The 115343-nt window shown below is 52.9% G+C and carries 105 protein-coding genes, 1 tRNA gene, 6 pseudogenes and 3 riboswitches (2 of these 115 cut by a window edge); of the genes and pseudogenes, 37 read left to right on the top strand and 75 right to left on the bottom strand.

What is annotated here, in order from left to right; genetic code table 11:
- The 3 genes in view from JI735_RS11930 to JI735_RS11920 are tightly spaced (at most 47 nt apart) and all read right to left on the bottom strand, a layout consistent with a single transcriptional unit that may run on beyond the window.
- Positions 1-109, bottom strand: the start of a protein-coding gene (locus JI735_RS11930) for a glycogen/starch/alpha-glucan phosphorylase (RefSeq protein WP_039833423.1). It extends 2324 nt beyond the left edge of the window; only the first 109 of its 2433 coding nucleotides appear in the window; its start codon is at positions 107-109; the stop codon falls past the left edge of the window.
- Positions 110-156: 47 nt separating this feature from the next.
- Positions 157-1260: a glucose-1-phosphate adenylyltransferase subunit GlgD gene (glgD, locus tag JI735_RS11925; protein WP_039833422.1), complete on the bottom strand. Its 1104-nt coding sequence runs from the start codon at positions 1258-1260 to the stop codon at positions 157-159.
- A 24-nt stretch (positions 1261-1284) separates the two neighbouring features.
- Positions 1285-2448, bottom strand: coding sequence for a glucose-1-phosphate adenylyltransferase (locus JI735_RS11920; RefSeq protein ID WP_020428248.1), 1164 nt, complete (start codon positions 2446-2448; stop codon positions 1285-1287).
- A gap of 470 nt (positions 2449-2918) precedes the next feature.
- On the opposite strand from JI735_RS11920, the gene JI735_RS11915 reads away from it, so the two are divergent.
- The 4 genes from JI735_RS11915 to JI735_RS11905 all read left to right on the top strand — a co-directional run bounded on the left by JI735_RS11915 (position 2919) and on the right by JI735_RS11905 (position 6058).
- Complete coding sequence (locus JI735_RS11915; RefSeq protein ID WP_039833421.1) at positions 2919-3605, top strand: response regulator transcription factor; 687 nt, start codon at positions 2919-2921, stop codon at positions 3603-3605.
- On the top strand, positions 3602-3856 hold the full coding sequence (locus JI735_RS37775; protein ID WP_411830101.1) for a hypothetical protein: 255 nt from the start codon (positions 3602-3604) through the stop codon (positions 3854-3856). Before JI735_RS11915 ends, JI735_RS37775 begins: the two co-directional genes overlap by 4 nt.
- Positions 3838-5160 (top strand): sensor histidine kinase, encoded by a 1323-nt coding sequence (locus tag JI735_RS11910; protein WP_411830100.1) that lies wholly within the window; start codon positions 3838-3840, stop codon positions 5158-5160. The genes JI735_RS37775 and JI735_RS11910 overlap by 19 nt, the downstream gene beginning before the upstream one ends.
- Before the next feature lie 331 nt (positions 5161-5491).
- Entirely contained in the window at positions 5492-6058 is a 567-nt protein-coding gene (locus tag JI735_RS11905) for an FAD-dependent oxidoreductase (RefSeq protein WP_039833416.1), read from the top strand.
- A 344-nt stretch (positions 6059-6402) separates the two neighbouring features.
- Here the strand turns inward: JI735_RS11905 and galU are convergent, their stop codons facing one another.
- The 3 genes from galU to JI735_RS11890 form a co-directional block, all read right to left on the bottom strand.
- A complete protein-coding gene (gene galU, locus JI735_RS11900) occupies positions 6403-7326 on the bottom strand; it encodes a UTP--glucose-1-phosphate uridylyltransferase GalU (RefSeq protein WP_039833415.1) in 924 nt (307 codons plus the stop codon).
- A 20-nt stretch (positions 7327-7346) separates the two neighbouring features.
- Entirely contained in the window at positions 7347-8333 is a 987-nt protein-coding gene (locus tag JI735_RS11895; RefSeq protein ID WP_039833414.1) for a glycosyltransferase family 2 protein, read from the bottom strand.
- A 90-nt stretch (positions 8334-8423) separates the two neighbouring features.
- Entirely contained in the window at positions 8424-10607 is a 2184-nt protein-coding gene (locus JI735_RS11890) for an ArnT family glycosyltransferase (RefSeq protein WP_202677412.1), read from the bottom strand.
- A 428-nt stretch (positions 10608-11035) separates the two neighbouring features.
- Here JI735_RS11890 and JI735_RS11885 point away from each other — a divergent pair, with 428 nt between their 5' ends.
- Complete coding sequence (locus JI735_RS11885) at positions 11036-11302, top strand: hypothetical protein (protein WP_202677411.1); 267 nt, start codon at positions 11036-11038, stop codon at positions 11300-11302.
- Positions 11303-11570: 268 nt separating this feature from the next.
- On the opposite strand, the gene JI735_RS11880 is transcribed toward JI735_RS11885, so the two are convergent.
- From JI735_RS11880 to JI735_RS11845, 8 genes are all read right to left on the bottom strand, one after another.
- Entirely contained in the window at positions 11571-12116 is a 546-nt protein-coding gene (locus tag JI735_RS11880; protein WP_039833409.1) for a DUF1697 domain-containing protein, read from the bottom strand.
- 56 nt (positions 12117-12172) lie between these two features.
- Positions 12173-12976, bottom strand: coding sequence for a phosphotransferase family protein (locus tag JI735_RS11875; protein ID WP_039833408.1), 804 nt, complete (start codon positions 12974-12976; stop codon positions 12173-12175).
- Positions 12977-12990: 14 nt separating this feature from the next.
- Entirely contained in the window at positions 12991-13287 is a 297-nt protein-coding gene (locus JI735_RS11870) for an antibiotic biosynthesis monooxygenase family protein (RefSeq protein ID WP_039833407.1), read from the bottom strand.
- A 39-nt stretch (positions 13288-13326) separates the two neighbouring features.
- Positions 13327-13953 (bottom strand): alpha/beta hydrolase, encoded by a 627-nt coding sequence (locus JI735_RS11865; RefSeq protein WP_039833406.1) that lies wholly within the window; start codon positions 13951-13953, stop codon positions 13327-13329.
- Between the two features lie 131 nt (positions 13954-14084).
- Positions 14085-15191, bottom strand: coding sequence for a GerAB/ArcD/ProY family transporter (locus JI735_RS11860; protein ID WP_039833405.1), 1107 nt, complete (start codon positions 15189-15191; stop codon positions 14085-14087).
- A gap of 27 nt (positions 15192-15218) precedes the next feature.
- A complete protein-coding gene (locus JI735_RS11855) occupies positions 15219-15422 on the bottom strand; it encodes a hypothetical protein (RefSeq protein WP_039833404.1) in 204 nt (67 codons plus the stop codon).
- A gap of 6 nt (positions 15423-15428) precedes the next feature.
- Complete coding sequence (locus JI735_RS11850; protein ID WP_051051538.1) at positions 15429-16583, bottom strand: Ger(x)C family spore germination protein; 1155 nt, start codon at positions 16581-16583, stop codon at positions 15429-15431.
- Positions 16580-18130 carry a spore germination protein gene (locus tag JI735_RS11845; protein ID WP_202677410.1) on the bottom strand — a complete coding sequence of 517 codons (1551 nt, stop codon included), beginning with the start codon at positions 18128-18130 and terminating at the stop codon, positions 16580-16582. Before JI735_RS11845 ends, JI735_RS11850 begins: the two co-directional genes overlap by 4 nt.
- A 317-nt stretch (positions 18131-18447) precedes the next feature.
- Between JI735_RS11845 and JI735_RS11840 the strand changes: the two genes are divergently transcribed.
- Positions 18448-18798, top strand: a complete 351-nt coding sequence (locus tag JI735_RS11840) for an MGMT family protein (RefSeq protein WP_039833402.1) — start codon at positions 18448-18450, stop codon at positions 18796-18798.
- Here the strand turns inward: JI735_RS11840 and JI735_RS11835 are convergent.
- From JI735_RS11835 to JI735_RS11795, 9 genes and pseudogenes are all read right to left on the bottom strand, one after another.
- Complete coding sequence (locus tag JI735_RS11835; RefSeq protein ID WP_039833401.1) at positions 18774-19472, bottom strand: DUF1361 domain-containing protein; 699 nt, start codon at positions 19470-19472, stop codon at positions 18774-18776. The two genes, JI735_RS11840 and JI735_RS11835, sit on opposite strands and share 25 nt — an antisense overlap.
- A 250-nt stretch (positions 19473-19722) precedes the next feature.
- Positions 19723-21498 carry a SulP family inorganic anion transporter gene (locus JI735_RS11830; protein ID WP_039833400.1) on the bottom strand — a complete coding sequence of 592 codons (1776 nt, stop codon included), beginning with the start codon at positions 21496-21498 and terminating at the stop codon, positions 19723-19725.
- 108 nt (positions 21499-21606) lie between these two features.
- Positions 21607-21931, bottom strand: a pseudogene (locus JI735_RS11825) (ArsR/SmtB family transcription factor).
- Between the two features lie 651 nt (positions 21932-22582).
- On the bottom strand, positions 22583-22960 hold the full coding sequence (locus JI735_RS11820) for a hypothetical protein (protein ID WP_039833399.1): 378 nt from the start codon (positions 22958-22960) through the stop codon (positions 22583-22585).
- 62 nt (positions 22961-23022) lie between these two features.
- A complete protein-coding gene (locus JI735_RS11815) occupies positions 23023-24639 on the bottom strand; it encodes a phospholipase D-like domain-containing protein (RefSeq protein WP_233476356.1) in 1617 nt (538 codons plus the stop codon).
- A 237-nt stretch (positions 24640-24876) separates the two neighbouring features.
- On the bottom strand, positions 24877-26064 hold the full coding sequence (locus JI735_RS11810) for a pyridoxal phosphate-dependent aminotransferase (RefSeq protein WP_267919213.1): 1188 nt from the start codon (positions 26062-26064) through the stop codon (positions 24877-24879).
- A gap of 28 nt (positions 26065-26092) precedes the next feature.
- Complete coding sequence (locus tag JI735_RS11805) at positions 26093-26389, bottom strand: putative quinol monooxygenase (protein ID WP_020427445.1); 297 nt, start codon at positions 26387-26389, stop codon at positions 26093-26095.
- Positions 26390-26436: 47 nt separating this feature from the next.
- Positions 26437-27072: a nitroreductase family protein gene (locus JI735_RS11800; protein ID WP_039833393.1), complete on the bottom strand. Its 636-nt coding sequence runs from the start codon at positions 27070-27072 to the stop codon at positions 26437-26439.
- Between the two features lie 33 nt (positions 27073-27105).
- The gene (locus JI735_RS11795) at positions 27106-27540 is read right to left on the bottom strand and encodes a MarR family winged helix-turn-helix transcriptional regulator (RefSeq protein ID WP_039833392.1); all 435 of its coding nucleotides are present in this window, start codon (positions 27538-27540) and stop codon (positions 27106-27108) included.
- Positions 27541-27704: 164 nt separating this feature from the next.
- Here JI735_RS11795 and JI735_RS11790 point away from each other — a divergent pair, with 164 nt between their 5' ends.
- Positions 27705-28490, top strand: coding sequence for a carbon-nitrogen family hydrolase (locus tag JI735_RS11790; RefSeq protein ID WP_039833390.1), 786 nt, complete (start codon positions 27705-27707; stop codon positions 28488-28490).
- A gap of 445 nt (positions 28491-28935) precedes the next feature.
- Here the strand turns inward: JI735_RS11790 and JI735_RS11785 are convergent, their stop codons facing one another.
- The gene (locus JI735_RS11785) at positions 28936-29961 is read right to left on the bottom strand and encodes a lipoate--protein ligase family protein (RefSeq protein WP_233476355.1); all 1026 of its coding nucleotides are present in this window, start codon (positions 29959-29961) and stop codon (positions 28936-28938) included.
- Between the two features lie 327 nt (positions 29962-30288).
- Complete coding sequence (locus JI735_RS11780) at positions 30289-30483, bottom strand: hypothetical protein (protein WP_039833385.1); 195 nt, start codon at positions 30481-30483, stop codon at positions 30289-30291.
- An 82-nt stretch (positions 30484-30565) separates the two neighbouring features.
- Between JI735_RS11780 and JI735_RS11775 the strand changes: the two genes are divergently transcribed.
- Complete coding sequence (locus tag JI735_RS11775; RefSeq protein ID WP_039833384.1) at positions 30566-31453, top strand: CHAD domain-containing protein; 888 nt, start codon at positions 30566-30568, stop codon at positions 31451-31453.
- A 217-nt stretch (positions 31454-31670) separates the two neighbouring features.
- On the opposite strand, the gene JI735_RS11770 is transcribed toward JI735_RS11775, so the two are convergent.
- From JI735_RS11770 to JI735_RS11755, 4 genes are all read right to left on the bottom strand, one after another.
- A complete protein-coding gene (locus tag JI735_RS11770) occupies positions 31671-32006 on the bottom strand; it encodes a thioredoxin family protein (protein WP_051051537.1) in 336 nt (111 codons plus the stop codon).
- A gap of 37 nt (positions 32007-32043) precedes the next feature.
- Positions 32044-32406: a MerR family transcriptional regulator gene (locus JI735_RS11765; RefSeq protein ID WP_039833383.1), complete on the bottom strand. Its 363-nt coding sequence runs from the start codon at positions 32404-32406 to the stop codon at positions 32044-32046.
- A 237-nt stretch (positions 32407-32643) separates the two neighbouring features.
- Positions 32644-33279, bottom strand: a complete 636-nt coding sequence (locus tag JI735_RS11760; RefSeq protein WP_039833386.1) for a ThuA domain-containing protein — start codon at positions 33277-33279, stop codon at positions 32644-32646.
- A 33-nt stretch (positions 33280-33312) separates the two neighbouring features.
- Positions 33313-34035 (bottom strand): SDR family NAD(P)-dependent oxidoreductase, encoded by a 723-nt coding sequence (locus JI735_RS11755; RefSeq protein ID WP_039833382.1) that lies wholly within the window; start codon positions 34033-34035, stop codon positions 33313-33315.
- A gap of 225 nt (positions 34036-34260) precedes the next feature.
- On the opposite strand from JI735_RS11755, the gene ytxJ reads away from it, so the two are divergent.
- From ytxJ to JI735_RS11735, 4 genes are all read left to right on the top strand, one after another.
- Positions 34261-34587, top strand: coding sequence for a bacillithiol system redox-active protein YtxJ (ytxJ, locus tag JI735_RS11750; protein ID WP_039833381.1), 327 nt, complete (start codon positions 34261-34263; stop codon positions 34585-34587).
- Positions 34584-34823: a glutaredoxin family protein gene (locus tag JI735_RS11745; RefSeq protein ID WP_020431250.1), complete on the top strand. Its 240-nt coding sequence runs from the start codon at positions 34584-34586 to the stop codon at positions 34821-34823. Before ytxJ ends, JI735_RS11745 begins: the two co-directional genes overlap by 4 nt.
- Positions 34824-35106: 283 nt before the next feature.
- Positions 35107-35276: riboswitch (cyclic di-AMP (ydaO/yuaA leader) on the top strand.
- A 114-nt stretch (positions 35277-35390) separates the two neighbouring features.
- Positions 35391-35903, top strand: a complete 513-nt coding sequence (locus JI735_RS11740; protein ID WP_202677408.1) for a hypothetical protein — start codon at positions 35391-35393, stop codon at positions 35901-35903.
- 28 nt (positions 35904-35931) lie between these two features.
- Positions 35932-36384 carry a hypothetical protein gene (locus JI735_RS11735; RefSeq protein WP_039833379.1) on the top strand — a complete coding sequence of 151 codons (453 nt, stop codon included), beginning with the start codon at positions 35932-35934 and terminating at the stop codon, positions 36382-36384.
- A gap of 26 nt (positions 36385-36410) precedes the next feature.
- Here the strand turns inward: JI735_RS11735 and JI735_RS11730 are convergent, their stop codons facing one another.
- Positions 36411-39218 (bottom strand): O-antigen ligase family protein, encoded by a 2808-nt coding sequence (locus JI735_RS11730; protein ID WP_202677407.1) that lies wholly within the window; start codon positions 39216-39218, stop codon positions 36411-36413.
- A 202-nt stretch (positions 39219-39420) separates the two neighbouring features.
- Positions 39421-39609, bottom strand: a complete 189-nt coding sequence (locus JI735_RS11725; RefSeq protein WP_020431254.1) for a hypothetical protein — start codon at positions 39607-39609, stop codon at positions 39421-39423.
- A gap of 255 nt (positions 39610-39864) precedes the next feature.
- On the opposite strand from JI735_RS11725, the gene JI735_RS11720 reads away from it, so the two are divergent.
- Positions 39865-40191 (top strand): sigma factor-like helix-turn-helix DNA-binding protein, encoded by a 327-nt coding sequence (locus JI735_RS11720; protein WP_039833375.1) that lies wholly within the window; start codon positions 39865-39867, stop codon positions 40189-40191.
- Entirely contained in the window at positions 40143-40379 is a 237-nt protein-coding gene (locus JI735_RS11715; protein WP_039833374.1) for a hypothetical protein, read from the top strand. Before JI735_RS11720 ends, JI735_RS11715 begins: the two co-directional genes overlap by 49 nt.
- A 90-nt stretch (positions 40380-40469) precedes the next feature.
- On the opposite strand, the gene JI735_RS11710 is transcribed toward JI735_RS11715, so the two are convergent.
- From JI735_RS11710 to JI735_RS11680, 7 genes are all read right to left on the bottom strand, one after another.
- The gene (locus JI735_RS11710; protein ID WP_202677406.1) at positions 40470-40763 is read right to left on the bottom strand and encodes a carbohydrate-binding protein; all 294 of its coding nucleotides are present in this window, start codon (positions 40761-40763) and stop codon (positions 40470-40472) included.
- Between the two features lie 26 nt (positions 40764-40789).
- A complete protein-coding gene (locus JI735_RS11705) occupies positions 40790-41227 on the bottom strand; it encodes a CBM21 domain-containing protein (RefSeq protein ID WP_233476465.1) in 438 nt (145 codons plus the stop codon).
- A 1041-nt stretch (positions 41228-42268) separates the two neighbouring features.
- Positions 42269-43567, bottom strand: a complete 1299-nt coding sequence (locus JI735_RS11700; protein WP_039833128.1) for an ABC transporter permease — start codon at positions 43565-43567, stop codon at positions 42269-42271.
- The gene (locus tag JI735_RS11695) at positions 43560-44462 is read right to left on the bottom strand and encodes an ABC transporter ATP-binding protein (RefSeq protein WP_039833127.1); all 903 of its coding nucleotides are present in this window, start codon (positions 44460-44462) and stop codon (positions 43560-43562) included. The genes JI735_RS11700 and JI735_RS11695 overlap by 8 nt, the downstream gene beginning before the upstream one ends.
- 4 nt (positions 44463-44466) lie before the next feature.
- Positions 44467-45399 carry an ABC transporter ATP-binding protein gene (locus JI735_RS11690; RefSeq protein ID WP_039833126.1) on the bottom strand — a complete coding sequence of 311 codons (933 nt, stop codon included), beginning with the start codon at positions 45397-45399 and terminating at the stop codon, positions 44467-44469.
- Positions 45400-45415: 16 nt separating this feature from the next.
- Positions 45416-45811 (bottom strand): GntR family transcriptional regulator, encoded by a 396-nt coding sequence (locus JI735_RS11685; RefSeq protein WP_039833125.1) that lies wholly within the window; start codon positions 45809-45811, stop codon positions 45416-45418.
- A gap of 60 nt (positions 45812-45871) precedes the next feature.
- On the bottom strand, positions 45872-46600 hold the full coding sequence (locus JI735_RS11680; RefSeq protein ID WP_039833124.1) for a hypothetical protein: 729 nt from the start codon (positions 46598-46600) through the stop codon (positions 45872-45874).
- 243 nt (positions 46601-46843) lie between these two features.
- Between JI735_RS11680 and JI735_RS11675 the strand changes: the two genes are divergently transcribed.
- Positions 46844-47626, top strand: coding sequence for an MBL fold metallo-hydrolase (locus JI735_RS11675; RefSeq protein ID WP_039833123.1), 783 nt, complete (start codon positions 46844-46846; stop codon positions 47624-47626).
- Positions 47627-47732: 106 nt separating this feature from the next.
- Here the strand turns inward: JI735_RS11675 and JI735_RS11670 are convergent, their stop codons facing one another.
- The 7 genes from JI735_RS11670 to JI735_RS11640 form a co-directional block, all read right to left on the bottom strand.
- Positions 47733-48197: a DUF420 domain-containing protein gene (locus JI735_RS11670; RefSeq protein ID WP_039833122.1), complete on the bottom strand. Its 465-nt coding sequence runs from the start codon at positions 48195-48197 to the stop codon at positions 47733-47735.
- Positions 48198-48223: 26 nt separating this feature from the next.
- Positions 48224-49150: a cytochrome c oxidase assembly factor CtaG gene (gene ctaG / locus JI735_RS11665; RefSeq protein WP_039833121.1), complete on the bottom strand. Its 927-nt coding sequence runs from the start codon at positions 49148-49150 to the stop codon at positions 48224-48226.
- 655 nt (positions 49151-49805) lie between these two features.
- The gene (locus JI735_RS11660) at positions 49806-50132 is read right to left on the bottom strand and encodes a cytochrome C oxidase subunit IV family protein (protein ID WP_020427301.1); all 327 of its coding nucleotides are present in this window, start codon (positions 50130-50132) and stop codon (positions 49806-49808) included.
- Positions 50133-50134: 2 nt separating this feature from the next.
- Positions 50135-50761 (bottom strand): cytochrome (ubi)quinol oxidase subunit III, encoded by a 627-nt coding sequence (locus JI735_RS11655; RefSeq protein WP_039835717.1) that lies wholly within the window; start codon positions 50759-50761, stop codon positions 50135-50137.
- Positions 50762-50767: 6 nt separating this feature from the next.
- Entirely contained in the window at positions 50768-52606 is a 1839-nt protein-coding gene (gene ctaD, locus JI735_RS11650) for a cytochrome c oxidase subunit I (RefSeq protein ID WP_051051826.1), read from the bottom strand.
- Positions 52607-52735: 129 nt separating this feature from the next.
- The gene (coxB, locus tag JI735_RS11645; RefSeq protein WP_039835716.1) at positions 52736-53785 is read right to left on the bottom strand and encodes a cytochrome c oxidase subunit II; all 1050 of its coding nucleotides are present in this window, start codon (positions 53783-53785) and stop codon (positions 52736-52738) included.
- 402 nt (positions 53786-54187) lie between these two features.
- A complete protein-coding gene (locus JI735_RS11640; protein WP_019913840.1) occupies positions 54188-54376 on the bottom strand; it encodes a hypothetical protein in 189 nt (62 codons plus the stop codon).
- Between the two features lie 664 nt (positions 54377-55040).
- Here JI735_RS11640 and JI735_RS11635 point away from each other — a divergent pair.
- Positions 55041-55379, top strand: coding sequence for a DUF4870 domain-containing protein (locus JI735_RS11635; RefSeq protein WP_202677404.1), 339 nt, complete (start codon positions 55041-55043; stop codon positions 55377-55379).
- Positions 55380-55582: 203 nt separating this feature from the next.
- The gene (locus tag JI735_RS11630; protein ID WP_202677403.1) at positions 55583-56524 is read left to right on the top strand and encodes a diacylglycerol/lipid kinase family protein; all 942 of its coding nucleotides are present in this window, start codon (positions 55583-55585) and stop codon (positions 56522-56524) included.
- Between the two features lie 372 nt (positions 56525-56896).
- Here the strand turns inward: JI735_RS11630 and JI735_RS11625 are convergent, their stop codons facing one another.
- The 4 genes and pseudogenes from JI735_RS11625 to JI735_RS11610 form a co-directional block, all read right to left on the bottom strand.
- Positions 56897-57490, bottom strand: coding sequence for a xanthine phosphoribosyltransferase (locus tag JI735_RS11625; RefSeq protein ID WP_039835617.1), 594 nt, complete (start codon positions 57488-57490; stop codon positions 56897-56899).
- 44 nt (positions 57491-57534) lie between these two features.
- On the bottom strand, positions 57535-57840 hold the full coding sequence (locus JI735_RS11620) for a hypothetical protein (RefSeq protein ID WP_039835616.1): 306 nt from the start codon (positions 57838-57840) through the stop codon (positions 57535-57537).
- 44 nt (positions 57841-57884) lie between these two features.
- Positions 57885-58744 (bottom strand): annotated as a pseudogene (locus JI735_RS11615) (TrmB family transcriptional regulator).
- Between the two features lie 35 nt (positions 58745-58779).
- On the bottom strand, positions 58780-59556 hold the full coding sequence (locus JI735_RS11610) for a zinc ribbon domain-containing protein (protein ID WP_039835615.1): 777 nt from the start codon (positions 59554-59556) through the stop codon (positions 58780-58782).
- A 300-nt stretch (positions 59557-59856) separates the two neighbouring features.
- Here JI735_RS11610 and JI735_RS11605 point away from each other — a divergent pair, with 300 nt between their 5' ends.
- Together JI735_RS11605 and JI735_RS11600 are read left to right on the top strand one after the other, a co-directional pair.
- Positions 59857-60231 (top strand): hypothetical protein, encoded by a 375-nt coding sequence (locus JI735_RS11605; RefSeq protein WP_233181487.1) that lies wholly within the window; start codon positions 59857-59859, stop codon positions 60229-60231.
- A 218-nt stretch (positions 60232-60449) separates the two neighbouring features.
- Positions 60450-61166, top strand: a complete 717-nt coding sequence (locus tag JI735_RS11600) for a GTP pyrophosphokinase (RefSeq protein WP_202677402.1) — start codon at positions 60450-60452, stop codon at positions 61164-61166.
- 121 nt (positions 61167-61287) lie between these two features.
- Here the strand turns inward: JI735_RS11600 and JI735_RS11595 are convergent, their stop codons facing one another.
- The 4 genes and pseudogenes from JI735_RS11595 to JI735_RS11580 form a co-directional block, all read right to left on the bottom strand.
- Entirely contained in the window at positions 61288-61932 is a 645-nt protein-coding gene (locus JI735_RS11595) for a hypothetical protein (RefSeq protein WP_202677401.1), read from the bottom strand.
- Positions 61933-62101: 169 nt separating this feature from the next.
- A pseudogene (locus JI735_RS11590) lies at positions 62102-65190 on the bottom strand (DEAD/DEAH box helicase).
- On the bottom strand, positions 65183-65323 hold the full coding sequence (locus tag JI735_RS11585; protein WP_202677400.1) for a hypothetical protein: 141 nt from the start codon (positions 65321-65323) through the stop codon (positions 65183-65185). The pseudogene JI735_RS11590 and the gene JI735_RS11585 overlap by 8 nt, the downstream one beginning before the upstream one ends.
- A gap of 172 nt (positions 65324-65495) precedes the next feature.
- Positions 65496-67973 carry a glycoside hydrolase family 31 protein gene (locus JI735_RS11580; protein WP_039835607.1) on the bottom strand — a complete coding sequence of 826 codons (2478 nt, stop codon included), beginning with the start codon at positions 67971-67973 and terminating at the stop codon, positions 65496-65498.
- Positions 67974-68160: 187 nt separating this feature from the next.
- On the opposite strand from JI735_RS11580, the gene JI735_RS11575 reads away from it, so the two are divergent.
- Positions 68161-68328 (top strand): hypothetical protein, encoded by a 168-nt coding sequence (locus JI735_RS11575; RefSeq protein ID WP_233476353.1) that lies wholly within the window; start codon positions 68161-68163, stop codon positions 68326-68328.
- 206 nt (positions 68329-68534) lie between these two features.
- Here the strand turns inward: JI735_RS11575 and JI735_RS11570 are convergent, their stop codons facing one another.
- From JI735_RS11570 to JI735_RS11545, 6 genes and pseudogenes are all read right to left on the bottom strand, one after another.
- Positions 68535-68915, bottom strand: coding sequence for a RidA family protein (locus JI735_RS11570; protein ID WP_020425798.1), 381 nt, complete (start codon positions 68913-68915; stop codon positions 68535-68537).
- A 101-nt stretch (positions 68916-69016) separates the two neighbouring features.
- On the bottom strand, positions 69017-69679 hold the full coding sequence (locus JI735_RS11565; RefSeq protein WP_039835606.1) for an oxidoreductase: 663 nt from the start codon (positions 69677-69679) through the stop codon (positions 69017-69019).
- A 50-nt stretch (positions 69680-69729) separates the two neighbouring features.
- Positions 69730-71000 (bottom strand): annotated as a pseudogene (locus JI735_RS11560) (MFS transporter).
- Between the two features lie 120 nt (positions 71001-71120).
- Complete coding sequence (locus JI735_RS11555; protein WP_039835605.1) at positions 71121-72518, bottom strand: sensor histidine kinase; 1398 nt, start codon at positions 72516-72518, stop codon at positions 71121-71123.
- 425 nt (positions 72519-72943) lie between these two features.
- On the bottom strand, positions 72944-73171 hold the full coding sequence (locus tag JI735_RS11550) for a hypothetical protein (RefSeq protein ID WP_157771381.1): 228 nt from the start codon (positions 73169-73171) through the stop codon (positions 72944-72946).
- 51 nt (positions 73172-73222) lie between these two features.
- Positions 73223-73426 (bottom strand): CsbD family protein, encoded by a 204-nt coding sequence (locus JI735_RS11545; RefSeq protein WP_020425803.1) that lies wholly within the window; start codon positions 73424-73426, stop codon positions 73223-73225.
- Between the two features lie 462 nt (positions 73427-73888).
- Between JI735_RS11545 and JI735_RS11540 the strand changes: the two genes are divergently transcribed.
- The 5 genes from JI735_RS11540 to JI735_RS11525 all read left to right on the top strand — a co-directional run bounded on the left by JI735_RS11540 (position 73889) and on the right by JI735_RS11525 (position 78414).
- Positions 73889-74803 (top strand): hypothetical protein, encoded by a 915-nt coding sequence (locus JI735_RS11540; protein WP_039835603.1) that lies wholly within the window; start codon positions 73889-73891, stop codon positions 74801-74803.
- Between the two features lie 48 nt (positions 74804-74851).
- Positions 74852-76732: an FAD-dependent oxidoreductase gene (locus JI735_RS11535; RefSeq protein WP_020425805.1), complete on the top strand. Its 1881-nt coding sequence runs from the start codon at positions 74852-74854 to the stop codon at positions 76730-76732.
- A gap of 234 nt (positions 76733-76966) precedes the next feature.
- The gene (locus JI735_RS11530) at positions 76967-77416 is read left to right on the top strand and encodes a hypothetical protein (RefSeq protein WP_020425806.1); all 450 of its coding nucleotides are present in this window, start codon (positions 76967-76969) and stop codon (positions 77414-77416) included.
- Positions 77417-77434: 18 nt separating this feature from the next.
- A complete protein-coding gene (locus tag JI735_RS37295) occupies positions 77435-77590 on the top strand; it encodes a hypothetical protein (protein WP_325175602.1) in 156 nt (51 codons plus the stop codon).
- On the top strand, positions 77590-78414 hold the full coding sequence (locus JI735_RS11525) for a polyprenyl synthetase family protein (RefSeq protein WP_325175601.1): 825 nt from the start codon (positions 77590-77592) through the stop codon (positions 78412-78414). The genes JI735_RS37295 and JI735_RS11525 overlap by 1 nt, the downstream gene beginning before the upstream one ends.
- Positions 78415-79873: 1459 nt before the next feature.
- On the opposite strand, the gene JI735_RS11520 is transcribed toward JI735_RS11525, so the two are convergent.
- The 10 genes from JI735_RS11520 to JI735_RS11480 form a co-directional block, all read right to left on the bottom strand.
- The gene (locus JI735_RS11520) at positions 79874-80755 is read right to left on the bottom strand and encodes a UbiA-like polyprenyltransferase (protein WP_039835601.1); all 882 of its coding nucleotides are present in this window, start codon (positions 80753-80755) and stop codon (positions 79874-79876) included.
- 1 nt (position 80756) lies between these two features.
- On the bottom strand, positions 80757-82058 hold the full coding sequence (locus tag JI735_RS11515) for an aspartate aminotransferase family protein (protein WP_039835600.1): 1302 nt from the start codon (positions 82056-82058) through the stop codon (positions 80757-80759).
- Positions 82059-82164: 106 nt separating this feature from the next.
- On the bottom strand, positions 82165-84090 hold the full coding sequence (locus JI735_RS11510; RefSeq protein ID WP_039835599.1) for a peptidase U32 family protein: 1926 nt from the start codon (positions 84088-84090) through the stop codon (positions 82165-82167).
- Between the two features lie 20 nt (positions 84091-84110).
- The gene (locus JI735_RS37290) at positions 84111-85793 is read right to left on the bottom strand and encodes a CbiQ family ECF transporter T component (RefSeq protein WP_202677399.1); all 1683 of its coding nucleotides are present in this window, start codon (positions 85791-85793) and stop codon (positions 84111-84113) included.
- A complete protein-coding gene (locus tag JI735_RS11500; RefSeq protein WP_039835596.1) occupies positions 85769-86638 on the bottom strand; it encodes an ATP-binding cassette domain-containing protein in 870 nt (289 codons plus the stop codon). The genes JI735_RS37290 and JI735_RS11500 overlap by 25 nt, the downstream gene beginning before the upstream one ends.
- 29 nt (positions 86639-86667) lie before the next feature.
- Positions 86668-87219, bottom strand: a complete 552-nt coding sequence (locus tag JI735_RS11495) for a Gx transporter family protein (protein ID WP_039835595.1) — start codon at positions 87217-87219, stop codon at positions 86668-86670.
- Complete coding sequence (locus JI735_RS11490) at positions 87203-87595, bottom strand: NusG domain II-containing protein (RefSeq protein WP_039835594.1); 393 nt, start codon at positions 87593-87595, stop codon at positions 87203-87205. The genes JI735_RS11495 and JI735_RS11490 overlap by 17 nt, the downstream gene beginning before the upstream one ends.
- A 219-nt stretch (positions 87596-87814) precedes the next feature.
- Positions 87815-88546 (bottom strand): HD-GYP domain-containing protein, encoded by a 732-nt coding sequence (locus tag JI735_RS35585; RefSeq protein WP_233476352.1) that lies wholly within the window; start codon positions 88544-88546, stop codon positions 87815-87817.
- Positions 88547-88625: 79 nt separating this feature from the next.
- Entirely contained in the window at positions 88626-89345 is a 720-nt protein-coding gene (locus tag JI735_RS35580; RefSeq protein ID WP_233476351.1) for a hypothetical protein, read from the bottom strand.
- 527 nt (positions 89346-89872) lie between these two features.
- The gene (locus tag JI735_RS11480) at positions 89873-90817 is read right to left on the bottom strand and encodes an alpha/beta hydrolase (RefSeq protein ID WP_039835591.1); all 945 of its coding nucleotides are present in this window, start codon (positions 90815-90817) and stop codon (positions 89873-89875) included.
- 709 nt (positions 90818-91526) lie between these two features.
- Here JI735_RS11480 and JI735_RS11475 point away from each other — a divergent pair.
- Positions 91527-92801, top strand: coding sequence for an IS4 family transposase (locus JI735_RS11475; protein WP_202676497.1), 1275 nt, complete (start codon positions 91527-91529; stop codon positions 92799-92801).
- Between the two features lie 352 nt (positions 92802-93153).
- Here the strand turns inward: JI735_RS11475 and JI735_RS11470 are convergent, their stop codons facing one another.
- The 3 genes from JI735_RS11470 to JI735_RS11460 all read right to left on the bottom strand — a co-directional run bounded on the left by JI735_RS11470 (position 93154) and on the right by JI735_RS11460 (position 97209).
- On the bottom strand, positions 93154-94953 hold the full coding sequence (locus JI735_RS11470; protein WP_202677398.1) for a choice-of-anchor A family protein: 1800 nt from the start codon (positions 94951-94953) through the stop codon (positions 93154-93156).
- A gap of 83 nt (positions 94954-95036) precedes the next feature.
- Positions 95037-95124, bottom strand: a riboswitch (cyclic di-GMP riboswitch).
- Between the two features lie 1183 nt (positions 95125-96307).
- Positions 96308-96730 (bottom strand): ASCH domain-containing protein, encoded by a 423-nt coding sequence (locus JI735_RS11465; RefSeq protein ID WP_039838943.1) that lies wholly within the window; start codon positions 96728-96730, stop codon positions 96308-96310.
- Positions 96731-96900: 170 nt separating this feature from the next.
- Positions 96901-97209 (bottom strand): hypothetical protein, encoded by a 309-nt coding sequence (locus JI735_RS11460; protein WP_157771505.1) that lies wholly within the window; start codon positions 97207-97209, stop codon positions 96901-96903.
- A gap of 194 nt (positions 97210-97403) precedes the next feature.
- Between JI735_RS11460 and JI735_RS11455 the strand changes: the two genes are divergently transcribed.
- The 7 genes and pseudogenes from JI735_RS11455 (at position 97404) to JI735_RS11425 (ending at position 106780) form a co-directional block, all read left to right on the top strand.
- On the top strand, positions 97404-99710 hold the full coding sequence (locus JI735_RS11455; protein ID WP_233476350.1) for an FAD-dependent oxidoreductase: 2307 nt from the start codon (positions 97404-97406) through the stop codon (positions 99708-99710).
- Positions 99711-99849: 139 nt separating this feature from the next.
- On the top strand, positions 99850-101649 hold the full coding sequence (locus JI735_RS11450; protein WP_051052271.1) for a sensor histidine kinase: 1800 nt from the start codon (positions 99850-99852) through the stop codon (positions 101647-101649).
- Complete coding sequence (locus JI735_RS11445; RefSeq protein WP_202677397.1) at positions 101621-102808, top strand: response regulator; 1188 nt, start codon at positions 101621-101623, stop codon at positions 102806-102808. The genes JI735_RS11450 and JI735_RS11445 overlap by 29 nt, the downstream gene beginning before the upstream one ends.
- On the top strand, positions 102736-103134 hold the full coding sequence (locus JI735_RS11440; protein ID WP_202677396.1) for a helix-turn-helix domain-containing protein: 399 nt from the start codon (positions 102736-102738) through the stop codon (positions 103132-103134). Before JI735_RS11445 ends, JI735_RS11440 begins: the two co-directional genes overlap by 73 nt.
- A gap of 227 nt (positions 103135-103361) precedes the next feature.
- Positions 103362-104333 (top strand): ABC transporter permease, encoded by a 972-nt coding sequence (locus JI735_RS11435; RefSeq protein ID WP_202677395.1) that lies wholly within the window; start codon positions 103362-103364, stop codon positions 104331-104333.
- Positions 104311-105170: pseudogene (locus JI735_RS11430) on the top strand (carbohydrate ABC transporter permease). Before JI735_RS11435 ends, JI735_RS11430 begins: the two are co-directional and overlap by 23 nt.
- A 77-nt stretch (positions 105171-105247) precedes the next feature.
- Positions 105248-106780, top strand: coding sequence for an extracellular solute-binding protein (locus tag JI735_RS11425; protein WP_039838923.1), 1533 nt, complete (start codon positions 105248-105250; stop codon positions 106778-106780).
- 817 nt (positions 106781-107597) lie between these two features.
- Here JI735_RS11425 and JI735_RS11420 read toward each other — a convergent pair.
- The 3 genes from JI735_RS11420 to JI735_RS11410 form a co-directional block, all read right to left on the bottom strand.
- Positions 107598-107669: transfer RNA gene (locus tag JI735_RS11420), tRNA-Thr, on the bottom strand.
- Between the two features lie 88 nt (positions 107670-107757).
- Entirely contained in the window at positions 107758-108531 is a 774-nt protein-coding gene (locus JI735_RS11415) for a sugar phosphate isomerase/epimerase family protein (RefSeq protein WP_039838922.1), read from the bottom strand.
- Between the two features lie 39 nt (positions 108532-108570).
- Positions 108571-108879, bottom strand: a complete 309-nt coding sequence (locus JI735_RS11410; RefSeq protein ID WP_020425678.1) for an MTH1187 family thiamine-binding protein — start codon at positions 108877-108879, stop codon at positions 108571-108573.
- Positions 108880-109228: 349 nt separating this feature from the next.
- A riboswitch (cobalamin riboswitch) is annotated at positions 109229-109458 on the top strand.
- Positions 109459-109744: 286 nt separating this feature from the next.
- On the opposite strand from JI735_RS11410, the gene JI735_RS11405 reads away from it, so the two are divergent.
- The 4 genes and pseudogenes from JI735_RS11405 to JI735_RS11390 form a co-directional block, all read left to right on the top strand.
- On the top strand, positions 109745-111730 hold the full coding sequence (locus JI735_RS11405; protein WP_202677394.1) for an anaerobic ribonucleoside triphosphate reductase: 1986 nt from the start codon (positions 109745-109747) through the stop codon (positions 111728-111730).
- Positions 111727-112121, top strand: a pseudogene (nrdG, locus tag JI735_RS11400) (anaerobic ribonucleoside-triphosphate reductase activating protein); the annotation flags it as partial. The gene JI735_RS11405 and the pseudogene nrdG, both read left to right, overlap by 4 nt.
- 237 nt (positions 112122-112358) lie before the next feature.
- Complete coding sequence (locus JI735_RS11395; RefSeq protein WP_020425682.1) at positions 112359-114692, top strand: ribonucleoside-diphosphate reductase subunit alpha; 2334 nt, start codon at positions 112359-112361, stop codon at positions 114690-114692.
- A 285-nt stretch (positions 114693-114977) separates the two neighbouring features.
- On the top strand, positions 114978-115343 hold the 5' portion of the coding sequence (locus tag JI735_RS11390) for a ribonucleotide-diphosphate reductase subunit beta (RefSeq protein WP_020425684.1). Its footprint extends 666 nt past the window's final position; 366 of the gene's 1032 nt are visible here — the first part of the coding sequence; the start codon lies at positions 114978-114980; its stop codon lies off the right edge, out of view.

Below are 115343 nucleotides of genomic sequence, written 5' to 3'. Positions count from 1 at the left end.
CGAGAATATTGTAGATGTCGGCGTTCGATGCTTCCTCCAGCGGCTTGCCCAGTTTTCCGATGAGTGTCTTGCGGAACACTTCTTTAAAAGTCTCTTTATCGTTGAACAACAGCGGTTTCCTCCTGACAAATGCTTTTTTAGTAGACAGGCTTGTGCTTAGATCTTACTGCTCTTGGCAATCACGAATGGACGTTTGCTGTCCCCGACAAGTATCCGTTCCTTGCTCAGATGCACATCTTTATCCATAATAACATTCTCGATCACGGCATTCTCTTCAATCACGCATTTCTGCATAATTACAGAATTGACGATGCGCGCCCCCTTACGGATCTGGACTCCCCGGAAAATCACGCTGTTCTCCACGGTACCGGCGATGATGCAGCCATTGGCCACCAGCGAGTTGCTGACCTCGGCGCTGTCCAGATAGCGGGTAGGGGCTTCATATTTTATCTTCGTCTGGACCGGGTTCTCTTTGAAGAGCCCGAAATAATTATCCTGCTGCAGCAGGTTCAGACTGTTCTTGTAATAGCTCTCCAGCGAATTGATCACGGCATGATAGCCTGTATATTCATAAGCGGCGATTTTGAACTTGTGGCGGTTCTTCTGGATGGCATCGCGGAAAAAGTAGCTTTCCCCATGGGCAATGCAGTATTCGACCTGCTCCAGGAACAGTTTTTTCTCCATAATAAAAATATCCAGATACACATTGGGATGATCCTTCTCCTGATGGATCTCCGTCACATGGCGGTCTTCATCGACCTCAAGCCGCAGGCACGGGTCATGCTCCGGCTGAAGCTGTTCAATCTTCTTGTACACCAGCGTGACGTCAGCACCCTTCTCCAAGTGATATTGATACACTTCCTGGAGGTCTACAGTATTGATGTGCTGGCTGCCTGAGAATACGATATATTTGGCTGAAGCCCGCTTGAAGAAATCGAGATTGTTGTGATAATGCTGCAAATCACCCAGGGAAGTATCCGTCGGATCATTCCAGTCGGGCGGTAAAATGAACAACCCGCCATGCTTGCGGTTCATGTCCCACGACTTGCCGTCGCCGAGATGGTCCATGAGCGAGCGGTATTTTCGGCGGACAAACAGCCCTACGCTTTCCAGCTCGGCACGCATCATGTTGGAGAGAACGAAGTCGATCAGCCGGTACCGGCTGGCAAAAGGCACAGCTGCACCGCAGCGGAAATAGGTCAGCTCGTTTAATTGGTCCAGTTCATGGTCAAGATTGATGACACCCATGAGTTCTTTCATCGGAATCCCCCTGTCTTCTGCTGGTTATATGGTTTTGGCTGCAACAGATTGGCGTTTTTTGCTTCGATTGTCGATCAGCAGAATTTCATCCTCATTCTCCCGTTCTATTCCGATCTCCATATAATCCTCGATGACCGTATTCTCGCTGATGATGGCTTTGTGAATCTTGACGTTCTTGCCGATCTTGACCTTCGGCATAATGACAGAGTCCGTAATCACACTGCCTTCACCCACTTCCACACCGTAAAAGAGCACCGAATGCTTCACTTCTCCGTGGACAATGCAGCCTTCATTAATAATGCAGCCCGATACCTTCGCTCCCGGAGCCACATATTGTGCCGGCTGATTTGGGTTGCGGGTGAAGATGCGCCAGTCCGGATCATTGAGATTGAGGGGCGGCGTATCGCTCAGCAGATCCATGTTCGCTTCCCACAGGCTGGCAACCGTACCTACATCCCTCCAATACCCTTCAAAAGGGTACGCATATAAGGACTGGCCGTCCGCCAGCATAAGCGGAATGATATCTTTGCCAAAATCATGGGACGAGCCGGAGTTTTCCCCATCCTCTAACAGATGCTTGCGGAGCACCTCCCATTTGAAGATGTAGACTCCCATGGAAGCCAGCGTGCTCTTCGGTTTGGCCGGCTTCTCATCGAACTCGTAGATCTTGAGATCCTCCTCCGTATTAAGGATGCCAAAACGGCTGGCCTCCTCCAGCGGAACGTCGATGACCGATATGGTGCAGTCGGCATTTCTGGCCTTGTGGTACTGCAGCATAGCGTGATAATCCATCTTGTAGATATGGTCGCCGGACAAAATCAGCACATGCTCCGGATCAAATTGATCCACAAATTTCAGGTTGCGGTAAATCGCATCCGCCGTCCCCCGGTACCAGCTGCTCCCGTTCTCCCGTTCATGCGGCGGCAATACGAATACCCCGCCATCCTTGCGGTTCAAATCCCAGTCGCTGCCTACCCCAATGTAAGAATGCAGCACAAGCGGCTCATACTGCGTCAGTACGCCTACGGTATCAATCCCCGAATTGGAGCAGTTGCTCAGAGGGAAATCAATAATCCGGTAGGTTCCCCCAAAATAGACAGCGGGCTTGGCAAGCGATTTGGTCAGCCCCTTCAACCTTTTCCCTTGGCCTCCCGCTAATAGCATGGCTACCATTTCTTTTTTCTTCATGGAAGAGCCTCCTTGACTTATGGGTATTGAAGCATGTGATCAATTAGGTTGGATGATGAATAATGCAGCGCAGATTTAACCCAGTGCAGAAATAGAAATTCCAGAAAGAAGTGTAGCGGAAGAAGCTTGCTTGATAGGAATAGATAAGGTCAAAAACGGGGGAAACTCATAGAATGGGACTTATTTCCGGTCCTGAAGAGGACTCCTCAGACCGGATAGTATCCTTATTGTAAAGTGTTCTATAGCCGCCGTCAAAACCCTTTATTGCCTCATCCGAAAACTTTTAAATTCCAACTAAATTTCTTACTTAATAGCATTAAAATCCCCGTATAAATTAGATTAACCATTATGAGTAACTGTGAAAGACTATTTCAAATCCTTTCATCAAATTAATGGTTCCATCTTCAGCAAACCTTCATTCTGATATGTCATAATGTAGCTAACTATTAGTGGTTTGGAGGAAACAATGCATGAAGGCTGCCCAAGGTGTAAAACTGCTGCTCGTGGATGACGAGCCCCACATTCTCCAGTTCCTGGAGCTGGGTCTGATCAATGAGGGTTTTGAAGTAAGGACGGCGCCGGACGGGACCAGCGCAATTGCCGTTGCTGCCGATTTCAAGCCCCATGTGGCCATTCTGGATGTGATGATGCCGGGAATCGACGGATTTGAGCTCTGCCGCTATCTCCGTTCGGAAGAATCGGAACTTTCCGTCATCATGCTTACAGCCAAGGATGAAGTGGATGACCGCGTTAAAGGTCTGTCCATCGGGGCTGACGACTATATGGTCAAGCCGTTCAGCTTCGATGAGCTGCTGGCCCGGATTCAGGCGCGCCTGCGCAACCAGTTCCCCGGACTGCTTGGCGAAGTGCGGTGCGGACCGTTCCGCATCGACGGCCGGCGCAAGGAGATCCGCCACAAAGACGAAGTGCTGGAGCTGTCCCCTACGGAATATGAACTGCTGCAATACCTGGTCATCAATCATGGCCTGGTGCTTAGCAAGCCGATGATTCTGGACAAGGTCTGGGGCTATGACTTTGGCGGCGAGGAAAATATCGTTGAGGTCTATATCCGCTCCCTCCGCGAAAAGCTGGGCGATAAAGACCACCGGATCATACGCACGCTGCGTGGTGCCGGATACCGGGTGGATCTGGTATGATTGCCCGCATCACAGGCTTGTTCGGCAGTCTGCCGGCCCCGCGTTCCCTGCGCAAGCAGCTGCTGGTCATTTCCCTGCTGATTCTCTCCGGCCTGCTGCTGCTAATTGGTGTGCTCCAGTATGTACTCATGCGCGACTTCATTTACTCCAACCGGGCGGAGTCCATGGAAGCCCAAATCCGTTCCGTCCCGCGCGAGATTTTTAGCAACCCGCCGGCTTGGGGGCCGGCGGCATGGATGCATCCGGGATGAACAGCGGGGAGGCCGGCAGCCCGGATACGGGAAGCCCCGGAAATCCGCCCCCCGGCAATTTGCGGAACACCGGAAGAAGGCCCCTTTTGCTGGATGCCCATACGACTATAGCTGTATACAGCGCGGACAGGGGGTTTAAGGATTTCCAGGAAGAGACGCTGTCTGATTCTCCTGCTCCAAGATTAACCGATGCCGAATACAATGATCTGCTGCAGCACACCACGGACAAGGCGAATGGCGGCTACCGGCTCATGGCGGCACCGGACGGCAGCGAGCATCTGGCCGTATTCATGAATCTCGGCAAGCCGCAGGAGGCCAGAATGCTGCTGCAGATGAGTGTAAGCACGGGACCGCTGAAGGATGTGATCATGCAGCAGCTGCTGATTTTTGCAGCGCTGTCGGTTGTGGCCTTGCTGGCCGGACTGCTGCTGTATCTGCCTGCGCTGCGCAAAACGCTGGTTCCCCTCTCCAACATGGGGGAAGCTGCGGAGATCATCGATGCAGGCAATCTCAGCGAGCGGTTCCCCGTACACCAGGGGCAGACGGAGATCGACAAGCTGTCCCGCTCCTTTAATGGAATGCTGGAGCGGCTGGAGATTTCTTTTCATAATGAACGTGAAGCCAAGGAGCAAATGCGCCGTTTTGCAGCGGATGCCTCCCATGAGCTCAGGACTCCGCTGACCTCGATTCACGGCTTCCTGGAAGTGCTGCTGCGCGGAGCCGCTGATAACAGGGAGCAGCTAATGGGCGCCTTGACCAGCATGCACGGGGAATCCAAACGGATCAACAAGCTGGTAGAGGATCTGCTCCTTCTGGCACGCATGGATGGAGCGCCGCAGCTGAATATCAAAGGCATGATGCTGGGAGAGATCATCGCCGAAATGCAGCCGCAGCTGCTCATGCTTGCCGGAGACCGCAGGGTAACCTTCGATATCCCGCCCGGCATCCGGGGGATGTATGATCCCGACAAGCTAAAGCAGGTGATTCTTAATCTATTCCATAATGCGGTACAACATACCGATGCTGACAAGGGAACTATTCATATCAGCCTGACTGCCCGGGGCACGGAAGCTGAACTGGCGGTGCGGGACAATGGCTCCGGGATCGCGGCTGAGCACATTCCCCATGTGTTTGAACGGTTCTACCGCAGCGATTCTTCGCGCACACGCAAATACGGCGGCTCGGGGCTCGGGCTGTCTATTACCAAATCCATTGTGGATGCCCATCACGGCGGTATCCGTGTCGAGAGCCGTCCCGGCGAAGGCACCACCTTCAGGGTTACCCTTCCCCGTTCAGTTGAGTAGCTGAACAAGAATTATTAACGTTATAATAGTAAGTACAAGCGCACACATCTTATGCGTATGCATCCGGAGCGGTTTGTGTACGTAGCGGTTCGGATGATGCTTAAGCTCACAAAACTTAAGCCTATGCTTCCGAAGCAAGTTTTGTACGTAGCGGTTCGGGTGATGCTTTAGCTCACAAAACTTAAGCCTATGCTTCCGAAGCAAGTTTTGTACGTAGCGGTTCGGGTGATGCTTAAGCTCACAAAACTTAAGCCTATGCTTCCGAAGCAAGTTTTGTACGAAGCGGTTCGGGTGATGCTTAAGCTCACAAAACTTTTAGGAGGTTAAATGTATGTATGAAATCGCCATCATTGGAGCCGGTCCTGCCGGTGCAAGCGCAGCCCTGTTCGCCGCCAAGGCGGGCAAAAAAACACTGCTGATCGACAACGACAAAGGCATGACGCGCAGAGGCTGGTACGAGAACTACTATGGGATTGCCGAAATCGGCGGACCGGAGCTTGTGGAAACCGGCCATAAACAGGCCGTTAAGTTCGGAGCGGAACTAGTGGCTGACCAAGCAGTGAATCTTACTGCAAAGGGCGAAGGCTTCGTGATCGAGAGCGAGAGCGGAGCTGCTTATGAAGCTAAGCATGTGATTCTGGCAACGGGTGTGCTGACCGATCTGGCCGCCAAAGCCGGTGTGGAAACGAAGGACGGCACAGAGCCAAGAATCAAGACGGTTGTAGCCGTAAATGCGGAAGGCAAAACCAACATCGCAGGCATCTGGGCAGCAGGAACGGTGGCTGGGGTAAGCGTACATGCGATTATCACTGCCGGAGACGGCGCAAAGGTTGCCATTAATATTATCAGTGAACTGAACGGTGCAAGATACGTGGATCATGACCTGTTGAAGGCTTAGGCTGCCGTACACAAAAAGATATGCTTCATTCATGCCAAGGCCAGCCGGAGGATTGATTCCGGCTGGCCTTCTTGGGCATCACTGTTCATCAGAGGATTGGACCATAAATCCATAAATCGCATAAAAAACTGCAGCTAAGTGGAAAAAGTAAACCTAATCAGCTAAAATTCTGGCTCCAGAAGGTTTTAGTGGGATTTTGTACACCTAATTCGCCCATATTCATCCCATCCAGCCGCTTTCGCCCGGATTAGTGGTACTTTTTCCAACATAGGATGCTTCTTGAGCCGAATAAGTTCGATTAGTGGTACTTTTTCCACTAACGGTGACTGTTCTTTTCACCGGTTTTACAAGCTCAATCCAGATTGAGTCTGCGGTACACACAAGGATTCTGTTCCGTCTTCCAAGCTGCCAAGCAGCCCCCTCAGATATGGCACGAGCTGCGGGCGCAGCTCTTCACGCTCCAGGCCCATCTCCAGCGTAGCCTGAATATAGCCGAATTTATCGCCGATATCATAGCGTTTGCCCTGCAGATCAAGGGCCAGCAGCCCCTCATTCCGGCATACCTCATGCAGCGCATCCGTCAGCTGATATTCTCCGCCGGCTCCGCGCTCCAGCTTGCTGAGCATAGAGAAGATAGAAGGCTTCAGGATATAGCGTCCCATGACGGCATTCGTCGAAGGCGCAGCCTGCGGCGAAGGCTTTTCCACCAGCCCGCTCACCACATGTACGCCCTTCACCGCGCCGCCGGAGGCAATGATTCCATACTTGCTCACCTCGGACCTTGGTACCGGCTGCACACCAACTATCGTCTGCTCGGACTGCTCGTACAGCTTCATCATCTGCAGGAGCGCTGGCGGCTCGGAGACCATGATGTCATCACCAAGCAGTACCGCGAACGGCTCGCTGCCGGTAAACTGCTCCGCGCAGGAAATTGCATGTCCCAGGCCAAGCGGCTCCTTTTGCCGGATATAATGGATGCTGGCCAGTCCGCTGATGGCCTGCACTTCACGGAGCAAGTCGTGTTTCTTTTTTTCCAGCAGGGTCTGCTCCAGCTCTACCGACTTGTCAAAATGATCCTCAATCGACTTCTTGTTGCGGCCGGTCACGATAATGATGCTCTCGATGCCGGAGCGCACCGCTTCCTCCACAATATATTGTATCGCCGGCTTGTCTACTATCGGCAGCATTTCCTTCGGCTGGGCTTTGGTGGCCGGCAGGAAACGCGTGCCGAGGCCTGCGGCGGGAATCACGGCTTTTCTGATTTTCACGATGGACCTACTCCTCTGCCTTATGATTTATTAAGCTGCGCGGCTCTCTGCTCGGCTGCACTTTGCTGCTTCCTGCCGCTGTACAATTCCTGGACAATGTAGAGCGGACGCCCTTTCGTCTCATCATAGATCCGGCCGACATACTCGCCCAGGATGCCCAGCATAACCAGCACAAATCCGTTGAACGTTAGAGTAATGCCGATCATCGAGGCCCAGCCCTTAACGGCTGCGTCCGTAAACAGCGCCAGATACAGCACGTACATAAGGTACAAAAATCCGGCTCCCGAGAGGAGCCCTCCCAGATAGCCCGCCAGCTTCAGCGGCTTATAGGAAAAGGAAGTGATTCCATCCAGCGACAGCTTGATCATGCGCTTCAAGGGATATTTCGTCTCCCCGGCGAGCCGTTCATCACGTTCATATTCGATAGCCTTCTGGCGGAAGCCGACCCAGCTGACCAGCCCGCGCACAAAACGGTTTTTCTCCGGGAGCCGTTTCAGTTCCTCACACACCTTGCGGTCAATGAGACGGAAATCACCGGTATCTACCGGAATCGAAATGTCCGTGGAATAACGCAGCACCCGGTAGAAGAGGCTTGCTGTCCACTTTTTGAAGAGGGATTCGCCGTTCCGCTTGATCCGTTTGGCGTACACCACCTCATAGCCGTTTTTCCACTCCCGGATCATATCCAGAATCAGTTCCGGCGGGTCCTGCAGATCGGCATCGATGATGACCACCGCATCCCCCAGCGAATAATCCATACCGGCGGTTATGGCAATCTGATGGCCGAAGTTGCGGGACAGATCAATCAGCTTCACACTCTCATCCCAGTAGGTGTACTCCTCAATCATCTGCGCACAGTTGTCCGTACTCCCGTCATTGACGAAGAGCAGCTCATAAGCCTCTCCCGTCGCCCCCATCACTTTTTTGATCCGCCGGTACGTCTCCTGAATCACAGCCTCTTCGTTATACATCGGTATAATTACGGAATAGCGCACGTGTGTACTCATGAGCAGCTCCTCCTTAGATTTAATAATGAAGCGCGCCTTACACTAAAATTCTGTTAAGTGCGCTTCCTGTAACAATTGTTGATCTCCAACTTACTGAACAGTCACCTCATACAAGGTTCCTTCGTTGCCGCCTGTCACTGTGCTCTGCCATTCTTCAGCCGGAACTGCTGTCCCATTCTCGGTAATCCAGTTGGTAATTTCAGAATTGCCTCCGCGTCCGCCGCCACCGCCCATGCCGCCGGTAGTCACGAGGAAGTATTTCACTTTGCCGCTCGCCACGAGGGCCTTCAGCGTTTCAGTGGTATAGGGCACGTCCGAGTTGTTGAATCCGTTCAGAATCACGACCGACTCATTGTTGTCAATAATATAAGGGCCTGCCGTTCCGTAATCCATGGCAGCGAACAAATATTTCTCGCCGGTATTATGCTCCTTCAGATAGGCCAGCAGCTTCTCGTTGACACCCGTGGTGCCGTTTCTGCCGCCCCCGCCCATGCCGCCAAAGCCGCTTCTGCTGTCCGGACCTGCCGCTGGTGTCATGCTGTTCGAGCCGTAGGTAATTGGCGTAAGCGCCCAGTACAGCGGTCCGGCCAGCAGTATCAATAGTCCAAGTACAGCGGAGGCATGTACGAACCGCTGCCGCTGCCTTTTGAATATCCGCAGCGCCAGCAGCAGCACAGTAACTGCAATCCCTCCAGCCAGGACACCTATGGACCAGCCGCTGCCAATGGTACTGTCATAAGGATGAATGATGTACCACTGGAAGACCGCTGTAGCAAGCGTGGCCACCGGAAGCAGCCAGGACAGCCAGACTGCACGTTCCTTATAATAAGTCCAGAGCCGGAGCCAGCCGGAGCCGGCCAGTGCCGCGATCGGCGGAGCCATCATAATCAGGTAGTACTGATGGAAGAACCCGGCGATGCTGAAGAATCCCATAACAGGTACCAGCCAGGCCAGCCAGAATATCGCTTCTTTATGCTCTTGGGTAAAATTCCGTCTGCGCAGGCTGGCAAAAATCCCGATGCAGCCAAACAGCAGGAAGGGCAGCAGCCAACTGGCCTGACCGGACAGCGCCGATTGGAACAAGCGCAGCGGACCGGCTGTGCCTGTATTGAACATTCCGCCGCCGTTCATCCCGCCCCGGCCGCCCTGGCCGAAGTTGAATTGGCGGTCTCCGCCCTGCCCGCCTTCACCGTCCGCTCTGCCGCCCGGCATCTGCCCCTGCATCCCGCCGCCACCTGAAGCCTGGCCGTGGCCATCCGGGCCTCCGTCTGCCTGTTCGTTTCCAGCGCCTCCCGACAGCTGCCCTTCGGCCTGACCGTCTATTCCGTTCATTGTTCCCGCGCCGCCTCGGCCGTCTTGACCGCCTGTTCCGTTCATGGCCGGCATTTCCCCGCCATTCCAGAACGGCATTTCGCCTCCGCCGATCATTCCGCCGCCTCCGCCGCCGCCAGGGAAGCCGCCTCCACCGCTGCCTCCCGTGCTGCGGTCGCCGGTCAAGCGCGCTACCCCGTTGTAGCCAAAAGCCAGATTGAGCACAGAGTTGGTGCCGCTGCTGCCCATGTAAGGCCGTTTGCTGGCCGGGATCGAATCCACGATAACCGCCCAGGACAGCGAAACTACCAGCAGTACTGCGGTGCAAGCAGCAAGCACACCGGTTTTTTTCTTCCAGTTCACTTTGGCTGCCAGTATATAAAAGAGATAAAATGCCGGAAGTACCATATATGCCTGCAGCATCTTCTCGTTGAAGCCAACGCCGATTAAAGCAAATGCAGCGAGAAGGCTGCCCGTTGTGTTTCGCTTCGTCCCCTTGAAGAGGAACCATGCCGCCAGCAATAGCGTGAACACCAGCATAGCATCGATATTGTTCGTTCTGCTCACAGCGGCAGCCACAGGTGTGACCGCCATTGCCAAGGCTGCGAGACGCGCTGCCGCGCGGCCAAAGGTCGGCTTCACCAGCAGGTATACGAGCAGCACCGAACCCATGCCGCCAATCACCTGGGGCAGGATCACGCTCCAGCCATGCAGTCCGAAGATCAGCGCGCTGAGCGTCTGAATCCAGAAGGTAATCGGCGGCTTATCGACCGTTACCGAACCCGCCGAGTCCAGTGAGGCGAAGAAGAAGTTATGGAAGCTCTGGAGCATACTTCCCACCGCAGTCGTATAGTAGGTATTTGCGTATTGATCATTCCAGATTCCATAGCCATACAGAAAGGCTGCAAGCAGCAGTACGCCCAGCAGTATGACATCGGAACCCAGCTTTTTTACCCATTTCATTACTCTCCACTCCCATCGATCCATCCGTGTATTGCTCCGGCGGTACTCAATCCCCGGTGCATCTTTGCTTAGGAGTATTATGGCATCCCTACCTTAACTGATAATGAAATCAAACTGAATGTTTGCTGAATACATTGTTCACAGAACAAAACGGCTGCACCGCCCGTTACCGGGCAGCGCAGCCGTTTTGGATTCCAAGCTATCGCTACCTGGACAACGGCTCCCCATGAATCCTGCTGCAACTCTTTAAGTGGAAAAAGGTTAACTAATTTGCTAGAGTATCCTGTTTTCTCTCAGAATTTTCGAATTTCAGGAGAAATAAACTCCTTTTTCCAATTAGCGCTTGCGAATTTAAGCCAGTGAGCAAGCGCTAATTGGAATGAGGAGATCTAGACCGACTGGTCCTTCCAAGATAAGGGCGATCGGCCTTGGCTGCTTCAACAACGGCATTTCTGCCGTTGTTTCCAGACAAAACGGCCCTCGGCTCTTTAACAACGGCATTTCTGCCGTTGTTTCCAGGCAAGCCGGCCCTCAGCTCTCTAACAACGGCATTTCTGCCGTTGTTTCCAGGCAAACCGGCCTTCGGCTCTCCAACAACGGCATTTCTGCCGTTGTTTCCAGGCAAGCCGGCCTTCGGCTCTCTAACAGCGGCATTTCTGCCGTTGTTCGTTACAAATCCGTCCAAAGGTGTTTAAAAGGTATTTATTCCAGAACTTTATGCATAATTTATCCATAGGCAGAAGTAATCATAGTTACCTATACATAAACAAACGGCTGCACCGCCCGTTACCGGGCAGCGCAGCCGTTTTCCACATATAGATAGCCTAGAGCCTGTAGTCTGCCCCTCCGGGTGGACTGATCCCCAGACCCTTATACGGTGAATTAGTATAAATTATGTGCACTTTTAAAAAAGCCCCACAACGCAGGCCGTGCTTATGCCTATAAAATGACACCCGTTATCCGCTACTGCTCCCGTCCCATTGCCGCCAGCTTATTCACCGTGTTCCAATTGCGTGCGGTAATGGAGGTTCCCAGGAGCTTGTCCAGCTGTACCTTGAATAATGGAGACTGGCTTGCGCTCACTTCATACAGCGTGTACATCTCTTTACCCGCAACATGTAGCTTGTCCGCCCCCTCCTCATAGGGGCGCAGCTTCTCCAGCACCTCTTTTGATGGAGCCTCAGCGAGGAACGAAATATACAGGCGTTTATAACCCTCTTCCGCAGGCGGCTCAAACGGATTGCCCGCAATCGCCGCCTCAAGTTCCTCCAGCGTGCGGATTAACACGGTGACATCAAATCCGAATGTCTCCTTGATTGCCGCGCTAATCACAGCCTCAAGCTCAGCGGCCTGGGCTCTATTACTCTCAAACACCACATTTCCGGACTGGATGTAGGTGCGCACCCGGCTATATCCCAGCGACTCGAACATGGCCTTCAGAGCCTGCATCTTAATGATTTTGTTACCGCCCACGTTGATGCCGCGCAGCAGCGCAATATATGTATTCATAACGCACCTTCTTCCCTTAATGTCCAGATCAGAGAGATTTTGACCTGTGTTGGAACTTATTTGGACCTTAGACGTCTGCGGATTTCGCGGACCAGCTGTTCTTTCTCCGCAAGCGGAATCCCTTCCGTAAGCCGGGCGGAGGCTACCGGCAGCACCCAGGCATTTACCTCAGCATATGAAAGACCCGACAGCCTGAGATATTCCCGAATGTACCCCTTCGTGAGCCGCTGCCTGATAAAACCCGTAACGAGCCTGGTCGCTAAAGAGGCTCCGGGCGGCAAAGCTCCCATGCTGAACATCATTACAGACCTTGCCGCATCCCCGGCCGGGTTGCCGCTCATCCCGGTCATCCAGTCGATGGTCCATGCCTGCCCGTCTATCAGCACATTGTCTGGGTGAAAATCCCCATGCAGGAGCCGGTCGCCCTCCGGCAGCTGCTTCAGCTTTTCCAGAACGGGTGTTTTTTCCTCCATCGTGAGCATAGGGGCGGCAATGATGCTGCTTCTCAGGCTCTCCTTCTGCTTGCCAAAGGCTTCCGGCCCCTGGAGCTTATGCAGATCGTGATGGAGCGAAGCAAGCTGCCGGGCATATCCGCCCAGTCTCCACGGCTTCTCGCCAATCAGCCGCAGCATGGAGCCGCCGTGAATTTGCTGAAATATTATCCCCTTGCGTTCCTCAAGCGTAACCAGTTCAATAGGCTGAGGCGTCTGAATGCCTTGCTTGTGGACATATTTACTGACCTCATATTCGTGTTCCACATACTCCGCAGGAATATCCGCGCGATAGAGCTTCAGAATCTTCCCTGTCCCATATTCCCGAACCTCCGCTGTCCTTCCTTCCCCAATCCGCTTCCCCGTCATGCCGTCCCCCCAAACTACGCCAGATTGATGGGCGTGAAATGCTCCACTACCGGGAAAGGGCTGTAGTAATGATGCAGCATCGCTTTCCACTCCTGATATTGGCTGGATTCCCTGAATCCAATGGTATGATCCTCAAGATTGCGCCACTTTACAAGCAGCAGGTATTTATGATCGTCCTCCAGACAATGCTGCAGCTCATGGCCCAAATATCCTTCTATGGAAGAAATCAGCACGGATGCTGCCTTGAAGCTCTGCTCAAATTGGCTGGTGAGTCCCGGCTTGATCTGCAGCATGGCTGCTTCCAATATCATCGCAATCCTCTCCTTGCCCGGATGTATAGTCCGGATGCCTCAGCCTGTAAGTGCATCCCGGAAAAACTCGTGATAAAAATTAATAATGACCAGCAGCACCGCCAGCGACTCATTGACACTGCCCACTTCGAGGGCGTTATTGGCGTCATCGATCCGGTACACCCGCAGATTCTTTTGTCCGTTAAGCCCGGCGGCATGCTGTTCGGTGAAGGTCGGGTCGCTGCCACCGTAGATGATGCTGCCCCGGCTCTGCCGCAGCAGCGGGAGTGAATCCGCAACCGGCGTCAGATACAAATGTGAGGTCTTCTGGCTGAGATTCAGCTCTGCCGCCACTCTGCCGGCAATGACAGCTCCCATGCTTTTGCTGATGAAGAGCAGCTGCTCATACTCCGGAAGCGAGCTGATGGCCGCTTTGCATTCCTCTGCTATAATTTCGATTTCGTCACGTTTGAGCTCAGCCCGCGCGCTCTGATAGCCGTATTCCAGCAGCAGGATATCGCAGCCGTATTCCCGGGCCAGCTTGGCCGCATAATCCAGCAGCGAACGTTCAGCCGAGTAGTTCTTACCCGGAAATACTACGGCGAGCGCCTTGGACTCCTGTGTAATATACTTATGTCTGACTTCCCTGCCCCAATGTGAGGACATGACGATGCTTGATACACTCACCCGCGCCTCCTCCTTCGCCAATGTTTACGAAGATTCCCCTAAGCTCTCTGCCTCTCATTATAGCTATCTTCAGCACAGGTGGGAAATAAAAAACGGTGCAGGCTCTTGGAATCCCAAGGCTTGCCCCGTCTCTATTGCTGCGCTGCCGTCTTTTTGCCGCTTCTCCTCCAGGCCAGAATTTCCGCTGTAACCCACAGGATCACAGGAATGGCCACCTGAAACGGAAGAGCGTAAATCTTGTAGATGTGGTAGGCAAAATACTGCATTTGCATAATGTCCTTATAGATAAAAACCGCCAAATAGACCATAATCAGACCCATCTGCAGTACAACGGAGCGGTAGCTGTCCAGCTTGAATACTTTTGCCACCCCATTGCTGGCCGCATACAGACATAGGCTTACTTTTATAAAAAGCGCCGTTACAAATATAATCGCCGATGAGCCTTCGATTCGTGTCAGGAAATCGCCAATGTTGATTCTGCTGACCGCCACATAGGAAGGGAAATATAAGCTTGACAGGATATCCGGTCCTAATACCAGCAGATTGCGCAAAGTGACTATAAGGATAATGACGCCGGCAATCATGGTGCTGCTTACCAGAATTTTTGCCGCCGATCCCTTTTTGGGCAGCACATTAAAGGCACCCAGAAAAACCACAATCTCTGCAAAAGGAAAGGTGAAGGAACCCATCGTATCTGACAACACAAGCTTCCACCCGCTGTCTAAAACCGGTAAAAGGTGATGGAATTGATATTTGGGGATAGAGAGAAGCTCTATTACTGCAATCACCATTACAGTAAACAGCAAAAGGAATTTGGCGCTTCTCCCCAGCACCTCCATTCCCCCCTTCACCACCCACACACACAGCAGGCCGATGACCAGCATCGGGGCCAGCATCGGTGTGGATGTCAGGGCAACCGTCTTACTGAACTCTCCGAAATTCCGCAGCACCAGCGAGCCCAAGTGCATAGCATACCAGATATACAGGCAGGAGAGCACCCGTCCAGCCACTGCCCCGAACACCAGAATCAGCATATCGTACAGATCCTTGCCCGGAAAAAGCCTATGCAGCCGGGCATAGATTAACATGAGCGGAACCGCCAGTGCTGTGGCAAATATCAAGGCAATCCAGCTGCTGTTGCCGGACTGCCCCGAAGACCCCATAAAAAGGGAAGTGCCGATAATAAAAAGGACCGATATGCTTATAGCCTGGCCTGCCGGTATAATTTCCTTGCTCATTGTTCCTCCCCCTTGAATGATCCGGATCTAGAATAGCTTTTTAACCCAATGCACAATCGGAGATGAAGGGCTGGGAATTTCCCAGCGCATGGATAGCGCAAATGCCAAGGAGAAGGACACCAGGCACAGCAGCGAGCATACATAGAAGTCCCGCTTCTTCCCTTGCTTCAGCAGACCGTAGGCGTCAATGATTACAACAATCGCGTAGATCAGCAGCAGGTAAATGACCATATAGGGTTAATCCCCCAGCTTAATGGAGCGTGAGGTTTTGGCACTGCTCTCAATAATTACCTTCGAGTCCACCGTGATATCCAGTTTTGCGAATTCATCATCCCAATGGTCACGGACCTTGACCCACATCTCCGGCTGATGCTCATGGATGATTTCCCCGTATCCAAAAATATCGGCATGGTACTCCCGCTGCATCTTCCGGATGACAGCCAGAATCTCCTGCTCCAGGGCTTCGCCCGCACGCTCTTCAATGGCACTGATGGTCTCGTTGCCCGAGAAGCTTTCCGAAGTCATCACCTCATCCAGACCGGTATGTGTAACTGTTCTGACCTGCAGCAGCAGCTTGCCGTTCACCACCCTGGGTTTCACCTTGGTTCTGCTTGATAGAATCTCCAGTGAGTATGTCGGAACCCCGTTCTTGTCGTTCACCCCCAGTACGCCTCCCTTAATGCCGTCTTTGGCAAAAAGCATATTTTTGGTTTCTTCGCCGTTCAGTTTGCCTACCATTTTGTCTTTTGAAAAAATCGCACAGCCGTTAACGCGTTCATTCTTCTGCCCGTTCTGCTCATGAATATAGATGAGTGGTGCCACAGCATGATTCCCCATAGTCTCCAGCTTATCGATGAAATCCCATATTTCCACGGTCGGCGCACTGCTGGTAAACTTCTCGTCCCGCATCATCTGCGCCAGTTCAAACGACATAATGGCTTTTGTGGTGCTGTTCAGGTTCAGAATCTCCCGTGCGGTCGGCTCACCCGACACAAAGATGAAAACATCAGACCTTGTTTCCGTATCTCTGCTGTACCAGTCAACTGTCCTGATCAATCCCTCGCGGGCGACTTTCTCGCTGAAAATGATGGCTTTGGCATGGCTCCAGAACAGCTTTCTCCCGGTTATGGATATCATATTGCGGACAATGTCAAAGATCGTGCTTCCCGTAAGACTGAGCATTTTGAAGCCCGCCTGATTTTGGTCAAGCCCCCCTTGGATATCTACCATCTCCGCAGTAAGCTGAATCTTCTCATTGGCGCCATCCTTGTCGATGGCCACCCCGGCCACGATGGATATATCATCGACTTCGGTATAGTTCCAGCAGCCGCTGAGGCACGGAAGCATGACTATGCAGAGCAGCAGCGGCAGCAGCCTCGGGGTTGCTCTCATGAGCCTCCCGCCCTTTTCCCGGGCAGCTTCCGCTTCATATTGCGCGCACCCATGACTGCCGGACGCAGGTACATATCCCACCATGGAGCGCGGATAGCCGTATCCTTAATGTCCTGCGGGCGGATCGACCCCACACCCAGCATGTAGGGAACCCCGAAGGAGCGGAGACTCATGAGATGAATCACCAGGCCGAGCAGTCCAAAAAAGTATCCGTAAATTCCAAGGAAAAACGCGGCAAACAACAGAACCAGACGCACTATAATCATTGGTCCCGTAAGCCTTGGATTCAGCAGGGTAGTAATTCCCGTCAGCCCTACCACAATGACCATTGGCGCGCTGACAATCCGGGCATCTACAGCGGCCTGTCCCAGTACCAGCGCTCCCACAATGCTGACTGCCTGGCCAATGGAGGTTGGAATCCGCGCCCCCGCCTCACGAAGAATCTCGAATATAGTCAGCATTATGAGTGCCTCAACAACCGTAGGAAAGGGGACAGACAGCCTCGCAGTGGCAATGCTGAGCAGAAGCAGGGTAGGGACCATCTCCTGGGAGTAGGTAACCAAAGCAACATATGCTGCCGGAATGCTGATGGACATGAACGCCCCCATAACCCTTAAGAACCTGTTAAAGGAGGCAAAATAATAGTTGATATAGTAATCCTCGGCGGCCTGGAAATTCTCGACAAAAACATACGGCAGTGTTAAAGCAAAGGGACTGCCTTCGATCAGCAAGGCAATCCGGCCTTCCATAATTTTGCCCACTACTGCATCCGGACGTTCAGTGCTGCCAAGCATCTCGAATGGCGAATAAGGCTCGTCGCGGATAAGCTCGGCCAGATAACCGGTATCCAGCACATGGTCTATCTCAACCCGGTCCAGCCTTCCCTGCAGCTCCGCCAGAATCTCCGGTGAAGCCAGGCCCTCCATATAGCAGATACAGGTCTGCGTCTTGGTCCGGCTCCCGATATCACGAAATACAAACTTCAGATCCGGATTCTGGACCTTGCGGCGGATTAAGGTCAGATTGACGAACAGCGACTCCGTGAAGCCTTCTCTCGGTCCCCGGACCGCTTTTTCTGTGGTAGGCTCTTCGATCGCCCGCGTTTCCAAGCCTTGGGTACTGATGCTCAGCGCCCCGGCATATCCGTCCAGCAGCAATAGCGTGTTGCCCCCGACAATGCCCCCTACCACTTCATCCAGCCCAGTAGTTACCGTAATGTCGCTGAGGGTTATAATTTCCGTGCGGAGTTTCTCGATTAGTTCAGCCGGATTGCCGTGGTCTTCTTCCTTGAACGGATAAGCCATTACCGGCTTCGTAATCCCGTTCTGCAAAAGTGTCCTGTCAATCATTCCTTCCACATAGATCAGACAGCAGCGCAACGGTGTCCCATGGTTATTCTCAATGAACCGCACCCGCAGAGTCCCATCGTTGCTGAAAATCCGCCGGATCAGAGCCAGATTATCCTCCAGCGAGGGGTTAAGCAGCTGAGAGGTGGATATTTCACTGTCTGCCTGTCCACTGCTCCGGGAAGCGTCGGCATTCTTCACTGCAGTCACTCCTGTCACAATTGTTTTGATCTGATTATCCCCCGACTCTATAACTCCTATTCGCCATAATTATGCTGTGAAGGGAATTTGCTGCAGACAGAGCAAAGCCCGCAGATGCTCATCTGGAGCATTGCGGGCTTTGGCCAGCGGATTCTATTCAGTTACAGCCAACCATACCTTGCCGGAAAAATATGCGTTTCAAGCAGCCTATTTGCATCCCGTCATCCGGTGCAAGCTGCTCATTCTAAGCATTAGCGCCCAATTCTGCTATAATTTCAGTACATATACTTTAACGTTTGGAAAAAGGAGTCCCGTTCATGACACCATTCACAGAAAAGGTCATCACCGTCATCCGCTCGATCCCCGAAGGTCATGTCATGACCTACGGAGGCATCGCCCGCGCGGCAGGAAGCCCGCGGGCAGCACGGCAGGTTGTGCGTATTTTGCATTCCATGAGCCGCAAATACAAGCTGCCCTGGCACAGAGTCGTCAATGTCAAAGGTGAAATAGCCTTGGCTGATGACGAGTCCAGCAATCTGCAGCGGCTTTATTTGCTTGGCGAGGGCATTGTTTTTGACGCAAAGGGCGTCATTGATCTTCAGCGGTACCAGTACCACCCCGGGCCGGAAAAAGAGGACGAAGACTACCTTCTGCCGCCTAGGGAGTAGTCGCGGTTTCCTCTACCCAGCACATTCAGCAGACAGTACATGGTCGCATAAATAGCCAGCAGCACGCAGGCAATGAACAGGCTGAAGAAAACAGATTGACGGTTCAGGCTGTCCGCAACAAGCTGGTACAACTGATGCCGGTCGGTAAGCACATCCCAGCTGTTCAGCCGGTAGACCCGGCCGAGCAGTACGCCATAACCCCCGAGCCCGCAGGCGAACAGTACGAAGATCCAGGAGAGCAGCAGATTGGTTTTACGGTAGATGACGGCCTGGAACTGGTACAGGGAGAAGAACCCGGTCAGCCAGCCGCTCCAGGTGAACAGCAGCAGCGTAATCAGATCATACCAGTAGCGGTTCTGGATCGTACCGCTGACAAAATACAGATTCTTGCGGATCGTCAAATGCACCAAATCCGTCATGATATAAGGCGCATTCGGAAAAAACAGCAGCCAGGCTATCCCAAGCGGAAGCACCAGCAGTCCGCCGATTTTCCTTTTGTCCAGCTCATGGGCCGCCATGGAGAATACGAACGGCAGCCAGGCCAAAAACAGATTCCAGATCAAAAATTTATAGAATGTGTCCGTCCGCTGCGATACTACACCGTAAACTGCCAGCGTCACCAGGGACAAGCCTGCCAAAAGCAGAAATACCTTGATGTAATTCAATTCCTTCATACAGATGCAATCTCCTTATCGGTAAGAATTCGTTGATCGTCTACTTCAAATTGAATATCTTACCTCTAATTGTACAAATTTTTCTATGTCTTGTACAAATCGGGCGAAATCAGCGGCAGCAAAAACGGCTGAGAATCATGCACAAAAAGGAGCGGTTCCCAACCTAACGGGAGATCGCTCCTATGCTAACTTTTTATATATGTCCAGTAAATCAACAGCGTGATAATCCGCCGGCTACACTTTTCTGCGCCTACAGTTCTCCGCTCAGCTTGCGGCCCACGGCAGGCACACGCCCCTTGAAGGTGCTGCGCCCTGACGCTTCATCCAGCCCGGAAAAAGCTGTGCATTCCCTGAAGGCCGCATGACGGCAGCCAAGACACTTGCTGTGATTGATGGCCTTCAGCGCATCATTGATGGCCTCGCCGGTATGTTCATAAAATTGCGTTGCTCCGATTTTGTCATACAATCCGGTCTTTTGGAGCAGCTCCAGCGGCTGGGACTGAATACCGGAGATCATCAGCCGGCCGCCATCCTCCTGCAATTCCTTCACCAGTCCCGCCAGATTGGCTTCGCCGGTGGTATCGATAAAAGGAACCTTCCCCATCCGGAGCAGAATGACCTTCTGCTTATCCGGCCCGGCTCCCGGCATCGTATTCTCGAACCGGTAGGCGGCGCCGAAGAATAGCGGCCCTTCCACATTATATATGCCGATCTGCGGGCAATCGTGGCTGTCTGTGACCATATGCGCCTCGACCTTTACCGAGCTCGGGTCAGGAAGCACCTTGGAGACCAGGTGCACCTCGCCCATCCGTTTGACGAACAAGACCACAGCCAGCACCAATCCAACCTCCACCGCCACTGTCAGGTCGGCAAAGACGGTTAACAGGAACGTAATGAACAGCACCAGCGAATCCCCTGTCTTCAGCTTGAGCAGATGAAGGAATTCCTTGCGCTCGCTCATATTCCATGCCACGACCATCAGAATAGGTGCCATTGCAGCCAGCGGAATACTCGACGCATAGGGAGCAAACAGCAGCAGAATGAGAAATACCACCACTCCGTGGATTACACCCGACAAGGGGGAAGCCGCTCCGCTTTTGATATTGGTTGCCGTTCTTGCAATCGCCCCGGTAGCGGGAATCCCGCCGAACAGAGGAGCAGCTATATTGGCAACCCCCTGGCCGATCAGTTCACGGTTGCTGTTGTGGCGGCTGCCCGACATGCCGTCCGCCACCACTGCGGACAACAGCGACTCAATCGCGCCAAGCATGGCAATTACGAAGGCCGGACGAAGCAGCAGCTTTAACCGTTCCCAGGTAATAACCGGGAAATGGAAGCTCGGCAGCGTATTCGGGATGTCCCCGTAGGCTGAGCCGATCGTTGTCACCTTGCCGCTGAAGAATAGCGCGGCTATGATGGTTGCGCAGAGCAGCCCAACCAGTGCCCCGGGCACTTTTGGCGCAAAACGCATACCCAGTACAAGCACAGCCAGGCAGATCACCGCTGTCAGAATGCTGTACAGATTGATCGTGGAGAGATGCAGGCCGATCTCCTTCATATTATCCACGAAGCTCTCATGCCGCTTCATATCCTTCAGGCCAAGGAAGTTGGCAATCTGCCCGGTGAAGATAATAACCGCAATCCCTGCCGTAAACCCAACCGTTACGGGCCTAGGGATAAACTTGATCAGCACACCGAGCCGGAGCAGGCCCATCAGGACGAGGATGACCCCGGCCATCATTCCGGCCAGCAGCAGATTCTCATAGCCATACTCCATGGCAATAGCGAACAAAATGGGGATAAACGCCCCCGTAGGCCCGCCAATTTGGAACTTTGAACCGCCGAACAAAGAAATGAGAATACCCGCGACTATAGTAGTATAAATCCCGTACTCCGGCTTCACGCCTGAAGCAATAGCAAATGCCATCCCCAGCGGAATGGCAATAACGCCGACAATGATCCCTGAAATGAGATCCTTACGCAGCGACGCAATATTGTAGCCTTTAAAACGGCCCCACCCTATCATCCTTTTTAACCTTCTTTTCTCTAAATATCTGATTATTTGAATATAAGAGCAACATTACTCCTGCAAACCGCTCTTGTCAACGGGAAATCCGCACCGGGGGAACCCGGGTTATTCGCTGCGGATTCCCTCCAGAAGAGAAATGGCGTTTACCAGATGGTTATCGAAGATCTGCTTGGTTACGGCCAGAAGATCTTTGATCAGGGGTCACGCAGCGAGTAAATCACCGTTGTGCCTTCTTTTACACTGGCTACTACATTTTTGGCGCGGAGCACGGCAAGCTGCTGGGATACGGCGGACCCTTCGGACCCAAGAATCGCCTGCAGCTCATTCACATTTTTTCGCCTTCGCTTAGCAGCTCCAGAATACGAATCCGCATCGGATGAGCCAGCGCCTTAAAAAACTCCGTCTTGAATTGCTGAATATCGCTGTTCATTGAACCTCTGCTCCTCATAGCTTACTTCTTGTTTAATGTTTATCTTAGCCTATTTAGCCTGGAGTGGCTATGCCGGCGGTGAATTTATAAGAACAAAATTACCCTGGCAGGTGAATAACAATACAGGACTTACAACCGCAGGGATTCCCCACCGCTCCAAAATCAATGGGAGCATGCTGAAGACGATCGTTGTACTATAAGCAGGCTTAGCGACTTTGGGCTTGCTTAGCGCTCATATTGTTATATCACATGCACAACGCTTGCCCGGAAGTCAGTGGACATGCATTGCGGGTCGTATGATTATGGTGTGGGTCATTCTGCGGACACGATCAGCTCCCTTCACGATCTATCCGCAGCCGTTGCGGACAGGAAAGCCGTTATTCGGGAGAATTCCTCCATTCCGCAGGGCTAACGGACTGAGATGCCCTTATTTGTCCCCTTCCCCTTTATTCCAAGCTCCATCGAACGATATAACGGCTCCTGAGTCCGTATCCGCTGAAAAAGCAAGGTTTTTGGCAAAATAAGGGCTCCTCAGTCCGCTTCAGTCCGCGGATGGAGCCCCATCCTCCTGCATCGCTTATATCCTCTGAGGCTGCCAAGCTCTCCGCATTTTTTGACATTGTATAATTTCCTTTATAACGAGAAAACCATTTACAGGTAGACCGGATACAGTCTGATTTCCCGGGTCCGGACCTCCACAAGGCTGCCCAGCGCCATTGGCTCCCCAAGGCATTCGAACATGATCAGTTCCCCATCCAGCTGCAGGCAGCCGGTTCCATCCTCCTCAATATTGTCCAGCACACCGGTGAGCACAACCTCATTCCCTTCCATGCGGATGCTATGCCCCTCTTGGTCCGTCGGAACGATATCCACCCAGCGCATCAGCAGTGCCGGAAGCTCAAATTCCGCCACAGCTTCATCCCCCGGCTTCACAGGAGGACCGCACCAGATGCCTCTTCCTGCGCCGGTTGCCGCTTCAAAAAACACTTCATCCTTTTTCAGGCCTGGCCCGAGTATTTTGATATTCATAGCATGGCTCCATTTGCAGAGATTTACTGCATATTATACATGACATCCGGCCTGCTGCGCGATCAGGTATAATTCTGTGTCGCTTTATTCACGTAGGTGCTGGGGTGCATCCAGGGATGCTTGAAGAATTCCTTTTTATCTGTAATTTTGCGGGACACGCTGAGGTCATAGTCAATCATGGCTTTGACTTTTGCAGCAAAGGCCTCCCCCTTCACCAGCAGACCCAGCTCGAAATCGTGGCAGGCGCTTCTTTCGTTGATGTTATATGAGCCGTGGAACACCGCGCGCGATCTGTGGTCATAAGTGATTTTCCAATGGGAAAAGCGTCCTGTAGCACTGTAGTCATAAAAAGATACCCCATTGCAAAAAGGGTTATACATATTGCTGCGCACCGCCGCACGGTTGGTAGGATGATCGTTGACCTCCAGCGGATTGCAGATCGTAAGATGGCGGGAGCGCTCCGGTCCAAGACCGCCCAGCCGGTCCCAGAATGCCTGATCAATCAGATACGGGTTCACGATTACCGTCTCTTCGGCAGCGTAAGTGATCAGATCGAGATAATACTGCTGAATCAGATTGACCGGATTCCCCGGAAAGCTCACAAACAACGTACATTCCTCGGAACCCAGATCCGTATTGCCCTCAGGACGGTAAAAGGCATCCTCAGGATCAAAAGGATCTCCCCCGAGCAGAAGCCATCTGGACCGGAACACGGCATTCAGCGGCAGGGCCGCCGCTCCCCGGATACGGAAGCAGCCGTCATGCCATTCCTCCTCCCGGGCCGGCACCCCCATTGGACGCCCGTCAACCTGCACAGAGGCAGAGGGTTCAATCGGTCCAGCAAACGTATACTGGTCCCCGAAATTCAGGCTGCCGATGATAGAGGTGATGCCGTCGATGATCATAAATTTGCGGTGGTCAATCACATTCAGACCGGTCAGCTCCACATCCTCCTGTACTTTATCTTGAAGGAAAAGGATGCTCTCAGGCACATCCTGAGCCTTCAATTCAGCCCGTTTCCTATGCCACTCCGCAGCAATATAGTAGGAATTGAACGTGTCCTGCAGCTTGGCTCCCGCTTTCTTCAGCCGGTCTGAGATTTCACTGAATTTCCCGACTTCGAGGTTATGCCCATATCCAAGCGCAGTGACGGTGTAATTCACCATAATGCGCACCTGAACCCCCCGCTCCAGCGCGCGCAGCAGCGCGTCCGCAATCCGGTTGCCCGAACCGTCATTAAAAAACAGCATGATAGACAGATGAATATAACGCCGGGCCTTGCCGATCTCCTCCAGGAGCATGTCCAGGCACTGCGGGCCGTTGACAAAAGCATCCACCCGGTTATTGCGGGTGGTCTGCGGAGCCAGTGCCCGAAGCTTGCCGGAATCCAGCCGCCGGACCTCAGCGGCAAGCTGTTCAAGCAGCCCCGTACTGAAGCCCGGCAGTTCAGCGAGCTGCCCGGCCTCCGTAATTACACCGCCGATCTCCTGGCGGTATGCGCGGGCAGCGCCTCCCTCCAGCGCCGTGTCCATCAATGATGTAAGCCGTTCCGCCGGACCGGCAACCGCCCCCAGTGAGCCGCCGGATATATAATAATTCACAACATCAACAACATCCCGCTGCAGTCCTTCATTCCATCCTTCAAGAAGCAGTCTGCTGTTCCTATGTATATTTCTCACGGACAGTTCCTCCATCCATTCTAAGATGTGCAGCCGGTTCATGACCCCTAACCATAGGTCAGACTAATTAGGCTATGCTTAGATACCCCGGATACGCCGCTTATAAACGTCCACCCGCTTGGAGTTCCATCCTTCCCCTTCACCGGTTCAGAAAAAAGCAGGGGGAGCTTCCAAAGCCCGTCCGGCTCCCGAAACTCCCCCTGCTGAAAGAATACTTATTCATGATACTCCGGCAGCTTATGACCGGTCTGGAGCAAAAAGCTTCAACCCTGCGATCCGTTTCACAGCTTCTGCCAGCCGGGCTTCATCGCTGACCAGACCTACCCGCACATAGCCTTCACCGTATTCGCCGAAGCCGATCCCCGGCGCCACTACCACATGGGCCTCATCCAACAGCAGATCGGCAAAGCTCTGGGAGGTGTAGCCTTCAGGAACCGGAAGCCAGGCAAAAAATGAGCCGCCTGGAGCCTCTACCTTCCAGCCAAGCTCGCTCAACCCGCCGATCAGAAGATTCCGCCTTGCTTCATAGCGGTCCAGATTCTCCCGGACACAGGCCTGGGGACCTGACAAAGCTGCGGCTGCCGCTTCCTGAACCGCACCGAACAGGCTGACGTACATATGATCCTGCAGCAGGTTCAGACTCTCAATAACACTGGCATTTCCGACAGCAAACGCTGCCCGCCACCCGGCCATGTTGTAAGTTTTGGATAAAGTATATATTTCAATGCCGTTGTCCTTCGCTCCCGGCGTCTGAAGATAGCTGGGCGGACGTACTCCATCATAGCCGAGTGCGGCATAGGCGAAATCATGGACCACACAAATGTTATGCTGTCCGGCAAACTTCACTGTATCGCGGAAAAAAGCCTCCGTAGCCACGGCTCCCGTCGGATTGTTCGGATAGTTCAGGAACATCAGCTTCGCCCTGTCTGCCGCCTCCGGGCTTATGGTGCCGTAATCAGGCAAAAAGCCGTTCTCCGCATTCAGCGGCATCCTCTCCATCACCGCACGGGCCAGTTCAATTCCCGACCAGTAATCGGGATATCCAGGGTCCGGTACAAGCGCGGTATCTCCCGGGTTCAGCAGGCACTGGACCACTTCGACCAGTCCGGTTTTGCCGCCGAACAGGACCGCCACCTCGCTGTCCGGCTCAAGTCTCACTCCATATTCACGCTCGTAGAATCCGGCTGCTGCTTCCTTCAGGTAGCGGTGGCCGCGAAACGGCGGATATTTATGGTTGAGGGGATTGGCCGCTGCCGCCTGCAAGGCCTCGACAATGTGCGCTGGCGTAGGCATATCGGGATTCCCCTGTCCCAGATTGATCACGTCATGCCCTGCCGCCGAGGCCATGCCCGCTCTGGCGACAAGGGCGGCAAAAAACTGCTTGGGCAAGGACTGCAACATCATTGAAGGCTCAAAATGCTTCACTGCAGGTATTCCCCTCTCCGGCTGTTGTTTATTTGCTTGCCGGCTCGGCGTTATACACTTTGACGTCCAGCGGTGCCGTCAGGAACTCCGGCGCTTTCGCCGCAAATCCGGTGAAGTGGGAGCTTGTATTATGACTGGCTACAGCCTCCATATCGCGCCAGGTTTCCACCATGATATAGGTATTGTCCTGTTCGAAATGATTGTAGAGCTCATAAGAAAGGTTGCCTTCTTCTTGGTGGGTTGCGGCCAGAAGTTGTTTTGCCTCAGCCAGAAATTTCTCCTTAAGTGCGGGATTGACTTGCATTACAGCATGAATAATGATCATTTTGGAGACCTCCTAAACGTTTTGTGTGCTTAAGCAGCTTAACAGTCTTATTTCCACTGTGCAATGGTGTCGATAGGCAGACGGACAGATGCATAGCCGGCTTCAGCGGCTTTGCCGATCGAAATCAGCATGACCGGGATATAGCGCTCTTTGTCCATTCCGAACACTTCGGCAATCTGGTCTTTCTCGAAGCCGCCGATAGGGTTGGTGTCATAGCCGTGGGCACGGGCTGCCAGCATCAGCTGCATGGAGACCAGTCCCCCGTCAATCATAATGGTTTCTCTGTTCACCGCTGCAGGCAGATTTGCAAAATGCGCACCCAGCGCAGCAAGCTGTCTTTCCTTTACTTCAGCAGGCATCAGTCCGCGTTCTACAGCCGTTCCGTAAATTTCTTCGGCATAATCGAAATTGTTCATATCCACAAACACTGCGATAACCGCCGCTGAAGTCTCTACCTGCTGCTGGTTGAATTTAGCCAGTGGCGCAAGCTTGGCTTTGCCCTCAGCACTTTCAATCACCAGAAAACGCCAAGGCTGCATGTTCACCGAGGAAGGTGCGAGCGTTGCTTCAGTAAGAATTTCGGCCATTTCCGCTTTGCTGATTTTGACGGATGGATCATATTTGCGGATCGAGCGGCGTCCTGTGATAATACTTGTAAAATCATTAGTTTGCGTGGTGTTCATAAATAACAAGCTCCTTTGAGGTTGGTTTATAGTTTATGGCTGCAGCAAATTGATATTATATTGCAGCCGGGCAAGCATATCCGCGAGCGCAGCGCGCTCCTGTTCATTAAACCCTGCGAGCAAATTGGCAATAAAACGGCTCTTCTCTTCCCTGTAAGAACGGATTTTATCTCTGCCCTGCGCAGTTAGTGAGACTAGAGTCACTCTGTTGTCATCGGGATTATTGCGCCGGGAGACCATACCGTTCTCTTCCAGTCCCTTCAGATGGCGGGTGACAGCCGCAGCGTCGATATCCACATGCTTTTGCAGGGAAATCTGGCTGATCTCAGCAACCTGGAACAGCTCATGAAGCAGACGGAGCCGGGTAGGACTAATCCCCGCACAGCGCTCGAAGGTTGGCGTAATTGCTTTGTTCAGCGCCTGCAGACGTTCAAAAATACGGTCTTTCTCAGACAGATATTCAGTCAAGATTAACCTCCTAACACAAATAGATTGTGCAAAATCTTTTTGACATCCATCACTTTACACCTTTATCCTTGACCCGTCAACTAATATTTGCAATCCATTTCATTCTTGCCGGGCCAGCCGCTTCCCCGTAGAATCAAATTAACCTAATTCATAGAAAAAGGAGCCTGTTCATGAAAATCTCCCTGCTTCAGCTCGATATAGCATTCGGCAATCCCCAGGTGAATTATGCTGCGGCAGAACGCAAAATCCGCGAGGCCGCCGCTCAAGGGACGGATTGTGTGATCCTCCCGGAGCTGTGGACGACCGGTTATGATTTAACCCGGCTGGCCGAAATCGCCGATCCTGAGGGGAATGCCACCAAGGCGTTGATGTCCGGCTTAGCCCGCGAGCTTGGCATCCATATTGTAGCCGGCTCCGTTGCCAGCAGGCATGACAGCGGCATTACCAACAGCATGTATGTATTCAGCCGTACCGGGGAACTCGCCGGGGAGTACAGCAAGCTGCATCTGTTCCGGCTGATGGATGAACATCTGTACCTGCAGCCCGGGGCAGCCAAAGGGTTGTTCACCCTGGACGGAGCAAGCTGCGCCGGGCTGATCTGCTATGATATCCGCTTTCCCGAATGGGTCCGTGCCCATACAGCGTCCGGTGCCGAGATACTGTTCATCAGCGCCGAATGGCCGCTGCCGCGTCTCGCCCATTGGCGTGCCCTGCTGATCAGCCGGGCCATTGAAAACCAATGTTATGTCATAGCGTGCAACCGTGCAGGCGAGGACCCGTCCAACACTTTTGCAGGCCATTCGATGATCATCGATCCATGGGGAGAGGTAATCTGCGAAGCCTCGGGAGGGGAGGAGATTCTGCGCGGTGAGATAGATTTGCAGAAGGTGCGGGAGGTCCGGGCGCAGATTCCGGTTTTTCCCGACCGGAGGCCGGAGCTGTACCAGTAATCTGCCGGCCCGGAATCCTGATTGCAGCTGACCCAAGTGGAAAAAAGTAGACCTAATCTGAGCCTTTTGTCTGCCAGTGGGTCCCCAGTGGGAAAAAGTACACTTAAATCGGCGGATTGGCTCTGCATGCAGCAGATTCGCCGGAAATAAGGATACAAATTCCCACTAAATAAGGCTGTGGAACAGGTTCTGGCCTATTTAGTTATCCTAATTCCACTTAGACCCCAGCAACACATAGGCCATCCTTCCCGGCTCCCGCACGAGACCTTTTTCGACAGAGAAAACGCATTTAGCACCTGAATTGCAAGCATCCCTTCTTAGATTGCCAAAAGTGCCGCACCCGCTGAATTCATCAGCAGAAGTGCGGCACTTTTGGGGTTGCCGGTGATGTTCCTTTTCACCGGCTATGGGAAGGGCCGGTTCCCTATGCAACCGGCCCAGGCTGCTAGCGGGCGTAGCGCTCCCGCAGCACCCTTGCGGCCTCCAGTACGCGCGGATCAGCGTACTGGAGGCTGTACCCTGCAGTATGCCGCAGCTGGCCGGCAGACTGCAGATGGACGCCGCGCCGGGCCAGGGCCAGGCGGAATCCTTCGGCGAACACTGCCGCCGAAGCCGGTCCGCCAAGCTCGCCGAGCGCGGCCAGGGTCTGCGGGCTGACGCGCGGATAAGCAAGCGCGTCAGCCCCGTCCGCGGCAGTATCGTAGAAGCCGCGGATCAACTGCCCGCGCTCCAGCCCGGAGCCGGAGACGATTACGAACGCGTGCACGAAGTACGCGCTGCTCTGCCTGCGCTGGGCAATGCCGCAGAATTTGCGGCCGCCGATGGCCAAATCGAAATCGCCCGGGCAATATGATCCGGCGACCTCGCCCGCCTGGATCTGTGCCGCCGCCTGCGGATGGCTGACCGCGACGGCTTCTGTGATCAGCGAAGCCAGCAGCCGGAAATCGTCGTGGAAGTCCAGCTTCCCCGGACTTTTGCGGAGCAGCAGCGACACGTTGACGACCCCGGCATCCAGCGGCACAGCCGCGCCGCCGGAATGCCGGACCGCCGTGCGGTAGCCCTTCCCCTCCAGTTCGGCCATCGCCTCAGCCGCCCGGGGCAGCTTGCTGTCCCGCAGGCCCAGGGCAACGCCACCGGGATGGCTCCACAGATGTACTGACGGCGGAATGAGGCCCGTCCCTACATCCCGGCAGAGCGTCTCTTCGAACGCAAACGGGAGCAGCATGTCTCCGCCTGGCTCCACCGCAGGATTTAATGCCCCTGCGGCTTCACTCCCGGGAATACCGGAACCCCCGCTTCCCGGTGATACATCCAGTTCCGCCAAGTGCTCAAAAAGCACCATCACCGGCGGGAGCATCCCCGTTAATACCTGTCCCTGCATTTGTCCTCGCACTAGTCCCGGCACCTGTCCTCGCACCCTCCCTTGCACTTGTCCTTGCTCCTGCACTTGTCCCTGCACTTGTCCTGGCACCTGTCCTCGCTCCTGCACTTGTTCTTGCATTTCTCCTTGTCCTTGCACTAGTCCCTGTCCTTGTCCCTCACCCTCCACTTGCCCTCGTCCCTCTTCCTGCCCCTGCACTTGTCCTTGTCCTTGTCCTTGTCCTTCAAAGTGACTTTGCTCATCAACTTGCCTTATAACTTGCCCTATTACTTGCTCTTTCCTGGTTCCTTCACTTGCTCCTGCCCGGTCTCCCCCACCAGCCTCTGCTTCTGTCCTTGCACTTGTCCCTGCGCCATTCCCGTCCCGGGCTCCTGCCCTTGCCTCACACTGGTCCTGCTCTTTATATTCCCCGTTCATCTATACACCCTCCCGCAGTCCATTGGCTTCCTTCTTTTCCGAAAAATGCGGCATATAGCCCATTGCACCTTGAAAGCTGCTGTCGAACGTTCCGTTTTCTTGTCTTATTATAAGAATACCGGCCATATTCCTATTGTAACCGATGAGCAGTCCGGCAGCGAAGCCTCCTGCGATCCGTATTTGAAATGAGGCCATGATAGCGTTATCCTTAAGGTATTAGCACAGTAGCTGCCACCAGAGTTCATGCAAGACACAACCCTCTAAGGAGTGATGCCGCATGACAGACCTGCAAGTAGTGAAGGAACGGCAAAACAGCAAAGCCAGGCAGTGGGAGCTGGCGCTGAACAAGCTATATATCAACTTTTGTGATTACAGCAAAGACGCGCTGGAAGCATTCGGGGATGAGGATATTCATCAGGCCAGAGTGAACTGCCGCAAGCTGCTGACGCTGCTGTCCATACTCGACCCGGAGCATCTGGTTACAGCAGATCTGTACAGCGCCTTCAAGCAGGCGCAAAAAAGGCTCGGCAAGGTCAGGGACGCCGATGTGCTGATCGAATCCTTTAAGGATAGACATCATCAGGCCAAGGAGGCCGGGGAAGCCAAAACCGCCAAGCTGCTGAAGGCTGTCATCCGTCATCAAAAGGTTAAGCGGAAAAAGTACCGCAAGAAGCTGGCGGCCGAGCTGCCCAAGCTGAGCGGCCAAGCGCTAAACGGGCAGTGGGAGGCCTTTCTTAGCCGCGATCTCGAAGGACTGGCCGCCAAAAAAGATGCGAATGTCGTCATGCGCGAGCTTGAGGTCGCATTCGAGCAGAAGAAAAAGGCCTGCAAAACCCTGTTCAAGGGTCCCGAGGCCGAATCCAAAGAGTCTTTCGACGCGCTGCATGAGCTGCGGATCGCCGCTAAGGAACTGCGGTATACCGCCAGTGCTGCGAGCTTTGCGTTGAGTCAGAAATTTCATGCCCATGAAGATATTTACAAAGAAATTCAGGAACAGCTCGGCATCATTAACGATAAACGGGTATGGCTGGAAATTCTCCAATCCATCGGACGTGAGGAGCTGGGGGCCGGCCGCAAGGTTTGGACTGAATTCACAGACAGCCTCAGTGCTGAAGTTCTTGAAGCGTTGCACCACAATGAGGTCGTTCAATTCCCCGGCACTTGAGATATTTCATCTCCTAATTCATTTTTTAGTTCAGCCCATATTTTTATGCAAAATAAGGGGGAAGCCAGCACATGCGGCTTCCTCCCTTTTTGTCATTTAAAAAGGATGATTTTATCCTCCAAAACAACGGCACTGTCTCGCACTTGGCCCCGCAGCCCAATTCTCCTGAAATCAACGGCACTTTTGCCGTTGTTGCACCTCCGCCGCGCGGTTGCTATTACCGGCTGTTCGCGGCGGCAAAGCGGTCCAGCACACCCTGATAGGCTGATTTCGGCCGCAGGCCTACCAGCTTTTCCATAGGCTGTCCCCCGTTATATACGATCACGGTAGGCAGGCCCATGACTCCTGCTTCTGCAGCCAGCTCCGGCAGAACATCACAATTCACTTTAAGAATCGTGACATTGCTGCCATACTCCTCATCCAGCTCCTCCAGGATCGGCAGAAGCGTCTGGCAAGGCGGGCACCAAGGGGCGCCGTAATCTACCAGTACAGTCCCTCCTTCGTGCAACCGCAGCCGCAGCGTATCGGCATGTTCCGTAATTATAACAGCCATCATTAATTCCTCCTCGTCCCATTCTGTATCGTTCAGGTCATTCTGTTTCCCTCTGCTCCTGCTGAATGGAGGCAATCCTCTCCTCCAGATTTGACTTGATCTGGTTCAGCTGCAGCAGCTGGCATTCAATGTCCTCCAGCTTGCTGCGGTACAGCGGCATCACATCCGCACAGAAGGCCTCTTTTTTCATCAGCACACAATTTAAAAAACCGGCGATTTCCTCCGTCGACAAACCCAGATTCAAATACAGCTTGATCGTCTCCACCGTCTCCACGGCCAGCGCTGAATACTCGCGGTATCCATTGGCCTTACGGAGCGGGGTAATCAGACCCTGACGCTCATAATATCGCAGTGACCGGATGCTGACACCCGTCCGTTCTGCAAGCTCACCTATTTTCATGGCATGTTCTCCCCGGGGTTCATGAGAAATGGTCTGATCACAGTATAAACCCTGACACCAGTGTCAGGGTCAAGAGTTTTTATTCAGCTTTAGTGCGATGCTCATCCGTTGTAGTCCCGCAAGCCCCTTGCTTCCCGGCAGCGGGAGCAAAACCCAAAACCCCAACCTCTCCCCAAGGCTTCAGCAGGACTCACCATCATACCGCTTATCTTATACACTTCGTCGCCATGGCAAAAGCTACAGCAATCCTGCTGCCCATAGACCGCCTCGCTTAATCATCTTCCGGAAGGGTTCGACCGAAAAGGAAGCAAGATGATGGCCTGGCATCAAATAGACAACGCGCCCTTGGCCGAATTCATGACACCAGGCTGCGGGCCGCATAGCACCCCCGTGCGGATACTCTGCCAGTATTGTCGTTTCAAAATGCGGCTGCATGTCAAAATAATACGGCTCGTCCTCCATCACAAAATCAGTGATTCCCTCCATAATCGGATGCCCGGTTGCGGGGACCGTCATTTGAAGAGAGGTGTACGCCGGATGGTGGGTGAAGTAGGCTCCCAGCATCACACCCAGCTCCTGATTGCGCTGCAGCGAGATTCCATTATGCACCACCAGCAGTCCGCCGCCGCTTGCCACGTAAGAGAGCAAACCGCCGCTTTGTTCAGGAGGTATTTTGTGATCCGAAAATTCTGTATACGCTATCACAAGCTTGTATTCCGATAAGCTGTCTTTACTCAGCAAAGAGTAATCTTCGGTGGATGTCACCTGCAATTCTCCGCCCAACAGTTCCTCAAAAACGCGGTCCACACCGGCAAACGGATGATACTTCACCTCCGTATAGCTTCCAAGCGCAAGTACTTTTAACTCTCCCATTTCCATTCACACCTTTCTACCGGAAAAGTTGTACTACCAGGGCCAAGGGTCCCCTTGAAAATCCAGAAAAACCGGCTCCTTCCCCATATGCGCCTTGTGATCCTCAACAATACTCATAATTTTGCCCGCAGATTCTTCAGGCGGTATAGGCGCTGCCTCATCTTTCTCGCCGCTCATATAGGACTGCAGCCAGCCTGGATGGAAGACCATGACCTGCCCGCCCATCACCCGCAGATGATTATGCATCAGGGAGGACTGCATATTAAGCGCTGCCTTGGACATACAATAACCGTACATGTTAATCCGCTGGTTACGGCTGATACTGCCGGCTTCAGAGGATATATTCACGATTAATTTCTGTTTTCCCTGCAGCAAAAGGCCGATCAAAGCATTGCTGACCCGCAGGGAACCGAGCGTATTGATATTATAAATGTGCGCCATCGCTGTGTCATCCATATCCACCAGTATGGTGGCATCATCCGCCTGGTCAATCACTCCGGCATTGTTGATAATCAGATCCAGATGACCCGTGCATCCGGCAATGCTGCGCGCTGCGCGCTTTACGCTTTCGCTGCTGCCGATATCCAGCGGAACCAGATCCAAATGGTCCTGATATTGCGCTTGAAGCGCTTCCAGTGCTTGAGATTCCTCAAAGTACTGCCCGGCGAACACCTTATATTTATTCTCCAGAAGCCAGCGCACAAGGAAAAATCCAAGTCCCCGGTCAGCGCCAGTAACACAAGCGACCCTTTTCATGAATTGGACACTCCTTCATCTTAAGAATCAGTAACCTGTTACCGCTGTTATCCCATTCACATTAGCATGGCACTTGTCTTTTTTCAACGTCCTGCACAGGACTGTTCGGATTGGCAGCACGGCATGATTCTCCCTTTTGACTTAATTTTTAACTATGTTACAATCAGAAATATCATTGTTAACAACCGAATTGTTAGCAAACTAAAAATATCAGGAGGGATTCCGATGTCCATAGCACAAATTCACAGTGTCGACGAATTGCATCAATACCTTGCACAGCCTGGTAAAAAACTGCTGTTCAAGCACAGCACCACCTGCCCGATCAGCGCCAAGGCCAATGAAGAATTCCGGGCCTATGTCCAAAGCTCCGGCACCCCTGCTGCCGTGGTCCATGTGATAGAAGACCGTCCAGTCTCCAACCAGATTGCCGAGGACTTCGGCATCAAACATGAGTCTCCGCAAATTTTCCTGCTCGAAGACGGCGAGGTCCGCTGGAACACCTCCCATTGGAAGATCACCCGGGATGCCATTAAGGAAGCTGTGAACTCATGAGCCAGCCTGTAATTATCTATTCAACCGCGAACTGCAGTGACTGCAACCAAGTGAAGCAGCTGATGAAGGAGCAGGGTGTTCCTTTTGAAGTAAGAGATGTTATGACCAGCACGGTCTACCAGGAAGAAGTGGAAAAGCTCGGTTTCATGGGTGTTCCAGTTACAGTAGCAGGGGCGCATGCCGTCAAAGGCTTCAATCTGCCTGAGCTTAAGGAGCTTATTGCAGCAGCCCGTTAATGCGCCGGATTTCTTTGGATCAGCAGAGCTGATGCAGTTTCCGGATTCATAGGTTAAAAAGGGGATTCAGGACTAAATCATTCTTGAATCCCCTTTTTTCAAAAAAAATAAAAACCGGCGTACGAATGAGATAATAGGCCGATAAACAGCAACATATATGGTTTTATCCGTTTATTTCCTGCGAATCCCGGGATTTCAACGTTAATTTACGCCGCATCTTCCTTTTTCCTTTTTACAAAGAACTGCATGAAAGAGTATGATTCGTTTTGAACTTATTCATGAAAACCAATCAACGCTGAATTCCCGCCATGCGGGAAACGGGGGAACCACCAGGCGATAAGCCTACTTGGGGTGAATCCGAAGGGGACCGCACCAATGCAGTCTCACTAGGCAGGGCGACTCTCACCGTCCGAATCCGACAGCTAACCCCGTAAGCGTATAGAGAGAGAACTTGATCCGCCACGCTTATGCGCCAGGTTTATTTGAACCTGTACCCAAAGCCGCAGCAGAGGTCCTCCTCTGCTGCGGCTTTTTGTGTGGAGATCAATGATTAGGAGGAAAACGGGAATGGAATCACGACGGCTGTTGCGTATAGAAATATGGGTATTCGATACACCTTGGCCCGCAAGCCCCGGGCCGGAGCAGGCCGGAAATTGCCGCTACGGCCTCCTGAAGCTGACCTGCCAGGGAGGGCATAGCTGGTCACAGGGACTGCTATGGGAAGATAAGCGGGTTGATCTGATCCAATGGAGCGGCTTCCTGCGCAGCATCCGCCGCTGCCGCCTTGAGGAGGCGATCCGAATTGTATACCGCTTAGGCCCCCAGTGGAGGCGGACTCAGCGGGATCTGGTACTGAGTGCACTACTGCATCTAAAAGCAAAGCTTCAACAAGGGAAATTCATTGATATGCAGGGTCAGACAGACTCTTATTTTCACTCCGTGTTGGCTGCCGGAGGTAGCTCAAGTGCGGGAAGAATGTACTATAGACCTTCACGGACACTGCAGCTCCAGCGGACCTGGCCAGAGCCGGACCCGGCGGAGCTGATTAACAAATCTATCGCTTATTATTCTATTCTATAGTTTTTTATTCAGAAAGGACCGTGAGAACATGCCCGACCCCTTATCGCGCACGTCGGCTTCAACAGCCGGATTTGCAGAGTATATCGAGAAGTACAGCGGGAATATCTATACGCTCAGCAGGCTGCTGCTGGGGCAGGGGGCCGAAGCAGAGGAAGCTGCTGTGAAGAGCTTCACGGAGCTTTATGAGCCGTATCTGCGTACAGGCTGTGACGCGCAGAGCTTCTCCCTTCAGTGCTACCGTGAATGCATCCGTCATTGCTCCCTGATTGCCCAAGGCTGCAAGCCCCGTATTTCGGCCTGCCTGTCCTGGGAGGACCAGCTTGTACATGCGCTCCGGTATGGCCTGCGCCTGTCTCTGGCGGACATCGGTCTGATCCTCGAGAAGAACCTGCCTGAGCTCAAGGCGCAGATCCGGCAGATGCGCGAGCAGCTGGCTGCACATGAAGCCGCAATGCCAACAGCCAGTTTATCCGCTGGATAAACTGGCCGGCTATGACGGACTGCACCTTATGATAATGGCTTCATTCCGGCAATTTGCTCGATCATACCCGCCTCTTGGGCATCGGCGGCAATTAGCTTATTATACACATCCTGATCCTCAGAGCTGTTCAGTTTTTTTAACCCGGCTAAATACCAGCGTGCCATCTCCCGGTTAACCGCATCCGAATAATCTTCGCTGAGTCCGCCTTTCAATGTGGTAACTGCACCCTGGACATTTCCAGTGAGGAACTGCATTTTACCAAGTGCTAAGATTGCGGCAGAAGAAAAGGCAGTGGCCTGATTGTTTGCTTCTCTCATAACCTGGTTATAAGCCTCAATTCCCGTATTAAAGTTCGCCTTTGCATTGGCTGCGACCTGATCGACGACTGTACTGTCAACGCCCGGAGTGTTTAACAGATTCAGCCATTCCGTATAAATGGGTTGTCCCAGTTCGAAAGACCGGACGATTAAGTCATTGTACCATCCAGTGCTCCACAGATCACCCCGGCCCGCCAGATCGGCGTAACCGCCCGTGAAGCCCGTCTGGATGAAGGTCAGAGCCGTCTCTGTATCCCCTGTTATCTGCTTAACCTTGCCTGCGCTCAGCGCAATCAGCGGCGTGACCGAGAAGGGCCGGCCCTGAAGCTGTCCGGGAGGCAATGTTTTCAAGAAGGCAACACCATCTGCAACATCCTGGTAAGTGGTAAGGGCGGTCTGGAAGTACTCCTGTTGCTTAGCCTTGTCCTGTTGGAGAAGAGCTTGGACACCCAAACCGGATGCCCGGGTGATCAGCGGCTCGTACCAGTCAATATCCCAGATATATTTGTTCAGATTATCGCGGTATACGGCATACGCGCTCTCGCTCTTGCCCTGGAGATCATACAGGGCGATTTGCTGCAGGAGCATCTGCTTGTTGTTCGGCTCATCTTTTAGACCGCGCTGCAGCACGGAAAGAGATTCTGCGGCAAATTGCTCATTTTTCGTCTGGCTGTATACCTGGTTATCAAGCACGGACAGCAGGATCACTGATTCGGGATGTGAAGGCCGGATCTTCAACGACTTCATCAGCGGAGCCTTAATCTCTTCATAAGAGGTGCTGTATTGGGCAACGGCCTTTGCTTCGGCGAACGCGTTGGTGGAACTGATGCTGCGCAGTGACACGATAAAGACTGCCAATGCGGCCGCGCAGGCCACAGCCAGATAACCGAACCGCAGTACAGACGAATTCCACCCGGCGGCGAGAGGTTTGGCCTCCATTGAAGCCGCCATTCCGCCCAGGGCGATGAATACAAGGATTCCCATGAAAGCATAACTCATATTAAAGTCCAGGATACTGTGTACCAGAATCGAAAGCGCAATAATCAGATAAAAGAAGCCGTTATCGTAATCATCCGTCCCCGCCCGTTTGATGTATCCTTTGGTATATTTGTAGAATACGAACAGGATAAAGCCCATGAACACGACAAAGCCCAATATTCCGACCTCGATCAAATACTGCAAAAAGAAGTTGTGCGCCTGACGGCTGACATACGGGTTGTTCTGGTATTTCTCATACAGGGCGGCCCATCCGCCCCCGCCTGCCCCAAGCACCGGATAATCCTTCGCCACCTTAAAAGCATCGCGGTAAAAAGTGATCCGCTCCAGCACACTGTGCTGCTCAAAGTTGATGTTCTCCAGGCGGGTCTCGATATTGGCCGGCAAAATACTGCGTGCGCTTGTGCCAATCAGAAGCCACGCTGCAATAACTACCACCGCTGTTGCTCCGATGGGCAGCCACAGATTAGCCAGCTTACGGGTGGACCAGCCCTCTAAGCGCTTCTCCAGCCGGGGAGCCGCAAAGTGCTGCACGGCCCAGCTTATAGCTGCGGTTACAGCACAAGCAATAAGCAGCCAGGACCAGCCCTCTGCTGCCGCAGAAGCATCCGGAACCGCCGCCAGGCGTTTGCCGATAGCTGTTACCTTACCAATTACAGCCAGCGACGCAAGGGCAGCCACAAGGAGATGGATGATCCACAGAATCTGCCGCGAAGGCTTTTGAAAAAGAAGCAGCAGGACAAATACAGCCGGCAGCAGGACCAGGCCGCCCCGCGATAGGGTCAGTAGGAGCGACACGATAACCGGCACCAGCATAAAACTGTGAATGACTGTACCGTACCATTTGGGGGACCGTATCAGAGCAAACACCGCAACGAACAGGAACGCCATCAGGAAGCCGGCATATGTATTCGCATATTGAAATACCGAGGTTAGACGCAGACCATTCGAGTCAGTCATTACCGCATCCAGGTACTTCCCTGATCCGGCAACAGTATTAGAGAACCAGCCAACCGCTTCTCCAGCCACATTCCAGGCGCCCAACCAGTTCAGCAGGCCAAACCAAACGATTAGGTAAGCTACGGTCATTATGGCGGTTTGTATGAGCGTATTCACTTGTTTTTGTCTCAAAAGATAGAGGCCTACAATAAACAAAGCCGCATACATGCTTTGAATTAGGAGCATATTGATGGCCATGTAGTGTGAAGCAGCTACAAAAAGCGACAGGAAGTAAGTCAGCGGAAGCAAGAGCACAGCCAGAGCAAGCAGATCCCGCTGATCCTCCAGCTTAAATTTTTTGTAGTAGATGCCTGCCCAGACAATGAGCATCAGACTGCAAATTATAACTGAGATATAAAGCGGCTTCTCATAATCCGCACGCAGACCGTTAAATAACCCCACTTGAAATGGGGTCCATATGAGAAATAGAATAATACCGATAATCAGCACCCAGAGCGGGCTTGATATCTTTTCAGCATTTTTTGACAGCGTAACCTTTTTACCGTACACAGGATGGCCCAATTTATATTCCCCTTTACAATATATTGCATATTCCTATTTATTATAATGTCATATCCTCTCATTGGCAAAATTACCCTACACTTTAGTTAATAGATAACAAAAAAGAGAGGGCCGTACAGCATCCGTACTTCTCCCCGCAATCTTGTTCCTATTGTTACGTCAAAAAAGCCGCGGCAGCCTGCCGCGGCTTTCTATTCCATTCTCAACCCTTCTTGCCTTTGCCGCCTTTGGCGAATCTCAGGAACGCCATGCAGCAGCCTAATATTCCAACGCCAAGCAATACCGTCTGCAGCGCCCCCAGCCACATTGAGCTCTCCGGTTTGATTAGGCTGCTGATAATAATCAGCAGAATCGAAGCCGCTGCCAGCAAGGGTGTTTGTCTTTTTTTCATGAACTGAACCACTCCTTATTACTAAGGTACACTATACGGCATTTTTTCGCCAGAACCAGCTTAGCGGCTGTCTCTTGAGAGTTTGCTAATCAGCGCTTTCCAGCTTTCCCCTCCACCCGATAGGTGAAGTTGTAGTTTGTCATACAATAGTAAACCAGATTATGGTATTGTAATAGGAACAAATGTTCCTATTTTGGTTGTTTTTTAACTTCTAAATTTTCCCTATACATAAACAATGGTAAAGGAGAATCAGTTGTGAGCGCCTACGAAGAATACAAAAGGGAGATTTACCGGATTGGCTGGAGAATCCAATACAAAGCAAGAAAGGTCCGTGCACGGGAGCTCCCTCTCTTTGATAATTGCACAATCGATCATAATTTCACGGTCACTTCCGATACAAAAATATGGATTCAAGACCTTCTAAGCCAGCTTCCATCCCAGGGAAGTACCATTATCAGCAAGCTTTATCTGCAGGACATGACCGAAAACGAGGTTGCAAAGGAACTTCATCTCAGTCAACAGGCGGTGAACAAATGGAAAAAGAAAATGATTCAAATATTATCTCAGACCGCGAATTTTTAACTCTGCTTCAAGCAGCGAAAAGGAAAGACCCGGCGGCCACATTGCAGCTGGTGAACTTATTCAAAGAGGATATCCTCAAAGTTAGTAGATTCATCCATCTGCCTGCAGAAGATGCTGTTTCTATGATCACTTTGGAATTCCTTGAATTAATACAAGAGAAAAACCATGAACCGATGTTACCGGAATGACTTCTATTGGAAACGGTCCCCCACAGAGAAAAGGATCACAAAGCGGAATAAGCCGCCTGTGATCCTCTATTAACTGCACTTTAAAATGAATTAGTTGACCTCGTAATTATGGCCATAGTTATTATCCCAATACGTTTGCCCGCCAGTTGTATACGAAATCGCATATTTAACATTTGTGGCACCCGGAACATTGATACTGTATTTCCAAAATTCAACACTATTGAAGTTATTCACGATGCCACCGTAAGCAGCGAATACCTCATGAGTCGTTGCCCAGTTGTCTGTTGTGTACACTACTTTTACTGTTTTCGTCGGATTCAGGTTTTTCACAAAGATGTATCCACTAAATTCACCATTGCTTAGAGTACTTTTGTCGTTAAGCACATTTGGTGCTCCCAAAATCACGGAGCTCAGTGGATATGAACTATTGACTTCATTGTAATAATTCGCCCCCCGTTGTTATCCCAATAGATCTGGTTATTCACTTCGTATTTAATTGCGAATTTTATGAATTTCGGATCCTTCAACTCTAAATGATCTTTTGAACTATCTGTTCTGGAAATGCCAAAATGCCATTTCTCACGGTTTACATCCGCCGGCCCTACATAAGACGCAGCCGTATCATACCAATTTGTGTCATCCGTGGTGTAATGAACAGTGACATTTTTCACAGGTCCCAGATTAGCAACGTCAATATTTCCGCTGAATCCGACATATCCATTTTTATACATAACACTGAGATCCGAGTCAATAAGCTTAACCTCATCACCGCTGGCAAATGCCGATCCCACAAAGGATACACCAAAAATCAGAGTAAACATCATCAATCCAGCAAATAGTTTTTTCATTACTTTCACAGTTCTCGCTCCTCTAATTTCAATTTTTTACAACAGAGTCTTGAGCCGACCAGGATGAGATACATACATATACATTGGTACACTTATTGTTCTTTCATCCCTCCTTAAGCATATCGAAACCAAGTTGTAATTTCTAAAATGTTAATTTTTTCCTATTAATAGGATAACTTTAACTAAATTTTATGTAAATAGTAAATAAGTAACATATTTCATATGATTGCATATAGTATATTTTGTCATAAAAGGTCAAAAGAACAGGAAAGCACCAGAATAAAACGGCTACGCTGCCTTATAAGGATGGCACCCTTTTCAGCGGGAAATAGAAGTAATTTAGAACCGAAGCATATAAATTATATTTGAACAAAATCACCCCAGCGGGTAAATAAGGGTCCTGAAGGTTACGAAATCCGCATTGTTGTATAACATGCAGGATTTTCGTCCATTTGGTAAAGACACGCTCACATTGTTGTACAATTCACAAGATTTTTGTCCGTTTAGCGTAATTAGGACACAGATTGTTGTAAATCGTACAAGATGTCCACCCATTCGGCCTGCTTAAGGCACACTTTGTTGTATTCCGTGCAGGATTTTCGAGGGTTAACCCCCCCGTTACGGACAGGAAAGCCTTTATTCAGAGAAGATTCGGCTATTCCGCAGGACTTCGGACTGAGATGCCTTTATTTGCCCCTTTTCCCTTTATTCCAGGCTCCATCGAACGATATAACGGCTCCTAAGTCCGTATCCGCTGAAAAAGCAAGATTTTTGGCAAAATAAGGGCTCCTTTGTCCGCCTCAGTCCGCGGATTGAGCCCCATCCTCCTGCATCGCTTATATCCTCGAAGGTTTCCAAGATCTCTGCATTTTTTGACATTGTATAATTTCCTATACAACAAAAAAATCCCTTTAAGGCTGTCGACATTCGCCTCTGGGGATTCTATTAACAAGCTATATCTTTAAGTTTATTTTCTCTTAACAATACAAACAGCCCCGATGCAGAAAAGTGATTCATCGGAGCTGTTTGTAATTGCTTCCCTTAAATCTTATAAGCCTTCATCGCTTTTCTGATCTCCTTAATGCTTGGGCGTTTGCCGTACATCAGGACCCCGGTCCGGTAGATCTTGGCTGCGAGCCAGCCCAGTCCAAATGTGGTTGCCAGCAGGATCACAAGCGAGACGGCAATTTCCCAGAAGGCAACCTCCCCTACCCCAATCCGCAGCACCATGCTGAGCGGTGAGGTAATAGGCACAAAGCTTGCCACCTTGATCAGCATAGTGTCCGGAGCTGAGATGCTGAACAACGGAATGTAGAAGGCTACAAAGGTACACATCATTACCGGCATCAATGCCTGGCCCAGGTCCTCAGTGCGGCTTACAATGGAGCCTACAGCTGCATACATTAAGGCATACAGGAAGTAGCCCAGCACATAAAGGATGAAACCATATACCAGGATGCCATAATTCAATTGTCCAAGATCCAGATCAAAATCAGTCAATATGCTGGCATTGTGCGGAAGCATCAGATTGACGGCGATACTTGCCGAGATAATGGCAATTTGCATCAGGCCGACCAGGAAGATCCCGATGACCTTGCCGAACATTTGCGTTAGCGGCGAAGCGCTGGTAATCAGAATCTCCATGATGCGGGAGCTTTTCTCCGAGGTTACTTCTGCCGAAATCATATTCCCGGTCATGGTAATCGACATAAAGAACAGGATCAGAAGCACATAGACGATAACATAATTGATGGCCGGCTTCGATTCATCCGTTGCTGCGCCGTCCTTTCCATCTGTACTGAGCTGCTGGGTGCCGATGGATACCGGCGCAAACATTGCCGCTACCTGCTCCTGAGTCAGCTTATCGCCGGCAATCAGCTGTGTATTGATCTGCTGCAGCGCACCCTGGAGGTAAGTCTTCAGGTCTTTATCCAGCTCTCCGTCCTTGCTGTGATAGGTGACCGGAGGGACGCCTTCACTGCCTTTGGCATCAAAGGTAAGGTAGCCTTCAATTTTATCGTCATCCAGTCCCTGCTTCAGGGCAGCGTCATCCGCCGAGGCAAAGGCCGTAAAAGCTACGGTGTCCGTATCTTCATCTGCATCTGCAGCCGCAGGCGGCGCATACGCCAGCAGGAGCTCAGCGGCACGGTTCCCCTGTTCAGCCACAACACCGATCTGCGTGTCTTTGGCTCCATCATCCCCCTGGAACACCTTGATGAAGTATGGAATATTCATGCCGATGCTGATCAGCAAAATCAGAATCAAGGTTGTAATCAGGAAGGATTTGGTTCTTACTTTGTTTTTGAAGGTAAAGCTGATAATTGTCCCCATTTTATTCATTAGATTCACCCACCGCTCTGATAAAGATTTGGTTCAAGGTTGGTTCCTTGATTTCAAAATGTTCAACCTCACCGGCTGCCATCGCGTGTTGCAGGATACGCTGCGCTGCACCGATCTCGCTGATGGAGAGCAGATACCCCCGCTCCTGCTTCTGCACCGCGCTCACCCCTGGAATTTTATCCAGGCCGCTCAATTCGCCGGCCGTCCTGAGCGCGACTTCTTCACGCGGATACCCCTTCTTAATCTCACGAATGTCGCCTTGTACGACCGTATTGGAACGGTCGAGAATCGTAATATTGCGGCATAGCTCTTCCACATGCTCCATCCGGTGGGTGGAAAACAGAATGCTCGTGCCCTGGTCACGCAGTTCTTTTACGGTATCCTTAAGCAGCTCCACGTTGACGGGGTCCAGACCACTGAACGCCTCGTCCAGGATCAGGATTTGCGGCTTATGGACAACCGCGGCGATAAAGCCCATCTTCTGCTGGTTGCCCTTGGAGAGCTCTTCGATCTTCTTGTTGTAATACTCCGGAACGTCAAAACGTTCCAGCCAGAAGCGGAGGCTCTTCTCCGCATCACCGGCTGACATGCCGCGCAGCCGGGCCAGATAGATAATCTGGTCGCTGACCTTAACCTTCGGGTACAGCCCCCGTTCCTCCGGGAGATATCCCATCATATGCTGCAGCTCATCGCTGAACGGCTTACCGTTATAAAGAATCTTCCCTCCATCGGGATAGATCAGTCCCAGCACCATACGCATGGTCGTTGTTTTGCCGGCGCCATTGGCACCGAGCAGTCCATAAATCTCTCCTGGCTCCACCTTCAGGCTGATTCCATTTACTGCGGTTTTGTCTCCATACTGCTTCATAACTTGTTCCAGCTTCAAAGCTTCCATTCTTCTAGTCTCCTCTCTCCTGGTCAATCAGTACCGGGCGGTGCCCTTGTGTCCATAAGCTCAGGATTTCATCCAGCTCCAAAATCCGGCTCTTGATAACCTTTACGCCCAAATCCTGGACACGTTTCTCATTCTGCTGTGTTTGCGGGGTAATAAATGAGGCAACTCCCGGTGTCTCTATGGCAAAATGCAAGGCTCCCGGCAGCTCTTGTGCAAGCTCCCCCAGTTCTTCCTCATTCTCCACCTGGACCCAAATCTCGCTCCACGAGCCAAACAAGCTGTCCTTCTCGGCCATTCCGAGCAGCTGCCCGTGATGCATCAGCACAATATAATCCGCGAGCCGCCGCACCTCCTCCACAATATGGGTCGAAATCACCACTGTAGCGCCGGACTCATCCATATATTTGCGCAGAGTCTCGATCATCGCCTTCCAGGCAAAAGGGTCCAGCCCTGAGGATGGCTCATCCAGCAGCAGCAGCTGTGGACGGGCCGCCAGCGCGGCGGCAATCTCGAACTTGCGGCGCTCGCCCTTGGACATTTTACCCAGCTTGGCATCCTCCGGCACTTCAAACTTTGCCAGCAGCGCTTCGAAGAAATCCTGATCCCAAGCCGGGTACCAGTGGCGCCGGAATTCGGCAGCCTCTGCGGCACTCCAGTATTTCTCCTCGGCCTGCGGGTTTTCCGGCACGTAGGCAATGCGCTGGCGAAGCGCAAGCGGCAGCCCGTCCGCATAGGAATGCTCGAACCAGCGGATTTCGCCCTCATCGGGGAAGGTCAGCTGCAGGAGCATATGCAGCATTGTGCTTTTGCCGGAGCCATTCTGGCCCACCAGTGCGGTAATATAGCCCTGCGGGAGATTTAGATTCAGGGGGCCTATGGTCTTGCCCTGCCGCCGCTTTTTGCTTACATTACGCAGTTCTATGGCCTGCTGTACCATGGATTGACGCCTCCTTTCAAGTCTGTGTTCCATATTTGTGCTTCACAATTGCCGTGAATAGCTCCGTCAGCTCCGCTTCCGAGCATTGTACCGACAGACCGACATCCACTGCATTTTCCAGCGCCTTGCGGATTGCCTCTTTCTTGTACCCCTCCATCGCCCCTTCGCCTACATGGGATACAAAGGTGCCTGTACCCTGCCTGGTCCGCAGCAGCCCCTCGTTCTCCAGATCCTGATAGACACGGCGCACAGTGATCACACTGCATTTCAGATCGCCGGCAAATTCCCGGATGGATGGAAGGAGTGTCCCCTCAGTGATCACTCCGCTGATTATCAGCGATTTAAGCTGGGTTTCGATCTGGTGGTACAGCGGCTCGGCGCTGTTTTCATTAATTTGTATCGGTATCCACATGATTCACACCCGCCTTCCACACTCCGGTAAGCCGGAGCGCTTCCTTGCTATTCAGCCCCTTCATACGAGATCACGGCTCTTCAGCCGGTAGATGGTCCATTTGGAGAACAACTGCACGGATACAGTGCCAAGCAGCAGAGTCGCCCACATCAGCGGGGAAGCGAGGCCCCATTCCTTCGCATACCGGATGCTGTAAAGGAACAGATTCCCTCCCGCCTTCCCTACCAGCAGCGCCACGCCAAGGCATAGGAGCGTAATAAGCAGGAGAAGCCAGCAATACGTTTTACCACTAACCATTAATTCAATAAAAATGTACAGCCCGGTCAGCACAAGTGCGAACCCAACCCAGGTTAGTGCAAAAGCAAGATAGGCAGGAATAGACAATTCGCTTCGGAGCTGTCCGCTCATTGCATAAATGAGGCCGAAGTAGAGTACACCGTTCAGGGTGAAGGAGAACACCGCGTGCAGCTTTCTTTTGCACAGCACCACAGCAGCCGGGACCGGGAGACTGCGCATATAAGCAAGCATCCGGGTATACGAGTCCTCACTTAAATACTTCATTGTACGCCGGGAGAAGGTGAAGCCAAGCATTGGCGTCATTGAGATCAGCAGGAAATCTGCCAGTACCTTACCGTCCCCAGACTCCAGAACATCGCCGATAATCATTTCGCTAAATATCGACATATAGACCGTAAATAGAACCGCAAAAATCAGCGCCCTCAGCAGCTTCAGCTTATCGGCCCGGAAATCGCTCCGGACAATAACCCAGGCATCTTTTATAGTTGTCATGAACTGTAACCTCACTTTATGGTCTAAAACATAGTGTGCTTTTCTGTGTGCTTTTCTGTGTGCTTACTGTGTATATCTATATACACAGTATATGACCTGTGATTTCCAGTGTCAACCAAAAAGTTAAGACCTTTAATCGGGAATCTAACCGGGACTTGGGGAACCCTTGCCCTTATGCTACGCTAATAAAAGCAACAGCTTCACTGCTATTGAAGCCATAACTTACAAGCACTGGAGGTTCATATGATCAATGATCCCTGGTTTACCGTACAACAAATCGATGAGACCACCTTCGCCATCAGTGAGTATGGACACTGGGAGAAGGTCCATTCCTTCCTCCTGCTGGGTCAGGAGCGGGCGGCGCTGATTGATACCGGGCTGGGAATCGGGAATATCCGGACTATCACAGATCAGTTAACGAATCTGCCGATCGATGTGCTGACCACACATGTACATACTGACCATATCGGCAGCCATGGGGAATACGAGCGGATTTTTGTGCATGAGGGAGATCTGGATTGGCTTGTCCATGGCATTAAGGGCTTATCACTTGAACAGGTCCGCCGGGATATCGGCAGAGATATCAGCCAGCCTGTGCCGGAGGGCTTTGATCCGCAGACCTACCGGCCCTTTCAGGGTGAGCCCGCAGGGTTATTGCGGGACGGAGACACCGTTGAACTGGGCGGCAGAGCGTTAGCTGTGTATCATACCCCCGGCCATTCTCCGGGGCATCTTGTCTTCTGGGATCAGTTGAACGGCTATTTGTTCACCGGTGATCTGCTGTATGACGGAACTCCGGTCTATGCTTTTTACCCGTCCACCAGCCCTGTGGATTTAGTCGCGTCTTTAGAGAGGATTGCGGAGATTGATGGGGTACAGCGGATTTACGGATCGCACAACACACTGGGTCTCCATCCACAAATTCTGAGCGAGGTGAAGCATGCGGTGCAACTGCTGCGCAGGAACGGTCTGGTCAAATTCGGCACAGGCCTTCATACGTTTAACGGCTTCAGCATACAGTTCTGACAGGGCACAGGAAGCCTTCAGCACAAAAAGACCCGTGGAACTGAGCGCTCCCAAGCGGAACACAGGTCTCACAGGTCTTTTTTATAACACAGCAATCAGGCTTGGATCAGGCACCCAAAATAACTTCCCACACCGGCTTCGTATGTCCTCCCGGATAAAATATGTACAGCAGCACATACACCGCAACTCCTGTAATAGCTGTTATGAACCAGATCACAGACGTCACTCTGCCCCATTTCCGGTGCTTGGCGTATTTGGCCTTGAAGCCGAGGGTCAGCGTGGTAATCCCGAATACGGCTGCCACCGTTGCCAGCACGATATGGAAAATCAGAAAAATGTGATACAGCAGCGACAGATCCTCAGGACCGCCCCACGAAGTATTGCCTACAAACACCGTTCTTGACATATATACGATGAAAAACAGCACGGCAGCGACAGCGGCAGCAATCATTGTCTTCTTGTGCGCCTCGCGTTTGCCCTTGATGATCAGTCTCCAGCCAATAGCCACCAGCACCGCACTGATCACGATGAAAGATGTGCTGATTGTTGGAAACACAGTGAAAATATCCATGATTATCCTCCTCGGTGTTCTACCGGCTATACCCGGGTCAAAACACGCTCCTCCAGCTCAGAAGAAGGCGCGGAAACTTCCGCATCGTCTTGCCCGTTCTCTTTTTTATACCAATGATAGAACACATAAGCAAGCATCGAGGCAAAAATAAATTCCTGGATGAACTTCATGGCGATCCCGCCCACCTGCTGATCCACCTTGGGTGAGAGCCAGCCGAAGAACGCCGGCCCGCCAAAAGCCTGCAGCAGCTCCGCAGGACTCCCGGACACACAGTACCCCATCGCCCGCGCCCAGGTCTGCGGATTACTGTAAGTGGCATAGAGCGGCTCCCCCGCAAAAATAATAAGCCCGCAGGCCGGCGTGAGCAGCACCATGTTCAGGAAAATAAACCCGATCTGGCCCAGTCCGTTTATGCTGCGCAGCTCCGGCAGCGGGTTAATCAGATTCCACCACATCAGCGCGGAGGTCAGGAACAGCACAGCGTAGTACAGCCGGTGCACCGCAAAATGCAGCATGACATAATCATGGATCACCGGGATATGATAGAGCGAAAATAATCCGTTGAACAGCAGCGCCGCCACTACCGGCTGAGCCAGAAAAGATACACGCCGCAGCGGGCGGAGCAATCCCTTCAACAGGGCTCGCCAGCACCAGTCAGGAATGCCCAGCATAATCAGCGGGACCGCAACCAGGTAGGAGAAGGCCATACTTGCCATATGAAAAGAGAATAAAATATGCCCCAGCAAACTCAGCGGCCCGCCTTGGGCCAGATACAGCGCCAGCATGCCGAAGATGAACGAAAACCTCCGCCACAGCGGAACCCGGGATGAGCCCTGGAAACGTCCGGAAAGCGGGCCGATCAGCACAAAATAACCAGCTGTGAGCAGCAGCATGACTGCCAGAAACAGCGGGCTCCACAGCTCTGCAAAGCTAAAGTAGGATAATCCCAGCATGATACCCAAGCCTCCTTGCACGGGATGATTGAAAGGGCGGGGCCCGATCGCGTAATAAAGTCGCCGGCTGGGCGGAGCCCGGGGTTGGCGGTGCCGCGCGGGGCGCGGACTGGCGCGGGCGCTGCGGCGCGGGGGGGCGCGACTGGTGCGGGCGCTGCTGCGCGGGGGGCGCGGGCGCTGCGGCGCGGGGGCGCGGGCTGGTGCGGGCCTCTGGCGAGGGCGCTGCGGCGCGGGCTGGCGCGGGCGCTGCAGCGCGAGGGGCGTGACCTGGCGCGGGTTGCTGCGGGGCGCAGCCTTTTCCTCAAGCTGCGACTGCTAAGTGGAATTTGTACCACTAATCTTATTGCAAACCCGCTGCTGAGACTGCTAAGTGGAATTTGTACCACTAATTCAGCCAAAACCGCGTCCATCCGCAGTTTTCAGCAAAAATAAGTTTACTTTTTCCCACTAATACTCGGTTTTCGACTGAAACGCGGAAATTAAGTGGACTTTTTCCACTTACTCTTCCCACTAACCCCTCGGTTCCCCAACAATTTAGTTTGTTAACCCCCTGTATAGAGCCCCCTGCCCGCATACTGCTCCCATTATACCATTTAGCAGCAAGCCGCTCTCCTCATGCAAAAAAGGCGGCATCGCCGCCGCCCCTATGCAACCGCTAATCCCACCATACCCAGTAGAGCGCCATCACAATGCAGGTTCCAGCGATAAAAAAGCCGCCCAGCATAAATATTATGGGCAGCAGGTGCCCTTTGTCCTTGAGATGCATCCAAAAGCCCATTTGCAGGAATACCTGAAGCACTGCCATCACCAGCAGCAGGATCACGGCAAATGTGGCATTGACACCCCCGGCGGCTACAGCCGCAAAGGCAATCAGCGTCAAAACGACAGAGAAGGCAAATACCACAATATGCCGCTGCGGCCCTTCCTGCCGGTGGCGGTGCTTCACCGCGCCGCTCGAAGCGGAATGCTGTTCAGTCGCCATGGTTACCCCACCTTTCCGAGCAGGTATACGACGGTAAAGATAAAGACCCATACCACATCAATAAAATGCCAGTACATGGCGGAAACATAAATTTTGGGCGCGGTTACGACCGTAAGCCCCTTGCGCGCAAGCTGCCCGATCAACACGGAAATCCAGAGGATGCCAAAAGCCACATGCGCGCCGTGAAAGCCAACCAGTGTGTAGAACGCCGAGCTGAAGGCGCTGGTGGTCATGCCGAACTCCTCATGTCTTACATATACGCTGAATTCATAGATTTCCAGCACCAGAAAGCATAGTCCCAGAAATACCGTAACCAGCAGCCAGTTGCGAAGTACCGTCACCTTTCCCCTGTGCATGGCCTGAATGGCGAACACACTGGTCAGACTGCTGACCAGCAGGAGGAAGGTTGCAGCCGCCACCAGCGGCAGATGGAACAGATCATTCGCCGACGGGCCTTCATTGGTCTGGTTCCGCAGTGCCAGGAAGGTGGCGAACAGGGTTCCGAACAGTACCGACTCCCCGCCCAGGAACAGCCAAAAGGCCAGCACCTTGTTGCGTCCCTCCAGGGTTGCTTTTTCAGGTTCGTGCGGAAGATTACCCGCCGCACCTTCGGCATGTGCCGTTGTCATGTCCGCTCACCGTCCTTCCAGCTCTTCAGGCTCGATATGCCAGCCGTGATCATCATAGAGCGACCGCAGCAGCATCGACCCGAAGGTAATCACCAGCCCGATGGCTGTAACAAGATAATTATTGAACATAAAGCCCATGAACGCATTCCCGAAGTCATCACGGCTGAACATGAAGCCCAGGCCGGCAATAAAGATGCCGACTGACATCAGGAACGGCAATATCGTTGCCGATGGCATATGAATCGGACCGACCGGCTCTGCAGGAGTCATAGTTTTATGGCCCGAGGTTTTTTCCTTCCAGAAGGCATCCAGCCCGCGCACCAGCGGAGTCTGTTTGAAATTGTATTCCGGCGGCGGCGAGGAAATCGTCCACTCCAGCGTGCGGCCGTCTTCCCAAGGATCATCTGGCGCGTCTGCCGGCTTTCGTGAAGTCAGGAAAATATTTGTGAGGAAAATAAGCATCCCCACACCCATCAATCCCGCCCCGATCGTACTAATGAGATTCAGCAGGTCAAACTGCTGGTTCGGCAGATAGGTGAATACGCGGCGCTGCATCCCCATCAGTCCCAGGAAATGCTGCACGAAGAAGGTGAGATGGAAGCCGATTATAAAGGTCCAGAAGGTCCATTTGCCCAAGGTTTCGTTCAGCATCCGCCCGAACATCTTCGGCCACCAGTAATGCAGCCCGGCAAACAGGCCGAGCACCAGACCGCCGACAATGACATAATGGAAATGCGCAACAACAAAATACGTATCATGAAACTGAAAATCGGCAGGCGCTGAGGCCAGCATGACCCCGGTGACGCCCCCCATCGTAAAAGTGGGAATAAAGCCGACCGCGAACAGGTTGGGGGTAGTAAACCGCACCTGACCGCCCCACATGGTGAACAGCCAGTTGAAAATTTTGATCCCGGTTGGTACGGCAATCAGCATGGTCGATACCGAGAACAGGGCGTTCGCTACCGGGCCCAGGCCGGTGGTGAACATATGATGCGCCCAGACCATGAAGCCCAGAAAAGCGATCAGGATCGTGGCAAATACCATGGAGCTGTAGCCGAACAGGCGCTTGCGCGCGAAGGTCGGGATGACCTCCGAGATGATGCCAAAGGCCGGGAGGATCAGAATGTATACTTCGGGATGACCGAAGATCCAGAAGATATGCTGCCAGAGCACCGAGTTTCCGCCTGCCGAGGTATCGAAGAAATTAGCTTCGAGAATCCGGTCGAATGTAAGCAGCACCAGCCCGACTGTAATAGCGGGAAAAGCAAACAAAATAATCGCAGAAGTAATGAAGCTGGCCCAGACGAACATCGGCATCCGCATAAAGGACATGCCCGGCGCACGCATCGTAATGATGGTAGCCAGAAAGTTAATGCCCCCGATCAGCGTCCCGAGACCGGCAATCTGCAGCCCGATGGTGTAGAAATCCACCCCATGTGTGCCGCTGTACTGGGTAGTGGACAACGGAGTATACGAGGTCCAGCCGGCATCTGGCGCACCGCCCATGATCCAGCTGAGGTTGAGCAGAACCCCGCCGAACAGGAAGGTCCAAAAGCCCAGCGCATTCAGAAACGGAAAGGCGACATCGCGCGCACCGATCTGCAGCGGAATTACCGCGTTCATCAGTGCGAAGATCACCGGCATGACGCCAAGAAAAATCATGGTTGTGCCGTGCATGGTGATCAGTTCGTTGAAGGTCTGGGCATCCAGAAAGGTATTCATCGGCTTGATCAGCTGGATACGGATCAGAATGGCCTCAAGTCCCCCGATGCCAAAAAACAAGCCTCCGGCCCACAGGTACAAAATCGCTATCTTTTTATGATCGACGGTGGTAATCCAGTCCATCAGTCCGGTATGGCGTTTCACGCTGTGGCCATGCCTCAAAGGCGGTGATGGATTCAGGGACTGCGCTGCTTGAGCCAAGGTTCGTACCCCCTTTTCGAATATAGCTGCTTCCAATGCAGAATGTAAGCTCTAGTCCAGCGTGTAGCCGGCCAAAAACTCGGCAATTCCATCTATTTCTTCATCACTTAAGCCCATATCTTTCTTAGGATCAGGCATCTTGTTACCGGGTTTCACGCCTGCGGTATCATGCAGCCAGGTCTTAAGATTCTCCAGTACCGGCGCTCCGTCCACCCCTGTATCGTCGTTCAGCAAGATCCCGGCCACGGACTCCCGCGAGCCGATTCCGGTCAGATTGGGCGCACTCGACAAATCCGGCATATCCCCTGCGGCATGGCAGGTGAGGCACTGGGATTTGAATTTCTCGGCCAGAGCCGGATCTTCCGGCAGCACAGCCGGAGCCTTCATAGAGTTGACCCATTTCTCAAACGCCGCTTCGCTGACGGATTTCACCTTGAACTCCATAAAGCCATGGGAGGGTCCGCAGAGCTCTGCGCATTTGCCCCGGTAAACGCCTTCATTGGGCGCACTGAAACTGAACCGGTTCGTTGTTCCATCAGGGTTGGTATCCATTTTTCCGGAAAGCGAAGGGACCCAGAAGGAATGCAGCACATCCTTCGTACTCAGCTCAAAAGCGATATCCTTCCCGGCAGGGATCACCAGATCCTGCGCAGTCGTTACTCCGTAGTCGGTATACTCGAATTCCCACCAGTACTGGTGTCCTGTCACTTTAACCTTAATTGCATTTTTGTCGTTCGAGTGATCATCCCCGGCAGCAAACACGGCCTTAACCGTGGGAACTGCCAGCACAACTACCAGTATCAGCGGAATGATCGTCCAGAGCACTTCCAGCTTGAAGCTGCCCTCCACCTGCTCGGGCATCTCTCTCTGATCCGGTTTGCGCCGGAAACGGACCAGGACATAGGCTGCAATGGAAAAGACGATCAGCAGTACAACAATCATGATAGTGATCGACAGCTTCATCAGATCGAACGAGCTTTCCGCCGCCGGTCCTTGAGGACGAAGCACCGACAGGTCCTCCCGCCCGCATCCGGCAAGTATGAGTCCAAGTGCTGCGGTCATGGGAAGAAGCCGCTTTCCAGCCTGCCACGTTTTCATCATTGATCTACCCCGCTTTTCCCGATTTCGTAGATTAGAGTATTATCCTGTCAATTATAACAATCACTATTAATATAAGTTTGAAGGGGTGTTTTGTCAATCGTTCACAACAAATTCACAATTGTTTTTTGGAAGTATAAAGTCTTGTCTTTACTGGATTTAAGAACGCTTTCAAAAATACCAGAAAGTCTGCTATAATGAATAAAACGCATACATATCTAATTGTGTATATTAATTCATTTGACTATTTTGAAGGGACTGGCTGTTCTGGGGCAAGCAGACAAACAAAAAAAACCGATTCCGGCAGCAAGCTGCCCGGGCACGGTTTATGAGAATCCTCATGGATGTAATTACTCAGATTGATGTTTTTCCAAAAATCAGCAAGCACCGGTTCCTGTCTGTTGTTTAGGAGACGGATGAGTTCATTCTCACCAGCTCATGCTCCACGACCATGGTCAGCTCCTCTTCGTAGCCTCCCGTAATCCGATACTTCCGGACGTACTCCTTTACAAATTTCTTGGGATCTTTGGGCCGGAAAATTCGTGTCATTTCCCGCAGACTTTCCTTGACTTCGTTATGACCTTTACTTGCCATGATCAGTTCCCTCCCAAAACATTGAAAATGAATGCTCCGTTGTAGAGAATGCATGATGAAAAGTTCGCCGTAACCTTGAAATGCAAGTGTCAGAAACCATACACATACGCAGCTTGCATTATCCGCCAATACAATATTCCGGTGTAAGGAATTCCGTCTCGCCGGTGAAGCAGGTTCGTCGTGATTTGGGCTGAGAATAAGGACGTCCTATCCATTGGGACCCCTTAGACACTTTTGTACCCGAAGAGCCACTTGCTGAATCACTCCTTTCGGGCCTTATCGTTATATTGTATCATATTCCCGTCCAAGTTCCACCTTTCCATGTAAAATGTGCGAAGTGAATTATTTTATACATTTTACCTTCCAAGGCAGGTTAGGGTGGCGAACACTCGCTGAAAGCAGAAATTCTCAGGACTGGCTGGACTGTTGCTTATAATGTTAGAATGCCCAGGACTGGCAAAAATATCAGCCGTTCACCAAAGTCTCTTGTGGTGCTTTCCGTCCCCTCCGGGGTGGGCCTATTAGTTACATCGGCGGTTCCCGGCAATCTGATTAGCTTTAGAGGCCTGGAACCACATACTTTGTACCTATCACTCATAGAATTGTAGGGAAGCAGAAAAATGGCAATCTGCCTTCTTCCACCATGTCCAAGGAGAGTGAGCCCTTGTCCCCTATCAGATCCTCCACCGGAATACCGGATCATATCGCCGCTGCCCTCTGTTACTTTTTCCCTTTCATTGGCGGGATTGTTTTTCTTGCCCTCGAAAAGCGCAGCCGTTTCGTCCTTTTCCATGCGCTGCAGTCGCTGATCGCCTTCGGTGCGCTGATGGTTGCCCATGTGCTGTGCGGATTCATTCCGCTGCTGGGCCCACTGGCCGCCTCCCTTATCTCCCTGTGCTCGTTCGCCGTATGGCTGCTTATGATCTACCACGCACTGGGCGGAAGGTGGTATAGGCTGCCTTGGGCGGGAGATATCGCTGAACGACAGCTCCGCCAGCCGTAGCCTGCCGCTAATAGGCCTTTTTGGAACCTTGCTGGTTGTTATTGCCCTGTTAAAAAGATTCCCTTTTGCCCCGTTCCTCCGTACAATGAAATCACAAGCAGAAACGGTACCCGTTTCAGTGAGAAATATAAGGATAATAAATAGCATGGAACATTTACATTCTTATATTTGGACATATCCATCTGCAGGCTGGAGGAACATACATGTATCTATTGATCATAAATCCCCGCTCCGGCGGAGGCGCCGGAGGGCGTACCTGGCACGCCGTGGAAGCGATGCTTCAGGCCCGAGGCACCGCTTACGAAGCGCTGTTCACGCAAAGCGCGGACAGCGCCGAGTCCCAGGTGCTGCACGCGCTGGCCCGGCGCGAGGACTGGCGCGCCGCCATCGTCGTCGGCGGCGACGGGACGATCCACAGCGTGCTGGGCGCACTGCGGCGCAGAGGCGTGGCGCTGGCGGTGATTCCCGCCGGCTCCGGCAACGACACCGCCCGCGGCTTCGGCATCCCGCTGGCAGCCGGGGCCGCGCTGGACGCCGCGCTGCAGGACCGCTGCCTGGAAGCGGACCTGCTGTCAGGCGCGGACGGCCTGACGCTGACCGCCGTGGCCAGCGGTTTTGACGCCCAGGTGGCCGTCAATGTGAACCGCAGCCGGTACAAGCGGCTGTGCAACGCTATCGGGGCCGGCCGGCTGGCCTACCTCATCGGCATTCTGCATACGCTGATGACCTTCAAGCCCTGCCGCGTGAGCATCACCTGCGACGGGAAAGAGCAGGCCTTCGAGAAGGCCTGGCTGGTCTCGATCTGCAACCTGCCCAGCTACGGCGGCGGGCTCCTGATCTGCCCGCAGGCGAAGGCCGGCGACGGCCTGCTCGACGTCTGCGTCGTGCACGGGCTCAGCCGCGGACAGCTGCTGCGGCTGCTCCCCACGGTCGTGAAGGGCAGGCATACGCAGCTGCCCTTCGTGACCATGCTGAGCGGACACAGCGCAGCCGTCCGCTTTGCGGAGCCGCGCCAGGCCATCGGCGACGGCGAGAGCCTCGGCACGGTGCCGCAGGCCGTGCGCTGCGAACCGGGCGCGCTGCGCGTGCTCTCGCCGCTCGCCAGTGAGCAGGGCGCAGCCGGGCCCTGCTCCGCGAGCGGCTAGGGTGCGCGGCGTACCCGGAGACGGTGCAGCGGTTAATCTAGCAAATAAGCGCATCGGTGTCCGTAACATCGCATATCGGGGCATATCGGGGCTGAATTGCCCAAATAAGCGCGCTGGTGTCCGGATCAACACATATCCGTGCCCGATTGCTCGAATAAACACTCTGGCTGGCATCCGTTTTGCAGCCGCGTCCGTCCGTATACCGCCAGCCATGCCGCACATCCCTTTAAGCAAACAAAACGAACCCTATCTCCACAATAGTGTGGCGGTCAGGTTCGTTTGTTTTTTAGTAATATGGTGTATTCGTTGATCCGGGGCTTCTGCACAGGGAAAAGTCGGGTCCGTATATGGCAGTGCACGCGCTGCATAACCTCAGTCCGCAGGCTCCGCTTCGTCCTCGACAAAGGATATAACCCCTTCGTCCAGCGAAGCAATCCGCACCAGCGACTCCACACGGTATCCGGCTTCCTTGAGCAGCCGGTTGCCGGGCTGGAACGCCTTTTCAATCACAATGCCGATCCCGGCTACAGTGCCGCCCGCCTGCTCGACGATCCGGGCCAGCCCGAAGGCTGCCTCGCCGTTGGCCAGGAAGTCATCCACGATCAGCACGCGTTCACCGGGTGCAATGAATTTTTTGGAAACGGTAATTTCATTGCTTTCTTTTTTCGTAAACGAATAGACCTTTTCTACGAAAATATCCTCTGTCAGAGTCAGGGACTTCTGCTTGCGGGCAAAAATCAGCGGCACTTCCAGCTCCAGCGCGGTCATGATGCCGGGGGCAATCCCTGAGGATTCGATGGTCAGCACTTTCGTGACCCCCTCCCCGGCAAAACGGCGGGTAAACTCGCGGCCAACCTCACGCATCAGAAACGGGTCCATCTGGTGATTCAGAAAAGAATCCACCTTGAGCACGCCCTGTCCGAGAACAATCCCTTCACTGATTACCTTGTGTCTCAACAACTCCATCTGTGCCCCTCCTTCTCCCATCCCGTGGACCCGGCATCCCTTGCTTACAGCCCAGCGGGCTTCTGCGGCAGCAGGTTGCCAACCAGCGATTTCAGCTCATGATCCTCTTTACTGTTCGGCTTACCGCTGTCAAAGCCCGTAATGCGGATCTGCGAATAGTTCTCTCCGGGATTTACCGGCTTAAAAACTAGCTTCTCCCGGTCATCCAGCCGCACCGCAAATTTCATGTCCTTAAACATGTCGATCAGCTCCTGCTCGCCGGGGGTCTGCCCCTCATCCAGAAACAACAGGCCGCGCAACGGTTTGACGCCTTCGGTATGATCCACTTCAAAATGCACGATACACTCCATGCTTTTCACCTCCCTAAGCTAATATCAGATCCGCTTTGGCGTCCCTAATCAGCCGCGTCCTCCGACCGCAGTTGTCCCGCAGCCTGCTCGTCCGGTTCCTCCGGTTCTTCCCCGGCCCGGTCATGCAGCACATATTTACTGTAAATACGGCTGTAGCGCTCGCCATAACGCTTGGTGAGTTCTGCCCCATATCTTCCTCCAGCTCAAACAGCACCATTTCCTGCGTAAAGTGGTTCAGCAAAAGCTCCACCAGCACCGGATGCTCCGTGACCACTGCCTGAGCGGTTCCATCTTCATAGCGCATACCCAGCATGCACCAGCATCGGTCAATGACAAAAGAGAACTTGCGCCCCCCGCTTCTCGGCAGCTTTCCGCCCAGAGGCGGCCAAGCCGGATAGGGAGCCGTCGCCGCATTGCCGCCGTCAAAAGCCCACAGCAGCCTCACTCCGCGTATTTCAGCCTGTTCCAGCTCATTGCGCAGCAGCGAGGCCTCCTCCCGCCATACATCGACCACGATTTCCTGCCGGGCCAGATTCAGCTGGCGAACCAGCGCCCCCAGCACATTGCGGTCGCCTTCCACATTATAGAAGGACGGGCTGACCGGTCCGCCGCGGGGCATTTCACTTTCCATATATGCCAGCGAAGCCTGGACCCTGCCGGAAATCATTGCCGCCAGCTCCTCCGGGTCCAGCACGCTGTAGCGCGCCGGTTCCCCTTCACCGCATCTAACATATCCTTGCTGGGTCAGGCGCTGAAGCGCCGCATATACGTTGGATCTTGATACTCCGAGCTGTTTGGCGACTTCGTAGCCCGAAGCCTGGCCTTTGGTGGCCAGCTCGACCATGATTTTGGATTCCATCTCTGTGAAACCCAAATTGCGCAGATGCAGCAGCAACTGTTCCATCTATGTTGTCCCCCTAAGCTGTCTGTGACTCCTGTCTATATTTGCTCCGAACCGCAGCGCGGACACCACATTGAGCCCTTCGGCAGATCTGCCCGGCAAATCTGGCATTTAACGATATCGCGCACACCGCCGCCCTCATTGACGGCCGCTTCCTCCGGTTCACTGGCCTTCCAGTCCCGGATGCGCCGGTCCAGCTCAAGCTGCCGCTCGCGTTCCCGCTCCAGTTGATCAGCTTCACGGCGGCTGCGCTCCTCAGCCTGGGCATTTCCGGCATAATTCTCCAGAGGCAGCTCTTCCTCTTCAGGAAGCACCTCGGTATAGACAGCGCGGTGCTCGTGTCTCATGGCGAGTTCTTTTTCTGCCTCGGTCAATTCGTCCTCGCCGTAAAATTCATCCTCTTCCACTTCATGCTTATGAACGGTATGTACGTTCACTGCCGCTGCTTCTTTTCTCGGGGAGAGCTCCTCCAGCTTGCGTCCGCAGTGCGGGCAGAAATTTGCATCCAGCGCGACTACATGCCCGCAGGCACAGAGCCGTTCATTCTTAAGCTCAGCAATCCGTGCCCGCAGCTCGTCGATCTGCTCCTGATACTTGAAGCAGCCCCGCGAGAGTTCCACCATCTTGCCTTCCGCCACCGACATATCCCTTGAACGGTAGCCTTCATAGAAAAGCTTGCCCATTTTCATAAATTCAATTTCCATCTCGCGTTCGATATCGGAAATTTGGCCATTCAGCTTGCCGATCTCCACCGAGCTTTGTGCTTTTTCACTTACCCGGCTGGCACCGTCCTTAAGCCGCTGCAAAAAATTCATTGTAGTTCCTCCTTCTCCAGAGTGAGAACAGGGCTGACTCTCAGCCTCAGTATAGTGTAGTTACCCCTTAACGCTCCTTGCAGAAGCGGAATTGTGCTTCTATCATACCAAATGTCTCGATTAGATTCATTATTTGTCGTTCTACGTATAATAGTAAGCAGAAACGGCTTCATCGTCCTTTTACAGGACGGTACCGTTTCAGCGAGAAATATAAGGGTAATTTATTGCGTGAAGCATATAAATTCTTATATTTTTAAAATAAACCGTGGCGAACCTTACCGGATGATGGAGGGATTTCACTTGCAAAAGCGTGACAAGAAACGATATTTCGTGTCCGTGAATCACGGCCTCATTCAGGAAGTGCGCAATGACTCGGGCGAATATGAGGTGCTGCTCACTCCCGGGGAGCTGACAGGGCTGGAGGATATCCTCAAGGATTTGGCCAAAGAGGATGAATATGCCTTCCGCCGTGCTTTTGTACCCTATAAGTCTGCCGACCATGATGAAGCCATCGACCAGTTTGACGATCAGACAATCCGGCTATATCAATATTTGCACCGCTATGGCTCTGAAGAAACCCGTCAGCTGATTGAGAAGCTGAATGTTCTGCCGAAGCTGTCCAATACAGGCTATGAGGATAAAGGTTATGATGGAGGCTCGCCTACCAACAAATAATTACGCAGCCGCCTGGAGCTTTATGTGTGCTAATACGCGGCGGGCGTCAAAATGTTTCTGTAAAAAACTAGCCACGGGCTGCTTTTCATCAATTATCAGGCCCCGGACTCACCGGTACACAGCCGGAGAGCCCGGGGCTTATTTTGCTTCCGGGGCGGTTCATGGGTTAAAATATAATCAGGAACCAGTCACAAATAATGAAAACCGGGAGAGTCTCAGTGGAAGAAAATGATAGTACACAGGTTACGCTGAATCAGTTGCAGGTACATGTCAAGGATTTGCAGAAGTGGCAGGTGAGCGAGGAATTTGCTAAGCAGATCGAAAACTTCACAGCGCTTCCAGCACTCTACCGCCATGCGCTGAATGAGCTTGAGAATAAAATTGATATCCTCAAAACAGAGTGGCAGGCGCGTGACGGCTACAGTCCGATCGAGCATATCAAGTCACGGATCAAGGACCCTAAGAGCATTCTCCATAAGATGGAGCGCAAAGGGCATGAATTCACACTGGATAATATGGAGCAGCACATTCATGATATCGCGGGCATGCGCATCGTCTGTGCTTTTGTGAAGGATATCTACCGTCTGGTCGATCATCTGTGTGCACGCGAGGACATACGGGTGCTGGAGATCAAGGATTACATCGCCCATCCCAAGTCCAATGGCTATCAAAGCCTGCATCTTATTGTGGCCATGCCGCTGGTGCTGCTGGAGGGCACCCGCTGGGTGAAGGCCGAAATCCAGCTGCGCACGCTTGCAATGGATTTCTGGGCCAGCATGGAGCATATTCTATATTATAAATTCGACAAGCAGCTCCCTTCACATGTGGCCGAGGAATTAAAGGAAGCAGCACGTGCCGCCGACGAACTGGACCAGAAGATGCTCCGCCTGCGCCGGGAGATTCTGGAGCTGGCTGAAAGACCCGCAGAAGAATAACGCTCTTATACTGTCACAAAGGCAGCCGATACACAGGTGTTCCCTGTGTATCGGCTGCCTTTAGGTTCCGTTCATGATCGACAAAAAAGCCGCATCCGGTAAGATACGGCTTTTGCTCATTTCACATCTTCTTCAAGCCAGCTGCCCTGCGGGCAGCCGCTTCAGCCACTTCCCGCATGATCAGCGCCAGCCCTTCGGCGGCCCTGGGGGTCCGCGGCAGGAGAGACGCCCAATCCTCGGCAGGCTCCGCTACTACCGGGGACACCGGAAACGGCCGGGCTGCGATCTCATGGAACAGCGGACCCGGCTGGTGAAGCGAGCCTTCGGCGGCAGCCTCGGCCAGCCATTCGCCGGAGGATACCGCAGGCCCTTTGCGCTCCAGCCGGGCAAGCTCCGCCGCCAAGGCACCGGATGCATCCGGCTTGGCTTCCTCTTCCTCTGCGCTGCCCGGCCCGGCCCATAGGCCGAATACGCCAGCCAGCAGCTCCTCCTTGTCCAGGCCGCGCAGCGACAAAGCCAGCAGAGGCTCCTCAGCCAGCCGCTGCTTCAGCAGCTTTTGCAGCTCCGCCCGTTCTGCCGCTCCGCTCCCCGGCTCGTAAACCGCAGATGCAAGCTCCGCCCCGTCAGGCAGCAGATCCAGCCCGGCAAGCCTGGCGCTTAGTTGCCCTTGCAGCAGTTCATACAGCTCCCCCGGACGCGCGGCAAGCTCCAGCAGTACCGCCCGTTTGCGTGCAGCCGGCCAGGGAGAAACCTCCAAGGTGAGCACTGACGGTGCTGCTTCCTGAGCCGCAGCCGCCGTTTCGTGTCCCCCTGCACCACCGGTGCAGGACCGGATCCCCGTAGACCCTTCACTTTTACGATACCGGGCTGAATTTCCAGCCGCAGCTCAAGCTCTTCGCTCATTGCGGACTCCCCCTTCACCATTTTCGTTTCCGCTACATCCAGTCCTGTCCCTGCAGCTCAATCAGTTCCTTCAGCTCATGATTGGACATTTCAGTCAGCCAGTTTTCGCCGGAGCCGACGACCTGCTCCGAGAGGTTTTTTTTGCGTTCAATCAGCTCATCAATCCGTTCTTCCAGCGTTCCCTGGCAGATCAGCTTATGCACCTGCACATTTTTGTGCTGGCCGATCCGAAAAGCCCGGTCGGTCGCCTGGTTCTCCACCGCCGGATTCCACCAGCGGTCATAATGCAGCACATGGTTAGCCCGTGTCAGGTTAAGACCTACGCCTCCGGCTTTGAGCGAAAGCACAAAAAAGGCCGGACCTTCACCCTCTTGAAAGGCATGAACCATTTCATCACGCTCCCGCTTGGGAACTCCGCCGTGCAAAAAAGCGGGGCTTTGCCGTACCGTCTGGCCAGCCTGCTGACCAGAAGTTCCCCCATCGCCACATATTGGGTAAAAATCAGGGCAGATTCCCCCAGCCCGGCAATGCTGTCGAGGACCTCGAACATCACTTCCATTTTGCCGGAAGCCTCACTGCGCTGTCCCCGTCCTTCATCCCCGCGGAAAAGCTGCGGATGATCACAGATCTGCTTCAGCTTGGTCAGGGAAGACAGCACCAATCCCCGGCGGGCCATCCCTGAGCGTTCTCCAATCACCCCAAGCATCTCATTGACTACCCCCTGATACAGCGCCGCCTGCGTCTCCGTGAGCGTGCAATACTGCTTCAGCTCCAGCTTCTCCGGCAGATCCTTGGAGATATCCGGATCACTCTTCAGCCGCCGCAGCAGAAAAGGCGATACGAGGCGGTGCAGCTCGCGCAGCCGGTCCCCGCCTTCCCCGGAAACATAACGCTGGCGGAACGAATGATACGTGCCCAGGTAGCCCGGATTCAAAAAATGAAAGATCGACCACAGCTCACCCAGCCGGTTCTCCACTGGCGTCCCTGTCATGGCAATCCGGTGCGGCGCCGACAGCTTCATTACGCTCTGCGCTTGCTTGGTCCGGTGGTTTTTGATATATTGCGCCTCATCCAGCACAACAGTCGACCAGCGCACACCCGCCAGATCCTCACTGTCCCTCCCGGCAAGATGATAAGTGGTTAAGACAATTTCGTGACTGGCCGCAAGCTGGGCGAAGCCCCCGCCCCGGACCCGGCGTCCCCCATGGTGAATGTGCACCCGCAGGGAAGGCGCGAAGCGCTGCAATTCCCGCTGCCAGTTCCCCAGCAGCGAGGTCGGACAGAGAATCAGCACAGGCTCACGCTGTTCTTCCGGCGGTGCCGTCAGGGCGCGATCCAGCAGACAGGTAATAACCTGCACGGTTTTCCCCAGCCCCATATCATCGGCCAGACAGACGCCGAAGCCCAGACCGCTCAGCGAAGCCAGCCACTGAAACCCGCGTTCCTGATACGGTCTCAGCGTGCCGTGCAGATCCGGCGGTACGGCACGCATCGGCAGATGCCGCAGCATGTCGCCCTGCATAAGCGAAGCCAGCAGACCGGAGGTCTCCATCCCGGTGACCGACATTCCTTTCCACAGGCGTTCATTGCCATCCTCGGCCTCCAGACGCATCCATTCGGCCGCTGACATTTCCCCGCTTTCATTACGCTTCATATATCTTAGCACCTGGCGGACCTCTTTCGGGTCGATCTCAATCCATTCTCCCCGGAACCGTACATAAGGCACGCCCGCCTCCACCAATGCGTTCAGTTCATCCTCAGTGATATCCGAATCGCCAAGCGAAGCCTCGATCCGGAAGGAAATCAGCTGCTCCATGCCCAGTGCAGCCTGGGCAGGCCCGTCGATTCCGCCTGCCGGCGGCTGCATCTTCATCTTCATGCCGATCCGCCGCCGGCCTTCGCGGCTCCAGCGGGAAGGCATCTGCACGGTGATTCCCCGCTCACGCAGCGGCTGCACACTTTCCTTCAGGAACAGGTATAGCTGTTCCGCTGCAAGTTCCACGCCATCGGGAGCCGGCATGGCCAGCGCCCGCTGAATATCCGGGGACAGCTTGGCTGCCCGGCCCAGCGCAGACAGCAGCTGCTGCTGGATATTGCGGTACCGCTTGCCCCAGAGGGTGAATTCGCGTTCCCGGCTGCCCCAGATGGCCGCAGCCGGGAGCCAGAATTCACCCTCTTCACGGCTCTCTACCCAGAAGGACAAGCGCCATTCTTCACTCTCATCTGCAGGCGGCTCCAGACGCAGGCCAAGACTGAGCTGTCCGCTGCGTGCCTCTTCAGTCTCCGCATGCGGCACTTCACTGCCGGCGGTTGCGTTCACTGCAGCAAGAAGCTCCGCCACTTCAGCCGGGGTCCCTTGTACGGGAATATCACGGCTGCCCGTAAGCAGGCTGTTCCACCACAGCTCCGTGAGCGGGGAGTAGCCGCGGCGGTAGTTCGCTTTGTAAGGCACGAGCTTTCCTTCGTTCTCCGCAACCACCCGTTTGACCTCTGCAGTCATCACCGCCTGCAGAAAGGAGTAAAGCACATAGGCACCGGCATCCTCGCGGGAGGACAGATCGCTTTCCTCAGCCACATGCGTCCCCAGCGCCAGCACCGGCATGGATGCAGCCATCTGCAGGAACAGCTCCCTGTCTGCTTCCTTGCGGAAGGCCGGTGACCAGGCAGCAGAAGCTGCCTGCTCCCCTCCCCGGCGGCGCGAGCCCAGCAGGCGCGGCGGCAGCGCCCCGGGCACAATGCCGCCTGTACCCATAAGCTCCAGCGCGAAGCGGGCGGCGGCGGCCCAATACCGCAGCTCCCCGCCCGGCTCCAGCCCCTGGCTGCGGCACAGCTGCTCGTCCCAGCCGAGCAGCAGCTCAAAAGCGTCCTTGGGCGCCAGGGCCAGCCCTTCAAGCGTACGCCCCGGCAGGCCGCGTCTCGTTGTCCTCCCTTCTGCAGGGGCAGCAACCGGATATTTCACTTCCGTAAGCCGCAGCGCAGCACCCGCAAAAGGACGCCAGCCGCTCCGGAGCTCCAGGCGCTTGACCACACGCGTCCATGCGTCCACCTTAGGCTCGGAAGTTTCGCCGGAGAAACAGAAGAATACGTCCCCTAACCATATTGCATACAGATGCTTAATCATTGGTGATCTCCATTCTTTTTTGAGCAAGCAGAAAGAGCCGGTCCGCCTCCATCAGGGGAACTGCATCCTTCTCCGCAAGAAATATAGTTACAGGCATTCCGGTGAGTCTGAACGGACCCTTCTGGATTGCCATATTTTTTTCTTCATCCCTTCATCTTATACGAAAAGAGCCATATTTAAAAACCCTTCTGCATTTTTTTCTGCAAATTTATCTGCTTTTTAGTCAAAATAACAAAGACCACCCCTCAAGGTGGCCATTGCCTTAACTTGCATGCGTTCATAAGTGAGTAAGCGAGTCTCCCCACTCACTTATCTCCCACAATTAAATTCTTCTTCGCCTTCGCTGCCTCAATCCGCAGCTCCCCGCCATGAGGCTCGTCATTCACCTGAATAATAAGGGCGCCCTTTTTTCCGTTGCGGGCCCAGCCGGTCCGGCCCTTTTCCAGCTGCTCCAGACTGATTTCGGTGAGTCCGTCCACAGAAGTCGCCGAGAATTCAGGATAGCAGAGCGCAAAACGCAGCATTTCCCTGCGCGGAGCATATTCCCGGACCGTATAGGTCCAGCTTAGACGCAATTCCCCCTCTTCACCGTCCGCATGTACACTGATCTCGGAATAGTGCCCTTTTTTGTAGCTGAAGCTATGCCCGTCGTCCTCATAAAGAGTACAAGCAGCATAAAAGCCGCTTCCCGCCTTTGCACCATACAGGTGAAAAGTCACCGTCTCCTCCTTATCCTCCAGCGCATACTGCTTCAGCGGGCCTTCCGCGACAAAGGTTCCCGCCTTGACGTACATCGGCATAATGCGCAGCGGGGCGGCGGCCAGAATGTGGCGTCCGCCCGCGTGAACCTCACCATCCCAATAGCTGATCCACTGCCCCTCCGGCAGATAGACGGAACGATGGTCCGTATCCGGCCGGTACACTGGAGCAATCAGCACGTTATCCCCCAGCAGGAACTGGTCGCATAGATTCGTAACATGCGGATCGCGCGGATATTCCAGGATCAGCGGACGGATCACGGGCAGCCCGGTCATCTCAGCCTCATGGAAAAGATTATACAGATGCGGCATCCAGCGGTAGCGCAGCCCAATGAACTCGCGCAGAATTCCCTCTACCTCTTCACCGAATGACCAAGGCTCCTGGCGCAGCGTCCCGATGGAGGAGTGATTGCGGCAATACGGGAAAAAGACGCCCATCTGCGTCCAGCGCACCAGCAGCTGGGCAGAGGTATGATGGGCGAATCCGCCGATATCCGGTCCCGAGAACGCAAGACCTGACAGTCCCATATTGAGCACCATGGGCATTGCCATCGCCATATGCTCCCAAAAGCTGCGGTTATCCCCGGTCCACACGGCGGCATACCGCTGAATCCCCGCATACCCGGCGCGTGTCAGCACAAAAGGCCGTTCGCTGCCCATATGCTCCGCCAGCCCTTCATATGTAGCCTTGGACATCATCATTCCATACAGATTGTGGTATTCCTCATGCGTAACCGGGCGGCCGTTGTTGAAATGCATCACATCAAGATCCATGGTCTTCGACTCATTGAACACCGCCGGCTCGTTCATATCATTCCAGATGCCCTGAATGCCAAGATCTGTATAGTATTTGTGTAAATCGCCCCACCATTCGGCAGTCCGGACATCGCTGAAATCGGGGAACGCGCTGATTCCCGGCCAGACCTCCCCGAAGAAGATATCCCCTTCCAGACGCCGGCAAAAGTGCTTTTCCAGCACCCCTTGCTTATACACTTCATAATTGGGGTCTTTTTTGACACCAGGGTCTACAATCGGAATAATCCGCACCCCCAGCCCGCGCAGCTCGGCAATCATCTTGCCAGGCTCGGGGAAATGAACCGGATCAAAGGTGAACACGCGATATTCATCCATATAGTGGATATCCAGATAAATGACATCACACGGGATATTCTTTTCACGAAAGGTCCGGGCGAGCTGAAGCACCTCCTGCTGGTTCATGTAACTGTATCGGGACTGGTGATAGCCAATAGCCCATTTAGGCGGCAGCGCAATCCGTCCGGTCAGGGAGGTGTATCTTGTGACCACATCCTTCATTTCAGGCCCGTTGATAAAATAAATATCATAAGCCCCGGTAGAGCAGCCGATGGTAAACGCTACCCCGTGGGAGCGCATATCAAAATCACTCCGGCCCGGATTGTCCAGGAATAAGCCGTAGGAGAGTGTGCCGTGCACATGGATCAGCAGCGGAATGGACTCATAAAGAGCTTCAATTTCCGGCAGATGCGGGGCAAATACATCGGTATTCCAATTGGTGTAGCGCTCCCCGCGTTTGTCGAGGAAGCTTGCTTTTTCACCCAGTCCATAAAAGTGCGAATCCGGCTGCATATCATATTCGGCATGGCTCGCCCCGCGCGGATTCCAGCTCGTCAGATTCTGCTGCATGATGACCTTCCCGTCCATGTTCTCCACACGCAGAAGAAGAGAGGGCTTCTCGATGACCAGCCGGATGGCACTGGTCGTAAAGATCAGCTGACCGTCATTCTCCTCCACAGGGAACAAATGAGGGACACAGCTCTCAGCGAGCACCGCAGCGGTCGTAGTCAGATCCGGCACCTTGTCCCGAAACACCTTCATCCGGAACATTTCGTCATTCAAAAATACAAAAACTATGCCTCCGCGCTCTCCCCGGACAATGTAAATATTCTCGGAGCGTTCCCAGGACACAAAGCTTCCTGGTGTATTCCAGGTCTCTTTCATAACCAGTGGGCCCATTTTCTCCGGACGAATCGCTTCACTGCTCTCCATCGTTTGCTTTCCCCTTCGGCTGTTGCGGATTGTTACATACATATTACCCTGCAAGACCGGACTGCTATCCGTTAACTTCATGACCTGCAGGTCATTTTTTGGGCGGGAAGGGTCTTATTTACAGACAAAGGGGGTATATTCTATGTAGGCTTCAGCTTCAGGACTGACAATCAGGCTTAGGGAGTGAATGAACATGAGACGAAATAATCCTTATAAGTGGTGGAATCTGCTGTTCTTCCTTGGCGTACTTGCCGTAAATGCCCTGTCGGTGACTCTGCCCCTTGGCGGGAACAGCACCGGCGAAATTCCGCTGTTGTCCCCAGATTTCTTGTATGGAACCGCTTTTAGCGGTTGAAATCCGGTGACTGATTATGCTTCCGAAGCGAGCTTTCCTATGGAAAGCTTTCAGGCGGACGCTACCGCTCTTCCAGTTCCAAACTCCCCCTCCGCACTTCCCCCTTTTATGAATTTTCTAAGATCATCCTATATATATCTTCAAAAAAAATCCCTGAGCGCTTCTATCCTACAGAAGCGCTCAGGGATACTTCAATCTTCGGAGAATTATTTCTTGCGGGCTACCGCTTCAATCTCCACAAGCCCGTCCTTCGGCAGACGCGCTACCTCAACAGCACTGCGGGCCGGGTAGGGCTCAGTGAAGAAGCTGCTGTACACCTCGTTGACTGCTGCAAAATCATTCATATCCTTAAGGTATACCGTTGTCTTCACAACATGTTCGAGGGATGCGCCAGCTTCTTCGAGAATCGCCTTAACATTGCTCAGCGATTGACGGGCCTGCTCCACTACACCTTCTGCCAAGGTTCCCGTTTCCGGGTTCAGCCCCAGCTGGCCTGAAGTGTATACCCAGTTCCCGGCAATGACCGCCTGGCTGTATGGGCCGATGGCGCCAGGGGCCTTTTCAGTTGCTACCTGTTTTTTACTCATGTTCTCCTCCTGTTTGCTGTACAAGACTATGAATCCGCTATGTACGTATGATTTATGTCCCATTGTACGTCCTACACCAAGCTCATTGCAAACCCTGGACTTCAACTTTTTCCAATCACATGAATCACTTCATTGGTGTAGATATGCACGCCCCCGGTATCTGCCTGAGCGATATTCATCATCGCCCTGGCAACCTTGGCAGCCGGAACCGCCCGGTACTTGGCTGCCTTGCCGACCATCGCAAAGTCCAGCGCCTTCATAACTATGGCAGCCACCCGTTCGCCGGGGCGGGATTCCTCACGATCTCCGAGCAGCAGCGAGGGGCGGAACAGATGTAATCCCTGAAAACCGATGGCACCGAGCCCGTTCTCTAATTTACCTTTGGTACGGGAATAAAAAGCCCGCGACCTGATGTTTGCCCCCATCGACGACACCGCCAAAAACTGCTTCACCCCGTATGTTTTGGCGAGTGCGGCGGCAGCAAGCGGATATTCCAGATCCACACGCTCGAAATTTTCCTGCGAGCCGGCTTTTTTGATGGTTGTGCCCAAGCAGCAGAAGACGGCAGAAGCCCCGGCAAACTGTTCCTTATATTCCGCCAGCCGCTCCCAATCGATGATCACCTGCTTCAGCCCGGGATGCCGGAGCTTCATCGGGCGGCGCACCAGCACGCGCACCTCCGCCCACTCCCCATTCAGCAGATCCTCCGTAAGCGCACTGCCTACAAGACCCGTGGCCCCCAGTACCACCGCAATTCTTGTCATTGAACGGTCTCCCTTCCCGAAGTTAGAGAAAGGTCTGACCTTCCTCTATATTAGTCCTTCAGAATGCGCCGGCCCAGCAGCAGTGCAAGAGCCAGCATCAGCGCCCCTACGATAAGCTGCATCCCGTATACCTGTGTCCAGTGCGGCCATTCATGTATCCATTCATAGATCTTCCCGCCGATCAGCGGTCCGAAAAACGCAGCAAGCCCCGTCAGTGCCGCATACATCGCCATGTACATCGGACGTTCCTTCTTCGGCGTATCGCCAATAATGAAGTTGAACGCCAACTGGTTAAAGCCCCCCACTCCCACGCCGAACACAATATGCGCGGCAAACAGCACCAGCAGCATGGGCAGTACGGACAGCAATCCCCAGAGCAGGGAGGATGCCGCGATAATCGGCAGTGTCCAGAGCAGCAGCCGCTTATTGCTGTATTTGGCGTTTAGGTTGCCCCATACATAGAAGCTTGCCATCATAAAAATCGTCTGCGATACGTTCAGCAGGGACAATGTCTCATAATTAATGTGCAGCAGCTGCAGCATGACATAGGAATAGAGCGGCACCGTCAGATTCTGCAGCAGCAGCCATGCGGACAGAAACAGTGTCGATTTCATAAACAGCGTATCATGAAGCGGTTTCTTCAGCATCGGCAGAAAATCCTTCTCTTCCGATTTCTCAAACGGCACATCCGGATAGAAGAAAAACACGATGACATTAGATATGGAAAAAATCCAGACCACAATATATAGAATCAGAAACCCGTGCCCCCGGGATACCGGTCAAGCACTAAACCGCCCCCATACATCACAAGGCTTCCCAGGGCATTCAGAAAGGTATTGCGGATTCCAAAATAGCGGCCCCTTACCCGCGCAGGAACCAGATCGCTGATCACCGAGCTCCACAGTACGCCACCCGCCGTATTCGCAATAAATGCAATCGTATACAGAACGATAAATGCAGTAACCCAGTGCTCTTTTGGAAAAATAAACGGCACCAGTCCGGTTGAACTCCACAGCACCCTGTGCAGGCCGATGAACGTCACCATGGCCCATTTGCGGCTTGGGAGCTTCTGGATCAGAAAAGCCACACCAATCTGCGCTACATTAACCAATGTAGTAAGCGCTATTACAAAACCAATCTGACTGGAGCTGGCTCCTAAATATAACAGAAAGCCTGTCAGGAACTGCCCTTGGAGCAGCACCTGAAATATCGTTGACGGAATCCCCTCAAACGTAGCGATCTGCAGATTCTTGCGATGTACCGAGGCTTTGCGGAGACCTTTCGGGCGGGCGCCGCCAAGTCTGTTTCTCATGATGTTCATGGGGGTGATAACACTCCTTCGATGCGGCTTTTGCTTCATTCTACTCCGCACCAAGTTCCTGTCAATAAGCCAAAATCACAAATTAAGTTGGATTTCTGCGCACCCTCAGGTTTCATTGACTTACAATGGCAAATACAGGGAAAACAGGCTCCCCTGCCCCTCCTTGCTGGACAGTGTAATGTAACCGCCCAGGAGCTTGGCCAGATCACTACTGATGGACAGCCCGAGTCCCGTTCCTCCATATTTCTGGCTGATGCTGCTGTCCGCCTGCTGAAAAGCCTCAAAGATTACCGTATGCTTGTCGGCAGCAATGCCAATACCACTGTCCTGCACATCAAAGACCACCCAGCGCCTCTGCGCCGGTCCCTCCGGCTTTTCCACCACCCGGATATTCAGCGATACAAAACCGTCCACAGTAAACTTCAAGGCATTGGAGAGCAGATTGCGGAGAATCTGCTGCACCCGCTGGGGATCGGAGTGAATGACATGCGGCACATCCTCACTCAGCGTAATGTTGAAATCCAGCCCTTTCTGTTTGGCTGCCACCGTGAACTGAAGCGCCAGCATTTCCGGAATCTCACTGACATTGAGTTCCTCGTGAACAACATCCAGCTTGCCCGCTTCTACCTTGGACAGATCAAGAATATCATTAATAAGCGATAGCAGATCACCGCCCGATCGGTGGATAATTGCACCATATTCAGTGATTTCCTCCCTGCTGAGCCCCTCATCATTGTCTTCAATAATCTGTGACAAATTGATAATGCTGTTCAGCGGAGTTCTAAGCTCATGCGACATATTGGCCAGAAACTCCGATTTGAACTGGGAGGCCATCATCAGCTGCTTCGCCCGCTCCTCCAGCACAATCTTATTCTTATGCAGCTCCTCGGCTTGTGCAGACAGCAGCTCATTCGCCCTTACCACCTGGACAGTGCGCTGCAGATCAAGCTGAAAGTCACGGATAATCACGGCAAACAGCATGCTGAGCACAAGCCCCGCAGGCAGCGTTACAGGCAAGATCTTCGTTATGTACTCCTGGTCGGGAATGACTCCAAAAACAGTGATATTCACCGCATTCATCAGATTCACAGCCATAATTACAATGAGGCCCTTGACCATGATCGTTGCCGGCGTGCGGCGCACCCAGAAGCTGAGCCCGGCACAGACGAATCCCAGAATCGATAAATTCAGCACGCCTGCCACCGCCGCCTCATTCATTCCGAAGACCAGACGGCTCAGACCTATGCCGACTCCGATGATGATGAGACTAAAGGGTTGGGGAAATGCGATGGTGGAAATAATCAGCGGCAGAAATCTCAAATCGAAGATCACATGCTCGTCCAGCCTGTATCCAAAAAATATAGTAATCCAGCCGGCAAAAATGGATAGAACAACCCAGCTTACCTGTTTGACAGGCTCTGGGGCATTCGTAATCATATGTTTGTATATTAAATTCGCCATGTAAGCGACAGTAATAAGCAGAGCTGTATTTATACTAAAAATCTTCAGGTATTCCATAGCATCACTCCTTCAATGATTACAAAAATGTAATCCTTATGATTCATAGTACCATAATAGTACACCTAATACATGGAATCACAGTCCTATAGAATACTCCTATTCTCACGTTAACGCCTGTAAAATAGGCATTTTGCCGCTTTGCCTGTGAGATGGTTAGACCGGCGAGTTTTCACCTCGGATGCATTCATAATATATTGTTCCGGCTAGGAATGACCGGGTGCTGCAAACAGCGCGAACTCATCATAGCACATATGTTCGCTTGTTTACATACAAAGCGATTACTTTTTTTCCTTAAAGAGGGAATATTGAGTGGTTTTAAATAAGCCACGCTGGCTAACACTTCTCTGTTGCAGGTTTCCAGCAGAAGAAGAGCGCAAATCAGATTCGATTTGCGCTCTTCTTCTGCAGCGGAAACCAGGGCCTTATGGCGCTCCAGCGCCTTTTGCGGCTCCTGACTCCGCTTTGTTCATGCAGTATTGCCAAGGCTCCTCTTTCAAGTCACATTTCTCAGGTGTCCATGTCTCTACATCCGGCAGCATATAGTACCGGGGATGAAAGGTGCATAACATTTCTCCCTGCTGTGTAAGTACCCGGTCAGCATGTATCTCGAGTATTCTGCCGGTTACGACATGGGATTTATACATAGACATCGCCTCTTCCTGCATATGTGACTATCCTGTTCAGAGGTGTATTTTCTTATATTAATGGCGGATGGACTGTTCCCAATTACGGTATTCCGCTTCCGCATCATCTTTGGTATGGCCGTAACGCTCCTGAAGCTTGCCGATCAGTTTATCCTTCTCGCCGTCAATGACATCCAGATCATCATCTGTCAGCTGTCCCCACTGCTTCTTGGCTTCGCCCTTAAGCTGCATCCATTTTCCTTTGATAACATTGCTGTCCATACATGCTCATCTCCTTAGGTGTTTTATGAAGTATGACCAGAGGCTCATGTCCTAAAAAGACATTACCCCGATCCATAAAAATGAATCGATTACCGTCCGGGAAAGGAAATGCTAACTTCGTCGTTTTTTGTCACATAATAATCTTTTTAAATCCGTATCCATATATTTTAAAATTTGATATAATTCAAGTGTAAATAAAATACTTTATTCACAAGTGATTATTTTCACATGACTAATATCTTTCTTGTGCTAAAATGCCATCGAAGATGAAACGAGATGATTAAATTTTTTTCTATTATGTGCCGATATATGTCATATGTCTGCTACAAAAAGGGACTTAAGACCGATTCAAAAGTGACATATGTCATTTATAAAGTGATTTTTATCACTTCCAATGGCTATTAAAATGTTTTACATTTTAATATATATATTTTAAACTATTTCTTTGGAGGTCATACTAAAATGAAAAAAGCTTCTGTAATTTTGTCGAGTGCTCTTGTACTGGGCACTCTGCTCGCTGGCTGCGGCAACAACAACGGCAACAATGCTGCACCAACCAATGCTCCTGCTGAATCCACTGCACCTGCCGCAACTACTGCGCCTGCTGCATCCGATGCCGGCACTGCTGAAACTGGCAAATATCAAGACGGAACATATTATGGAACCATTGAAGCCGATCCGGAAACAGGCTGGCAGACCTATGCCCTGTTGACTGTAGAAGGCGGAAAGATCACCAAGGCCGACTGGAATGCCTTCAATATCAAAACAGCTGGCGACCTGAAGAAAAAAGTATCCGAGGACGGCAAATACGGTCTGGTCGAAAAAGGCGGCGCTCAAGCCGAATGGCATGAACAAGCAGCCAAAGCTGAAGCATACCTGATTGAAAAACAAGATCCGGCAGCGATCGCAGTTAATGCTGAAGGCAAAACTGATGCTATCTCCGGTGTATCTGTACACGTTAGCGACTTTGTTGGTGCCGCTCAAGCTGCTCTGGCTGCAGGCCCTGCACAAGCCGGCCCTTACAAGGATGGCGGATACTTCGCAGAAGGCGAAATGGATAAAGAATCCGGCTGGAAATCCACTGTTGCTCTTACTGTTGCCAATGGCAATATCGTTGCGGTTAACTTCAGCGGCGTGAATGCTGCAGGCGACGACAAGAAGCAATATTCAATAGATGGCAAATACGGCATGAAAGCCGGCGGCGCTGCTGCTGAATGGCACGAAGAAATCGCCCTTGCCGAAAAATATTTCCTTGAAAACAAAGGCGCTGCCCCTAAGCTGGATGCTGAAGGCAAAACCGACGCCATCTCCGGTGTATCTATCCATGTTGGCGAATACTTTACACTTGCAGAAAAAGCACTTGAAGGCGCGAAATAATATTCGCCTGCCTTTTGCAGCTAATCAGATGAATGAGGTGAGTTTCTCGTGAAAAAAATAGTCATTTTGGGCGGCGGCTACGGCGGCGTACTCACGGCTAAGAAACTGGCAAAGAAGTATAAGAACAACAAAGATGTAGAAATCAAGCTGATCGACCGAAATCCTTATCACACTCTCTTGACTGAGCTGCATGAGGTATCTGCGAATCGTGCGCCTGAGGATTCAATCAAAGTTGATTTGAAGAAAATTTTCGCCGGTCTGAAAGTGGATGTTGTTCTAGATGAGATCAGCAATATTGATTTCAAAAACAAGAAGCTGAAATCCGACAAGGCAACCTATGCTTATGATTACCTGGTAATCGGCACAGGAAGCAAACCAACATTCTTCGGAATTCCCGGAGCAGAAGAAAACACCTTCTCGTTCTGGTCCTACGATGACGCGGTTGCGCTCAAACGTCAAATCCGCGATATGTACACCCAAGCCGCCAGAGAAAAGAACCCTGCTGTCCGCCGCGCGATGCTGACCTTCGTCATCATCGGTGCCGGTTTCACAGGTGTCGAGCTGGTTGGGGAAATGGCCGAGCAACGCGATGAGCTGTGCAGAGAATTCTTCATTGATCCATCTGAAGTGCGGCTGATCGTTGCCGATATGGCTCCGAAGATTCTGCCTATTCTGCCGGATAAGCTGATTCAGAAGGCTGAAGCCCGCCTGCGCAAGCTGAAGGTCGAAATCGTGACCGGTGCCAAAATCACCGAAGTAGGCGAAGGCAGTGTCGCACTTGGCGAGAAGAATGTCGTTGACGCCAAAACCATTGTCTGGACTGCCGGTGTGGAAGGCTCCGAAATCGTCGGCGGCCTTGAAGTACAACAGCAGGGACGCAAACGCATCGTTACCAATGAACATCTGGAAAGTGTTGACCATAAGAACGTCTACGTTGTAGGGGACAACATCTTCTTTATTCCTGAAGGCGAAACCCGTCCGGTTCCGCAGATGGTTGAAAATGCGGAACAGGCTGCTCCACTCGTTGCCGGCAACATCGCCGCCGACATCAGCGGTACTGCCAAAAAAGCGTACAAACCAGGATTCCACGGGACCATGGTTTCCATCGGAAGCCGCTATGGTGTGGCTAACGTAGGTCTTCCAGGCAAGCTCTTTATGCTTACCGGCTTCATGGCTATGCTGTCCAAGCATTTTATCAATATGTTCTACCTATCGCAAGTGGTAGGTTTTAACAAAGTATGGACTTATATGATGCACGAGTTCTTCCATGTGGAGAACCGCAAGAGTTTTGTCGGCGGCTACTTCTCCAAGCGTTCGCCGAACTTCTGGCTCGTTCCGCTCCGGATGCTGCTCGGAGGCATGTGGTTATATGAAGGAATCGATAAACTCAGAAAGATCTGGGTTGATCCGGACAAGATCTTCCTGATTCCTGCTGCCCCCTTCGCTACGGATGCCGCTTCATCAGCAAGTGTGGCCGTAGATGCTGTAAAAACAACAGTAGATGCACAGTCCGCGGCTTCCGCAGTTTCCACTGCCAAAGAAGCTGTGTCGGCTCTTCCAGTACCAGGCTTTGTATATGACATTACGAACTGGTTCATGGATCTGATGTTTTACAACAATGACGGAAGTTACACCTTCCTGGCAAAATGGTTCCAAATCGGCATGGTTTGTGCCGAAATCGTCTTTGGGGTTATGCTTATCGTAGGTCTCTTCACTGCCATTTCTTCACTTGCCACGATTGCCATGGCAGTCATGATATGGTCTACCAAGATGGCAGCGACAGAAATGCTCTGGTACGTTGGAGCAGCTATCGCGTGCATCGGCGGATCGGGCAGCGTCTTCGGTCTGGACTACTATGTCCTGCCTTGGCTCAAGAAGCAATGGAAACGGATCCCGCTTGTGCGGCGCTGGTATCTATATACCGACTGATAGTCCCTCCGCTGTTTAGCGTTCCTGACGCCGTTTAATTAAGTATAGCAGCAATTTATGTGTATTTTATGTTGTTGCAGCTGAATATGATGTTCTTAAGAGTAATGTGTCCCTGGACACATTACTCTCCTTATTTATTAAGGTTTCCCGGGTCTGTTTTTTAACAAAGGGTTTTGTAGGGATAATCAAGGCTATGGTTGCTTCCGGCAAAACCGACAAGAAGGAGAGAATCTTGTGAACAGAAAACTTATGGAAGACAGCTTCCGGTTGCTTCAGGCTGAAATGTCACCGATCGCCGGAATTCAGTTGCATCTCTCTCCGGCAGAATGTGAGCAGTTGTTCTCGGTACTGGAACGCCATGATCTGGAATATGACCGCAAAGTCCATTTGCTTGGTATTTATATCATTCTTACTGTGGCGGCTGAGCGCCATATGGAATGTGCCCCACATCATCCTGACCTGACCCGCAACATTTTGGATGGAGATTATTTGTACAGCTTTTATTTGCAATTCGCGGTGAAATGCCGTGAACTGGACCTGGTTGCTTATCTGGCCCCTTCGATTAAAAAAATGCAAATCGCGCGGTCAAATGGAGACTTCGCAGATCAAAATCCGGCCGCAGGCATTGAAGAATTCCTGATTCAGGAGCAAAGGCAGCAAGGCCGCACAAGCAAAGCCATTTGACAGGTGGGAACCCAAACGATGAAGCTGCATGAAGCCTTAAATATAGACCTGGACGAAATTAACCATGAAATTCAGAATATTGTGGCCCGTGATAAAGACGTACCCAAAAAGTCACAGCTCGCGCAGAGCATTCTGGAGCTGACCGGCTCCGGGGAAAACGTCTCCGGCCGCTGATGGTCATCGTCGGCAGCCGTTTTGGACGCAAACCTTCAACCCGGCGAACGATTCAATTATCTGCTGCTGCGGAATTTATTCACGTTGCCTCATTAATTCATGATGATATTATCGATGATGCCGAACTGCGGCGGGGTGTTCCTGCCCTGCATACCAAGACCGGCGTGCTCTCCGCAGTCCATATCGGGAATTATATGTCTGCCAGGGTGATTGAGCTGCTCAGCAAATACACCGGTGACAAAAACCGTTATGTCCATGACCTGTCGTCCGTGGCTACTGCCCAGCTGTGCCTGGGAGAATACCAGCAAATGGAGCATGCCTATGACTACAATCTCACTTTTGACGAGTACCTGGAGAAATCCCGCAACAAAACAGCCATGCTGATGGCCACCTGCTTACGGGTGGGCGCACTTTCTGCGGAGAGCCCGGAAGAAGTCGCGGGCCTGCTCTACAACTTTGGCGAGGCGCTGGGCATGTCCTTCCAGATCCAGGACGACCTGCTCGACTTCACCCAGTCCGCCGCTGTCCTTGGCAAGCCTGCTGGCAGCGACCTCCGCAATGGCCAGGTCACCCTTCCTGTGCTTTTTGCCCTGCAGGACCCCGAACTGGCGCCTGTCATCCGCACCATTGGCCCCGCCTCTTCAGAGGAAGAGGTGGCTCATGTGCTGGCCCTGATTAACCGCAGCGACGCCCTGGCCCGTACCGAAGAGGTCAGCCAGGATTACCTCGGCCAGGCTGCCGCAATTATCCAGCGGCTCTCCAGCTACCCGGCACATGCCGATCTTGAGACATTGCTGCAGTATTTTGCCGGACGCGACCGTTAGAACACTGCTGTGTAATTGCAGCTCTATATTGCCAAACCGGAGACAACCGTTGGCCGGTTGATTGTTAATCAAACGGCAGGCTTGCTTGCCGGTCAACAAACCCGGTTGGCTGATTGGCTGGCAAGCTGTCAGTCTGCTGGTTAGCAGACCCGGTAAGTCCGGTTCGGTTCAGCTGTTCCCGTAGCAGTAGACCTTTAAACCGGTCAATCCGCTAGTCAACCGTCCAACCAGGCATCTATCAGCCGAACGGAGTGGAAAAAGTATAACTAATCGGCGGCTTCTCCCTCCCCTAGCAGCTTTAGTGGGAAAAAGTACATCTAATTGGGCCAGAATGGCTGCCAAACGGGCAACTCTCCGAAATTAAGTGTATAAATTCCCACTAAAGACCGCCGTATCAAGGATTTCGAGAAAATTAGGTGTACAAATTCCACTTAGCACGCTGACTCAATAGAGCCTCCACTTCACGTATGACGGGCCATTCTTCGGCCCAACTTGTATAGTCTACAATCGAATCACATAATGCGAAAAGAAGGCCCCGGTTGGGACCTTCTTTTGCGTTCAGTTAGCATTATTCCTACGGCCTGGTCTTCGAGGGAATGGTTGGGGTGTTAATCTAGATCCCAATGGTGATGCTTCTCTCTTTCAAATTAAGCCGCAACTCGCATTCTATTGCACTTCCTGCAGCAGAAAACCCATAAATCGCTCGAAAATCTCATTCTATTGCACTTTGTACATTAGAATTCCCTGGAGAAGCGGTATTTGGCCTCCATGTCGGGAGATCAGTTGCACGAAATACAGTAGAATGAGATTCGACACACAATAATAAAGCGTTCTATTGCACGAAGTGCAGTCATACCAACAATCAATTGATCCACAATGAAGACTACAGATTGCAAGTTCAATCTGTATAGTAAGTTTTTGGATATATAGATTGAACTTGTAAAATTGAAAGACAGTCATCGTTGTGGAAAAAGCACCACTAATCGAACTCATTCAGCTTATGGAATATCCTATGTTGGAAAAGGTACCACTAATCGGACTCATTTAGCTTGCGTAATATCCTATGTTGGAAAAAGTACCACTATTCGGCTGAAAGCGGCTATATGGGGTGAATATGTCTGAATTAGGTGTACAAAATCCCACTAAACCCTTCTGCAGCCAGGATTTGAGCTAATTAGTTTTACTTTTTCTACTTAGCTTCAGTTCCTGATGAGCTCTATTGTGTTCCTCAAACCCTCCAAGTTCTACAAGCCCAACCCATGGTAGGTTTTTAACTATGTTGTCCCGGGGCCCGCGGGTAAAGCGGCTCCCCTTCAAGTGTTTCTTCTTTGAACGAAGCCCTGCCCGGGCTGAGTTCAAAGAACCGCACTACCCAGCCCGGAAGGCCGCGTAAGCCAGCTTTACGCCCCCCTAAGCTAGGTTAGGACGGAGCGGAGCTCTCCTAACCACCCCTTACACCCTAGCTAACATAAAAATAATCAATCAGCGTACACAGCAATATCACCATACTGATCACCTGATTCAAATTATAGGAAGCCACCTTCATCAGCCGCCGGTTATGCGGCTTAATAATCCGGTGCTCCGTCATCAGCAGCAGCGTGGCGATGCCGATGCCGACCAGATACATCCAGCCCAGATCGCGCCAGAGGTACAGGAACAGCAGGAGCAGGATCATGATGAAGTGCAGCCCTTTGGAAATGCGCAGCGCATTCTCCAGCCCGAAGAAGCTGGGGATGGACCACAGGCCGTTCCGGCGGTCAAAATCAATATCCTGCGTACCATAGATAATATCAAAGCCGGCGATCCAGAGCATAACCACTGTACCGATTACAAACGGTGTGAACGCAATATTCCCCGTTACCGCGAACCAGGCGCCAATAGGCGCCGAAGCAATTACAAAGCCAAGATACAGGTGGCTCAAGAATGTGAAACGTTTGGTATAGGAATAACTGGAGATCAGGACGATGGCCACCGGCGACAGCAGCAGACAGAGCAGATTCAGCATACCGGAGGCTATAATGAACAAGGCATAGTTGATGATGATAAAAAAGATAACTTCCTTCTCCGCCAGCAGGTGCTGCGGCAGATGCCGGTGCGCAGTGCGCGGATTTTTCCCGTCAAAGGTACGGTCGACGAGGCGATTGAAGGCGTTGGCGCCATTCCGCGCCCCGATTAGAGCGATCAGTCCCCACAGCATCATATGGCCGGACGGCCAGCCTCCCGCCGCCCAGACCATCGAGATGACGGCAAAGGGCAGGGAAAACAGCGTGTGGGAAAACATCACCAGCTCGCTGAACATTTTCAGCTTAAGCGCAGAGGTTTTGACAGCGTTTAAGATCATATTATTCTTCCTTTTCTGTGGAAACCTGCAGCAGCACTTCATTCAAAACAGCAAGCATCCCGTCGACATCTTCAGCGGTAATAACCAGCGGCGGCTGGAAGGCCAGGACGTTGCGGCCTACGCCGTTTTTGCCGATCAGATAACCGCGGTCCTTCATCGCTTCGAGCACATTATCGGTCAGTTCAGCTGATCCGGCAGCGTCCGCACCCGCCAGTTCTGCGCCCAGCATCAGGCCGGTTCCGCGCACATCAGTGATCATTCCCGGATAACGTTCCTGAAGCGATTCAAGGCCTTTCTTCAGGCGCGAACCAAGCTCAGCCGCACGCTCCGGCAGATGTTCGTCACGGATATAATCCAGTACCGCAAGTGCTGTAGCCGCCGATACAGGGTTGCCCCCGAACGTCGAAGCCGAAGGCCGGTTCAGCGACGCCGCAATTTCATCCGTTGTTGCAAAAGCAGCTACCGGAACCCCATTGCCCAGCGCTTTGGCCATGCTGATAATATCCGGCACAACGCCAAAATGCTCCATGGCGAACATCGCTCCCGTCCGGCCGTAGCCCGTCTGTATCTCGTCGTCAATCAGCAGCACGCCGTACTGCTCCAGCAGCGTTTTGACTTCGCGGAAATACGCAGGGGCAGGCATAATCATGCCGCCATTTCCTTGAATCGGCTCTACAATCATGGCCGCAATCGTGTCGCCCTTCTCCTTCAGCACCCGTTCCAGGCTCTTTAGAGAAACGGCTGCAGCTTCATCCAGCGTAAGCTTTGGATCATAAGGACGCTCAATAAACGTTACATCTTCATCCAGGTATTGATCCGTTCTCCACATCTGCAGTCCGGTAACACTCATTGTCAGATTGGTGCGTCCGTGCAGCCCGCTCTCCAGGGCAATGAAGCCTTTGCGTCCGGTATGCATTCTGGCCAGCAGCAGCGCCCCTTCATTGGCCTCGGAGCCGCTGTTGACGAAGAAGCTGCGGCGCAGCTTCCCCGGCAGCACCTCCTCCAGCCGCTCGGCCAAGTCCACATTGGGCTGCGTAAGATAGACCGTTGAGGTATGCTGGAGCTGCTGAAGCTGCGCAATTGTACGCGCCGTAATCACCGGGTTGCAATGCCCGCAGGCGACAACCGATACTCCGGCAAAAAAGTCAGTATATTGCTTGCCGTGCTCATCGTACACAAACTGCATGCTTCCGCGCACGAGCTGCGGCGCATCGCGGTAAAAGTGTGCGGTGCAGGGATAGAAATAATCTTTTCTTTTGGCGGCAACCGCTGTTCTCCCGATGACCGTCTCTTCTTGCTTCATGATGGGTTCCCTCTCTTTCAGGCATATCTTGTGAAAAAAATAACTTATTAATCTACCACTTACTGTTATTATACGCTCCAGCTTGATATTTTAAAATTGAAATATATTAATTGAACTGCAAAGAGCCTAGCGTATAACCGGCATAGACAGGCGTAAGCCCGCCGAGTAAATCCTCCTGCGGATTTGTACCGCCCAAGGCAGCCTGATAGGCAGCAATGATTGCCCGCAGCTCTTCCGTGCTGTATGTGGCGCCTTCGATCCGGAAGCTGGCAATGCCCAGTCCGCTCATTTCTTTCAGCATAGGCAAGTAGCAGAGTTCTTTGGAGAAGAGCAGATGGCAGCGGCCGTATTGATCGCGGTAGACCGGGTTTTCGCCTTTGTCGGTTTTGAGCACCAGCACATCGTTGCTGACATAGCGGTTATCCTCTTCGGCGATAGGCTCCATCACCTCGGTATTTTCGTAAAGATCATGCTCCATGTACATCAGCGCCGGTGTCCCGTGGACAACCACCTCCAGCGGCAGATCACAACGCGCAGTAAAGGCGGCAAAATGCTCCATCGTCATCTCCGGCGACACCGTAAGCTTTTCCAGCCCCAATCCGGCATACAGTCCTGCAGACAGGTGATTATAGACATTCAAGTTAACATCGCCAATCATTGGATATCCCGCCGCTCTGTAGCGCCGAATCGCTCCCAGATTAGTAATCATCAGCCCGTCAATGGGCAGCCGCTCTCCGTTCAGCAAATGATCATACTGGTTAAAATGCAGCTCTGTCATCATCCGCGGCAATCCGAGATACAGCTTGGTCTGCCCTTTAATTGCTCCAAGTTCCTTAATATCCTGCTTCGTAAACGGCCGGTCCGGTTCAAATACATCTCCTGGCAGATACAGACTGTCCGCGCCCATTTCGATGACCAGCCGGGCTTGCGCCATGTTGTTTACACGCACAGCCAGTTCCGGTTTTGCTTCCGGTGCTTTCCCTGCCCGGGCCAGACGTTCGCGCAGCTCCAGCACACGTGCCTCAGATAGTTCCCGCTCTGCTGTCGGTGTACTGAATACCTTGCCAGTGCTGTAGAACTTGCCTGTACCTTCGTAACGGCGGTTAATATTCGCCAGACCCGGTTTGCCAAAAGCGTAGGCAGTGGAGAAATCACGTTTGCGGTTTTTGTACAGCTCCTTGGAGTCCACTGTGCGGTCAAAGCCGATAGGATCTTCGATATAACGGTCAATCGCATCACTGTAGCTGTTCACCAGCGAGACCATGAATTCCTTATCGCGCATCCGGCCTTCGATTTTAAACGAGGTAATCCCCGATTCGATCAGCTCCGGAAGATTCTCATACATGAACATATCCTTGACGGCCAGCGGATATTCCGCCGGGAACACATACCCGTCACGTTTAATCCGGTAATCCCACCGGCAAGGCTTCATACATTTGCCCCGGTTGCTGCTCATGCCGAAGACCTGGGAGCTGAAGTAGCAGTTCGCCCCGTGCACAGAGCACATATCGCCATGAACGAAGTATTCCAGCTCCATGCCGCTCTTCTGACCCAGCAGCTTGGCCGTCTGCAGATCCATTTCCCGCGAAGTCACCACCCGGCTTACTCCAAGATCGCGCAGAGCATAAATCATCTCCAGATTGTGCACATTCATCATGACTGAAGCGTGGACAGGAACAGTAAGCCCCATCTCACGGATCAGCTCCAGCACGGCCATATCCTGAACGATCAGTGCATCCGGACGGGCCTCGTCCAGAAACTGCAGGTAAGCTCTGGCTTCCTCCACATCGTCTTCGCTGAAAAGATTGTTTACGGTGACATATACTTTTTTATCCAGTTTATGGGCCATAGCAAGGGCTTCAATAATTTCTTCATGCGATAGATTATAGCCTTTGCGCATCATTCTCATATTAAGTACAGGACCGCCAAAATACACTGCATCACAGCCCGACTCCACGACTGCCTGGAAAATATCGAACGTTCCCGCAGGCGCGAGCAGTTCAATTTCTTTACCGTTAAAAAATCTTGCCATTGCCTATTCCCCCTAAAATATTACAATAATGCAACTGCAACTCCCATGATGACGAACATAGCGACAAAAACAGTATCGGCAGCGCCCCACCTCAGGCGGTGATACCGGCTGCGCGGGGCATCCATGCGGAAGCCTCTGGCTTCCATGGAATAGACCAGGTCCTGAGCCCGCCGGAAGGCGCTGGAGATCACCGGCACAAGCAGGGACACCAGCATCCGCGCTTTCTCTTTGAGAGGCAGCTCCTGCAGATCGGCCCCGCGGGAGGCCTGGGCTTTCATAATAATCTGCGATTCATCCAGAATCGTAGGAATGAACCGCAGGGCGATGCTGATCATCAGCGTAATCCGGTCCGGCGACAGTCCGAATTTCTTGAATGGCGACAGGATTCCCTCCAGTCCCTGGTTCAGCTTCCCCGGCGTTGTGGTAAAGGTTAGCAGCGCTGTGAACGTGATCAGAAACAGCATGCGGATCACAGAAAAGGATGCCAGGCGCAAACCGCCCTCATGCAGCGAGAAGGAGCCGGCGGACCACAGCACATTCCCCGCTTTGACCGACAGAAGCTGCACGATGAAGATGAACAGCATCAGATAGCGCAAAGGCTTGGCCGCTTTGATGAAATACTTTAGCGGAATACGCGTTGAAGCCATGACCGCAATCGAAAATACAGCCAGCAGCGCCATGGAGGGCCATGAATCCGACAGCAGAATTACAGCTACATACAGCAGCATCCCCGTAAGCTTGGAACGTGCATCCAGCTTATGCACCCATGAGCCGGTCTCAATACTGCGTCCCAGCAGCAGCCGCTCATTCATGGGCATCCCCCCTTCTTCCGGTCTGCCCGCAGCGCCTGCCCCCGGCAGGGAAGCGATCAGCTCGGCAAGGCTCTCAGGCGTAAGCCGCGGCTTCTCTCCTGCAAGCCCGAAACGGTCGGCAATGCCGCGCCAGTACCGGAGGGAATGCGGAACGCCGAGGCCGCAGCGTGCAAGAATGTCCGGCTCTTCCGCCAGCTCCCCGCCGCTGCCCTGAAAAGCAATCTTCCCGTCCTTCAGCAGAACCCAGCGGTCGGCATAAGGCAGCAGTTCGTCCATCCGGTGGGTTACGATAATAATCGTCCGCCCCTGTTCACGGCAGAGACGCTCCAGTTGTGAGATCAGCTCAGCCCGGCTGACCGGGTCCAGTGTGGCGGTCGGCTCATCCAGCACAACGATCTCCGGGTCCATAGCAAGCACCGAGGCGATGGCCGCCTTGCGCATCTGCCCTCCGCTTAACCGGAATGGATTGCGCGTGAGCAGGCCGAGGTCCAGGCCCATTTCGAGCATGGCCTGGCGCGCCCGCTCCTTGGCTTCCTCCGGGCTCATGCCGAAATTGAGCGGTCCGAAGCACAGATCCTTTTCTACCGTATCCTCGAACATCTGCTGCTCCGGAAATTGAAAGACCAGTCCGACCCGGCGGCGCAGCGGGAGCAGCTTCGGCGACTTTTCACCAGCGCGGATAGTTACATCCAGCACCTGCACCGTGCCCTGTGTAGGCTTCAGAATGCCATTGAACAGCTGCAGCAGCGTAGACTTGCCGGAGCCTGTCGCACCCGCGATCCCGGTCAGCGAGCCTTTGGGAATGCCGAGGGTGATCTCATGCAGCGCCGTCTGCTTCCACAGGCTGTTTTCGGCGTAGGTATAGCTTACTTGCTGTAGTTGTATGGCCATAATGTATCGATAAGCTCCTTTTCACTGGCGGGAACATCCACCCTGATTCCCCGGGTTTGCAATTCACGGGCAAGGCGCCAAGGATACGGCTCCAGCAGATGGCATTTTTCCAGAAGCCCTCTATCCCGGAACAGCACCTGGGGGGTCGTATCAGCGGCAAGACCGCCGCCATGCAGGGCGAGCACCCGGTCTGAAGCCAGAATCTCGTCAGCATCATGCGTAATCATCAGGATGGTATACTGCCCTTCCGCCCGCATCCCCTGCAAAATGCGCAGCAGCTCATCGCGGCTCGCCTCATCCAACATGGAAGAGGCCTCGTCAAAGATGACGATGCCTGGCTTCATGGCTAGAATGGATGCAATAGCTACGCGCTGCTTCTGTCCGCCTGACAGCTCGCCCGGATGCTTGGACAGCAGCGCCTCAATCCCCAGCTTCACGGTATAGGCACGCAGGCGTTCCTCCATCTCGGCATAAGGCAAACACAGCCCTTCCAGGCCAAACAATATATCTTCTTCAACCGTTGCCCCGATAAATTGATTATCGGGATTCTGAAATACCATGCCAATGCACTGCCGGATGGCTCCGATCGTTTCCTCTCCCAGCTGATGGCCGCAAACAGTGATTTCGCCGCCGCTTTTCGGCAGCAGGGCATTCATCAGCTTGACCAGTGTGGACTTGCCGCAGCCGTTGGGCCCAACTATGCTAACCCACTCTCCCTGGGGAATGGATAAAGAGATATTATGAAGAATGGGATGCTCCGGATCGTAGCCGAAGGATACACCGTCCAGCTTAATCACAGCCGGCACCTCTTCTGCGGCCCCCGCCTCTTGATATGCTTCACTCATGTTAGTCATCCTTCCGCTGATGATTCGGCTCAGCCCAAAAACTCTTCAAACAGCGATATTTTGGACAGCGACGCTACCAGATAGCGGACCGCATAGCCGACGGCAATCCCCGTCACGATTCCGGTAATAAGCAGCACCGGCAGGTAGTAGAAAATACTCGTGGATTCAAAGACTATGGCTGCCGCGAACAATTGCCCGGTGTTATGGGCCAATCCGCCGGCGATACTGATTCCGATCACACTGAATTTCTTGCCCCCCCATTTCACCAGCAGGAACATCACTACAAAGCTGAGAAGGGAGCCGAACAGGCTGAAGAGCAGACTGGAAAAGGTGCCGAGCAGGAATGCGGTAAGCAATGTCTTCAGAATAACAAGGACAAAGGCGTCCCGGCCCCGTAAAAAGAAAATACAAGTCAAAATCATAATGTTGGCAAAGCCAAGCTTAGCCCCAGGCATCAGCCCGACCCCGACCAGCGGGATCTGAGCTTCCACCAGACTGAGCACTACAGCCACTGCGGCAAAAATCGCCACAATCACCGTCCGTTTCAGAGCTGTTGCCGATTCACTACTGGACATAGGCATCTATATCATCCTCCCCCGGCACCGCGCCTGCTATTTCTACTAACACCCGGTGCGGCAGGCACACAATGGTCTGCTTGGGACGGGTAATATGGCCAAAGCCCAGGCATACCTTGTCAGGGCAGTCTGCATCGTACATTTCAATCCCGTAATCATGCACCTTCAAAATGTTATAACCGCGCTCCGTGCGGACATCAATGGTTTGTTCCTCTTTTGTAAGCTTCACTGTCTTATACAGCTTGCCATCCACCGTTATATTGGCTACAAGATTATTGTCCGGTCCCGCCTTGTCGTTATCGTTCGAGAGCCATCTCGGTACGATAAAAGCGAGCGCGGCAATGAGCACGATGGAAATCAGCAGCACATCTGCGCGTTTCATAATGATCTCCTTATTTTTTAATTAAAATCCAGACTTATTAATTATAACGGTCCGCCTGCAATCCTTCAATGAATGTGCTCGGGATTTGTCGGTTTTAGGCGGCAGTTCACAAAATAGGCACGCAAGCAGAAGCGGATACCGAATATTAACTGGATGGCATCCGCTTTAATAAGAAATATAAGGATAAAGCCGCTGTACATCCCCGCATTCATTGCCCTGCTATCCTGCCCGGCCCGGATAATCCGTTTTATCGGATTTACCCGTTTTTCCGAAGTAGGCCAGGAACAATCCGGCAAATTCAGGGTCCCACTGAGTGCCTCTTCCCTGCTCCAGAATAGCGAGCGCCCGGTCATGGTCCATTCCTTTGCGGTAAGGCCGGTCCGAGGTCATGGCATCATAGGCGTCGGCCACGGCGATAATCCGGCCATGCAGGGGAATGGCCGTTCCGGCCAAGCCGTCGGGATATCCCTTGCCGTCATAACGTTCGTGATGGGAACGGACTCCGCCCAGGTAAGGCGCCATTTTCTCTTCAGGCTCAATCTGCCGCAGAATATTTTCTCCTAGGACGGGATGACTTTTGATCTGGTCGAACTCCTCCTCCGTAAGCTCCTCCTCCTTAAAAAGCACGCTGTCCCGCACACCGATTTTGCCGATATCATGCAGCAGGGCCGATTTGCGCAGATTATCGAGCTGCTGTCCTGTAAGCCCGGCGAGCTGGCCAATAATGACCGAATATTCCGCTACCCGCAGCGAGTGCCCGGCTGTATACGGATCACGGGCGTCCAGCGCTACGGCCAGGGTGGTGAAATAGCTGTCGAGCAGCTGCCTGCTCTGCTGTTCCCGGGCCTGCAGCCCGCGGACCATCATATTAAACCCGGCCACAAGCTTCGAGAATTCATCCGAGTATTCATCCTGCACCTGCAGCAGCCGTCCGTCCTTGATATTGTTCATCGCCCGGTATAATTCGTTGATTGGATGCTGCACGCTCCGGGTCAGCAGCCAGGCTGCTATGGAAGAAAAAGAGTGCCGATCAGCAGCACAAGCCCGGCCCACTCCCAGTAGCTCCGCATACTCTCAGCCGCTCTTCCCCCAGTGTTTCCAGCCGGATCTGGGTCGCCATAATGAAAAGCACAAGCGGGAAGGTGCCAATCAGCATACAAGTAATGAGGAATTTGGGACGGATTGGCACAAACACATGCCCCTCCAGAGAAAAATCAACCATGTGCAATTCCAAGGCCCGGTTTCTGAAGTTCTTAATTAGTGGAATAATTGCCGAGGAGGTCAGAAAAAACTCTATCAACGCATGCATACACGCTACCAGGATGGCCCCGGCCACCGCAAGCACAAGGTAGAAGTAGGGGAGATTGATTAATCCCGTACGAATCATCCAATAGGTCATGACCGACGCAGGCAGGGACAGCCCCAGAAAATGCGGGCCCAATATCCGCTGCACCGCAAGCTTCGGCAGCCGGTGAGTATGCAAGTAGGCTTCTTCCAGCTTAGCAAGTGTGGGTCTATGCTCCGTAAGTGCGGCCCGGATCGGCCGGATTTGCCGGATGAAGACACTGATTTCCACGACAGCCATAATGGCGAACGAAATTAGCAGTATGATCAGCAGCCGAAAATACTCTATGGTGCTTATTTCAAGTGAAGAGAGCAGGATCAGGCTCCCCACCGCAAGCACGGCAACTACGGAGCCGAATATGTAGTTACGAATTTGCTTTTTTAAAAAACCTCCGTATAAATTCATCAGATCCCCCGCTTCCAGCCTGCCCATACAGCTTAACTGTTTGCAATTCTTTACATCCCGTGCTATAATTAAAGAACATTTGTTTACTGTATATATTATCCCCATCAAGAAGATGTCAAGCCGATTCGTTGCCCGTTTATCTATTATCGGCATTTTGGACACAAAATCTTACGTTTTCTTGCAGTACTCTTCCTTTTTATGAGATTAAATTCGAACATAGTTTTCCGATTCACACTGGCGCGGCCACGGAGCCGTAAGGACAAAAGAGAGGTAGGGCTTTTGTCGTTTTGGAAGGATTATTCTCGCCACACGGCTGCTGGAAATAACAAGGAATTAAGACACCCGTTTGCTCACGGACGGCGGGGGATTAAATATACGGAGAAGACATGGAACTGCATTTGGTAGATAGTAATGCAGACCATGTGTGGAACATATTAGCGCCCGGTAACCGCAGTTTGCGGATACCGGGCGCGTCTACGTTTCAGGGGACTTTTGTCAGGATCAATCAAGTAGAAACGGCTACTTTCTTATATTTGAAAGTACCGGGTCACAAAATCAGTTACCTTCCCTACATACGCTGCCTTATCCGTATCATAAGCCACGCCGTGACCGGCACCGTGGATCACAAGCTGGTCCTTGGGACTCCTGCACGCTTGATACAGCTCATCCATCATATAGAACGGTACGAACTTGTCGGCATCGCCATGTATGAACAGTATGGGCACGCGGGCTTTACGGACCTGCTTCAGCGCCGAGGCCTCTCCGAAGAAATACCCTGCCTTGATCCGGGTGATAAAGCTTGCCATATGGACAAAAGGAAAACTCGGCAGATGGTACATCCGCCACAGCTGGTAAGACAGCTGCGCTTTGACAGAGGTATAACCGCAGTCGGCTACAATGGCTTTGACCTGTGGGGGAAGCTCTTCTCCGGAAGTCATCATCACAGTGGCTCCTCCCATGGATACCCCATGCAGCACAATCCGGGCCTCCGGCCCGCTCTCTGCAAGGATATACTCAATCCATCTCAGGTAATCCCGGCGTTCCGGCCAGCCAAACCCGATGTACTCCCCTGTGCTGTCGCCATGTCCGCGGGCATCGGGAAGCAGCACATGATACCCCAAGGTCTCGTAGTAGATTTTGGCGTATGCCCCCATATCCTTGCCTTTCCCGGAATAGCCGTGGGCTATGATAGCAGTCCGCCCTGCGGCACGCTCTGACGGCAGATAATAACCGCGCAGGGTAAGCCCATCGTCAGAAGTAATCTCAATCTTCCTGAAGCTGTGGCGGGATACCCAGTCCGCACCTTCTCCCCAGGAAGGCCCGGCAACGGGCGGGTCCACCTTGAGATCAGGGGTTTTGGCCAGGAACTCCTTGGGTGCCCGCCTGATTGCGATTCCGTAAAAAAAGAACCCTGCATAAGTCAAGCCGCCGGCCACAATAATCACAACGGCAAGTATAATAACACTCCACATGAACAATATCACCTTTCTTTCGGCATAATGAAATCCACTCCAGGGCAAGCCCTGCACGCCGCCCGATTTTCAGCATAGTATAACATGGCCGGGGGAACGGTTGGAAATGCCGGGAAAGTCCGGGCAGCATTCTGCGGCGGCGAAAACAAAGGCAGAAACAAAGGCAGAAGTGCCTTTGTTTGGGCTCGCCAGCCCGGGAAGGCAGAAACAACGGCAGAAGTGCCTTTGTTTTAGCTCATCAGTCCTGGAAGACGAGAACAAGGGCAGAACCCTTGCCCAGAAGCTAAGGTTAGGACATGCATTGTTGACCTTACGGTTTGTGATTGGATCCCTCCGAGGACACGATGAGCTTCCTTCACGAGCTGTCCGCAGACGTTGCGGACAGGAAAGCCGCTATTGAAGGAAAATTCGTCTCTTCCGCAGGACAACGGACTGAGATGACTCTATTTGTCCTTTTCCCCCTCATTTTGGGATCCATCGAACGATATAACGGCTCCTGAGTCCGTATCCGCTGAAAAAACAAGATTTTCGGCAAAATAAGGGCTCCTCTGTCACTAGCGTTGCATAAAAGCTCCCACAACATTTGATTTAGATAAATTAACTATATATGTGAAATTTTATTTTATTTTCATGGGCATAAACTGAAAAATCCCCTATTGTAAAGATGTAGGTCGTTATCCAACCCCAACTTTACAAAAGGAGACTCACCATGGATAACATACCTAAAATGACCGTCATTCGTCAATGCCTTTCTTTATTGCCTACCTTGTCCCCCACTTGCGTCCCTTTGGACTATGGGGTAAAAAAGCTGCGTACCCTCGCACTATTGCAGCTTTCGGTAACCGCTCATCTTTTGCGCTGGGAATCCTACCGCGAGTATGCGTGGCAGCTCGACGCTTCCCCTGATCTGCAGGAACTCCTAGGGCTTCCAAGCATTAGTGCTTCACAGGTCAGCCGGCGGATGAATCAGTTGCCTACGGCCTTGCTGGAACATCTGTTTTATGCCCTAACCCATCTTATCAAAAACCTGTCCCGTCCTGCCTCGAGCGGGCTGCTTCAGCGAGTCGGGCGGTTACTTCTTGTGGATGCCAGTTGCTTGAAACTTCCTGCCTTTTTGTCTGACTGGGCCCGGGTGACGCGGGACCGCTGCGGCGTTAAAATTCATGTCTCGTACGCGGTGACTTCCCCGGAACATACCTTCGTTCAGCACATGGTGCCTTCCACGGGGAATGTGAGTGACTACGAAGGATCGGATCTGTTGCTGCACGAGGAAGAGGTCACCTATGTCCTGGATCGCGGGTACGTATGCTACGAGCGGATGGACCGCTGGATTGAAGGTGGGCTGAATTTTGTGATGCGCATCGCCGACCACCATCAAGCCAATGTGCTCCACGAGCACCCCGTTCCGGAAGGAAGCCGCATCCTGCGGGACGCCACCGTCCAAATGGGGAGCGGATATACGGCGATGGAGCAACGCGTTCGTCTCGTCGAATTTACGGATGAAAAGGGACGATTGTACCGAATTGTGACCACGCAATGGGAGGCCTCCGCCGAAGATATCGCAGAGATATACAAGCACCGGTGGCTGATCGAACTCTTTTTTAAGTGGCTGAAGCAGCATCTGCGGTTGGTTCGCTTGCAAAGTACCCAGCCGCAGGGAATCTGGAATCATTTGTACCTCTCTCTGATTGCCCATGCGCTGACACTGTACATTCGTTACACGCAAGCGCCGGAGAAAACAGAATGGGAAGTCCTCAAACGATTGCGAATTCATGCGGCCAAAGAGCACACGTGGGAAGAATTCATCCAGGAGCTCAATCGAAGGCCGACCCGAACGTCCAAAGGACGAAGAAAGACCGGGGCGAAGCGCAGAACACCGACACTCGACCATCCAGTAGCCTACACCAAAGCAGTCAACGAAAAACGGATCGTGGATCGGAAGCAGAAAAAAGCGGGTATCGAGCAGAACAAGAACAACAAATAAAGAGTGTTATGGAATAATATGGATGACAATGACCTACGCTTAAGAAAGGTCGTTCATTTTCTTCTTGACTGAATATATTGTGAAAATAATCACTAAATTCAATTGTCATTGCGGTTAATGTCAGTGTTTATGCAACGCTAGTGCTCCTCTGTCCGCTTCAGTCCGCGGATGGAGCCCATTCCTCCTGCACCGCCTATATCCTCTGAAGCTTCCAAGATATCCAGACCAAAAAGTAAAAAGCAGGGCTTCTCCATTGCTGAAGAAGTCCTGCTTTTTGCTAGTTATGCTGCTGAAGGGCAGAGTCGCTCTCTTCGGTTAATCCGCTATAATCCCTTCATTATAAATACTTCTTTTACCGTTTGCGTTTACCGCTGTTTCTTGCAGTTCTGCTAAGCAGCAGTCCCAAGCCAGCGATTCCCAGACCTGCGATATAATAAGGCGATGGACTTGCTTCCCCGGTCTGCGGCAGTTTATCGGGGGTATCCACGCTGCCAGCAGGAATTTCGTCATCTGTTATAACTATTTCCTCCGGCTCCGGTGTTACCGTTGGGGCCGGTGCAGGGGCTGGCGTTGGCTCTATTGAGGCTGTTGGTTGTATTGACGCTGTTGGCTGCACTGGAGCGACCGTTGCCACTGGCCCCAAAGGTAATGGGTCATCATCGATCAAGGTATCATCCACAATCGTGCCGATTACCAATGATGGTGTTGGCGTCGGGAACGTTACCGGAACATAGATTACTGTAGTGTCTGGCGTCGGCGTTGCTGTTGATGGCGCCGGTGTTACTTCGCTTGTAGGTGTTGGTGCTGTACTCGGCGTCGGCGTCGCTGATGCAGTGGCGCTCGGTAACGCGCTAGACGTCGGTGTCCGTGTTACGACTGCTGTCGGCGTCGGCGTTACGACTGCTGTTGGCGTTGGTGTTACGACTGCTGTCGGCGTCGGTGTTACGACTGCTGTCGGCGTCGGTGTTACGACTGCTGTCGGCGTTGGTGTTACGACTGCTGTCGGCGTTGGTGTTACGACTGCTGTCGGCGTCGGCGTTACGACTGCTGTTGGCGTTGGTGTTACGACTGCTGTCGGCGTCGGCGTTACGACTGCTGTTGGCGTTGGCGTTACGACTGCTGTTGGCGTCGGCGTTACGACTGCTGTCGGTGTCGCCGTTGCGCTCGGCGTTGGTGTCGCCGTCGCACTCGGCGTTGGCGTCACCGTTGCACTCGGCGTCAGTGTCGCCGTTGCGCTCGGCGTTGGCACCGCCGTTGCGCTCGGCGTCGGTGTCGCCGTTGCGCTCGGCGTCGGCGTCGGCGTTGCAGGCGGTTCGGAGCCTTCATACGGATAGTGGTGCATCTGCACATAACCGCTGAACGCTTTTGCGATCAGTGTGCCATGAAGCTCTGCATGATCATAAAAGACACTGGCATGAGGAGCCAATATCGTGCCCTCGATTGTCGTGTTCCCGATATTCACAGAAGCAGCCTCATAGAAATTGAACAGGACCTTGCGGGGTTTGCCTCCCCAGAATTGAAAATTGGGAATCTTCACAGCGCTTCCGCCCACATTAATAATGACGGTGGCATCACCTGCTATGTTGAACTGCAGCCCGTTGGCGTCAGCCAAATCAGCAGCGGCCAGATGAATGACATTATAGGCATCCGGAGCGTTAATAGTGATTTTTCCATATTCTTTTACAAAAGGCTGTGTCTGCGTCAATGCGGCCAATTCATCCGAACGCCGGGCCAAAAACTGTTCCTCGGCCGCAAAATCAATCGGCGTCCCTTGGCGGGGAGTCTCCTTGAGATCCGCCCGTATGCTGGTTATAGTGCCTCCGTATACAGCTGCTCCGTATATAGTTCCGTCTGTTAGAGTGAGATTTTTGCCGGCAACCAGCACATCCCCGCCGGGCGCATCCTTGGAAACACCGTACCCCTGCAACGTAATATTTCCTTCAGCCGCGAGCCTTCCATGAATCTGATCGTAAGATTGCGTGAAATCTCCAAAAATAAATGCGTTAAAATTGCCGGCAACACCCAGGACAGGGGTAGGGATATACGGCATATTTCCCGCAGCTTTAACATTCCATCCCCAGGTAACCGTGCTGCTCAATGCCAGTACCCCTGTCAGAATCAGAGCTGCTGCTTTCTGTGATCTTTTTTTCAATCGCCTTGCACCTCCTAGTAACTTATTCTATGATTTTGCGGAAAAACTATAACAACAAAAAGACCGCCACGAAGGGTCAGCTTCACGGCGGCCGGACGATCATAGCCCTGGTCGGGCATTAGATTCCTGACTTTGCGTCCCGTCCTTTCGGACGGTTTGCGTTTATACATGAGAAATATAGATTAAGTGAAACTTATGTAGTCTATGACATTTGTTACTTTTGAACTAATTTCAGTTTAGCCTCTTCCTTGCCCGATTGTCAATCTATTCCTTAACTATTTTTTCAAGTTACGGTTGCCTGGAACATGGATAAACCCGCTATTCATAAGGCTTTACAGCCTTCCTGTCCAGAAGGAAATCTCCCTGCAGAATGGTTTTCTCCTTTTTTACAGCATCAGATCCTGTATTTAATTGCAATTTTTAATATTAAAATCTAGTATATTCGAACTATAATTTCAAATCTTATCCAGAATCTTTATTCCTAGCTATAGCTACTCCTTAAGGAGCAAGAACGTTCCTTCGAATCAGGACCGCACAACAAAAAACCGCCCCGGAATCAACCGGCAGCAGTTCTTCATCCATCTCTATGTAATGCTATATACGCTCCCGTAACCAGACACTGCGGATATAGCGAATTGGGATTTACAGCAGCTGAACCCAGCCAATCATGGACACCCACAACGGAATACTCAAAAACAACCCGAATGCCAGCCCGCGGCGGAGACTTCCTTCATGACTCATCATAATTCTCCTTTTGAGGTGCTTTATTTTTGTTACGTTTCAATCTTTGATATTTCAATTTTAATATAAAATAATTTTTATTATTTTATTGTGAAAAATATCACATAAAATCACCTTTTTTTATAAATACCAGTGATTATTTTATCCACCCCATGCTGCGCCAGGATCAGCCAGACAAAATAAAACGGGCCTCACCATGGGAGCTGGCAAGACCCTGCAAGCTATTTATAAACACCGGGGAGTGTTTGGTACATTCAATATATATCCTTAACCTGAAAACAAGCTGATACCTGCATAAAAATTACATTAAAAGCTTCCAGTAACCCAGCGTGCCGAAAAAAACGACCAGGGCCACGGGAAGTATAATTTTCCTGCTTACCTTATCCTCAAACGAAAAATACAAACACAGCATACAAAGCCACGCAATAAGGAGACTTCCCATTTCCTATGCATACGCCCTTTCTTATACATCCTGATGATCGCGCGGGACAGTGGCAGCACCAAACATCCTATAAGAAGATTACCCGCGAGTCAGCCGGTTCATACCCAATCATGGCTTGGGCCGCTAATTATTTTTTCTTGTTCCGCCAAAAGGTTATGCAGTCCCGGCAGGTCACTGCTCCCCCTCCAGCACAGGGTACTCCCAGAAGCTCAGCCTGCCTTTCGCCGGTATGGGCCGGGCAAGCGCCGTCACATCCTCCAGCTTCCAGGCATAGCGTCCTGGCGCATAATCGCCGAAAACCAGCTCATTGCCGCCGGGCCAGCCCTCAACTGCATCCGCCTGCGTTACCTCATGGCAATCGGCCAGACGGCTTATGGCGATGATGGCTCCCCGGGGGAGATTGTCCACAGTGAAGCCATGCCGCGCCAAGGCCGACTTGAAAGGCTCCTGCCCGCAGGCAGTGGTGTCGATCCCCATTCCGGCATGAATCGCCAGTTCACCGCGATAAGCCGTTTGCCAGGAACGGGTCTCGAACTGTTTTTCCCCAAGCGCAATTAATGTGGCCCAGGGCTGCCGGATGGTCAGACATTTCATCTCCGCCTTTTCTCCTCTCTGAACAGCAAAAAACGCAGCCGCCGAACATCCGGAAAGCTGCGCCGCTTATAGTTATCGGGATGCTGGAGAAGGAGCAAAAGCCCCCGCCTGCGCAATGTGTGTGCTTTCTTCTACTGTATTGTATGACGCTATGGGATTCTGTGCAACTTTTACGAGTAACGGGATAGAATAAACTTCCAGATTACAACTAAATATGGACTGGCCGCCAGCCCGCAGATTGCTAAAAAGACTTGAAGCGGCGTACTCATCCCGCCATCCATTCCGGTCCAGCCCATGGAAAAAGAAGGCTTAGGCGGCTCAAGTCCATACTGCTCCATTAGCCGTTCTTTTGTGCCGCTGTCCACCATTGTTCCTGCATCCGCCGCATGGACGAGCGCCGGCTGCAGAAATAACAGGAGGAAAGCCGCGAAACAGGTAAACGTGAATATAAATATGTATTTATTCCTCAAATTGCTCATTTCTCCTTTTTCTTGAATTTACTTTTCTATTTATTATAGCGGATTTATCCAGATTTTTATAGATATAAGCGTTATACACTGTCCTGCGGCATCCAACCCGATCGACCAGTTTTGTACATAAGATCAGCCAGATTTGTTGATATTCCTCCCCTCCATATCCGGTTAAAATTAACGGTAATAGGATGAAAGGGCGGATGATCATGAAGATGCGGCAGGAAGCTTATGATGTGGTGGTATGCGGTGGAGGATTGGCGGGTGTCTGCGCAGCCGTGGCGGCAGCCCGGCAGGGAGCCGGTGTCTGTATCATCCAGGATAGGCCGGTGCTGGGCGGCAACAGCTCGTCGGAAATCCGGGTCACTCCACACGGGGCGGCCCAATTTCATGCCTATGCCCGGGAGACGGGCATTATTTCCGAGCTGCTGATCGAAGAACGGGCGCTTAATCATGAACCGATTCTCGAAAATGGCTGGACGAACAGCGTATGGGACATGGTGCTATACAATTTGGCGGTGTCAACGCCGAACCTTACGCTTCATTTAAACTCCACGGTCACCGAAGTGCACAAAGACGCGGAGCGGCACATCTCCTCTGTGACCGTGCGGGTGGCGGGCGCAGAGACACAAATCGCCATAGAAGGCCGGGTGTTTATTGACTGTACCGGCGATGGTGTGGTTGCCGATCTGGCCGGCTGCGAATGGCGCTGGGGGTCGGAGGGCCGGGAGGAATTCAGCGAACCCCATGCCCCGCTTGCGGCCAGCGGCGACACGATGGGCAGCTCAATACATTTTAAGGCGAAGGATATGGGGCGGCCGGTCCCGTTTGCGGCACCGGATTGGGCGGTCAGACATGAGGACCCCGCTTTTTTCTATGATCAGGGACGGCATTTCTACGACCTTGCCGCCGGGTACTGGTGGATCGAAATCGGCATCCCCTGGAATACCATCTATGACAATGAGCACATCCGGCATGAGCTGACCCGCCATGCGCTGGGCATCTGGGACTGGATTAAGAACAGGGACCCGCTCCTGAAAGAAAAGGCGGCGAACTATGCACTGGACTGGATCGGCCAGGTGCCGGGCAAACGTGAGAGCCGGCGGGTACTGGGCCGTTATTTCATGACGGAGCATGACCCGGCGGGCCGCACCGTATTCCCCGATGAAATCGCCTACGGCGGCTGGTTCATCGACCTGCACAGCACAGGCGGCCTGCTGGCCCCGACTGCGGAACCGTCGTCTGCCGAAGGTTACGCAGAGACCAGCGAATATGCGATTAAAAGCTACTGCGGACCCTACGGGATTCCGCTTCGCATTCTCATGTCGAAGGATGTCGACAACCTTCTGCTGGCCGGCCGCAATGTCAGCGTCAGCCATGCCGCCCTCGGCACTGTGCGCGTCATGGCAACGACGGCGCTGCTGGGTCAGGCGGCGGGCACAGCCGCCGCCGTGGCGCTGCGGCGGGGCCGGGAGGCGTGCAGCCTGGACTTCGCGGATATCCGCGAAGTCCAGCAGATTCTGCTCCGCGAGGGCTGCTTCCTGCCGAACTGCCGCAACGAGGACCCCGGCGATGTGGCCCGCTCGGCACGCGCGCGGGCCGGCAGCTCCGCCCGCGTGCATGGCGTAGGGCCGGAGAGCCGCGACTACACCGGCGGCTTCGGCGGAACCCGGCTCCCGGACAAGGAGCCGCTTACGCACCGGCGCGGGCAGTGGATTGCCGTCGGTACGGAGGAAATCCGTTCCCTGGCCGTGTGCCTAAGCAATGAATCCGGGACGGAGCAGACCGTTGAGGCCAGTCTTGTCCCGGTGGACTCCATCTGGGACTACGAATGCGGGGCGAAGCAGCCGCTGGCCCGGCAGCAGCTGGCCGTTCCGCCCGGCCGGATGCAGTGGGTAGCCTGGGAAGCCGGGCTTACCGCAGCGGATGGGCTGCGGAGCGGAGGGTATGTCCGCCTGGAACTGGCGGCAAATCCGCAGGTGGAGTGGCATAAAGGCGGCACTGTCATTCCCGGCCATACCTCGGCCTACGAGATGGGGCCTTCCAAAATGCGCCGGTACGGCGACGGGGGAACTCTAAGCTTCCGGATTGACCCGCCGCAAGCCTGCTATGAGCCGTCCAATGTCTTGACCGGCATTGCCCGGCCGTATGATTATACAAACATATGGCGTTCCGATCCGGCCGGGCCTTTGCCGCAGCGGCTGGAGCTGGAATGGGAAACGGAGGAGTGTATCGGGACGGTCGAGCTGGCTTTTCCCGGCCAGCTGTTCCGCGAATATCACCGGTATCCGCCGTTCTACCGCGACCCCCAGTGTCCAAGGGATTACAGCATCGATGCCTGGACCGGCGGCGGATGGACAACGGTCGCCTCCGTTAAGGGCAACTATCAGACCCGCCGCCGTCATCCGTTGTCCGAGGCGGTTAAGACAGATAAACTCCGCGTTACAGTACACGCCACGAACGGCGATCCCAGTGCGTGCATCGCAGAGATCCGTTGTTATCGCTCCTGACGCCTGTCTGCTGTATCCCAATAGGGGCACGTTCGCTGAATTAGCACTAACTTGCTGCCGACCGCTATATTAATGGGCGGGCGGCGGCCATTTTTGCTAGAATAGAGGGGATTTGAATTCAAGCTCTGGAGGAAAGCCTATGGGCAAATTAAAATGGCTGTGGCCGTCCAGCATGAAAAACCGGCTAGTCCTATCCATTCTGCTGTTCGTGCTGATTCCTTCCGCATTCCTGCAAATCCGCAATATCACGCAGCTGGAAACGATGATGAAGGACAATATATCACAGCAAAATACGGCACAGCTCAATTTTCTCAAAAATAATATTGAAAGCCTGAAATTCGGTGTATTGGGCGCGATGCTGCAGCTCGAACGCGACCCGGACCTGCGCGAACAGCTTGGCCGCACCGGAGAGAATATGCCGGAAAAAAATATGTTCATCAAAAATGAGCTGCTGCTGGTGAAGCAACGGCTGATGAATGCCATTGTCCCCGTTCATCTCACGCTGGTGGATGATAAGGGAGAGGTCTACAACACGCTGGAGGAAGGCATGGCCGTCCCGGCGGTCAGCGGAGCGGAATTGCTGCAGCAGCCGGAATTCGTAAAGCTCAGGCAAGGGGCTGAAGCCTATTATTGGACAGTTCATGAGCCTGATTATCTGCTGGCGAACGCCCTGCCGGGCTCGCAGTTATTCTCTTTATTCTCGAAGCTGCAGGGAACGGACGGCCATACCTTCGCCTATCTGCGCATCAGTCTGGATATGAAGACCTGGCTTAACTCGATAACAGGCGGCTTCCAGGTGAAGCAGACCTATTATTTGCTGGACGGCGGCGGGCAGCCGATTCTGATGGGCCGCAATGACCGCTCTGCTCAGGCGCTAGGCGGGATGCTGGCCACCTTCAAAAGCAACCCGGCCCGTTATTTTACCGATGACAAAGACCTGTTCATCTTTAACGGCACTTATCTGCCGAATATGGATTGGTACCTCGTCAGCCGCTTCCCCTTGGAAGCGCTCTCCGGGAACATTCTGGCGATGAAGCGGGAGGTTATGCTGTCGTTTCTGGTCACCTGTATTATTTTTGCCGGAATCATGTATGCAATTGTTTCTTCTACGGTCAGACCCTTGCATAATTTGCAGAAAAAAATGAGTGAGCTTGTCGATAAAAATCTGAATGTGAGCATCCCCGAACGGAAATATAAAGGCGAGCTGCTGCGGCTTGCCCGTGCCTTCAATCTGATGACCGGCGATATCCGCAAGCTGATCGAACGGCTGCAAATGGAGGAAAGGCAGAAGGAAGCCATCCGCTTTCAAATGCTGATGTCGCAAATGAATCCGCATTTTCTGCTCAACACGCTGAATACGATCAAATGGAACGCGCGCAACCACGGTGATATGGGGACATCGGAAATCTGCCAGAACCTGGGCAAACTGCTGGAATCAGGCCTCAACAGCGATGCGGACCTCGTCTTTCTGAAGGAAGAAATCGAACTGATCCGGGCGTATGTCTACATCCAGTCCTTCCGCTATGACCACTCCTTCAACGTGGAATACATGATCGGCGACGGCCTGGAGTATGCCCTGATTCCAAAGTTCAGCCTGCAGCCGCTCGTTGAGAATGCGATTTATCACGGACTTGTGCATATGAAGGCGGGCGGGAAAATAACCATTCTGATTGCCGGCGCCGGCGGCAGGCTGCGGGTCGAGATCGGTGACAACGGCCAGGGGCTGGAGCGCAGCGGCTCCGCTTCGGGGAAACGGCGCAAGGGCATCGGCCTCAGCAATCTGAGGGAACGGATTCTGCTGCTCTATAAGGGGAGAGGCGAGCTGCTTCTGCTGCCGCTCCCCCAAGGCACGGTGGCTGTGCTGGATATTCCTCTGTTGAATTCTTTGCCTTATGACAAGGAGGAGCGAAATGTGGAAAATACTTCTGGTCGAAGATGAGCCGTTCGTCCGCCGCTCGATCCGCCAATCCATCCGCTGGGAGGAGCACGGCTTTTCCATTACCGGTGAGGCCACCCACGGGCAGGAAGCGCTGGAGCTGATGGACCGGCTGCAGCCCGATATTGTAATTACCGATATTTTTATGCCTTACATGGACGGCCTGGAGCTGATTCAGGCTGCACGGGCCAAGGGCTTTGAAGGATCGTTCATCATGCTTACCTGCGCCGGCGAGTTCGAATACGCCCGGCTTGCGCTTGAATATGGCGCATCCAGTTATATTCTCAAGCTGTCCATGAGCGACGAAGAGCTGCTCCAGGCGCTGAACAAAGCCCGGGCCAAGCTGATGAAGCGGGTGGAACAGCAGGACCGGCTGGAGGACCAGCTGTTCCGGGAGGCAGCCGGTTATATGTGGCGAAGCCTGTGGGGCAAGGAACTCCACCAGAATGAAACAGACAAATTCGAGGATTTCCGCCGCCTAACGGCAAACTCCCCAGGGCTGCTGCTTATCTCGGTGCTGAGCGGCACCCGGATGCTGAGCAAAGCCGACCTGCCTTCCCTGCTGCCCGCAGAGGCAGGGCAGGCAGCACGCTGCCACCTGTTCAGGCATATGGGGCAGAGCACTTTTTGGGTCTGGCTGGAGCGCAGCCCGGCACTGCGGCCTGAGGTGTTCATCTATGACGGGCTGCCCGCTGTCCGCCGCCTTGGATCGGCGGCAGATGCCGGTTTGGGCGCCTGGCGGATGAACCTGGAGGTGCTGGGCCGCTATTATTATGGCTGTGCCCGTGGAGAGATCGGCGTTACGGCCGAAGCCGATACGGTGCCGGTGCACCCCTCCCCGTTCCCTGGGAACAGGAACGGGAGATTATCGGCCGCTTCGAGCGGCTCGATGTGGGCGACTGTGCCGCCAAATTGGAGCAGCTATGGCAGTTCATGGCGGCCGTCCGCATGCCGATGGCGGCAGTCAAGGAGACCGCCGAGCGGCTGGACAAGCTGTTCGCGCGTATTGCCGGAAAGCCTGCAGAACCGCCCGGCGCACTGCTGGATGCCGTGCGCCATCCCGAATTGCTGGAGCGGACGGTCGCGCGGATGCGGACTTATGCCAAGGGTCTTGGCGGGCAGCGGCCGCAGGAGACGGACCATCCCGAGATCAACACAATGATCCGCTATTTGCTGCATCATTATGACGAGGACATTTCCTTGCAGGCGATGGCGCAATACGTCAATATGGATGAAAATTATTTGAGCGGCCTATTCAAGAAAAAAACGGGCGAGACCTTCATCAACTATCTCCAGCACATCCGGGTGAATGAAGCGAGGTTCTATTTGGAGCAGACCGACCTGACCGTCGCCGAAATCGGGGAGCGGGTCGGGTTCGCCAACCCCAGCTACTTCTTTAAAATTTTCAAACGCTGGACGAAGCTGACACCCAACGAATACAGGCAGCAGTGTAAAGGAAGGGCGGGCACTGAGCCGCCGGCGCCATAATATTAATGCCGCCGGCCTCCTGCCCCGCTCCCCCTGAGCATGTGCGCCTGCAGGAAACGCTTCTGCGGCGCCGTGTTTCCAGCGCATTCTTTTCCCCCTTGTCTGTCCGCTTTGCTACTCTCCCCAGAACTTAAAATTGTACACTGAATCGCTGAGATATGAAGATTACGCCCTGCCTCCCCTGTCCGCTATGATAGTAACAAAACACAGACAGGAAGGTTGAGCGTATGGAAGAATCCATTGGCATGACAAGGAACAAGACAGCAGAGTCACCGCTGCGTCAGGCATGGATCAGGATATGGGGAATGCGGGCGTTGTACCTGATGCTGCTTCCCTGCCTAATCTGGTATTTCGTATTCAAATACTTGCCGATGTACGGCGTCATTATCTCCTTCAAGGACTATAATTTTACGGACGGCATCCTGCACAGCCCCTGGGCCGACCCGTGGTACAAGTATTTCAAAATGTTTTTTGATTCTCCGTATTTCTTACAGCTCATGTCCAATACCCTGCTGATCAGCTTATACAAGCTGGTGTTCGGGATGCTGCCTTCGATCATTCTGGCGATTCTGTTCCACGAATGCCGGGTGATGTGGCTGAAGCGGTGGGTCCAGACATTGAGCTATATGCCGCACTTTTTGTCCTGGATTATCATTTACGGCATTTCGGTAGCTTTCTTTTCGGAGACGACCGGGCTGGTCAACCGGTGGATTACAGAAGCGGGCGGCTCGTCCATCTCTTTCCTCGGCTCAACGGAATGGTTCCGCAGCATGCTGGTCTCGACTGAAATCTGGAAGGATATCGGCTGGGGCGCAATCGTCTATTTGGCTGCGATCAGCGGGATCGACCCGACGCTGTTCGAAGCGGCCAGGGTAGACGGCGCCAGCCGGCTGCGGATGATTTGGCATATTACGCTTCCCGGTATCCGCAATGTCATCATCCTGCTCCTGATCCTCAAAATCGGCAGCATCATGGACGCCGGATTTGAGCAAATTTATGTTTTCTACAACCCGCGCGTATATGAGGTCGGCGATATTATCGATACCTGGGTATACCGGACCGGTCTGGAGCAAATGAACTTTAGTCTGGCGACCACGGTAGGATTGTTCAAATCAGCTATTGGCTTTGTGCTGGTGCTGGGGGCCAACAGGCTGGCTAAACGATGGGGGGCGGAATATGGTAAACGCCAAATCCGATAAATTATTTAACACCGTGGTCTATCTCCTGCTTGCGGCAGTGGCGGTAGTGGCCATCTTCCCGCTGCTCTACGTCATTTCAATGTCGCTGACGCCATACAGCGAAGTCATCAAAAACGGAGGTTTTGTCGTCATTCCGCGCAGCATTTCTTTTGAAGCTTACCAGCGGATTTTGGCCGATCCGGCGCTTGGCCGCTCTATGCTGGTCACGCTGTTTGTTACAGTGACCGGCACCGCCATCAACATGATTCTGACAACGATGGCCGCCTATCCGCTCAGCCGCAGGAATTTGCGCGGAAGGACCTTCTTCCTGCTGTTTATCGTCATCACCATGCTGTTCAACGGCGGCCTGATTCCAACCTATCTGGTTGTCCGCTCACTGGGGATGCTGGATACCCTATGGTCGCTCATTATTCCGGGGGCAATCGCCACCTTCAACGTGCTTATTATGAAAAGCTTTTTTGAGAATCTGCCGGAAGAGCTGTTTGAATCGGCCAAAATAGACGGGGCCAAGGAATTCCGCATCTTATGGCAGATTGTTATTCCGTTGTCGATTCCATCCATAATGACGGTTGGCCTGTTCTATATGGTCGGCCACTGGAATTCTTTTTCTCGGCGATTCTGTATATTACCGACGTGAAGCTGCATCCGCTGCAGGTGGTCATCCGCAATATGCTCCTGCTGACTCAATCGAATGAGCTGCAGGCCGAGGTTACCGTCCCGACAGCAGCCATGCAGATGGCGGCGGTCATTGCCGGAAGCCTGCCAATTATCGTGGTGTACCCGTTTATCCAGAAGCATTTTACCAAAGGGATGCTCCTGGGAGCGATCAAGGGATAACTGGGAATCCGTTAAGGCTTCCCACTTCATTCATACTACTGTGCAAGGAATAAATCAGGGAAAAGGCAGGGGTTGTAATGAGAAAGAAGAACAGAGTAATGGCGTGGACCGCATTGGCTATGACTGTCGCGCTTTTCAGCGGCTGCGGCGGCGGGTCCAATGCGCCCAAAACCGCAGAAGGCGATGCTTCCGCTAAGGCGGCAGCCGGGCCGGTGGACATCGAAGCAGCCGAAATCAGCTGGGGCACCAGCCTGCCGGCAGATGATTTCATCAAGAAAGCGCTGGATGAACAAGTAGGCATTAACCTGAAGCTGACACTCGTGGGCGACCAGAACGACTATGAGAATCAAATGAATGTCCGTGCGGCCTCGGGCAATCTCCCCGATCTGCTGCTGGCGACCAGCAAAGCCCATCTGCAAAAACTGGCCCAGTCCGGTTCTTTGCTCGACCTGACGCCGTATCTGGACAAACTGCCGGAATACACCAAATTTGTCGGAGATGAGGTGCTGAAGAAAGGCATTCTGGACAGCAAGCAGTATGCATTGCCCAAAACGGGTCAATCGGTCTCCTACACGTATTGGATTCGCAAGGACTGGCTGGATAATCTGCAATTGCAGCCGCCGGCTACCGTGGATGAACTGCTGGAGGTTGCTAAAGCGTTTACAGCCAACGACCCGGACAAAAACGGCAAAAACGACACCTTTGGCCTCACCGGCACCAACTTCCAGACCTTCGACCCGATTTTCGGCGCTTACGGTCTCACCAATATTTTTGACACCTCACAGCTGTTTGTACGTGACGGCAAGGTAGTCAGCACATTTTACCAGCCGGAAATGAAAGATGCACTGGCCACTATCAAAGGTTTTCTCGATGCCGGAGTCGTTGACCCTGAAATTGTAAGCAACAAGGGGACGATGGCCATCGACAAGGCGTTTCAGGGCAAGGTGGGCATCATCAACACCGAATGGGCGCAAATCATGAAAGACGACAAGGTAGCCGTCTGGAAAGGCGCCAATCCCAAGGCGGAATGGATTCAACTGGCTCCCCCGAAAGGACCAACCGGCATCGCAAACGCCAATTCCCTGAATATCGGTGCTTCCAGCGGCCTGTGGGTCATCCCCAAAAAGCTGGAAAGCGAGCCGGAAAAGCTGAACAAAGTGCTGGAGCTGCTCAATTATGTATCGACAACGGAAGGCAACCGGCTGGTGCAGTACGGGGTGGAGAATACCCACTATACGCTGGAAGGCGATACTGTCAAAATTACCGACAAAGGCCGCTCCGACGCTTCATTCACCTGGCTGTACCAGTTCACAGGCCGCCCGGAAACGGATTATCTGAAATCCAAATTCAGCAATCTGGCCGCCTATATTGACTTTGAAGCCAACCTGCCGCGCATCCAGACACTGGACGGCTTTGTGACCAGCCCTCCGGGCTACAACCCGGCCGACGCCAACCGCTTCATTGAAGAAGAAATGATCAAATTTGTCTATGGCAAAGCCCAGATCGACAGCTACAGCAAGTTTCTGGAGACGCTGGAAAACACGTTCAGCTACAAGAACTATCTCGATACGGCAATCAGCCAATTGAATGAACTCGGTTACGGGAAATAAGACATTTAAGAGTAGGAGAGCTGCTTTTATGGAATTATAATCTTACCTTGTGACTAATGTTTTGTATGCTTTTGAGACAGACCCGGCTGATTATAATTATGACGCCAATCCCACTAAACAAAGCTTGGTTGCTCATGATGTATGCTATAAGGTTTATTTGAAACCTTACAGCTAAACCACTTTGATTATATCTGCGACATAAACTCCGGGCTGTTCTTTACGATTTTATTAAGAGATGACTCTTTTAGAGATGTCTCTTTTCTTTTATAGCTCACATTTTGCAAATTCGGTCAGAACCCAAAATCAATTTAGAATCCAGCTACTCACAAAAACAATTCTAACAATTCAAGCTCCCAAATAATTCATGCATGTGATCAAAATATGGGTAACTCCAAAAATAGCACATGGAACGAGGAGGACATAGTTTTTCATCCAAAGCCCGGCAAAAAAGAAATAAAGCGGCGGCATGCAAGCAATTCCCAGTATCAATAACCATGGAGCAACCACTCCGTTATAGTAGAAAATCCAAGAAATATAGTAGCCTGCCAAAAAGAGAACTGCTAATCCAATATAAAAGTTTCTATTCCTCCCTTCACCTTTGTTTAACAGAAAAATCATCAGAGTAACCGTTAGCACTCCAAACAATCCCTCAATAATATTCAGTGTTTTATAGGCAGAGCTGATATTAAAAAGTGAAAAACCACACATCAGCCTCTAGCCGGGTTATCTATGTATGCTCTAAAATGAATCGTTCCCGTATCAAAAAAGCGCGGCTCTTGAAATTTCAAGAATCCGCGCTACGTATGTTTTTTGTGGATGCTGGTGAAGGGAATTGAACCCCCGGCCTACGCATTACGAGTGCGTTGCTCTACCCCTGAGCTACACCAGCTTACAGCATTTTTCTGTCAAACAAAATACATTATACATCGTCCGGAGAAAAACGCAACCCTTTCTCTCACAGTCCGGTCAGGAAACGGTTACAGCATTCCCCGCTTGCGGAAGTAATCCAGCGCCAGCCGGGCGCTCTCCAGTGACGACGATTCGAAAACCTCCTGCTCCACGATGTAGTGCTGAATTCCTGCTTCATCCGCAGCCTTGAAGACACTATCGAAGTCTACTTGACCTTTTCCGAGATCGGCTTCCTCATGGCCTGTGCCGAAATCCTTGATGTGGACCAGAGGCACGCGTCCGGCATAGCGGGAGATATATTCTGCCGGTACCGCACCGCCCACATGGACCCAGCCCAAATCAAACTCAGCCACCATATGCTCAGCAGGAATCCGCTCCAGCCAGATATCGATGACGGCCTGCCCGTTGACCTGCTTGAACTCAAAGTCATGGTTGTGGTATCCGTACTTCAGCCCTGCTGCCCGTACCAGCTCGGAAGCCTTTTCAAAAAATGGAATCAGAGCCAGCACATCGTCCAGCGCAGGCTGCTCCGGAAGAGGCGCAGAAGGTGTGATGAGATACTCCAGCCCCACCTCCCGGGCATATTCGATCTCTCTGGATAATGCCGACTGCATGTTCTCCAGACTGCTGAAATCCAGCCCTACATGCGCTGAGGGGGCCGACAGTCCAAGCTCATCCAGCGTTTTGCGCAGTTCTGCAGCCGATACGCCAAAATACCCGGCAAATTCCACCGACTTATAACCGATCTCCGCCACCTTGCGCAGCGTTCCCAGAAAATCCTTCTCCGCCCTGTCCCGCAGCGTGTACATCTGTATCCCGATCTGCTGTTTGATAGCCGCCATTAAGCATCCGCTCCTTGTCGCTGTAATTGTTAACCTGAATTAATCCGCCTGCAGCTTGCGTTCCACCGATTCCAGCTTGCTGCGGCTTGTGGACGGCTTATCCCGCCGGTCATCAATCTTGAGCGAGGTGGATACCCGCTGTGCTCCGGCAGTAAAAGGGGACTCGTGCAGCGCTTCGACGGCCGCCAGAATCCGCGCCAGCGGGCCTTCGATAATGGTGCCCATGGATGTCAGCTCGTAGGTAATGCCTTCCACGGTCTCTAACACGCGCTGCATGTCAGCCACATAGCTGCTGAGGCTGGTGCTGCCTGTACCAATCGGAATTACGGTTACTTCGCCAATCGCCATCCTGAAATCCCTCCTATTATAAGCCTCTATAAGCCTCGTTACATAAGTCTCTGGTCCCTTCTATTGTAGCAACTCCTGCCTCCCCCCACAAATCGCCTAAAGTCCTACTACGGGTATGACCAGGTTTTGGAACCTTTGTGGCGTATTTTGGACAATTTATGAATCAGTTCCGGCAAAATTTGCCCCCGTGCTGTGGATTACCTGTGGACTAATTGTGGACGAACACCGGGTTATCTGTGGATCAGCTGTGGATCAGTTGTGAGTAAACGGGCGGAGTCCGCACCGGGCGCGGGTTCGCAAAAAATTGTTTACAAACACAAGATATTGGGTTATTTTTATCTAGCGACAACAAAATATAGTGGAAACAGGTGCTTTGCTCTCACAGGAGAGTTGAAGCTTAATAGGGAAGCGCGGTGCAAATCCGTTGCGGTCCCGCCACTGTAACCGGATGCCCTGCAGGCTCCCAGAAGCCCTGCGGAGCAGTATCCTGAGGCTCACGCCACTGAGGGGCAGCCCCCCTTGGGAAGGTGCCCCGGATTCACCGGAAGCCAGGAGACCTGCCTGTTTCCGGGCACCATTATTTACGCCTGCGAGGAACAGGAGAGGTGTCCGCATGCGGCCTGCACAAGCAGATTTAGCCTTCCCTTATGCCAGGGAGCCAAGGCTGCCGATACCTTAACGCGATAAGCCTTATCGCGTTAAGGTATCGGCTTCTGCGGGAAAGCATATTTCCATGGAGACCATCCGCAAATATCCGCTCAGGTTATTTGCGCTACGCATCCGGGCATTTTCCGCCTTCCTCGGCGGGGGATGCTTTTTTATTACAATCAGAACATGTTTCATATACGGAGAGGAGAGCTAGACAATGACGCTGCTGGAGAAACGGTACAACGGTGGACAAGCTGCACAGGAGGTTCTTTTGGAGGAAGTGATCCATTTGGGGCGCGATATTATCGACAGCCGGGATTTGGATCTGCTGCGCGAAAATGCGAATTTGAACGGTGAGAGCTTTTCCGGCAAAATGAGCAAGTTCGGCAGTGAGTATTCCAAGTGGTATGCCCGCAACTTCACGATGCCGCCGCAGCTCGTGCAGGCTACCCTCGATAATGTGGTGTATGTCCACGATCTGGACCAATACGCAATCGGAACCACCAACTGCATCTTTATCCCGTTCGAGCAGCTTCTCCGCGAAGGCTTCAACACCGGCAACGGCAGCGTTCGTCCACCCAACTCGATTATGACTGCGATGTCGCTGGTGGCGATTATTTTCCAGTCGCAGCAGAATGCCCAATACGGCGGCGTATCCGCCAACAAACTGGATTTTGATCTGGCTCCTTATGTGACCAAATCCTTCGCCAAGCTGTTCCGCAAGGGACTGGAGTATTTCGAAGAAGGCACGACCGGAGAGATCGGCGGGGAAGTCACTATGAGCCGAAGCGATCTGGCAGAGCAGTATCCGCGGGCCTTCCGCTTTGCGCTGAAGGAGACGGAAAGTGAAACGCTTCAGGCCGCAGAGAGCATGATACATAACCTTAATACAATGTCCAGCCGGTCGGGCGGACAGATTCCTTTTACCAGCATCAACTACGGCACCTGCACCTCTCCCGAAGGGCAGCTGGTCATCAGCTCGCTGCTGACGGCCACGATGAACGGCCTGGGCAGCGGCGAAACGCCGGTGTTCCCGATCCAGATCTTCAAATGCAAGCAGGGCGTGAACCAGCAGCAGGGCGATCCGAACTACGAGCTGTTCCTCAAGGCGGCGGAATGTTCCGCCCGCAGACTGTATCCGAACTTCGCCAATCTGGATGCGCCGCTCAATCTGCAATATTACGATCCGGCTGATCCGGATACCGAATTTGCCACGATGGGCTGCCGCACACGGGTGCTGGGCGACCGCTTCGGACGCAATCACTGCTCCGGCAAAGGCAACCTGTCCTTCAATACGCTCAATCTGGTGCGGCTGGGACTGGCCTACGGCATTGCCACAGGACGCCGCCTTGCCGCCGACGAAGAAGGCTTCTATGACGATCTGAACCATTACATGGACATCGCTCTGGAAGGGCTGCTTCACCGCTTCCGCATCCAGGCCTCCCAGAAGGCCAAGGCTTCCGACTTCATGATGCGCGAAGGCGTCTGGGAAGGCGGCAAAGCGCTCGCTCCCGAAGATAGTGTAGGCGAGCTGCTGAAGCACGGCAGCCTGTCGATCGGCTTCATCGGCATGGCGGAATGCATGAAGGCCATGTACGGCAAGCATCACGGTGAGGACATGGAGATCCACGCCAAAGCGCTGGCCATTGTCCGCCACATGCGGGAATACTGCGACCGCAAGAGCGAGGAGCTGAACCTCAACATCACGCTGTTCGCCACACCGGCTGAAGGCCTGTCCGGCAAATTCACCAAAGTGGACCGCAAGGTGCTCGGCTCGATTCCGGGCGTCACCGACCGTGAATATTATACGAACTCTTTCCATGTCCCGGTCTACCATGAGCTGGGCGCCGCACAGAAAATCAGCCTGGAAGCGCCGTTCCACGAATACTGCAATGCCGGCGCGATCTCTTATGTAGAGCTGAACGGCAATGCCCGCAGCAACCCGGCGGCTTTTGTGAAGATCATCCGTTATGCGCTGGAGCAGCAGGTCAGCTACTTCAGCATCAATCACCCGATAGACCGCTGCTCGGACTGCGGCTACGAAGGTGTGATCGGCACGAACTGCCCTTCCTGCGGCGCGCATGAGAAGGATGTGCATATCCGCCGCCTGCGCCGGGTAACCGGCTATCTGACCGGCGACTACCAGACCCGCTTCAATGCCGCCAAGCAAGCCGAAGTAAGGGACCGCGTTAAGCATCTATGAATATATGCGGCTACTACCCGGAATCGATCAACGAAGGAGAGGGCATGCGGGCCGTCCTCTTCCTCAGCGGCTGCCGTCACCGCTGCCCGGGCTGCTTCAACCCGAAGACCTGGAATTTCAACTACGGCGAGCCGTTCACCTTGGAACGCCAGCGGGAGATTATCGCCGAGATGGCGGCAAATCCGCTGCTGGACGGACTGACGCTGGCGGGCGGCGACCCTTTTTCTCGGCAGAGGAGGCTGCGGGCTTCATTCAGGAGCTGCGCAGCGTGCTGCCGGACTATTCCGTATGGATTTACACCGGCTATACCTATGAGGAGCTTACAGCGGCTCCGGGCTCACCCGAATGGAACCTGCTGACTTTGTGCCAGGTCGTGATTGACGGGCGTTTTGTGGAAGAGCTCAAAGACACCACCCTCCCCTACCGGGGAAGCAGCAACCAGCGGATTATTGACATTCAGGCCAGCCTTGCCGGTACGGAAATCGTACATTGGCAGCCGGCTGCCTTATAAAATTGGCAACGATCAAAGAGCAGGCCAAGCCTCGGTGCGGGCCGCTCTCTGCGCTTATATACTTCAATTTTTTATATTGAAAATTAAACCCAAAAATGAAAGGATGTATGAACACTTATGCCACAGCTCGTAGTGAAACCCGACAACCGCCAATTGGCTTTTGATGAAATCCGTCTCTCCGTGTACGCCGACCGTATCCTGAAAGGCCTGGATCATCTAAGCAAAGAAACCCTGCTGCGCGGGGTGCAGTCCAAGCTGCGCCGTGAGGAGGTCAGCGGAGAAGAGATCAGCAATGCCTTTACGATGAGCGCGCTTGAGCTGGTTACCAAAGAAGAGCCGGACTGGAAATTCGCCGCTGCGCGTTCACTGCTGACCTCCCTGTACAAAAAAGCTGCCGTCAACCGCCGCTACAAAGCTTACCCGGATGAGCCTTACGGCGAGCTGTATCCGCTGATTACTGATCTGGTGAAAAAGGGCATCTACCGCGAAGAGCTGCTCTCCCACTATACCAAGGAGCAGATTGAGGAACTTGGCGGCTGCATCGATTACACACGCGACCTGCTGTTCGATTATATCGGCCTCTTAACCCTGTCTGACCGCTATCTGGCTCATGATTTTGACGGGCGCGTCATGGAGCTGCCGCAGGAGCGTTATATGATTATCGCCATGTTCCTCATGCATACCGAGCCGGAAGAGAAACGTCTGGAACTGGTCAAGGAAGCCTACTGGGCGATGAGCAATATTTACATGACCGCTGCTACCCCTACCATGTCCAATGCGGGTAAAAAGGTCGCCGGACAGCTCTCCAGCTGCTTCATCGACACGGTAGACGATTCGCTCGAAGGCATCTTCGACTCCAACACCGATGTAGCCCGGCTCAGCAAAATGGGCGGAGGCATCGGCGTCTACCTCGGCAAGGTGCGGGCCCGCGGCTCCGATATCCGCGGCCACAAGAACACCAGCTCCGGCGTTATCCCGTGGATTCGCCAGCTGAACAATACCGCGGTCAGCGTCGATCAGCTCGGCACACGCAAGGGCGCCGTCGCCGTCTACCTCGACGTTTTCCATAAAGATATTCTCGCCTTCCTCGACCTGAAGCTGAATAACGGCGACGAGCGGATGCGCGCGCATGACGTATTCCACGGCGTCTGCCTGCCCGATCTGTTCATGGAGGCTGTGGAAGCACGCGGACACTGGAATCTCTTTTGCCCGCATGAAGTGAAGAAGGTAATGGGCTGGAAAGATGCCAAAGGACGCGCACTCGGTCTTGAGGATTTCTATGATGAACAGCTGGGACAAGGCTCATTCCGTGAAAAATATGCCGAAGCCACTGCCAATCTGGAGCTTTCCCGCATCACGGTTCCGGCCATCGACATCATGAAGCGGATTATGAAATCCCAGCTCGAAACCGGCACGCCATATATGTTCTACCGGGACACCGTCAACCGTTCCAACCCGAACCGCCACCAGGGAATGGTCTTCTCCTCCAACCTGTGCACGGAAATTATGCAGAACCAGTCGGCAACGGTTATTGAGAGTGAAGAGCTGGTTACGAAGGACGGACAGACCCGGATCGTGATCTCGAAGGTTCCCGGCGACTTCGTTGTCTGCAATCTGAATTCCATCCACCTGGCCCGCGCTATTCCGGCAGGCGTGCTGGAGCGGCTGGTGCCGATTCAGGTCCGCATGCTCGACAACGTAATCGACATCAACAATATTGAAGTGCTGCAGGCGCAGTACACGAACAGCCAATACCGTGCGGTCGGCCTTGGCACCTTCGGCCTGCATCATCTGCTGGCACTGGAGGGCATCCGCTGGGAGTCCGATGAAGCCGTGGAATACAACAACCATCTGTATGAGCATATCAACTACCTGGTAGTGCGCTCCAGCATGGAGCTGGCCCGTGAGAAGGGCCGCTATCCGAAGTTCGCCGGTTCCGATTGGGAGACCGGTGCCTACTTCACCTCTCGCGGCTATACCAGCGGCGAACAGGAAGGCAAATACGTGACTACAGAGCAGTGGCGTGAGCTGCAGGAGCAAGTGGCTGCGGACGGCGTGCGCAACGCCTGGATGTTCGCGATTGCCCCGAACGGCTCGACCTCGATCATCGCCGGCTCCACAGCCAGCATCGATCCGCTGTATGAGCTGCTCTCCTATGAGGAAAAAACCACCTACAAGATCGCCAACCCGGCACCGGATCTGTCCGAGAAGACGATCTGGTACTATAAAACGGCGTTTCTGATTGACCAGAACTGGTCCATCCGCATGGCCTCGGCCCGCCAGCGCCATGTTGACCAGGGCCAGAGCTTTAACCTGTACGTGACGCCGGACATCAAGGCCACCGATTTCCTGAACCTGCACCTGAACGCCTGGAAGGGCGGATTGAAATCGACGTATTATGTACGGAGCCGTGCTTTAACTATAGAAGAGTGTGAGTCTTGCGCGAGCTAATTGTCTTCGTGCCTAAACGTAGAAGTACAGCGATAAGACCGTAACTGCGAGGAATGTTTGGACTTCCGGTCGCTGTTGTCATCAGATGTCTTGATTGTATGCCGCTTATTGCGGATGACATCCGATGACAGCTTATGCTTTCGATGCGAGCTTTCCTTCGGAAAGCTTTCAGGCGAACGCTACGCTTCTCCAGTTCCAAACTTCCTCTCCGTTACTCCATCGCCGTATTCTATAGAAAAGACACCACAGAAGATTAGCTCACGCAAAATACAGGAGGGAAACAAAATGCAACTGCAAAAGATTTTTAATACCGAAGCCCCGAACCAATCCACCCGCATCATCGACGGGGAATGTTCAGGGATTCTGAATTGGAACGATATCCGCATGCCGCACATGTACAAGCTGTACAAGGTGCTGCTGCTGAACCACTGGATCGCCGATGAAATCCCGATGTCGAAGGATGCGCAGCAGTTCCCGCTGCTGGAAGCGGAAGAACAGCGCGTGTTCAAAATCAACATCGGACTGCTGGCGGTGCTCGATTCCATGCAGACCATGTTCGTCGGCGATGTGAAGCGTTATTTTACCGATTCTTCTCTGGAGGCGATTTCGGCGATCATCGGCCAGCAGGAGGTTGTGCACAACCAGTCCTAC

Origin of the sequence: Paenibacillus sonchi, assembly GCF_016772475.1 — a bacterium.
In the GTDB taxonomy this organism is placed as follows: domain Bacteria; phylum Bacillota; class Bacilli; order Paenibacillales; family Paenibacillaceae; genus Paenibacillus_AQ; species Paenibacillus_AQ sonchi.
The sequence above is the reverse complement of the archived record's forward strand: the minus strand, read 5'-3'. Positions and strand labels throughout refer to the sequence as shown.

Bases quoted from the DNA above. Each gene is read 5' to 3' on its own strand.
- JI735_RS11480 (WP_039835591.1), bottom strand. From the start codon at position 90,817: ATGTGGAGTGTTATTATACTTGCCGTTGTGATTATTGTGGCCGGCGGC.
- JI735_RS11440 (WP_202677396.1), top strand. From the start codon at position 102,736: ATGCGGACTTATGCCAAGGGTCTTGGCGGGCAGCGGCCGCAGGAGACG.
- JI735_RS11500 (WP_039835596.1), bottom strand. From the start codon at position 86,638: ATGAGTGAAGCATATCAAGAGGCGGGGGCCGCAGAAGAGGTGCCGGCT.
- JI735_RS11610 (WP_039835615.1), bottom strand. From the start codon at position 59,556: ATGAATTTTTTGCAGCGGCTTAAGGACGGTGCCAGCCGGGTAAGTGAA.
- JI735_RS11455 (WP_233476350.1), top strand. From the start codon at position 97,404: ATGATCATGAAGATGCGGCAGGAAGCTTATGATGTGGTGGTATGCGGT.
- glgD (WP_039833422.1), bottom strand. From the start codon at position 1,260: ATGAAAGAACTCATGGGTGTCATCAATCTTGACCATGAACTGGACCAA.
- JI735_RS11875 (WP_039833408.1), bottom strand. From the start codon at position 12,976: ATGACGGGGAAGCGGATTGGGGAAGGAAGGACAGCGGAGGTTCGGGAA.
- JI735_RS11840 (WP_039833402.1), top strand. From the start codon at position 18,448: ATGACACCATTCACAGAAAAGGTCATCACCGTCATCCGCTCGATCCCC.
- JI735_RS11800 (WP_039833393.1), bottom strand. From the start codon at position 27,072: ATGAACACCACGCAAACTAATGATTTTACAAGTATTATCACAGGACGC.
- JI735_RS11745 (WP_020431250.1), top strand. From the start codon at position 34,584: ATGAGCCAGCCTGTAATTATCTATTCAACCGCGAACTGCAGTGACTGC.
- coxB (WP_039835716.1), bottom strand. From the start codon at position 53,785: ATGATGAAAACGTGGCAGGCTGGAAAGCGGCTTCTTCCCATGACCGCA.
- JI735_RS11520 (WP_039835601.1), bottom strand. From the start codon at position 80,755: ATGATCTTAAACGCTGTCAAAACCTCTGCGCTTAAGCTGAAAATGTTC.
- JI735_RS11405 (WP_202677394.1), top strand. From the start codon at position 109,745: ATGACGCTGCTGGAGAAACGGTACAACGGTGGACAAGCTGCACAGGAG.
- JI735_RS11855 (WP_039833404.1), bottom strand. From the start codon at position 15,422: ATGGTCATTTACCTGCTGCTGATCTACGCGATTGTTGTAATCATTGAC.
- JI735_RS11860 (WP_039833405.1), bottom strand. From the start codon at position 15,191: ATGAGCAAGGAAATTATACCGGCAGGCCAGGCTATAAGCATATCGGTC.
- JI735_RS11915 (WP_039833421.1), top strand. From the start codon at position 2,919: ATGAAGGCTGCCCAAGGTGTAAAACTGCTGCTCGTGGATGACGAGCCC.
- JI735_RS11735 (WP_039833379.1), top strand. From the start codon at position 35,932: ATGCCCGACCCCTTATCGCGCACGTCGGCTTCAACAGCCGGATTTGCA.
- JI735_RS11585 (WP_202677400.1), bottom strand. From the start codon at position 65,323: ATGGCAATCCAGAAGGGTCCGTTCAGACTCACCGGAATGCCTGTAACT.
- JI735_RS11460 (WP_157771505.1), bottom strand. From the start codon at position 97,209: ATGAGCAATTTGAGGAATAAATACATATTTATATTCACGTTTACCTGT.
- JI735_RS11475 (WP_202676497.1), top strand. From the start codon at position 91,527: ATGGATAACATACCTAAAATGACCGTCATTCGTCAATGCCTTTCTTTA.
- JI735_RS11540 (WP_039835603.1), top strand. From the start codon at position 73,889: ATGAAAAAAGCTTCTGTAATTTTGTCGAGTGCTCTTGTACTGGGCACT.
- JI735_RS37295 (WP_325175602.1), top strand. From the start codon at position 77,435: ATGAAGCTGCATGAAGCCTTAAATATAGACCTGGACGAAATTAACCAT.
- JI735_RS11685 (WP_039833125.1), bottom strand. From the start codon at position 45,811: ATGTGGATACCGATACAAATTAATGAAAACAGCGCCGAGCCGCTGTAC.
- JI735_RS11870 (WP_039833407.1), bottom strand. From the start codon at position 13,287: ATGATATTGGAAGCAGCCATGCTGCAGATCAAGCCGGGACTCACCAGC.
- JI735_RS11395 (WP_020425682.1), top strand. From the start codon at position 112,359: ATGCCACAGCTCGTAGTGAAACCCGACAACCGCCAATTGGCTTTTGAT.
- JI735_RS11890 (WP_202677412.1), bottom strand. From the start codon at position 10,607: ATGAAATGGGTAAAAAAGCTGGGTTCCGATGTCATACTGCTGGGCGTA.
- JI735_RS11410 (WP_020425678.1), bottom strand. From the start codon at position 108,879: ATGGCGATTGGCGAAGTAACCGTAATTCCGATTGGTACAGGCAGCACC.
- JI735_RS11670 (WP_039833122.1), bottom strand. From the start codon at position 48,197: ATGGATATTTTCACTGTGTTTCCAACAATCAGCACATCTTTCATCGTG.
- JI735_RS11740 (WP_202677408.1), top strand. From the start codon at position 35,391: ATGGAATCACGACGGCTGTTGCGTATAGAAATATGGGTATTCGATACA.
- JI735_RS11680 (WP_039833124.1), bottom strand. From the start codon at position 46,600: ATGACAACTATAAAAGATGCCTGGGTTATTGTCCGGAGCGATTTCCGG.
- JI735_RS11880 (WP_039833409.1), bottom strand. From the start codon at position 12,116: ATGAATACATATATTGCGCTGCTGCGCGGCATCAACGTGGGCGGTAAC.
- JI735_RS11515 (WP_039835600.1), bottom strand. From the start codon at position 82,058: ATGAAGCAAGAAGAGACGGTCATCGGGAGAACAGCGGTTGCCGCCAAA.
- JI735_RS11715 (WP_039833374.1), top strand. From the start codon at position 40,143: ATGGAAAAAGAAAATGATTCAAATATTATCTCAGACCGCGAATTTTTA.
- JI735_RS11445 (WP_202677397.1), top strand. From the start codon at position 101,621: ATGTGGAAAATACTTCTGGTCGAAGATGAGCCGTTCGTCCGCCGCTCG.
- JI735_RS11850 (WP_051051538.1), bottom strand. From the start codon at position 16,583: ATGAGAGCAACCCCGAGGCTGCTGCCGCTGCTGCTCTGCATAGTCATG.
- JI735_RS11660 (WP_020427301.1), bottom strand. From the start codon at position 50,132: ATGGCGACTGAACAGCATTCCGCTTCGAGCGGCGCGGTGAAGCACCGC.
- JI735_RS11570 (WP_020425798.1), bottom strand. From the start codon at position 68,915: ATGAGTAAAAAACAGGTAGCAACTGAAAAGGCCCCTGGCGCCATCGGC.
- JI735_RS11830 (WP_039833400.1), bottom strand. From the start codon at position 21,498: ATGATAGGGTGGGGCCGTTTTAAAGGCTACAATATTGCGTCGCTGCGT.
- JI735_RS11705 (WP_233476465.1), bottom strand. From the start codon at position 41,227: ATGAAAAAACTATTTGCTGGATTGATGATGTTTACTCTGATTTTTGGT.
- JI735_RS11415 (WP_039838922.1), bottom strand. From the start codon at position 108,531: ATGGCGGCTATCAAACAGCAGATCGGGATACAGATGTACACGCTGCGG.
- JI735_RS37290 (WP_202677399.1), bottom strand. From the start codon at position 85,793: ATGGCCATACAACTACAGCAAGTAAGCTATACCTACGCCGAAAACAGC.
- JI735_RS11695 (WP_039833127.1), bottom strand. From the start codon at position 44,462: ATGGAAGCTTTGAAGCTGGAACAAGTTATGAAGCAGTATGGAGACAAA.
- JI735_RS11770 (WP_051051537.1), bottom strand. From the start codon at position 32,006: ATGGCTGTTATAATTACGGAACATGCCGATACGCTGCGGCTGCGGTTG.
- JI735_RS11580 (WP_039835607.1), bottom strand. From the start codon at position 67,973: ATGGAGAGCAGTGAAGCGATTCGTCCGGAGAAAATGGGCCCACTGGTT.
- JI735_RS11510 (WP_039835599.1), bottom strand. From the start codon at position 84,090: ATGGCAAGATTTTTTAACGGTAAAGAAATTGAACTGCTCGCGCCTGCG.
- JI735_RS11525 (WP_325175601.1), top strand. From the start codon at position 77,590: ATGGTCATCGTCGGCAGCCGTTTTGGACGCAAACCTTCAACCCGGCGA.
- JI735_RS11895 (WP_039833414.1), bottom strand. From the start codon at position 8,333: ATGAGTACACACGTGCGCTATTCCGTAATTATACCGATGTATAACGAA.
- ytxJ (WP_039833381.1), top strand. From the start codon at position 34,261: ATGTCCATAGCACAAATTCACAGTGTCGACGAATTGCATCAATACCTT.
- JI735_RS11490 (WP_039835594.1), bottom strand. From the start codon at position 87,595: ATGAAACGCGCAGATGTGCTGCTGATTTCCATCGTGCTCATTGCCGCG.
- JI735_RS11725 (WP_020431254.1), bottom strand. From the start codon at position 39,609: ATGAAAAAAAGACAAACACCCTTGCTGGCAGCGGCTTCGATTCTGCTG.
- ctaG (WP_039833121.1), bottom strand. From the start codon at position 49,150: ATGCTGGGATTATCCTACTTTAGCTTTGCAGAGCTGTGGAGCCCGCTG.
- JI735_RS11835 (WP_039833401.1), bottom strand. From the start codon at position 19,472: ATGAAGGAATTGAATTACATCAAGGTATTTCTGCTTTTGGCAGGCTTG.
- JI735_RS11755 (WP_039833382.1), bottom strand. From the start codon at position 34,035: ATGAAAAGGGTCGCTTGTGTTACTGGCGCTGACCGGGGACTTGGATTT.
- JI735_RS11820 (WP_039833399.1), bottom strand. From the start codon at position 22,960: ATGAATATCAAAATACTCGGGCCAGGCCTGAAAAAGGATGAAGTGTTT.
- JI735_RS35580 (WP_233476351.1), bottom strand. From the start codon at position 89,345: ATGAATTTATACGGAGGTTTTTTAAAAAAGCAAATTCGTAACTACATA.
- JI735_RS11700 (WP_039833128.1), bottom strand. From the start codon at position 43,567: ATGAATAAAATGGGGACAATTATCAGCTTTACCTTCAAAAACAAAGTA.
- JI735_RS11640 (WP_019913840.1), bottom strand. From the start codon at position 54,376: ATGGCAAGTAAAGGTCATAACGAAGTCAAGGAAAGTCTGCGGGAAATG.
- JI735_RS11675 (WP_039833123.1), top strand. From the start codon at position 46,844: ATGATCAATGATCCCTGGTTTACCGTACAACAAATCGATGAGACCACC.
- JI735_RS11550 (WP_157771381.1), bottom strand. From the start codon at position 73,171: ATGTCTATGTATAAATCCCATGTCGTAACCGGCAGAATACTCGAGATA.
- JI735_RS11805 (WP_020427445.1), bottom strand. From the start codon at position 26,389: ATGATCATTATTCATGCTGTAATGCAAGTCAATCCCGCACTTAAGGAG.
- JI735_RS37775 (WP_411830101.1), top strand. From the start codon at position 3,602: ATGATTGCCCGCATCACAGGCTTGTTCGGCAGTCTGCCGGCCCCGCGT.
- JI735_RS11625 (WP_039835617.1), bottom strand. From the start codon at position 57,490: ATGGAGTTGTTGAGACACAAGGTAATCAGTGAAGGGATTGTTCTCGGA.
- JI735_RS11920 (WP_020428248.1), bottom strand. From the start codon at position 2,448: ATGAAGAAAAAAGAAATGGTAGCCATGCTATTAGCGGGAGGCCAAGGG.
- JI735_RS11905 (WP_039833416.1), top strand. From the start codon at position 5,492: ATGTATGAAATCGCCATCATTGGAGCCGGTCCTGCCGGTGCAAGCGCA.
- JI735_RS35585 (WP_233476352.1), bottom strand. From the start codon at position 88,546: ATGAACAATATCAAGGACGGACGGCTGCTGCAGGTGCAGGATGAATAC.
- JI735_RS11690 (WP_039833126.1), bottom strand. From the start codon at position 45,399: ATGGTACAGCAGGCCATAGAACTGCGTAATGTAAGCAAAAAGCGGCGG.
- ctaD (WP_051051826.1), bottom strand. From the start codon at position 52,606: ATGGACTGGATTACCACCGTCGATCATAAAAAGATAGCGATTTTGTAC.
- JI735_RS11760 (WP_039833386.1), bottom strand. From the start codon at position 33,279: ATGGGAGAGTTAAAAGTACTTGCGCTTGGAAGCTATACGGAGGTGAAG.
- JI735_RS11765 (WP_039833383.1), bottom strand. From the start codon at position 32,406: ATGAAAATAGGTGAGCTTGCAGAACGGACGGGTGTCAGCATCCGGTCA.
- JI735_RS11465 (WP_039838943.1), bottom strand. From the start codon at position 96,730: ATGAAATGTCTGACCATCCGGCAGCCCTGGGCCACATTAATTGCGCTT.
- JI735_RS11620 (WP_039835616.1), bottom strand. From the start codon at position 57,840: ATGGAGTGTATCGTGCATTTTGAAGTGGATCATACCGAAGGCGTCAAA.
- JI735_RS11655 (WP_039835717.1), bottom strand. From the start codon at position 50,761: ATGACAACGGCACATGCCGAAGGTGCGGCGGGTAATCTTCCGCACGAA.
- JI735_RS11910 (WP_411830100.1), top strand. From the start codon at position 3,838: ATGGATGCATCCGGGATGAACAGCGGGGAGGCCGGCAGCCCGGATACG.
- JI735_RS11545 (WP_020425803.1), bottom strand. From the start codon at position 73,426: ATGGACAGCAATGTTATCAAAGGAAAATGGATGCAGCTTAAGGGCGAA.
- JI735_RS11780 (WP_039833385.1), bottom strand. From the start codon at position 30,483: ATGGCCTCATTTCAAATACGGATCGCAGGAGGCTTCGCTGCCGGACTG.
- JI735_RS11575 (WP_233476353.1), top strand. From the start codon at position 68,161: ATGAACATGAGACGAAATAATCCTTATAAGTGGTGGAATCTGCTGTTC.
- JI735_RS11565 (WP_039835606.1), bottom strand. From the start codon at position 69,679: ATGACAAGAATTGCGGTGGTACTGGGGGCCACGGGTCTTGTAGGCAGT.
- JI735_RS11630 (WP_202677403.1), top strand. From the start codon at position 55,583: ATGTATCTATTGATCATAAATCCCCGCTCCGGCGGAGGCGCCGGAGGG.
- JI735_RS11495 (WP_039835595.1), bottom strand. From the start codon at position 87,219: ATGCCTATGTCCAGTAGTGAATCGGCAACAGCTCTGAAACGGACGGTG.
- JI735_RS11450 (WP_051052271.1), top strand. From the start codon at position 99,850: ATGGGCAAATTAAAATGGCTGTGGCCGTCCAGCATGAAAAACCGGCTA.
- JI735_RS11775 (WP_039833384.1), top strand. From the start codon at position 30,566: ATGACAGACCTGCAAGTAGTGAAGGAACGGCAAAACAGCAAAGCCAGG.
- JI735_RS11555 (WP_039835605.1), bottom strand. From the start codon at position 72,518: ATGGAATACCTGAAGATTTTTAGTATAAATACAGCTCTGCTTATTACT.
- JI735_RS11435 (WP_202677395.1), top strand. From the start codon at position 103,362: ATGGAAGAATCCATTGGCATGACAAGGAACAAGACAGCAGAGTCACCG.
- JI735_RS11425 (WP_039838923.1), top strand. From the start codon at position 105,248: ATGAGAAAGAAGAACAGAGTAATGGCGTGGACCGCATTGGCTATGACT.